The sequence below is a fragment of the Streptomyces sp. S063 genome (assembly GCF_002832675.1).
In the GTDB taxonomy this organism is placed as follows: Bacteria; Actinomycetota; Actinomycetes; order Streptomycetales; family Streptomycetaceae; genus Streptomyces; species Streptomyces sindenensis.
On sequence record NZ_CP021707.1, the window covers coordinates 4035048 to 4146057 of the forward strand.

Below are 111010 nucleotides of genomic sequence, written 5' to 3' on the forward strand. Positions count from 1 at the left end.
CCGTCGCCTCCTACGTCGCCAAGTACGCCACCAAGGCCGCCGAGACGACCGGCACCATCGACCGCCGCGTCGGCAACCGCGAGGCCCTGGTCCTCCTCGACGTACCCGACCACCCGCGCCGCCTCATCGAAGCCTGCTTCGACCTCGACCCGCTCTACCCCGACCGGCGGCTGCGGGCTTGGGCTCACATGCTCGGCTTCCGCGGCCACTTCTCCTCCAAGTCCCGCCGCTACTCCACCACCCTCGGCGCACTCCGCCAGGTCCGCGCCGACTACCGCGCCGCCCAGCAGCGCGAAGAACTCGGCCTCCCCGACCCGGCCCAAGACCCGACCGTCCTCGTCCTCACGGACTGGCAGTACGCCGGACATGGCCACAGCCCCGGCGAATCCGTCCTCGCCGCCTCGATCGCCAGAGACCTGCAACTCAACCGAGAAACCGCCCGCGAAGCCCTCGCCTTGGAAGGAGACCGGTCGTGACTGACCCCCTGCTCACCGTCGACCAAGCCGCCGAACGCCTCGGCACAACCGCACGCTTCCCGCGCCGCCTCATCGCCGAACGCCGGATCGCGTTCGTCAAGGTCGGCAGCCACGTGCGCATCAAGGCGAGCGTCCTGGAGGCGTACATCGAGGGGAACACCGTCGAGCCGATCCGCCGTCGCCGCTCCCGCTACGGAAGGGCTGCCTGATGGGGAACGCCAAGGGAAGCCGCCGGCGCTTCGGTGCCGTCCGTCAGTACAGGTCCGGCCGCTGGACCGCGAGCTACCTGGGCCCGGACGGACAGGACTTCCGAGCACCCGAGACCTTCGACACCAAGAAGGACGCCGAAGTCTGGCTCTCCCAGATCGAGGCAGACCTCACGCGCGGCAACTGGCAGGACCCGGACGCCGGGGCGGTGAACTTCAAGGACTACGCCCTCCAGTGGGTGGACGAGCGCGGTCTCTCCGCCACCACCGATGAGCTGTACCGGCGTCTCCTGCGGCTCCACCTCCTGCCCACCTTCGAGGGCCTGGACGTCGACGAGATCACCGCACCCCGTGTCCGTACCTGGCGAACCGAGCGGCTGTCGTCCACTGGAGCAGCCACGACCGTGGCCAAGGCCTACCGGCTGCTCAAGGCCATCATGGAAACCGCGGTCGATGACGAGCTGATCCGCCGCAACCCCTGCCGCATCCGGGGCGCCGGTAAGGAGTCGTCCGCCGAACGTCAGATCGCCACCGTCGCCCAGGTCGACGCGCTCGCGGATGCTCTCGGGCCCCGCTGGCGGCTGATGGTCTACCTCGGCGCATACGGTCCGATGCGCCCGGAGGAACAAGCCGAGCTCCGGCGTAAGGACGTCGACCTGGACGAGATGACCATCCGGGTCCGCATGGCGGCTCCCGAGTTGACCACCGGTCGCCGCGCTCCGGGCGACACCAAGTCGGACGCGGGCAAGCGGGTCGTGGTCCTGCCGGCCTTTCTGCGGACCGACCTTCGGCGACACCTCGACTGGTACGCCGAGAAGGGCCCGGACGGACTGCTGTTCGTGGGGGAGAAGGGCAAACCGTTTCGGCGTTCCACCTTCGGGCGGAAGTGGCGCCGGGCCCGTGTGCTCATCGGCATGCCGGACGGCTTCCGCTTCTACGATCTTCGTCACACCGGTCACACCCTGGCCACCCGATCCGGGGCCACCCTCAAGGACACGATGGTCCGCGCCGGCCAGTCGTCGGAGAAGGCGGCGCTGATCTATCAGCACTCGGATCTCGAGCGACAACAGGAAGTCGCGAGCGGGCTGGATGACCTCGTGCGCACCGCCCGCAAGAAGGCTGATCAGAGGCCTTCTGGTGCGGATCTGGTGCGGGACCCCTGAAATGGTCCAGACAACAAAGAAGCCCCCGGCCGCTGGCCTGGGGCTCTTTCATGGAGCGGGTGACGAGAATCGAACTCGCGCTCTGAGCTTGGGAAGCTCATGTTCTACCATTAAACTACACCCGCGAAGCATGCCGATCACCGGCTCTGCATCGTTCCATACTGTACCCCATGCCAGGCCCCCGGCGGATGCGCCGAGGGGCCTTCCTGTCATTTGTCGGGGGAGGAGCGATGTGTGTACGGGGGTGTGATGGGCGGGAGTTGGGGGCGTAGCGTGGGTGGTCGGAGTGCCGCGTGGAGTGGCGTCCCGTTCATCCCCTAATGTGGCGTTCTCGTCCAGATGTGGTTGGGGAAGGGACTTGATGGAGTCGATGGAGCGCACCGTCGTCCGCTGTGCCGAAGGGCACGTTTTCGCTACCTCGTCGTTTCCGATGCAGCAGCTCGGGGCCGACAGGATCGGGCCGGGGCGGTTGATCCGGTGTCCCCGGTGCGCCCGGTTGCGGCAGGCCGTTCCCGTGGCGTTCGAGAAGCGGTAGCGGCAGGGATGTCGGTCGTCGTGACGAACAGTCGTCGGCGGTAGCGGAGTGGTAGTCGAGCAGTAGTCGCAGAGACATGGAGCAGGGGCGCGCGGGTGGTCCGGTTGGGGCGGGCTCGCGCGTTCTGCGTATCCTCGGGGCGTGCTTCTCTCAGACAAGGACATCCGGGCCGAGATCGACGCCGGGCGAGTCCGTATCGATCCGTACGACCCTTCGATGGTGCAGCCGTCGAGCATCGACGTGCGGCTGGACCGCTACTTCCGGGTGTTCGAGAACCACCGGTACCCCCACATCGATCCGGCCGTGGAACAGTCCGATCTGACGCGGACCGTCGAGCCCGAGGGCGATGAGGCGTTCATCCTCCACCCCGGAGAGTTCGTGCTGGCGTCCACGTACGAGGTCATCTCGCTCCCCGACGACCTGGCCTCGCGGCTGGAGGGCAAGAGCTCCCTCGGCCGGCTCGGTCTGGTGACGCATTCGACGGCCGGGTTCATCGACCCCGGGTTCTCCGGGCACGTGACCCTGGAGCTGTCGAACCTCGCCACGCTGCCGATAAAGCTGTGGCCGGGGATGAAGATCGGGCAGCTGTGTCTGTTCCGGTTGACCTCGTCCGCCGAGTTTCCTTACGGGTCCGAGCGGTACGGGTCGCGCTACCAGGGGCAGCGGGGGCCGACGGCTTCGCGGTCCTTCCAGAACTTCCATCGGACCCAGGTGTGATCGACCATGGCTGCTGACGTGCGGGAAAACCTTACCTACGAGGGCTTCGGGCGGGCGGTGCGCGAGCTCGCCCAGGCCGTTGCCGATGACGGGTACGAGCCCGATGTGGTGCTGAGCATCGCTCGCGGTGGGGTCTTCGTCGCCGGTGGGCTCGCCTACGCCCTCGACTGCAAGAACATCCACCTCGTCAACGTGGAGTTCTACACCGGGGTCGGCACCACCCTGGAAATGCCCGTCATGCTGGCGCCCGTCCCCAACGCGATCGACTTCTCCGACAAGAAGGTTCTGATCGCTGATGACGTCGCCGACACGGGCAAGACGCTCAAGCTCGTCCATGACTTCTGTGTCGACCATGTCGCCGAGGTTCGCAGCGCCGTCATCTACGAGAAGTCCCACTCCCTCGTGAAGTGCGAGTACGTGTGGAAGAAGACCGACCAGTGGATCAACTTCCCCTGGTCGGTCGAGAAGCCCGTCGTTCGGCGGGACGGGCAGGTTCTCGACGCGTAGGGCCCGTCAGGACCTGTGCGGAAGGCCCCGGAACGCGGAAGCGTCCTGGGGCCTTCCTGCGCGCCACTCGCTCAGATCGTGCCCAGCTTGATGATCGACAGCAGCGCGATCAGCTGGATCGCCGACGCTCCCAGCGCCTTCGGCCACGGCAGGTCGTGCGACTTGCTCACCATCGACGTGAACAGTGCGCCCGCCGCCAGCCAGGTCAGCCAGCCCACGATCTGGACCAGGGAGTTCTCGCCGCCGAGGAAGAGGGCGAAGAGCAGGCGCGGGGCGTCCGTCATCGACATGATCAGCATCGACAGGCCCACCGTCGGCTGCCACGAGCCCGTGCCGCCGAGCTGGCGGGCCAGGGTGTGGGTCACCGCGCCGAGGACCAGGCCGCCGATGACGAAGCCGACGCCGGTGAACAGGACGTACGGGATGGCCGTCGAGATCGTCGCGTTGATCGCTTCTTCGCGCGCCTGGTCGAAGCCGAAGAGCGCCAGCAGACCGTAGAGGAACGTGACGATCAGCGCCGGGCCCCAGACCGGGTAGTCCCGCATCTGCCAGAACGTCGGCCCCGGGCGCATCACGATGCCGCTCAGCAGCTCCTTCCAGCGCAGCCGCGGGCCCGCCGGCTGGGCGGGGGCGGCACCGGCACGGTAGGTGTTGCCGTCGCCGTACGGGTCCTCGTCGACGCGGAACGCCTGCGTGTGGCCCGGGTTGTTCGCGTACGGGTCGTGGGGCGCGGGGGCTGTGTACGGGTCGCCGAAGTACTCCGGCTCGCCCTGGCCGCCACCCCCGTGACCGGGATGGCCGCCGTGGCCCTGCGGGGCGTAGCCGCCCGCGTTGTACGGGGCGCCCTGCGGCGGGCCGTACGGCGGTGGCGCCGCGCCGTTGCCCGGGCCTCCTGCCGTCGGCCACGGCTGAGCACCGTACGGCGGCTGTGGTGCCTGCCCTCCGTACGGCTGCTGCCGCTGCTGCTGCGGTTGTTGCGGGGTGCGGTTGTCCCGGCCGCGTCCGATCCTGAATCCAGCCACCCGTCGAACGTACCTGGTCCCCGGGGGCGGGGAGCGGGGGCCGGGGCAACCGGGGGGCCATTGCGGCCGAGCTGTGACATCCCCTAGGGGCCGCACCCCGGGCCCCCGGAGGGGGAGTTCAGGGGAGGAACAACGTTGTGGAGAAGGTGACGACGGGCTCGTCCGTGGTACCCGCCGGGTAGAGCGCGATCAGGTCCTGGCGCTCGCCCCGGTACGTCCGCACCACCGTGTCCGGCCTCTCGTCGCCGTCGTAGTCGCCGTGGTTCAGGAGCGTCGTGCGGGTGGTGCCCGACGTCTTCAGCGGTGCGGTGGGGAGGTCCTCCGCGACGAACGCGTACGCGCTGCCCGGGCCCGCCGGGCCCTTCGCGGAGCCGAGGAGGAGGGTGCCCTTGCCCGCCTGTCCGGGGGCGTGCGGGCGGGCGGCGGCGACGAGGTCGTCGTAACCGTCCTTGTTGGTGTCGGTCCGGGGCTCGGGGGCGTAGAGGTACGGGCCGCCGTCGGGCAGCAGTTCCGCGCTGCGCGGGGCTCCGGCGCGGGTGAAGGGGCCGTGCAGGAAGGTGACCTGGCCGGCGCTGGCGGTGACCGCGAGGTCGGCCCTGCCGTCGCCGTCGAAGTCGCCGCAGACCGGCTGCTCGGGCCACTCGTTGCCGAACCGGGCCTGCTGCGGGATGCGTACGGTGACCGCCTTGCCCGTCAGGCCCTGCGGGGAGCCGAAGAGGATCTGGAGCGGTACGGGCGGGGCGCCGATGCCGTTGTACGGCGGGTCGGTCGAGACGATCAGGTCGGTGAAGCCGTCCCTGTCCAGGTCGCAGGCGGCCTCGGAGTCGAACGCGGCGGGCAGGGTGTCGCCGGACTTCGCCGCGTTCGCCCGGGCGCTCAGCAGTTGCCGGGTGGCCGGGTCCAGGGGGCGGTCGCGGTCCTCGGAGCCGTACACGATGCCGATGCCCGCGTCGTCGCCGTGGCTGTTCTCGGGGGCCTTCACCAGGTCGTCGATGACCAGGTCGCGGTGGCCGTCGCCGTTGAAGTCGTACGGGACACGGCTGCCGGTGCCGCGGGGGACGGGGGCGCTCGCCGTCTCCGCCCGGGTCCGTGCCTGCGCCGGGGGCGGGGTGTCGCCGTTCTTGCCGTCGGAGGCGGAGGACGGGCCCGTACAGGCTGTGAGCGCCAGCAGCAGGGCCGTGCAGCCCACGGCCAGGGAGGCCGTCACCCTGCGGGTGACCGCTGCCTGCGGGTGCTCGGTGCGGGTGCGTGGGCGCACGGTGGCCTCGTTCGGTGTTCGGGCTGCCTAGGCCGCCCCGTCGGTGCCGGGGCGGTGTTCCGGGGGCCCTGGTGGGCTTCTCCGGGGCACATGATGCTCCAGTCGCGTCGTCGCGTACATGTCCGAGTTCACAGTTCCTCTGCGGCGGTCGTCACGTCGCCCCGGGCCGTCGAGGCCCCGGACACGAAGAAGCGGCCGGTCCTGCCCCCGAGGCAGGTCCGGCCGCTCATCGCGCCGATGCGTTACGTCACTGTGCCGGTTCCGGCTCCGGTGCGTCCACCGGCCCCGGCTCGCCGGTCGGGTCGATGGGCGTCTTCACGGACTCCAGCAGGAGCTGCGAGACGTCCACGACCTGGATGGACTCCTTGGCCTGGCCGTCGTTCTTCTTGCCGTTGACCGAGTCGGTGAGCATGACGAGGCAGAACGGGCAGGCGGTGGAGACGATGTCGGGGTTGAGGGCGAGGGCTTCGTCGACGCGCTCGGTGTTGATGCGCTTGCCGATCCGCTCCTCCATCCACATCCGGGCGCCGCCGGCGCCGCAGCAGAAGCCGCGTTCCTTGTGGCGGTGCATCTCCTCGTTCCGCAGGCCCGGGACCTTCGCGATGATCTCGCGCGGCGGGGTGTAGATCTTGTTGTGCCGGCCCAGGTAGCACGGGTCGTGGTAGGTGATCAGGCCCTCGACCGGGGTGACCGGGATCAGCTTGCCCTCGTCGATGAGGTGCTGGAGCAGCTGGGTGTGGTGGATGACCTCGTACTCGCCGCCGAGCTGCGGGTACTCGTTGGCGATGGTGTTGAAGCAGTGCGGGCAGGTCGCGACGATCTTCTTGGACGACTTGGGCTTCTTCGTCGTCTCGTCTTCGTCGTCCTCGCCGTAGGCCATGTTCAGCATGGCCACGTTCTCCTGGCCGAGCTGCTGGAAGAGCGGCTCGTTGCCCAGGCGGCGGGCGGAGTCGCCGGTGCACTTCTCGTCGCCGCCCATGATCGCGAACTTGACGCCGGCCATGTGCAGGAGTTCCGCGAAGGCCTTGGTGGTCTTCTTGGCCCGGTCCTCCAGGGCGCCGGCGCAGCCGACCCAGTAGAGGTAGTCGACCTCGGTGAGGTCCTCGACGTCCTTGCCGACGATCGGGACCTCGAAGTCGACCTCCTTGGTCCACTCCACGCGGGCCTTCTTGGCCAGGCCCCAGGGGTTGCCCTTCTTCTCCAGGTTCTTGAGCATGGTGCCCGCCTCGGACGGGAACGCGGACTCGATCATGACCTGGTAGCGGCGCATGTCGACGATGTGGTCGATGTGCTCGATGTCGACCGGGCACTGCTCGACGCAGGCGCCGCAGGTGGTGCAGGACCACAGGACGTCCGGGTCGATGACCCCGTTCTCCTCGGCGGTGCCGATCAGCGGGCGCTCGGCCTCGGCGAGGGCGGAGGCGGGGACGCCCTTGAGCTGTTCCTCGGTGGCCTTCTCCTCGCCCTCCATGGTCTTGCCGCCGCCTGCCAGGAGGTAGGGGGCCTTGGCGTGCGCGTGGTCGCGCAGCGACATGATCAGGAGCTTCGGCGAGAGGGGCTTGCCGGTGTTCCAGGCGGGGCACTGCGACTGGCAGCGGCCGCACTCGGTGCAGGTGGAGAAGTCCAGGATGCCCTTCCAGGAGAACTGCTCGACCTGGGAGACGCCGAAGACCGCGTCCTCGGCCGGGTCCTCCCAGTCGATCTCCTTGCCCGCCGTCGTCATCGGCTGGAGCGCGCCGAGCGCGACCTCGCCGTCGGCGTTCCGCTTGAACCAGATGTTCGGGAAGCCGAGGAAGCGGTGCCAGGCCACACCCATGTTGGTGTTGAGGCCGACGGTGATCGCCCAGATCATCGTCGTGCCGAGCTTGATCATCGCGAAGAGGTAGACCAGGTTCTGCAGCGTCTCGACGCTCAGCCCCTCGAAGGCCAGGACCAGGGGGTACGAGGCGAAGTACGCGGGGCCGTAGCCGTCCACGTGGTGGAGGGCGCCCTCCAGACCGCGGAGCACCATGATCGCGGCGCCGATGATCAGGATGATCGCCTCGACGAAGTACGCCTGGCCCATCTTGGAGCCGGTGAAGCGCGACTTGCGGCCCGCCCGCGAGGGCAGGTTCAGCTGGCGGATCGCGATCAGGACGAGGATGCCGAGGGTCGTGCCGAGCGCGATGAACTCGATGTACACCTCGTACGGCAGGAAGGTGCCGATGTACGGCAGCACCCAGTCGGCCTTGAACAGCTGGCCGTACGCCGTGACGATCGTCAGGCCCAGGGTCAGGAAGCCGACCGCGACGAACCAGTGGGCGACGCCCACGATTCCCCAGCGGTTCATGCGGGTATGGCCGACGAACTCCTTGATCAAGGTGATCGTCCGCTGCTTGGGGTCGTCGGTGCGGCTGCCTGCCGGTACCGCCTGTCCGAGGCGGACGAAGCGGTAGATCTGCGCGACGGCTCGGGCGACGAGCGCAACGCCGACGACCGTCAGCACCAGCGACACGATGATCGCGGCGAGTTGCATGAGTGGGGCTCCTCGGGCCTGCGAGAGCGGGATCCGGTTGGTTGCGTGATACTGCCCGCTACTACTAAGCAGTAACTTAATTAGTCTGTGCTGACACTATCCACTTAGTCCACCCTCCTGCAGGCGGGCGGGCGGTGATCTGCGTCGCTCAGGTGTGCCTTGGTTCGGCGGGCCTTCCGGAGCCGGCCCCGCAGAGGGCTGCGGGCGGCTTCGGCGAGGATCGCCAGGTCGAGCACCACTCCATGGTGCTCTGCGTAGTGCTGGTCCAGCAGGGCGGGGTCGTCCCACGGCATGCCGGAGCGGGCGCGCACCTGTGCCAGACCCGTCAGGCCGGGCCGCAGTTCCTGCCGCCACCGCCGGGCGCCGGGTCCGGTCACCCGGGGGTCGCCGGGGGCCAGCGGGGCGGGGCCGACCAGGGCGAGATCGCCGCGTACGACGTGCGGCAGCCGGGAGAACAGGTCGAGGCGGAGCCTGCGGGTGCGCAGGGTGCGCAGCTCGAAGACCCGTCCGCCCAGCCCCGCCCGGGGCCGGCTGGTCCAGGCGCCGCCCGGGGTGCGCCGCGCGGTCAGGACGAGCGCGGCCACGGCGACCGCCGGGTAGGTCAGGGCGAGCAGCGTGGCCCCGAGCGCCACGTCCAGGGCGCGTTCGGCCGTCGTACGGGGGAGGGCGCGGTCCGCGAGCCGCCGCATCCGGTCGGTTGCGCCCGCCAGGCGTGCGGCGGGGCGGGAGGGGAAGTGGCCCCGCGCGGTGCCGGACTCGGTCGCGTACGCGGGTGAGTGCGGCCGCCCGGCAGGTGCCGTCCGCCGGCTCTCCTGTCTCGCCTGTCGTACGTGCCGCTTCCTCGTGTTCTGCATCGCGCCCGCCCGGGGTTCGAGGTTCGATGGGGTTCGGGTGGGTGGCGACCCACCCGGAAAGACGATCCACACGGAAACCTGCCGGTCGGTGACGGTTGTGGCCGTCTCGCGGCAATTTGTGACAGAACGATCCCATGGTGGGACGGTGGGTCGGGTGGTGCGCGAGGGGTGTGGCGTGCGCCGGTGCGGTGGCGTGGCGGACGGGTCGGCGTGGATAAGTTCTACGTAAGCTCCGTGTAGCACTTAAGTTGAGTGGGTCCGACTCAGGTCTGTTGACTCATGGGCGGGCGTCATGCATTCTTGAGTCAGATCCACTCAAGTAATCCGTTGGAGGAATTGAAATGGCACGTGCGGTCGGCATCGACCTGGGCACGACTAACTCCGTCGTCAGCGTTCTCGAAGGCGGCGAGCCCACCGTCATCACCAACGCCGAAGGCGCCAGGACCACGCCGTCCGTCGTCGCCTTCGCGAAGAACGGCGAGGTGCTCGTCGGCGAGGTCGCCAAGCGCCAGGCGGTCACGAACGTCGACAGGACCATCCGCTCCGTCAAGCGCCACATGGGCACGGACTGGAAGATCGACCTCGACGGCAAGAGCTTCAACCCGCAGCAGATGAGCGCCTTCATCCTGCAGAAGCTGAAGCGCGACGCCGAGTCCTACCTGGGCGAGAAGGTCACGGACGCGGTCATCACCGTTCCGGCGTACTTCAACGACTCCGAGCGTCAGGCGACGAAGGAGGCCGGCGAGATCGCGGGCCTGAACGTCCTGCGCATCGTCAACGAGCCGACCGCCGCCGCCCTGGCGTACGGCCTGGACAAGGACGACCAGACGATCCTCGTCTTCGACCTCGGTGGCGGCACCTTCGACGTGTCCCTCCTGGAGATCGGCGACGGCGTCGTCGAGGTGAAGGCCACCAACGGTGACAACCACCTCGGTGGTGACGACTGGGACCAGCGTGTCGTGGACTACCTGGTGAAGCAGTTCGCCAACGGGCACGGCGTGGACCTGTCCAAGGACAAGATGGCTCTCCAGCGTCTCCGCGAGGCCGCGGAGAAGGCGAAGATCGAGCTCTCGTCCTCGACCGAGACCACGATCAACCTGCCCTACATCACGGCGTCCGCCGAGGGCCCGCTGCACCTGGACGAGAAGCTCACGCGCTCGCAGTTCCAGCAGCTGACCGCAGACCTCCTGGACCGCTGCAAGACCCCGTTCCACAACGTCATCAAGGACGCGGGCATCCAGCTCTCCGAGATCGACCACGTCGTTCTCGTCGGTGGCTCCACCCGTATGCCCGCCGTCGCCGAGCTCGTCAAGGAGCTGACCGGCGGCCAGGAGGCCAACAAGGGTGTGAACCCGGACGAGGTCGTCGCCATCGGCGCCTCGCTCCAGGCCGGTGTCCTCAAGGGCGAGGTCAAGGACGTCCTGCTCCTCGACGTCACCCCGCTGTCCCTCGGCATCGAGACCAAGGGAGGGATCATGACCAAGCTCATCGAGCGCAACACCACGATCCCGACCAAGCGTTCCGAGATCTTCACGACGGCCGAGGACAACCAGCCGTCCGTGCAGATCCAGGTCTACCAGGGTGAGCGCGAGATCGCGGCGTACAACAAGAAGCTCGGGATGTTCGAGCTGACCGGTCTGCCGCCGGCCCCGCGCGGTGTCCCGCAGATCGAGGTCGCCTTCGACATCGACGCCAACGGCATCATGCACGTCGCCGCCAAGGACCTCGGCACCGGCAAGGAGCAGAAGATGACCGTCACCGGCGGCTCCTCGCTGCCGAAGGACGAGGTCAACCGGATGCGCGAAGAGGCCGAGAAGTACGCGGAGGAGGACCACGCCCGCCGCGAGGCCGCCGAGTCGCGCAACCAGGGCGAGCAGCTCGTCTACCAGACGGAGAAGTTCCTCAAGGACAACGAGGACAAGGTCCCCGCCGACGTCAAGACGGAGGTGGAGACCGCGGTCGAGGAGCTGAAGGAGAAGCTCAAGGGCGAGGACACCGCCGAGATCCGCACGGCCACCGAGAAGGTCGCCGCCGTCTCCCAGAAGCTGGGCCAGGCGATGTACGCCAACGCCCAGGCCGAGGGTGCGGCCCCGGGCGCCGAGGCCCCGGGCGACGCCCAGGGCAAGGCCGATGACGATGTCGTCGACGCCGAGATCGTGGACGACGAGAAGGACACCAAGGGCGGTGCGGCGTGACCGAGGAGACTCCGGGCTTCGAGGAGAAGCCCGACGTCCCCTCCGGCGCCACCCCTGATGACGCCGAGCCGAAGGCTGCCGCGCCCTCCGAGGAGGAGGCGGCGGCCCCGGCCGGGGACACCGATGAGAGCGTCGGTCTGACGGCGCAGCTGGACCAGGTCCGTACGGCGCTGAACGAGCGCACCGCGGATCTCCAGCGGCTCCAGGCCGAGTACCAGAACTACCGCCGCCGCGTCGAGCGGGACCGGGTCACGGTCAAGGAGATCGCCGTCGCGAACCTCCTGTCCGAGCTCCTGCCCGTGCTCGACGACGTCGGCCGCGCGCGGGAACACGGCGAGCTGGTCGGCGGCTTCAAGTCGGTGGCCGAATCGATGGAGACCGTCGTCGCGAAGCTGGGCCTCCAGCAGTTCGGCAAGGAGGGCGAGCCCTTCGACCCGACGATCCACGAGGCCCTGATGCACAGCTACGCGCCGGACGTCACCGAGACGACCTGCGTGGCGATCCTTCAGCCGGGGTATCGCATCGGCGAGCGCACCATCCGCCCCGCGCGGGTGGCCGTCGCCGAGCCGCAGCCGGGCGCCACGCCCGCCGCGGCGAAGGAAGAGAAGAAGGCAGACGACGAGGAGAGCGGTGGCACCGAGGAGGTCTGACGGGAAGACGTCTGATCACCGCGGTGCACACCGACCGGCCCGGCGGCCGGCCCACGGGCCGGCCGCTCGGCCGATCGTCCGGAAGGAGGGACGTCGATGAGCACGAAGGACTTCGTCGAGAAGGACTACTACAAGGTCCTCGGCGTCCCCAAGGACGCCACCGACGCCGAGGTCAAGAAGGCGTACCGGAAGCTCGCCCGCGAGTTCCACCCGGACGCCAACAAGAACGACGCCAAGGCGGAGGAGCGCTTCAAGGAGATCTCCGAGGCGAACGACGTCCTCGGTGACCCCAAGAAGCGCAAGGAGTACGACGAGGCGCGCGCCCTCTTCGGCAACGGCGGCTTCCGGCCCGGCCCCGGTGGTGCGGGCGGCAACTTCAACTTCGACCTGGGCGACCTCTTCGGCGGCGGCGCCCCGGGTGGCGGACAGGGCGGCGCGGGCGGCGGCTTCGGCGGGGGCGGTCTCGGCGACGTCTTCGGCGGGCTGTTCAACCGCGGCGGAACGGGCACCCGAGTCCAGCCCAAGCGCGGCCAGGACATCGAGTCCGAGGTGACGCTCAGCTTCACCGAGGCGGTCGACGGGGCCACGGTCCCGCTGCGGATGTCCAGCCAGGCGCCCTGCAAGGCGTGTTCCGGCACCGGCGACAAGAACGGCACCCCCCGGGTCTGCCCGACCTGTGTCGGCACCGGGCAGGTCTCGCGCGGCAGCGGCGGCGGCTTCTCGCTCACCGATCCCTGTGTGGACTGCAAGGGCCGGGGCCTCATCGCCCAGGACCCCTGCGACGTCTGCAAGGGCAGCGGCCGGGCGAAGTCGGCGCGCACCATGCAGGTGCGGATTCCGGCGGGCGTCTCCGACGGCCAGCGGATCCGGCTGCGCGGCAAGGGCGGCGCGGGCGAACGCGGCGGTCCGGCCGGCGACCTGTACGTCGTCGTCCACGTCGACGCCCACCCGGTCTTCGGCCGCAAGGGCGACAACCTCACGGTCACCGTGCCCGTCACCTACCCGGAGGCGACGCTCGGCGGCGACATCAAGGTCCCCACGCTCGGCGGACCGCCGGTCACGCTGAAGCTTCCCGCCGGTACCCCCAACGGGCGTACGATGCGCGCCCGGGGCAAGGGCGCGGTGCGCAAGGACGGCACCCGCGGCGATCTGCTGGTCACCGTGGAGGTCGCGGTCCCCAGGGACCTGGGCCAGGAGGCCAGGGACGCCCTGGAGGCCTACCGGAAGGCGACCGCGGACGAGGACCCGCGGGCGGAACTGTTCCAGGCCGCGAAGGGAGCTTGAGATGGACGGCCGTCGACGCAATCCGTACCAGCTGACCGATGAGACCCCGGTGTACGTGATCTCGATCGCGGCCCAGCTCTCGGGGCTCCACCCGCAGACACTGCGCCAGTACGACCGGCTCGGCCTGGTCTCCCCGGACCGCACGGCCGGGCGCGGCCGGCGCTACTCGGCCCGCGACATCGAGCTGCTGCGCACCGTGCAGCAGCTGTCGCAGGACGAGGGCATCAACCTCGCGGGCATCAAGCGGATCATCGAGTTGGAGAACCAGGTGGCCGCGCTCCAGCAGCGCGTCGCCGAGCTCTCGGCGGCGGTGGACGGTGCGGCGGTCGCCATGCAGCAGCGCGAGGCCCAGGTGCACGCCTCGTACCGGCGGGACCTGGTGCCGTACCAGGACGTGCAGCAGACGGGCGCGCTGGTGGTGTGGCGGCCGAAGCCGAAGCGGCCTACGGAGTAGAAGCCTTTCGCACGAAGGGGCCGGGAGAGCGGCGGTTGAACGCCCTCCGGCCCCTTCGGCGTGTCCGGGGGAGTGTTTCGCGTGCCCGGGGGCGTGGGCCTACGGCAGGAACTCGCTGACCGCTTCGATCGCCATCATCCACATGGGCTGTCCGCCGGTGCCGAAGGCCGCGGCCAGGGCGTAGCCGATCGCCGCGTCGGCCGGCTCGACGACGGCCCCGTCCCGCCACTCCGCGATCACCCGCCGGTCGCCGCCGACCGAGGAGAAGTCCCCGATGCGCTTGCCGTTCCGGGTCAGCCGGCTGCTCGGGATCGAGTCGGGCACGAGCCGGTAGGCGGTGCCCGCGCAGCGGACGTCGACCCGGTAGGTGCGGCGGCGGAGCTTCCCCTTCCCGGGCTTGATCGCGGCGTCCCGGCCGTCCACGGTGAGCGTGAGCCGGCGGGGGTCGCGGGTGCCGATGAGGATGTGGTCGTCCACCTCGGTGCCGGGGGCGCGGGTGAGGACGACGCGGGGTATCCCCTCGCCGCTCACGACGAGCGTCTCGCGCTGCTCGCCGACGAGTTCGACGCGTATGTCCCCGTGGCGGTCGTCCTCGACGGTGGCGGGCAGGGGGGCGGGTGCGGGGGTGGTGTCGGTCATCCGGGCTTCGTGGTCCTTCGCTCGCGCGGGGTGTTCGTCAGGTCGGTCAGGGCTGACGTACGGAATTCTCGCAGGTGGCGGGGGAGTTCGGTGTTTCGGAGAAGCCCGAGCGGACGAGGAGGGCGCCGAGGCGGGTGCGACTGGTGGCACAGGGGGCTGTGCGGGTGTCGGGGGAGCGGGGAACTTCCCCCGGCTCACCTGGGCGCGGCCGTGCTCTCCCCCGTGTGCGGTCACGCCCCGGCGCCGGGGGGCACCGCATGGTCGGGGTCGGATTCCAGGATTCCTGATCGTGCGATCAGGTAGCCGAGTTGGGCACGGCTGTTGCTCCCCAGCGCGACGCTGAGCTTGGCGATGTGCGAACGGCAGGTCCGTACGTTCATGCCGAGGCGTCGGGCGATCGCCTCGTCGACGTGGCCTTCGACGAGGAGCTTCGCGATGGAATGCCGTACGCCGGAAATCCCGTCCGACTTGGAGTCGTACGGAATCTGTTCCTGAAGGGGCACCGCACGGTGCCAGAGCTGCTCGAAGACTTTGGCGAGGTACTCCACGATGCCGGGGTGCCGCAGTTCCAGGGCTACGGTTCGATCGTCCGTGGCCGGGATGAAGGCGACGGTGTTGTCGAAGATCATGAGTCGCTCTATGAGTTCTTCGAGCGTTCGGATCTCGACCTTGCTCTCCGCCATCTGAGCGGCATAGCTGAGAGTTCCGTGGCTGTGCCGAACGGTGTGCTGATACAGAGTGCGCATGCCGACGCCGCGTGCCGTGAGCATCTTGCCGCGCTCCATGGCGATGGTCAGCGCGTTCTCGCTGCGCCCGCCGCCGGGTTGAATCGTCAGGACCTCCGAGCGGCACTCGGCCAGGGCGAGCTCTATCGACGCGTTGATGCGGCCGATGCCTTCGAGAACCGTGATGGCGTGCGTCGTCGGCGGCACCTGCGCACTGATGGCCATGAAGGGTTCGAATGCTTCGGCGAGCTCGACCGAGAGGCGTCTGCGCTCCTGTATCTCTCGCTCGATCGGGTGAAGCCGCTGCGTCAGCGCTGCCGAAGGTGGCACCGGTCGGAGCCAGGTGGGATCGTCGGGATCGGGGTGCAGCAGGGCGAACTCCAGCAGGCAGGGAGCGTCCTCCGTCTCGACACGAGCTATCTTGCCCACGCTCAGCGCACTGGCGTAGAGCCGCGCCCCCTCGTCGCACATGGCGCTTACCGCGTGGGGATGTGTCGCTTTAGTTCTTTCTGTGGTCAATTCTCCACCCCCAGGAACATGAATCAGCAGGAACATGATGCATCGGTTCTGTGGCATTGACGTGCCTGGATGGGCCATCGTCTTGTTTGCGGGGGAGAGGAAACCTTGGAAGTAAGGACGAAGCCCATCATGAGTTACAAAACGCTTCGCTCGGTGCTTGCTGTTGCCCTCTCCGTCGGGGTGACGACCGGGGCGCTGAGTGTTCTTGACCTCGTTGAGGGCGGCGTGACCAACGGTGCGGCCGGTGCGCATGCGCTGGCGGCTCCGCCTCCAGACCTGGCTTGGGATCTGATGCCTGCGAAGGCGACGGGAACGGAAGCGGCGCTCGGTGCGCCGTCGGGCGCCGCTTCGTCGGATGGAGCCCGCGCATGAGCACCCCGCCGGACGACCGCACCTTCCGGCGCGAGATGGCAACCGCCTATCGCTCAGGGTGGCATTTCATCGATCTGCTCACGGCCCTCCCCCGCCGTGGCGACTCGTTGATGGTCACCCTGTTCGGAGAGCCGATTGTCGTGGTGATGGAAGAGGACGAGGACGTCCGCGCCTATCGCTGTCTCCGTCGGCCCCGCGGTGCGCCGCAGCCGGTTCGCTGTGCCGTCAGGTACGGCATGATCTTCGTCAATCTCGACCAGCGCGACCACGAGCTGTTCGACGCAGAACCCCTTTCCGCCACCCCCCGCAGTGCCTGAGCGATTCCCCCGTCGTCACCTGTCGCTCCAGGCGCTTCCCCCACACAGCGGCGCCACCGTGACCTGAACACGGTGGCGCCGTTGTGCTGTCCCGGGCCCGGGCCCGGGCCCGGGAACGCGGCCGGCCGCGACGAACGGTCTCAGGCCCTGCCGAGCGCCCGGTCGAGGGTGATCTCGATGACGACCCGCGTCGGGTTGATCCGCGGCGGACGGCCGTAGCGCTCCTCGTGGCGGGCCTCCGCGTCCCTGACGGCCTCCGGTTCGGTGCGGATGACCGCGCGGCCCTCCAGGGTCGCCCAGCGGGCCCGGTCGATCTGGCAGACGGCCACGCGTGCCCCGTCCGGGCCGGCCGCGCGGATGTGGGCCACCTTGCGGCTGCCCCCGTCGGTGATCACGCGTGCCACCCCCGCCTCCGGGTCGTACGTCACGCACACCGGGACCACGTGCGGCGTGCCGTCCGGGCGGGGGGTCGTCAGTGTGGACAGGTGGCTCTCGCGCCAGAACGCGACGTATTCGGGGGAGGGATTGCGTACGTCTGCCATGGGGGCAGCGTACGAGAGCCCTCGCCGGGCGCCCGCGGCGCGTGCGATCATCGCCTTGAGTGGAATAGACTCAACTTTGTGCACGTTGATTACGTCAATGCGGGCTGTACCCCTGACCCCAGCTGCGAGGAGGAGTAACCACACGTGGACGCCGAGCTGACCAACAAGAGCCGCGACGCGATCAACGCGGCCACCAACCGGGCCGTGAAGGACGGGCACCCCGACCTGACCCCGGGGCACCTGCTGCTCGCGCTGCTGGAGGGGCAGGACAACGAGAACATCGTCGATCTGCTCGCCGCCGTCGAGGCCGACCTGGCGCTGGTACGCGGCGAGACCGAGCGGCTGCTCGGCGGGCTGCCCAGCGTCACCGGATCCACCGTCGCCCCGCCGCAGCCCAACCGCGAGCTGCTCGCCGTCATCCAGGACGCGGCCCAGCGGGCCGAGGAGCTGGGCGACGACTACATCTCCACCGAGCATCTGCTCATCGGCGTCGCCGCGAAGGGCGGCCGGGCCGGTGAGATCCTCGACGGACAAGGGGCCGGCGCCAAGAAGCTGCTGGCCGCGTTCGAGACGAGCAGGGGAGGGCGCCGGGTGACCACACCCGACCCGGAGGGCCAGTACAAGGCCCTGGAGAAGTTCGGCACCGACTTCACGGCCGCCGCGCGCGAGGGCAAGCTGGATCCGGTCATCGGCCGCGACCAGGAGATCCGCCGCGTCGTGCAGGTGCTGTCGCGCCGGACGAAGAACAACCCCGTGCTCATCGGTGAGCCCGGCGTCGGCAAGACCGCCGTCGTCGAGGGGCTCGCCCAGCGCATCGTCAAGGGCGATGTGCCGGAGAGCCTCAAGGACAAGCGGCTCGTGTCGCTGGACCTCGGGGCGATGGTCGCGGGCGCGAAGTACCGCGGCGAGTTCGAGGAGCGGCTGAAGACCGTCCTCTCCGAGATCAAGGAGAGCGACGGCCGGATCATCACGTTCATCGACGAGCTGCACACCGTCGTCGGCGCCGGCGCGGGCGGCGACTCCGCCATGGACGCGGGCAACATGCTCAAGCCGATGCTGGCCCGCGGCGAGCTGCGCATGGTCGGCGCGACCACGCTCGACGAATACCGCGAGCGCATCGAGAAGGACCCCGCCCTGGAGCGCCGCTTCCAGCAGGTCCTGGTCGCCGAGCCGTCCGTCGAGGACACCATCGCGATCCTGCGCGGTCTCAAGGGCCGGTACGAGGCCCACCACAAGGTCCAGATCGCCGACTCGGCACTGGTGGCCGCCGCCACCCTCTCCGACCGCTACATCACCTCCCGCTTCCTCCCCGACAAGGCCATCGACCTGGTCGACGAGGCCGCGTCCCGGCTCCGGATGGAGATCGACTCCTCGCCGCTGGAGATCGACGAACTCCAGCGCTCCGTCGACCGGTTGAGGATGGAGGAGCTGGCGCTGAAGAACGAGAGCGACGCCGCCTCCAAGGAGCGCCTGGCGAAGCTGCGCCGCGATCTCGCCGACAAGGAGGAGGAGCTGCGCGGCCTCAACGCCCGCTGGGAGAAGGAGAAGCAGGGCCTCAACCGGGTCGGTGAGCTCAAGGAGCGCCTCGACGAGCTGCGCGGTCAGGCCGAACGCGCCCAGCGCGACGGCGACTTCGACGCCGCCTCCAAGCTGCTCTACGGGGAGATCCCGGGGCTGGAGCGGGAGTTGGAGGAGGCCGCCGAGGCCGAGCAGGAGGCGTCCAAGGACAAGGACACCATGGTCAAGGAGGAGGTCGGGCCGGACGACATCGCGGACGTCGTCGGCGCCTGGACCGGTATCCCGGCCGGGCGGCTGCTGGAGGGCGAGACCCAGAAGCTGCTGCGCATGGAGTCCGAGCTGGGCAAGCGGCTGATCGGGCAGACCGAGGCCGTGCAGGCCGTCTCCGACGCCGTACGCCGGACCAGGGCAGGCATCGCCGATCCCGACCGGCCCACCGGGTCGTTCCTCTTCCTGGGCCCGACCGGTGTCGGCAAGACCGAGCTGGCCAAGGCGCTGGCGGACTTCCTGTTCGACGACGAACGGGCCATGATCCGCATCGACATGAGCGAGTACGGCGAGAAGCACAGCGTCGCCCGCCTCGTCGGCGCCCCGCCCGGTTACGTCGGGTACGAGGAGGGCGGCCAGCTCACCGAGGCCGTCCGCCGCCGCCCGTACAGCGTCGTGCTCCTGGACGAGGTCGAGAAGGCCCACCCCGAGGTCTTCGACATCCTGCTCCAGGTCCTCGACGACGGCCGGCTCACCGACGGCCAGGGCCGCACGGTCGACTTCCGCAACACCATCCTGATCCTCACCTCCAACCTCGGCTCCCAGTTCCTGATGGACCCCCTGGTCAAGCCCGAGGTGAAGAAGCAGCAGGTGCTGGACGTGGTGCGGGCCTCCTTCAAGCCGGAGTTCATCAACCGCCTCGACGACCTCGTGGTCTTCTCCGCCCTCTCCGGCGACGAGCTGGCCCACATCGCCGGGCTCCAGGTCGACCGGCTGGCGAAGCGCCTCGCGGACCGGCGGCTCACCCTGGACGTCACCCCCGAGGCGCTGGCCTGGCTCGCCCAGGAGGGCAACGACCCGGCCTACGGGGCGCGCCCGCTGCGCCGGCTCATCCAGACCGCGATCGGCGACCGGCTCGCCAAGGAGATCCTGTCCGGCGAGGTCCGCGACGGGGACACCGTACGGGTGGACCGGGCCGAGGACGGGCTGATCGTCGGCCCCGCCTCGTAACCGAAGGTCACGGACCGTCGCAGTCTGTAGGTGAACACCCGGCGAGCCCCGTCCCCACACGCTGTCTGTCAGCTTGTGGCGGATCGGGGCCGCCGGGGCTTGCCATGCCCCGCCCGCCATGGGAGAGGATGGCCGCACTCGTCACGAAGGGAAATAACGGTGAGCATCGATCCGTCCTCGATTCCTAATTTCGGGGGCCAGCCCGAACCGCAGGCGGCAGGACCGGAGGGCCCCGTCGTCCCGGACCAGGACCTCGTCAAGCAGCTCCTCGACCAGATGGAGCTGAAGTACGTCGTCGACGACGAGGGTGACCTCGCGGCGCCGTGGGAAGAGTTCCGGACGTACTTCATGTTCCGCGGTGAGGCGGAGCAGCAGGTCTTCTCGGTCCGTACGTTCTACGACCGCCCGCACGACCTCGACCAGCGTCCCGTCCTGCTGGACGCCATCGACGACTGGAACCGCCGCACCCTGTGGCCCAAGGTCTACACCCACGCCCACGAGGGCGAGGAGGGCGAGACGGGTTCCGTCCGGCTGATCGGTGAGGCGCAGATGCTCATCGGCACCGGCGTCAGCCTGGAGCACTTCGTCTCCTCGACGGTGAGCTGGGTGCGCGCCTCGATCGAGTTCGACAAGTGGCTCACCGAGCGCCTCGGCATCCAGCCCGCCGAGGGCAAGGCGGACGGCGAGGAGCCCGCGGGCGCCTGAACCAGGGTTCGTCACGGCAACGGCCCGGGCAGCGGTCATCGCGACCGCCGCCCGGGCCGTTCGCGTGCTCAACCCAGCCGGGCCAGCCGCTCCGCCGCCTCCTGGAGCACGTCCTCCCGCTTGCAGAACGTGAAGCGGACCTGGCTGCGACCCCTCTCCGGGTCGTCGTAGAAGACCGAGTTCGGCACGGCCGCCACCCCGCAGCGTTCCGGCAGCGCGCGGCAGAAGGCGTAGGCGTCCTCGTCGCCGAACGGGGAGATGTCGGTGGTGATGAAGTACGTCCCCTCCGGCTCGTACACCCGGAAGCCCGCCGCGCGCAGGCCCGTCGCCAGCAGGTCCCGCTTGCGGCGCATGTCCTCGCGGAAGCCGGTGAAGAAGGCGTCGGGCAGGGCGAGCGCCTCGGCGATCGCGTACTGGAACGGGCCCCCGCTGACGAAGGTCAGATACTGCTTCGCCGCGCGCACCGCCGCCACCAGGGGCGCGTCGCCGGTGATCCAGCCGATCTTCCAGCCGGTGTACGAGAACGTCTTCCCCGACGAGGAGATGGACACCGTGCGCTCGCGCATCCCGGGCAGCGCGGCGATGGGGTGGTGCGCCCCCGTGAAGACCAGGTGCTCGTAGACCTCGTCGGTGACCACCAGGAGATCGTGCTCCACCGCGAGGGCCGCGATCCCGGACAGTTCGTCGGGGGTGAGGACCGTGCCGGTCGGGTTGTGCGGGGTGTTCAGCAGCAGGAGGCGGGTGCGCGGGGTGATCAGGGTGCGCAGTTCGTCGAGGTCCGGGCGGAAGTCCGGGGCGCGCAGGGGGAGCGGTACGCGCGTGGCGCCCGCCATGGCGATGCAGGCGGCGTACGAGTCGTAGTACGGCTCGAACGCGATGACCTCGTCGCCCGGTTCGAGGAGGGCGAGCAGGGAGGCGGCGATCGCCTCGGTGGCCCCGGTCGTGACCAGTACCTCTGTCTCCGGGGACCAGGTCAGGCCGTAGAAGCGCTCCTGATGGGTGGCGACGGCGTCGCGGAGTTCCGGGACCCCGGGGCCGGGCGGGTACTGGTTGCCGTGGCCCGCGCGCAGTGCCCGGACCGCCGCCTCCCGGATCTCCTCGGGGCCGTCGGTGTCGGGGAAGCCCTGGCCGAGGTTGATGGAGTCGGTCCGCGCGGCCAGCGCGGACATCTCGGCGAAGATCGTCGTGCCGAACGTGGCGAGGCGGCGGTTGAGCAGCGGTCGTCCCTGTGTCATGGGCGCCATCCTGGGCCGAAGCTCTGGAGTTGCTCAAGTCCGCTTTGGCGCGCGCGGGCTCTGGGAATCCCCCTTTCACACAACAACGGGGAAGCGACGGGGGACCTCGCTTCGGGGGAGAGAAAGGCGGGTGGGGGCCATGGTCGTCTTCATCGCGACAGTGATCGCCGCGGTCGTCGTCGGCGGGTTGGTGCTCGTTCTGCGGGCCACCGGTGGCGGGAGCGGCTCGTCGTCGCGGTCCGGACGTCGGCGTTCCGCGAGCAGGACCTCCGCCGGTGGCGCCGGTGCCGGCTGGTGGGCGGGCGGAACCGACTACGGCGCGTCCTGCGGAAGCGGTAACTCCGGCGGTTCCGGCGGGCACTCGGGCGGCCACTCCTGCGGCGGCGGTTCGTCGTGCGGGGGCGGCGGGGGCGGCTCGTCGTGCGGGGGCGGCAGCTGACCGGCTGCCCCTGTGCACGGTCACCGACAGTGACCCGGTGGCGGGCGTTCGGAGGGTGAACTCCCTCCGGACGCCTTTTTGTTGAGCGACGCGGTCGTGTTCGGTTGAACAGGTGAACCGTGGGGCCCCCGAGGGGATGGAAACCACGGCAAGTTGGGCGAAAACGCTGTGAGTGCAGCGTACTTCGTGATTCCCTCGTCGAAGAGAACATTCAGCCCTCGGACCCCAGTTGGACCAGATCGGGCGCCCCTCACCTCCCACACGCAGTCATGCGAGGGCGTTCCGCTGTCCCGGTGTCCATGTGTGTTTGCGGAGCCCACCCATGCTCACCACCCTCCAGACGGCCTATTCCGATACCCGCGCCGCCGACCTGGCCTGGATGCTGGGGCGGGAGCCGCTGCCCGCCCTGGCCGTCCTCGACCTCCGGCTCGACGGCGCCGAACTCCAGTTGAGGCTGCTCGGCGCCTCCCACCAGGTGCTCCTCCAGGAGGAGCACGGGGTCTGTTCCGAGACCGTGGCCTGCCTGCCCGGCAGCAGCACCCCCCTGCCCCTCGGCGTCTCGAAGCGACTCGGGGACCGGGAGTACGAATTCGCCGCCCGTGTCGAGACCCTGACCCAGGGCCAGTTCGCCGGGCGCGCCCAGGAACTGCTCGCCCTGGTGAGCGACCACCCGCACGGTCTCGTGGGCACCTTCCCCGGCAGCCCGTACGCCTTCACCGCGATGCTCGCCCAGCGCGCCGAGGGCCAGGTGCGGTGGCGCACCTGGCACGCGTACCCGCAGGAGGGGCAGTTGGTGGTGACGCGGACCCGGGTGGGTGCGCGGATTCCCGCCGCCGCGGCCTGAGTGGCAGGGGCACTTACACCCGTGTGGGTGACAAGGTGCGACGGTGTCGTGACGTAGCGTTCGCGACATGATCGACCAGCAGGTTCCGCTGCGAGGGGGCGCGGCGCGGCTTACCGTACGGCCGAGGACCGGCCGGTTCCTCGTGCTCGCCGCGGTCTTCGTCTGCGCCGCCTGCGGTCTCGTCTACGAGCTCGAACTGGTCGCGCTCGCCTCGTATCTCGTCGGCGATTCGGTCACCCAGGCGTCCGTCGTGCTCTCCGTGATGGTGTTCGCGATGGGCATCGGATCGCTTCTCGCGAAACGTTTGCGCTGCCGTGCCGCCGTCGGTTTCGGGATCATCGAGGCGGCCCTCGCCCTGATCGGCGGCTCCTCGGCGCTGGTCCTGTACGCCTCGTTCGCCTGGCTCGGCGATTCGCAGTACGCCCTGGTCGGGTTCTCGCTGGCGATCGGGGTGCTGATCGGCGCGGAGATCCCGCTGCTGATGACGCTGATCCAGCGCGTCGACCGGCAGGACGCGGGCGGGGCCGTCGCCGATCTCTTCGCCGCCGACTACGTGGGCGCGCTGGTCGGCGGGCTCGCGTTCCCCTTCCTCCTGCTGCCGATGCTGGGGCAGTTGACCGGCGCGCTGTTCACCGGCGCGGTCAACGCGGCGGCGGGCGGGGCGCTCGTGCTGTGGGTCTTCCGGCGCGACCTCAGCCCCCGCTCCCGCTGGCTCCTCGTCCTGGTCAACGTCTCGGTGATCGCGGTGCTGGCCACCGCCACGGCGCTGGTCGACGACTTCGAGCGGGCGGCGCGGCGGGCGGTGTACGGGGACCAGGTGCGGGTCGCCGTGCAGACCGGGGTGCAGGAGGTGGTGGTGACCGGCACCGACCGGGACTCCCTCGGCCTCTATCTGGACGGCCGGCTGCGGGTCAGCGCCCGCGACGAGTACCGCTACCACGAGGCGCTGGTGCACCCCGCGATGAACGGACCCCGCGCCCGTGTGCTCATCCTGGGCGGCGGCGACGGGCTGGCCGCCCGCGAGGTGCTGCGCTACGGGGACGTCCGGGCGGTCACCGTCGTCGAGCTGGACCCCGCCGTCACCCGACTGGCCCGTACCGACCCCGCCCTCTCCGAGCTGAACGGCCACGCCTTCCACGACCCCCGCCTCACCGTGGTCGGGGCGGACGCGTTCCCCTGGCTCCGGGCCGACCACGGCCGGTACGACGTGGTGATCTCCGACCTTCCGGACCCGGGCATCACCGCCAGTACGAAGCTCTATTCGGCCGAGTTCTACGGGCTGATCGCCGAGGCCCTGGCCCCGGACGGGCGGCTCGCGGTGCACGCCGGACCGCTGGGGGCCCGGCCGCGGACCTTCTGGACGGTGGAGGCCTCGGTGCGCGCGGGCGGCCTGGTGACCCGCCCGTACCGCGTCACCGGCCGGTACGCGGGCCTCGCAGCGAGCCCGGACCGGGGCGGCGGGGAGAGCCGGGGCCGGGAGGACTGGGGCTTCCTCCTCGCCGCACCGGGCCGGGCCCCGCGGGCCGCGCTGGCCCCCGACGGGCCCGAACCGCGCTCGCTGCGGGGCCGGGAGTTGCGCGAGGGGGCGCGGGCCGCGGCCGAGGCCCGGTTGCCGGGGCTGCTCCCGTCGACGCTGATCCACCCGCGGTACTGGGAAGACGCGTGAACCCGCCGTGTGCAGCCGCTCGGCTTTCGGCGGCCCTCCGGCGCTCATCCGGCTGTCCTCGGGCGGCGCTCCGGCGGTCCTGTGGCGGTCCTTCAGTGGTCCTCCCGCGGGTCGAAGCGCTGACGTCCCGGGCCGTGGCGGATTAGGCTCGGTTTCCATGGAGCATGAGGTGTTCGTTCCGGTTCCCGTCCCGACTCTGCTGCGCACCCTGGGCGATCCCGCCCGGGTCGCCCGCTGCGTCCCCGGCCTCCAGCAGGACGCCGACGCGTCGGCGTCGCCCCTGGCCGGCCGGCTGAAGCTGCGGGCCGGTGGCCACACCATCACCTACCGGGGCGAGCTGCGGCTCACCGGGCCGGAGAGAGACCGCTTCTCCGTCACCGGGGAGGGCGTGGAGGCCCGGGGCACCGGTGCGGTCGAGCTGGCCCTGACCATCGGCCTCACGGCGACGGACGGCGGGGCGACGATCGCCTACAGCGGTACGGGCGACGGGGACGGGCGGCTGGCCGAGCTGGAGGAGGGCGCGGCGCTGGCGGCCGTCCACCGGCTCCTGGACCGCTTCACCCAGCAGCTGGTCACGGAGTCGCTGGCGGCGCGGGACGGCGAGGACGGGACCACCGACGCGGACGCGGGTGCGGGCTCCGACGCGGAGGCGGGTGCCGACGTCGATACGGACGCGGGCGCCGACGCCGATGCGGATGACGCCGCGGCCATGGAGGGGCTTGAGGGCGACGAGAGCGACCAGGGTGACGCCGTGGCCGCGGAAGGACGTGAGGGGGACGAGAGTGAGGGGGGCGGCGACGGCTCCGGGGCCGTCTTCGACTCGCCCGTGCCGCCGCCCTCGCTCGACCCCGTCGCCGGGGTGGAGTTCGCCGTTCCGGACGAACCGCCCGCCGAGGCCGCGCACGCCCGCCGCACCATGATCGGGCGCAGCGCCGAGGAGGTCGACCACGCGCCTCCGCGCGGCCGGTACGCCCCCGTGCCCTCCCCGGAGGCGGGCGGTGCGAGCACCACCCTGCGGTGGGTCGCCCCCGCCGCCGCCCTCGCGCTTGCCTCCGCCGTGGTGCTGGGCCGGGCGTTGCGGCGACGGAGGCCGTGAGCCGCCAGTAGGGTCGTCGGGTGAGCAGGAGCGAAGAGAACGTCAGGCTGACCGTCGGCGCTGCCGAGTTGACCGTCGACCCCGTGCACGGCTGCCGGATCAGCAGCCTGCGGATCGGGTCCACCGAACTGCTCCGCCAGGGCGATCGGTACGGCTGCTTCCCGATGGTCCCCTGGTGCGGGCGCACGGGGTACGGGCAGTTCCGCAACGGCGACGAGCTCCACGAGCTGCCGCTGAACTCCCCGCCGCACGCCATCCACGGCACCGGCCGGGACACCTCCTGGCACCCCGCGTACACGGCCGCCGACCTGGCTGAGGGCCGGGCGGCCTTCTACTACGACCTCGCGAAGCCCTGGCCGTACGAGGGCCGGGTGACGCAGACCTTCGAGCTGACCGAGGACGCGCTCACGCTGGGCCTGGCCGTCGAGACGTACGGCGACTCCTTCCCGGCGCAGGCGGGCTGGCACCCCTGGTTCCTCCGCACCCTCGACGGGCGGGACGCCGAGCTGTCCTTCGACGCCGACTGGCAGGAGGAGCGGGGTGGGGACCATCTGCCGACCGGGCAGCGCATCGACCCGCGGCCCGGCCCGTGGGACGACTGCTTCGGGATGCCGGACGGTGTGGACGTGAAGCTCACCTGGCCGGAGCGGCTGGAGCTGACCGTGAAGAGCCGCAGCGAGTGGGTGGTGATCTACGACGAGCAGGAGGAGGCCGTCTGCGTGGAGCCGCAGTCCGGTCCGCCGAACGGGCTGAACACCGCGCCCCGTCTGGTGACCCAGATCGACCCGCTGGAGATGACCACGACCTGGAGCTGGACCCGGCTCTGACCCGGTGCCCGGCGGTGGCCCGGGCACGGGGTCCGGGCGGCACGGCTTACCCTCGTGGACATGACTGACGTACGCGCTGACCTGCTCCAGCAGATCAAGGACAAGGCCGTGGTGCACGGCAAGGTGACCCTCTCCTCGGGGCTGGAAGCCGACTGGTACATCGATCTGCGCCGGATCACGCTGGACGGCAAGGCCGCCCCGCTGGTCGGACAGGTCATGCTCGACGCCACCGCCGAGCTGGACTACGACTGCGTCGGCGGGCTGACGCTCGGGGCCGACCCGGTCGCCACCTCGATGCTGCACGCCTCCGCCGCCCGGGGTAAGAGCCTGGACGCGTTCGTCGTCCGCAAGGCCCAGAAGGCGCACGGGATGCAGCGCCGGATCGAGGGCACGGACGTGAAGGGCCGCCGCTGCCTGGTCGTCGAGGACACCTCGACCACGGGCGGCTCGCCGCTGACCGCCGTCGAGGCGGTCCGTGAGGCCGGTGGCGAGGTCGTCGCCGTCGCCGTGATCGTCGAGCGCGGAGCCGCCCCGGCCATCGCCGAAGCCGGCCTGCCGTACGTCCACGTCTACTCGGTGGCCGACCTCGGCCTGAGCTGAACCCTCCCCGGACCCGGTTTCACGTGAAACCGGGTCCGCCGGGTGGAGCCCGGGGGCAAGTCTGGGAAGATGGGGGCGACGATGACGTCGCCCCCAGGTCAGGGACTCACAGCCTGCACACCCGCACATCCCAAGGAGCGGTCAGATGCCCATCGCAACCCCCGAGGCTTACGCCGAGATGCTCGACCGGGCAAAGGCGGGCAAGTTCGCCTACCCGGCCATCAACGTGACCTCGTCCCAGACCCTGCACGCCGCACTGCGCGGCTTCGCGGAGGCCGAGAGCGACGGCATCGTCCAGATCTCCACCGGTGGTGCGGAGTTCCTGGGCGGCCAGTACAACAAGGACATGGTCACGGGCGCGGTCGCCCTGGCCGAGTTCGCGCACATCGTCGCGGCGAAGTACGACGTCACCATCGCGCTGCACACCGACCACTGCCCCAAGGACAAGCTGGACGGGTACGTACGTCCGCTGCTCGACGTCTCCGCCGAGCGCGTCGCCAAGGGCCTGAACCCGCTGTTCCAGTCCCACATGTGGGACGGTTCGGCCGAGACCCTCGCCGACAACCTGGCCATCGGTCAGGAGCTGCTGGCCAAGGCCGCCGCCGCCAAGATCATCCTTGAGGTCGAGATCACCCCGACCGGTGGCGAGGAGGACGGCGTCACGCACGAGATCAACGACGAGCTGTACACGACCGTCGATGACGCGCTGCGTACCGCCGAGGCGCTCGGCCTGGGCGAGAAGGGCCGCTACCTGCTGGCCGCCTCCTTCGGCAACGTCCACGGCGTCTACAAGCCGGGCAACGTCGTGCTCCGCCCCGAGCTGCTGAAGGACCTCCAGGCGGGCGTCTCCGAGAAGTACGGCAAGCCGGCCGGCAGCCAGCCGTTCGACTTCGTCTTCCACGGCGGCTCGGGCTCCACCGCCGAGGAGATCGTCACCGCGCTGGAGAACGGCGTCGTGAAGATGAACCTGGACACCGACACCCAGTACGCCTTCACCCGTCCGGTCGCGGACCACATGTTCCGCAACTACGACGGTGTCCTGAAGGTCGACGGCGAGGTCGGCAACAAGAAGACCTACGACCCCCGCACCTGGGGCAAGCTCGCCGAGGCCGGCATGGCCGCGCGCGTCACCGAGGCCTGTGCGAACCTGCGCTCCACGGGCACGAAGCTGAAGTAGTCCACCCGTCCGCACGGACGGTACGGACGCACGGCAGCGGGCCCGGTCCTCCTCCTCGGAGGGCCGGGCCCGTTGCCGTGCCGGGAGAGAAGAGGATGAGCTGTGGGCGCGCCCTACGATTTCGATACCGTCGTCGACCGCCGGGGAACCTGGTGCGTCCAGTGGGACGGGGTCGCCGACCGTTTCGGCGTCGACGGTCTGCTGCCGTTCACCATCTCCGACATGGACTTCGCCACCGCTCCCGAAGTCCTCGCCGCGCTCCGGGCGCGCCTGGACCACGGGGTGTTCGGCTACACCACCTGGCAGCAGGACGACTTCCGCTCGGCGATAGCCCACTGGTACGCCACCCGGTACGGCACCGAGATCGACACCGGGCAGCTCGTCTACGGGCCCTCCGTGCTCAGCCAGCTCTCCCAACTGCTCCAGATGTGGACGGGGGAGGGGGACGGCGTCGTCGTCCACACCCCTGTGTACGACGGTTTCCGCAAGGCGATCACCGGGCTCGGGCGGGAGCTGCGCGGGGTGCCGGTGGGGGACGAGGAGGCGCTGGAGCGGGAGCTGGCCCGTCCGGACGCGAAGGTACTGGTGCTGTGCTCGCCCCACAACCCGACGGGCCGGGTGTGGACGGCCGACGAGCTGGCCCGGACGGCGGCGCTCGCCGAGCGGTACGGGGTCGCGGTGATCAGCGACGAGATCCACGCGGACTTCGTGCACGACGACGGTGCGGGGCGCGTCCACGTGCCGTGGACGCGGGTGGCGGGCGAGGGCCGGTGGGCGCTGATCACGTCCGGGTCGAAGACGTTCAACTTTCCGGCGCTGACCGGGTCGTACGGCTTCCTCGGGGATCCCGGTGACCGGGCGGAGTTCCTGCGCCGGATGGAGACGGCGGAGGGGCTGGCGTCGCCGGCCGTCCTGTCGCTGACCGCGCACATCGCGGCGTACCGGGAGGGGGCCGCGTGGCTGGACGCGGTGCGGGGGTACGTGGCGGGGAACCTGGGTCTCGTCGCGGAGCGGCTGGGGGCCGCCTTCCCCGAGCTGGGGTGGGTGCCGCCGCAGGCCGGATACCTGGCGTGGATCGACCTGCGGCCGCTGGGGGTGGAGGAGTCCGCGTTGCAGCGGGTGCTGGTGGAGCGGGAGAAGGTGGCGATCATGGGGGGTTCCGTTTACGGGGCGCCGGGGTTCGTTCGGCTGAACGTGGGGTGTCCCCGGGGGAAGGCGGAGTTGGGGGTGGAGGCGTTGGTGCGGGCCGTAGGGGCGGTGCGGACCGTGTGAGCCGTGCGGTGGTCGCTGGTTTCGGGGGCGCCGCCCCCGGGCCCCCGCTCCTCAATCGCCGGAGGGGCTTGAACTGCGGGCACGTGTCCCGTGCGGGCACCTTGCCCCGCGCGGGCGCTCCGGGCCCTCGATCGCCGGAGGGGCTGATGTGGGGCACGCTGGCCCCATGGCTGCTGCTGGCTCCGCCCCCGGCGAGATCCGGGTCGCCTCGCCCGCCGGGCGCTGGGTCGTGCTGACCACGGTGCTCGGGTCCGGCATGGCGATGCTCGACTCGACCGTCATCAACGTCGCCCTGCCCCGCATCGGCGAGGACCTGGGCACCGACATGGCCGCCCTCCAGTGGACCGTCAACGCCTACATGCTCACGCTCGCCGGGCTGATCCTCCTCGGCGGGGCGCTCGGCGACCGGTACGGGCGGCGGCGGGTGTTCCTGGTGGGGGTGGTGTGGTTCGCCGCCGCTTCGCTGCTCTGCGGGATCGCGCCGAACGCGGGCGTGCTCATCGCCGCCCGGGCGCTCCAGGGCGTCGGCGGGGCGCTCCTCACGCCGGGGTCCCTCGCGCTCATCCAGGCCGGTTTCCATCCGGACGACCGGGCGCGGGCCGTGGGGCTCTGGTCCGGGTTCGGCGGGGTCGGGGCGGCCGTCGGGCCGTTCGTGGGCGGGTGGCTCGTCGACGGGCCCGGGTGGCGGTGGGTGTTCCTGCTCAACCTGCCGCTCGCCGCCGTCTGCGTACCCGTCGCGCTCCGGCACGTACCGGAGTCGCGGGACCCGGCGGCGCACGGGCGGTTCGACGTACTGGGAGCCGCCCTCGGGGCGCTGGCGCTCGCCGCGGTGACGTACGCGCTGATCGAGGCGCCGGAGCGGGGCGCCTCGCCGGTGGTGATCGGGGCGGCGCTCGGCGGGCCGGCCCTCGGAGCGGCGTTCGTCCTCGTCGAGCGGCGGCGGGCGGACCCCATGCTGCCGCCGTCGATCTTCCGCTCCCGGCTCTTCACCTCGGTCAACCTGGTGACCTTCTGCGTCTACGCGGCTCTCGGCGGCTTCTTCTTCCTCTCCGCGATCCAGCTCCAGGTCGTCGCCGGGTACTCGGCGCTGGGGGCCGGTACCGCGCTGCTGCCCACCACTGTGCTGATGCTGCTCTTCTCCGCCTCGGCCGGTGAGCTGGGGCGGCGCATCGGGCCCCGAGTCCCGCTCACCGTGGGTCCGCTGCTGGCCGCCGCCGGGATGCTCCTGATGCTGCGGGTCGGGCCGGACAGCGCTTCCTTCGGCGGGTACGTCACCGAAGTGCTGCCCGCGGTTTTGGTGCTCGGGACCGGGCTCGTCGTGGTCGTCGCCCCGCTCACCGCGACCGTCCTGGCCGCCGTGGACACCGGGCGGGCCGGTCTGGCCAGCGGTATCAACAACGCCGCCGCCCGGGCGGCCGGGCTCATCGCGGTGGCGGCCCTGCCGCTGCTCGCCGGGATGGGGCCCGAGGCGTACCGGGACGCGGGCGAGTTCGCCACGACCTTCCGGCGGGCGATGCCGATGTGCGCGGGGCTGCTGGTGGCGGGCGCGCTCCTCGCCTGGGGGACGGTGCGCACCCCGGCCGTCACCGCCGCCGCCCGGAGCGAGCGGCCCGAGTGCGCGGTGCACTGCGGGGTCGTCGCCCCGCCGCTGGAGCCGGAGCGGCGGGAGGGGTGAGAGCCGCCCGGGGCGAGGTCCCGCCGGAGCGTGACGGCAGGCACACTTGAACCATGTCCATCCACGAGAACCTGCTCGGGGGCCCCGCCCCGACCCACCTCCCCGACGACCCCGAGCCGCGCGAGCTGCTCGCCGCCGGCACCCCGCCCACCGAGGTCGCCGCGAAGTACCCCACCTCCTCGCTCGCCTGGGCGCAGCTCGCCGACGAGGCGTTCGAGGGCGGCCGGGTCGTCGAGTCCTACGCGTACGCCCGTACCGGCTACCACCGCGGCCTCGACTCCCTGCGCCGGGCCGGATGGAAGGGCCATGGGCCCGTCCCGTTCGAGCACGAGCCGAACCGCGGCTTCCTGCGCGCCCTGCACGCCCTGGCCCGGGCCGCGGGCGCGATCGGCGAGACGGAGGAGCACGAGCGCTGCACGACGTTCCTGCGCGACTCCTCGCCGACCGCCGCCGACATCCTGGGCTGAGCCCGGCCGCGCACCAGCCGGGCCGCGCAGGGCTAAGCCGCTCCCCTCCCGAGCACGCCGGGCGGGGAGCGGCTTAGTATGCGAGCAGGGGACCGGAGCTCCATCACCTCACGGAAGGGGCGGACCGCTACCCGGAAGCTCGTGTCGAGGAGACAGAAATGTCGACCAACCACCCCGACCCCGAAGCCACCGGTGCGGACACCCCGTACCTGGACTTCGCGGGAACGACTCCGTACGAGGACTATGTCCAGGCGGATGTCCTGACCCACCTCCAGCACCTGCGCTCGGACGATCCCGGCGAGATGGTCTTCCTGGTCACCACCCAGGTCATGGAGCTGTGGTTCACCGTCATCGTCCATGAGTGGGAGACGGCCACCCGCGCCCTGCGCGAGGACCGCATACCCGTCGCGCGCGACGCACTGAAGCGTTCGCTGCGCGAGCTGGAGGCGCTCAACGAGTCCTGGCGGCCGCTCGCCGGACTGACCCCCGCCCAGTTCAACTCCTACCGGGGCTCCCTCGGTGAGGGATCCGGGTTCCAGTCCGCGATGTACCGGCGGATGGAGTTCCTCCTCGGCGACAAGTCCGCGTCCATGCTGGTGCCGCACCGGGGCGCGCCCCGCGTGTACGCCGAGCTGGAGAAGGCGCTCGGGGAGCCCAGCCTCTACGACGAGACCCTCGCCCTGCTGGCCCGGCGCGGGTACGCCATCCCCGAGGCCGTCATCACCCGGGACCTCACCAAGCGGTACGAGCCGTCCCCCGAGGTCGAGGCCGTGTGGGCGGAGATCTACGCCTCCGACGACCAGAACGACGAGCTGGTCCGCCTCGGTGAGCTGCTCACCGACGTCGGCGAGCTGGTGTGGCGCTGGCGCAACGACCACCTCGTCGCCACCCGTCGCGCGATGGGTTCCAAGACCGGCACCGGCGGGTCCGCCGGGGTCGCCTGGCTGGAGAAGCGCGCCACGAAGAACGTGTTCCCCGAGCTGTGGACGGCGCGCAGCCATGTCTGAGACGGCCACGACCACGTCCGCGTCCGGGACGGAAGATCTCCTGGTACGGGCGCTGGAGCTCGACGCCGCCGATCCGCTGGCCGACCGTCGCGAGCTCTTCGCACTCGACGGTGGTGTCTACCTCGACGGCAACTCACTCGGCGCGCTGCCCCTCCACGTCCCCGCCCGCGTGCAGGACGTCCTCACCCGCCAGTGGGGCGAGCTGCGCATCCGGTCCTGGGACGAGAGCGGCTGGTGGACCGCGCCCGAGCGGATCGGCGACCGGATCGCCCCGCTCGTCGGGGCCGCCGCCGGGCAGATCGTCGTCTCCGACTCGACCAGCGTGAACGTCTTCAAGGCCGTCGTGGCCGCGGCCCGCATCGCGGGCGAGGGACGCGACGAGATCCTGGTTGACGCGACGACCTTTCCCACGGACGGGTACATCGCGGCGTCCGCCGCCCGGCTCACCGGCCACCGGATCGTGCCCGTCGCCCCCGCCGACGTACCGGCCGCGCTCGGGCCCCGTACCGCCGTGGTCCTGCTCAACCACGTCGACTACCGCTCCGGCCGGCTGCACGATCTGCCCGGGCTGACCGCCGCCGTTCACGCGGCGGGCGCGGTCGCGGTGTGGGACCTCTGCCACAGCGCGGGCGCACTGCCCGTCGGGCTCGATGAGCACGGGGTGGACCTGGCGGTCGGCTGTACGTACAAGTACCTCAACGGCGGCCCCGGCTCGCCCGCCTACCTGTACGTCGCCGAGCGCCATCAGGCCGCCTTCGACTCGCCGTTGCCGGGCTGGAACTCGCACGCCGACCCGTTCGGCATGACTCCCGGCTACGCCCCGGCGGACGGTTCCGCACGGGGCCGGGTCGGCACCCCCGACATCGTCTCCATGCTGACGCTGGAAGCGGCGCTCGACGTGTGGGACGGGGTGGGGGTGGACGCCGTACGGGCCAAGTCCCTCGCGCTGACGGACTTCTTCCTGGCGTGCGTGGAGGCGTATGTTCCGGCGGGCCGGGTCACCTCCGTCACCCCGACCGCGCACGTCGAACGCGGCAGCCAGGTCGCGCTGCGCTGCGACGACGCCGCTTCGGTGATGCGCCGCCTCGTCGAGCGGGGCGTCGTCGGCGATCTGCGGCGGCCGGACGTGCTGCGGTTCGGCTTCACCCCGCTGTACGTCGGATTCGCCGACGTGGAACGGGCGGCGCGGGTACTGGCCGAGGTGCTGGCGGAGAACCCGGGCGACTGACAGCCCGTCAATGGGGCTGCGGGCGGGCGGGGACGGTGCCGAGTGCTGGTACCGTCCCCGCAGGTCAACCCAGTTGGGAACCTGACACAGGCACAGAACACAGGCGCAGAGCACTGGCGCGGAGCACAGGCGCAGGCCACGGGCAGAGGACGGTTGAGCGGCATGTCGGATTCCCCCGGTTCCCCGGACGCTGCGGCGCGAGCCCGGGACGAGGCGGAGGAAGCGTCGGCGTTCGCCCATCCTCCCGTTGCCCCCGACGCCACCGCCGGCTACGGGGACCACCCCGACCAGGTCGTCGACTTCTACGCCCCGCGCGACGGCCGCGCCGCCGCCCCGCTCGTCGTCCTCCTGCACGGCGGCGCCTGGCGTGCCCCGTACGACCGGGCGCATGTCTCCCCGCTCGCGGACTTCCTGGCCCGCCGGGGCTTCGCCGTGGCCAACGTGGAGTACCGGCGCGGCGGCGACGACATCCCGCAGCAGCGCGGCGGGGAAAGGGCCGGGGCCGCCGGTGCGGGCCCGGTCGCGGGGCGCTGGCCGGAGACCTTCGACGACGTGGCCGCGGCCGTGGACGCGATGCCCGTGCTGGCCGCCCGCGCCCTGCCGGGCGCCGATGTGCGGCGGATCGTGGTCACCGGGCACTCCGCGGGCGGCCACCTCGCGCTCTGGGCGGCGGCGCGGCACGTCCTGCCCGAGGGGTCGCCGTGGCGGCTGCCCGCCCCGCCGCCGCTGCGCGGGGTCGTCGCCCTGGCCCCGATCGCGGACTTCGCGGCGGCGGTCGGCCTGGGGGTGTGCGGCGGTGCGGTCACGCAGCTCCTGGGCGGGGAGGCCGGCTTCGCGGACCGGGCGGCGCACGCCGACCCCGGGGTGCTGCTGCCGACCGGGATCGCCACCGCGATCGTGCAGGGCGTCGAGGACATCGTCGTCCCACAGGCCGTCTCCGAGGCGTACGTCGACGCGGCGGCCAAGGCCGGTGAGACGGTCGGGCTGACGCTGCTCGGCGGCGTCGGGCACTTTCCGCTGATCGATCCGGCCGCCGACGCCTGCGCTGTCGTCGCCGAGGAGATCACCCAGCTCGCCTGGTGAGTTCCCTGCCGGGCGGGGCAACACCCCCTCGCCCTGAAACCGCTGCTGACCTGGTATTTTCCGGTCCCTGGCGCAGGGCGGCGGAGCCGGGTAGTCCTTGAGGGGGACGGCTCGGAATCGGTAGTGATGGTGACGACCCGCCGTTCGCCGCCGCCTACCGTGGAAGCGTGACCGAGACCCAGACGAAGACCAGTAGCCCGGAGTTCCGGGCAGCCGCAGGGGCGATAGACGGCCTGCGGGACGACCTCCTGCGCAATGTGTTCGCCTACCGGCCGCTTCCGCCGCTGAGCCCCGACGGACGGGTCGTCCGGCGGCTGCCCGAGGGGCTGCGCAAGGGCGTCGTCTGGACCCCGCACGCCCTGGTGCTGTTCGCCGCCTTCATCGTGATGATGGCCGGCTTCGCCGAGTGGGACTACCGCTTCCTGATGGGCGTGGTGCCCGCGATTCCGGTGGCGATGACCCTCATCAGGCCGGTCGCCGCGTTCTGGGCGTCGATGCTGGCCACCGTCTTCTGCGGGATCCTGGCCGGCCAACTGTGGGGGCCGAGCGCCTTCGTGGCCCAGGTGGTGGTCCTGGTGGTCGTGGCCGCCCGGACCCGTCCCCGTGCGGCCGTCTGGATGTGGCTGCTGACGCTGTTCTTCGGGATGCTGCTGGAGGGCGGCGACCCGTCGATCACCGCGCCCGTGGTCACTCTCTCCGCCTTCGCGCTGCTCGTCGTCGCCGTGGTCCAGATCCGGCGCGACGCCGAACGCGAGGTCACCGTGCAGCGCACCGTCACCGCCGTCGAGCGCGACCGGCGCACGCTGCTGGAGGAGCGCACCACCATCGCCCGGGAGCTGCACGACGTGGTGGCCCACCACATGTCGGTCGTCGCGATCCAGGCCGAAGCCGCCCCCTACCGGGTCGAGAACCCGCCGCCCGAGCTGGAGCAGGCCTTCGTCACCATCCGGGAGAACGCCGTGGCCGCCCTCACCGAACTGCGCCGCGTCCTCGGAGTCGTCCGCGCGGAGGACTACGAGGCCCCCGACGCCCCGCAGCCCACCCTCGCCGCGCTCGACGGGCTCCTGGACAACGTCCGCGAGACGGGCCTGGAGACGGAGAAGGTGATCACCGGGGCCGTCCGCGAGCTGCCGCAGGGCGTCGAGCTGTCGGCGTACCGGATCGTCCAGGAGGCCCTGAGCAACAGCCTGCGCCACGCGCCGGGCGCCTCGGCCCGGGTCGAGCTCGGTTACGTCCTCGGCGGGCTCGGGCTGCGCGTGGTCAACGGGCCCCCGCGGGGCCTGGTCAAGCCCTCGCCCGGGGCCGGGCACGGGATCACCGGGATGCGGGAGCGGGTCGCGATGCTGAACGGCGAGATGACGGCCGGGACGACGGCCGACGGCGGCTACGAGGTCGCGGTGTTCCTCCCCGTACCGCTGTCCGAGCAGCCGGAGCGTCCGGAGCGCCCGGAGGTCCGGGACACGGCCGAAGGCGACGGCGAGACCGTCGTCATCGAACGCGCACAGGACGGCCGGGCATGAACGGCACCGACATCCGGGTCCTGATCGTCGACGACCAGATGATGGTCCGCGAGGGCTTCTCGGTCCTGCTCAACGCGATGCCCGGGATCACCGTCGTGGGCGAGGCGCTGGACGGCCGGCAGGCGCTCGACCAGGTCGCCGCCCTGCGCCCGGACGTCGTCCTGATGGACATCCGCATGCCGGAGATGAACGGCATCGAGGCGACCCGCGAGATCGTCGCGCGCGACGCCGACGCGAAGGTCCTGGTGCTGACCACCTTCGACCTCGACGAGTACGTCTACCAGGCGCTGCGGGCCGGGGCCTCGGGCTTCCTCCTCAAGGACGCCTCGGCCCGGCAGCTCGCCGACGGGGTACGGGTGGTGGCCTCGGGCGAGGCGCTGCTCGCCCCGACGGTCACCCGGCGGCTGATCACCGAGTTCTCCAAGCTCGCGGAGACCCCGCGCCCGCCCGCCCTGGCCCGGATCGGCGATCTCACCGAGCGCGAGACGGAGGTGCTCGTTCTCATCGCGCAGGGGCTCTCCAACGCGGAGATCGCCTCGCATCTGATCGTCGCCGAGTCCACGATCAAGACCCATGTCAGCCGCATCCTGGTGAAGCTGGGGCTGCGCGACCGGACCCAGGCGGCGGTGTTCGCGTACGAGGCACGGCTGGTCACCCCGGGGTAGCCGGAGCTGCCGGCCTGTGCCGGACCCCTTGCGGCGAGCGCGAGCGCGGGTAGCGTCGGGCCATGCACGTGTCCTTCGATCCCTGGTCGCCCGCGTTCGTCGCCGATCCCTACCCCGCCTACACCGCGCTGCGCGCCGCCGGCCGGGCGCACTGGTTCGAGCCGACGGGGCAGTGGCTGATCCCGCACCACTCCGACGTATCGGCCCTGCTGCGCGACCGGCGGCTCGGGCGTACGTATCTGCACCGCTTCAGCCACGAGGAGTTCGGCCGGACCCCGCCGGCGCCCGAGCACGAGCCGTTCACCACGCTCAACGGGCAGGGCATCCTCGACCTGGAGGCCCCCGACCATCCCCGGATCCGGCGGCTGATCTCGAAGGCGTTCACCCCGCGCACGGTCGAGAACCTCGCCCCGACGGTGCGGCGGCTGGCGGCCGAGCTGGTCGACGCGTTCGTGGCCAAGGGCGGCGGCGACCTGCTGGCGGAGGTCGCGGAGCCGCTGCCGGTCGCCGTCATCGCGGAGATGCTGGGCGTCCCGGAGACGGACCGGGGGCTGCTGCGGCCCTGGTCGTCGGCGATCTGCGGGATGTTCGAGCTGAACCCGTCGGAGGAGGTGGCGCGGGCCGCCGTCCGCGCCTCGGTCGACTTCTCCGCGTATCTGCGCGGGCTGATCACCGAGCGGCGGGCGAACCCCGGCGACGACCTGATCTCGGCGCTCATCGCCGCCCACGACGAGGGCGAGCGGCTGACCGAGCAGGAGATGATCTCGACCTGTGTGCTGCTGCTGAACGCGGGCCACGAGGCGACGGTGAACACCACCGTCAACGGCTGGCGGACCCTCTTCCACCACCCGGAGCAGCTGGCCGCCCTGCGCGCCGACCCCGCGCTGCTGCCCACCGCGATCGAGGAGCTGCTGCGCTACGACACCCCGTTGCAGATGTTCGAGCGGTGGGTGCTGGACGACATCGAGATCGACGGCCAGGTGATCGGGCGGGGCGCGGAGGTGGCGCTGCTGTTCGGCTCGGCGAACCGGGACCCGGAGCGGTTCGCGCACCCGGACACCCTGGATCTGTCCCGTACGGACAACCCGCACATCACCTTCGGCGCGGGCATCCACTTCTGCCTGGGCGCCCCGCTCGCCCGGCTGGAGCTGGCCGCGTCCTTCGGGGAGCTGCTGCGCAAGGCGCCCGCGCTGCGGATGACGGCGGAGCCGGAGTGGCACCCGGGGTACGTGATCCGGGGTGTGAAGGAGCTGCGGGCGGAGGTGTAGGCGTCCGGCCGGGGCGGGGTCAGCAGGGGTCGTAGCACTCCGGCCTCGGGGCCCCGGCCAGTGCGTCCGCTGCGACGCCGAGGGCGAAGAGAACGGCGATGGCCGCGACGAGCCCGAGCGCCCGCTTCCAGTCGCGCCGGACGAGGAAGAACACGGCCAGGGCAGCCGCGGCCCCGCCGAGGATCATGAGGGGCAGGCCGACCCAGAGCACGTTCCAGTTGGAAGCGCCTTCGAAGCCGTCGAGCAAACCGCCCTTGCCGTGCGGCGCCCAGAGCACGATGCCCGCGAGCGCTCCGGCGAAGGCGGTCGCGCAGCCGGCGGTTCCGGCAACGGCTTCGCGGCGCGAGTTCTGGATCTCCATGAGCGGGGAGACGCGACGGACGCGGGCGCGGTTCCGTTCTTCACGCTCTTCGCCGGTCGGGGAGCGTGCCGGGGCGGAACCCCGTCACGGGGCCAGCGGGTACGACGTGCGCCCCGACGCCTCGTCGATCTCGTCGTGCGCCTTGGTCAGCAGTTTCATCGCCAGTTCGTTGAGCGCCCTGGCCCCCGCGATCTCCTCGCCCACCCGCTGCTGGTCGGCGTCCGAGGGGTGGCGGCTGGCGTAGCCGTGGGCGCGTACCTCTGTTCCGTCGGAGAGGCGGACGAGCGCCGCCGCGCGCGTGCGGTGGGTGTCCTCCTCGAATTCGAGGTCGATGTGCCATCCGACAGCGATCCTGGTCATGACGGTCACCTCCGGGACCGGGAAGGAAACGGGACGGCTCGGGGCCGTCTCCTACCAGCGTGCGCCCGCCGCCGCGTCCGCGCTCGCCGGGCCCGGCAGCATCAGCCCCCAGGCGCCTGCCCGGACCGTCCAGGTCCGGGTCCGCACCGGCCCCCCGGTCTGTATGTCGGCCCGGTAGCGGAAGTCCGCGCCGGAGACCGTGACGGCCTTGGCCTCCGCCGTCACGTCCTCGCCGGAACCGGTGCGGACGACGACGTCGGCCAGGCCCCCGCCGCCCTGGGAGGTCACCGAGAGGCCCCGGACCGGCGTGTCCAGATCGCTCAGCAGCACCCCGTCCGCCTCGATGCGCAGGCGGTGCGTGCCCGGGTGCGTCGAGGCGGCGACCGGGACCGGGCGGACCAGGGACGACACCAGCGAGCGGCAGGTGTCCCAGACGGCCGTGACGCCCGCGTGCGGGTTCCCGGAGGCGGGCGGCGGGGGAGGAGGCGGGGCAGGGATGCGCAGGCGGCCCAGGACCACGCCGTCGCTGTCGTCGACCAGCAGGTCCAGGCGGCGCACCGCACCGTCCAGCGCGGTCCGGGCGGCCGCCACCGCGCCCCGGGGCACGCCGAGGGCGTGGGCCACCTCCAGCGCGTGCGCCGCGCCGACGGGGATCAGGGAGAGGACGCCGGCGGCCAGCTCCCGCTCGCGGTGCAGCTGAGCGACCGCGCGCAGCAGCGCATGGTCGTCACCGACGACGACGGGCCTGCGCGCACCCCGCCGGGACAGGGCCCGGGCGAACTCCTCGGGGGTGTCCGGAAGGCAGATCTTGGCGTGCGCACCGGCGCTCAGCACGTCCTTGGCGATACGGACGGACTCGCCGTCGCTCCGGCGGGCGACCGGGTCGATGACCACCAGGAGCTGGTCGTCGCCGTCGCCGGGGGGCTCTGCAGCCGACACCTCGGTCCTTCCTCGGGTAGCATCTTGGTGCAAGAGCCCCTTGCGCTATTGCGCCAGGGGCTTCGTCTATTCCGGGGCACCCGGTTCGACGGCTCAGGCTCTGCCGTACATCGTCGTACGGCAGGTACGACCTTGACGTACGCCCCCTGACCTTGGACATGCCCCGCCCGGAAGGGGTGTACGCCTGTGCCCGCACTTGTGCTGCTCGGTGCTCAGTGGGGTGACGAGGGCAAGGGGAAGGCCACCGATCTCCTCGGTGGATCCGTGGACTATGTCGTGCGATACCAGGGCGGTAACAACGCCGGTCACACGGTCGTCGTGGGCGACCAGAAGTACGCACTTCATCTCCTCCCCTCCGGAATCCTGTCGCCGGGCTGTACCCCGGTCATCGGGAACGGTGTCGTGGTCGACCCGGCGGTCCTGCTCTCCGAGCTGAGCGGTCTGAACGAGCGAGGCGTCGACACGTCCAAGCTTCTGATCAGCGGCAACGCTCATTTGATCACTCCGTACAACGTCACGCTCGACAAGGTGACCGAGCGCTTCCTCGGGAAGCGCAAGATCGGTACGACGGGCCGGGGCATCGGCCCGACGTACGCCGACAAGATCAACCGGGTGGGGATCCGCGTCCAGGACCTCTACGACGAGTCGATCCTGGAGCAGAAGGTGGAGGCGGCCCTGGAGCAGAAGAACCAGCTCCTGGCCAAGGTCTTCAACCGCCGGGCGATCGAGGCCGGCAAGGTCGTCGAGGACATGCTCCAGTACGCGGAGCAGATCAAGCCGTTCGTCGCCGACACGACCCTGATCCTGAACGAAGCCATCGACGACGGCAAGGTCGTGCTCTTCGAGGGCGGCCAGGGCACCCTGCTCGACGTCGACCACGGCACGTACCCCTTCGTCACCTCGTCGAACCCGACGGCGGGCGGCGCCTGCACCGGTGCCGGTGTCGGCCCGACGAAGATCAGCCGCGTCATCGGCATCCTCAAGGCCTATACGACGCGGGTCGGCGCCGGTCCGTTCCCGACCGAGCTGCACGACGAGGACGGCGAGGCACTGCGGCGCATCGGCGGCGAGCGCGGTGTCACCACCGGCCGTGACCGCCGCTGCGGCTGGTTCGACGCCCCGATCGCACGGTACGCGACCCGGGTCAACGGCCTGACCGACTTCTTCCTCACCAAGCTCGACGTCCTGACGGGCTGGGAGCAGATCCCGGTCTGTGTGGCGTACGAGATCGACGGCAAGCGCGTCGAGGAGCTCCCGTACAACCAGACCGACTTCCACCACGCGAAGCCGATCTACGAGACCCTGCCGGGCTGGTCCGAGGACATCACCAAGGCCAAGACCTTCTCCGACCTGCCGAAGAACGCGCAGGGTTACGTGAAGGCGCTGGAGGAGATGTCGGGCGCCCCGATCTCCGCGATCGGCGTCGGCCCCGGCCGGACCGAGACGATCGAGATCAACTCGTTCCTTTAGCGCACCCGGGCATCACCGCGGCGGTGGCCCCCAGCCTTCCGAGGCTGGGGGCCACCGCCGTTCTCGTTGTCCGGCGCGCCCGGGGCGGTACGGCCGGGCTTGACACTTAAGTGCATGATCGTGCAACCTTCCTGAGATCCCTTCCATCACTCGTCAATCCGTCGAGAGATGTTGTTGCTTGCGCGATCAATTAGATGGAGCCTGGCATGGCTGATCCCGTGAAGATCAAGATCTGGTCCGACTACGTCTGCCCCTTCTGCATGCTGGCCGAGGGGCCCATCGAAGAGGCGATCAAGGACGTCGGCGTCGAGGTGGAAGTCGAGTGGATGCCCTTCGAGCTGCGTGCCCACCCCCAGCCCACCCTGCGGCCGGAGGACGAGTATCTGCCCGCCATCTGGGAGCGGGCCGTCTACCCCATGGCCCGTCGGCTGGGCGTCGACATCACGCTCCCCACCGTCTCGCCGCAGCCCTACACGGCCCTCGCCTTCGAGGGGTACCAGTACGCGGCCGAGCACGGCCTGGGCGACGCCTACAACCAGCGGATGTTCCGTGCCTTCTTCCAGGAGGACCAGGACCTGGGAGAGGTCGACGTCCTCGCCGCACTGGCCGTCGGCATCGGCCTGGACGAGGCCGGGTTCCGTGCCGCCCTGGCGGACGGCACCTACCGTGCCCGGCACCAGGAGGCGCTGCGGGAGGCCGCCGCCCACCAGGTGCGGTCCGTCCCCACGCTGCTCGTCGGGGACATCAGGATCGAGGGCGTCCCGCGCCCCGCCCAGCTGCGCAAGGCGATCCTGGACGCGCAGGCCCGGCAGGCGGAGGAAGCCGGCTACGGCGCGGCCTGCGGCATCGACGGGACGTGCTGAGGTGAGCGACACCCGCACCAGCGCGTCGCGCGCGCCCCATCCCGCCCTCGCCGCCTGCCGGTTCGCGGGTCTGGAGCTGCGCAACCGATTCGCCGTCGCCCCCATGACCCGGGTCTCGGCCACCGAGGACGGCCGGGCCACCGAGCAGATGGCCGCCTACTACGGCGCCTTCGCCGAGGGTGGTTTCGGGCTCCTGATCACCGAGGGGACCTACACCGACACCGCCTTCGGCCAGGGCTACCTGCACCAGCCCGGCATCACGGACGAGGCGCAGGCCGCCGCCTGGCGGGGCGTCGTCGACCGCGCGCACGCCGCCGGCGCGCGCATCGTCCTCCAGCTGATGCACGCCGGGGCCCTGGCCCAGGGGAACCGGTTCCGGGACCGGACCGCCGGCCCGTCGGCGGTCCGTCCGATGGGTGAGCAGCTGGCCAAGTACCGGGGCAGCGGCCCGTGGCCCGTACCGCTGGAGATGACCTCCGACCAGATCGGCGAGGCTGTCGAAGGGTTCGCCACCGCAGCGGTACGCGCCCGTGGCGCCGGCTTCGACGGCGTCGAGATCCACGCCGCCAACGGCTACCTGCTCGACCAGTTCCTCACCCCGTACACCAATCTGCGCACCGACGTGTACGGCGGGGAGATCGAGGGGCGCTCACGGCTCCTGCGGGAGGTGACGGCGGCGGTCAGAGCCGCGGCCGGACCCGGCTTCACGGTCGGCGTCCGGCTCTCCCAGGGGAAGATCAACAACTTCGGCTGGCGGTGGCAGGGGGGCGACGCCGAGGCGGCCGCACTCTTCGGGGCGGCGGTCGGGGCCGGGGCCGACTATCTGCACCTCGCCGGCAGCGGACGGGACTGGCTGCCGGACGGCCCCACGCTTCCCGGGCTCGCCCGGAAGGTCACCGGAGTGCCCGTGATCGCCAACGGCGGGCTCCACGAGGAAGCGGTGGCACGGCGCGTCCTGGACGAGGGGCACGCGGACGTCCTGGCGATCGGTACGGGCGCGCTGGCCAACCCCGACCTGCCGCACAAGGCGGCCGCGGGGGCTCTGCCGACGGCGTTCGACCCGCAGGTGCTGGAGCCTCTGGCGACGTTGGACAACGCCCTTACGTATGCGTCCGCTTGACACTCGTTATATGCACATGCAAGATTAAGGCATCGGGTCGCGCCGCTGGCGGAGATCCACGCAAACTATATGCTTGCATGTGCAGGCAAAATGGATACAGGGCAACTCGGGAGACGAACTGCTCATGGGTACACACGACAGCGAACTGATGGGCTTCGCCCACGAAGCGATCCGGCTCAGCCGCGAGCACGTCGCCCAGGGCGGCATTCCCTTCTCCGGTGTCGTCGTGGGCGGCGGACGCATCCTGGGTACCGGCTTCAACCGGGTCCGCGAGGACAACGACCCGACCGCGCACGCCGAGGTCGTCGCCCTCCGGCAGGCCACCGCGCGGCACGGCATGCGCGCCGTGGCGGGGGCCACCCTGATCGCCTCCGGCGAGCCCTGCGCCCTGTGCTACATGGCGGCGCGGTTCGCCGGCATCGGCCACATCGTGCACACCGCCGACCGCCGGACCGCCGCCCGGTACGGCTTCGACTACACCGGCTCGTACTCCCTGTTCGCCGAGGACCCCGAGCACTGGCCCATCAAGGTCACGGCGCTCCAGCTCCCCGAAGCGGAAGTGCCGTTCCAGGACTTCCTCACCATGAGCCGGCCCCGGCACTGACCCGGACCCGGTTCCGCGACACCGCCGCACGCCGTCCCCCACGCCCGAACTCCTCCTCACCCACCGCCCGGAAGGACCTCCCATGCACTGGCTCTACCTCGCCATCGCCGTCGCCTTCGAGATCGCTGTCGCCATCGCCGCCGGAAAGGCGGAGGGCTTCAAGAACCGCAAGTGGACCGCCATCACGCTGATCAGCGGTGCCCTGGCGACCTTCTTCCTCAGCAAGTCGCTGCTGACCTTCGACGTCGGCGTCGGCTACGCCCTCTGGACCTCCGTGGCGGGGGTCGGCATCACCATCCTCGGCGCGCTCTTCTTCGGCCAGCGCCTGAACTGGAACAAGGCGATCGGCATCGTCCTCGTCATCGGTGGCGTCGTCGGCCTCCAGCTGAGCGGTTCCGCCTGAGCCCGGGTGCACCACCCCCGACCGCACACGCGGTGCCTCCCGCCCACCATCTGACGCCACCCCAGAGAGGATCCACCTCCCATGTCCAACGAAGCCAAGACCTCCACCAACGCCTGGCTCTCGCTCCTGCTCGCCGGAGTCTTCGAGATCGGCTACGCGCTGGCCGTCGGCGGCAGCGAAGGGTTCACCGTCCTGACCTGGTCCCTGGTCGCCGTGGTGTTCTTCCTGCTGACGCTCTACGCACTGAGCCTCGCCCTCCGCACGATCGAGGTCAGCATCGGATACGCCGTCTGGGCGGGCATCGGCGCGGTCGGCGCCGCCGTCCTGGGCCCCGTCTTCTTCGACGAGACCCTGACCCTGGCCAAGGGCATCTGGCTGTCGGTCATCATCGTCGGTGTCATCTGGCTGAAGCTCGCCGACCGTACGAAGCCCGAGACGGCCGCCCCGGCCCCGGCGGCCCAGCAGGTCGCGGACCGGCCCGGCGCGCTCCAGGTCTGACGCCCCGCGAACGTACGCCCCCGGCGGCTGCCTCCCATCAGGAATGGGCGGCAGCCGCCGGGGGCGTGCCGTCGTACCGCGCGCCGCTGTCCTCACGAGGCGGTCCGGGCCGTCCCGGGCGTGGGCTCCGTCGTCATTTCGCCGTCCGTCCACCGTCCACCGCGAGGGCGGTCCCGGTGGTGAAGGAGGCGGCGTCCGAGCAGAGCCAGGCGGCGGCGCGGGCGATCTCGACCGGATCGGCCAGCCGCCGCTGGATGCCCTGCGAGCCGAAACCCGCGTCCACGGTGAGGCCGGTGGAGCGGAAGGAGTCCATCATCTCCGTGTCGGTGCCGCCCACCACGAGGGCGTTGACCCGGATGCCGTGCTCGCCGTACTCGGCGGCCGCCGCCCTGGTGAGGCCGATGACCGCGTGCTTCGCGGCCACATAGGGCGCCGACGCGGCGGTGGCCCGTACGCCCGCGACGCTGGACGTGTTGACGACCGCTCCGGCGCCGGCCTCCAGCATGGCGGGGATCTCGGCGCGCAGGCAGTTCCACACACCGCGCAGATTGACGTCCAGGGTGCGGTCGAAGACGTCGTCGGGGAGTTCGTGCAGGACCGTTCCGGCGCTGGCGTACCCGGCGTTGTTGAACGCGCAGTCGAGGCTGCCGAACCGGTCGACCGCCGTGGCGACGGCCCGTTCCATGTCCGCGGGGCGGGTGACGTCACCCGGTACGGCCACGGCCCGGCCGCCGTCCTTCCGGATGCGCTCGGCGACCTCCTCCACCTGGGCGGCCCGGCGGGCGACGAGCACGACGGCGGCTCCCTCGGCGGCGAAGTGGCGGCCGGCCGCGGCGCCTATGCCGCTGGAGGCGCCGGTGATCAGCGCCACCTTGCCGGACAGCAGCGGTCCGCCCGGCGTCACGCCTGTCTCTCCCGGCCGGCCGCCACGAGGGCGGGGCTCCAGAACGTGCCCGTGCTCATCTCCTGGTCGATCCGGTGCAGCAGACCGTCGTCGAGCGCGTCCAGGCGGTCGACCATGTGGCGTACGCCCGCCTCCCGCATGAGGGTGCGCTGGTGGCTGTGGGCGAAGGCGGAGGGGTGACCGACGAAGGCGGTGCCCAACGCGCGGGCCTCCTCGGCGACCCGGGCGACGTCGTCGACGAAGAGGGCCTGGGCGGGACGGAGCCCGAAGACGTCCTCGGTGATCTCCCGGAGACCGGGGCGGATGTCGTTGGTGCTGACGTAGCCGGGGCCGTCGAACAGGTGGGCGTAGCGGCCCAGATGGCGGTCGAAGTGCTCCTTGCCCAGGCCCCCGTAGCAGACCGTGCGCAGGCCCGCGCTCCGCAGCCGGAGGAGCAGGCGGTGCGTGCCCGGGGTGATCGTGACCGGGTGCCGGCCGACGTGGGCGGCGCGCTCCTCGAAGTAGGCGGCGAGCGCCGCCTCGCCCGTCATGCCGCCGCCCACGGCGGCTGCGAGCCGTTGCCCGGCTATGTGCTGCGACTGGGAGAAGACCGATCGCTCCAGCGCGGCCGAGTAGGTCCCGCCCCGGCTGACGACGAACTGGTGGATCACCGGGCTGAAGGTGTCGTTGAGCAGGACACCGTCGATGTTCAGGGCGGCCAGGCGTAAGGAAAGCATGGGGCTCCTTGAGGCTCGTTCGAGGCGGGAGGAACGGTCGGCGGGCTGAGCGGTCAGGGCGTCATCGCGGCGCCCCGGGCAGGGGTCGCGTCGGCGCGCGTGATCACGGACGGGACCGCGATGCCCGGAAGGATGAGGTTCCACATCTGCTGCGTGCGCTCGGGAAGGTCCTGGCGGCCGCTGACGACGTTGGAGTACATCTGCATCCCGGTACAGGCCGCGACCACGAACTCCGCGACCACGACCGGGTCGACGCCGGGCTGGAGCTCGCCGTCGTTCTGGGCGTCCTGGAGGCACCCGGTCATGATCGCGCGGAACTTCTCGTACGGGTCGGCGTTGGCCGGACCGCCCACGGAGGTTTGCTCGTTGGTCAGCCGGACGCCGGCCCGCAGCAGTGGATCGCGCTGGAGCTGCCACGACCAGACGAGCGTGATGTCGATGAGCCGTTGCAGGCCCCCGGCGGCCACCAGCGGGACCAGGGTCTCCGGCTGGCTGTTCATCACCGCCTTGGCGAGGTCCTCCTTGGAGCCGAAGTGGAAGTAGAGCGCTCCGGCCGTCACACCGGCGCGCTTGAGGATGCGCGTGATGCTTGCACCCGCGTAGCCGAACTCGTCGAACACCTCTGCTGCCGCGTGGAGGAGAGCGCGGCGGGTCTGCTCCGCTCGCTCCTGTTTCGGTTGTGCCATGCCCTGTCACCTTCCCAAAAAGAATGACCCTTATGTTATCCGGCCCGACCGGCGCCAGGGCAAGTCCCGTTTGTTCCAGTTAAGTTGCTTATGCATACTCCTGGACGCCAAAAAAAGTCAGGCTCGCGTTGCTCTTGACCCAGCAAAACAAAAGAAACATTATTTTTGAGTCGGCACGGGGGGTGCTCATGTCGCTCCTCTGCGCAGTCATCCGTGAGCAACGACCGATCGTGGGGGGTCCACGTTGTCTGTTTCCGTACTGAGCCGTGGCGTACAGCCGGTCCAGCAGTCTCAGGTGCACCAGTGGCAGGTGCACAAGCTCCGGGGGGAGGAAGTACTGCTCAGGACGTGGACCGAGGAAGACTCCGGACGCTTCGTGATCACGGCCCGCTGGCCGAAGGGGCACGCGTTCTACCAGCCGTCGCAGGGCGCGTACGATCCGCTGCTGCTCGCGGAGACCGTGCGCCAGACAGTGCCGCTGCTCTCCCACGCCGTGCACGGCGTTCCTCGGGAGCACAAGCAGGCGTGGGAGTGCTTAGACTTCGCGGTCGAGCCGCTGGCCGCCCTGGTCACCACCGCCGAGGACGAGGTGCGTCTGGTGGTGTCCTGCTCGGACGTGGTCCGGCGCGGCAACAGGTTCGCGGGCATGACGATGGACATCGACGTCCACCTCGGCAAGCGACTCATGGGGATCGCGCACACCCGCTTCAACGACCAGCCCGCGGCCGTCTACCGGAGAATGCGCAGGGGCTACGCGGACATCGACGCCGCACTGGAGAACCGCCTCCCGGCGGGCCCGCCGGTGGAGCCGCACCGGGTGGGCCGCGGTTCCCCGGCCGACGTGGTCCTCTCGCCGGCCCTGGGGGGCGAGAGACCCGGCCGGTGGCTGCTGCGGGTGGACACCGCCCACCCGGTGCTCTTCGACCACCCGGTCGACCACGCGCCCGGGATGCTCCTGCTGGAGGCCGCCCGGCAGGCGGCGCGCGCCGTCGGCGGGGCCACCGCAGCGGTCATCGGAATGCGGACGAACTTCGTCCGGTACGTCGAACTCGACGCTCCGGCCGTGGTCGTGGCCGGTTCCCCGGCACCCGTCGGCCCCGGCAGGCGCCGGGTGCCCGTCTCGATCGAGCAGGACGGCGTCCAGGTCTTCACCTCCGAGGTGACCATCGCCGGATGAGGGCCTGCTCCCCGGGGCCCACGACGTGACGCGGCGGGCGGTCCGTACCTCCTCGCTCGGAGGTACGGACCGCCCGCCACCGGTCAGACCGGCTCCAGCTCCGCCTCCGGCATCGGGTGCGGGAGGTCCTCGTACATGATGACGTCCACGTGCACCGACGCCGGAACGGCGAAGCTGGCCTCGTACCCGGGTGGGGCGATCAGCTGCCTCACCCGCCAGCCGAGCGGCTGTCCGGTGAGGTCGAGCCGGTTCATGACCGCCGCCATGCCCTGGCCGGTCGCCTTGGCCATGGCCTCCTTACGGGTCCACAACCGGGCGAAGTCGCGGACCAGTTCATCGGCCGGACGGCCGCCCAGCCACTGCTGTTCCCTCGGGTGGAGAAAGGGCAGATAGCCCGCCACCGACTCCGGGGTCGGATGGCACTCGATGTCGATGCCGATGGTGGCCTCGGCCACCGCGATGGCGACGTGGTCCCCGCTGTGCGACATCGAGAACTCCGGGGGTTCGCCGCCCCGGTCCGGATCACGGATGGCCGGCCTGCCGTGCGCCCCGCCGCAGCCGGGACACGGCTGCCGCAGGAAGGCGACGCCCCGGGGCGGGCAGCCGAGTGAGGAGCCGAGGACGCTGCGCAGCGCCCAGTGGGCGAAGGCGTAGGCCTCCTTGCCGGAGCGCTGCGGTATCGCGGCCAGCCGGCTCCGTTCCTTCTCGTCGAGCCAGCCGGGCGGTGACCCGTCGGGCGGCAGCCGCTGCCCGGCCGGGGCCCGGACGATCCAGACGCCCACCTGGTCGCGGACCTCCCCCGGGGGCGCGTCGGACCACTTGAGGTCGTGTGTCATGTCGATACGGCTCCTGATGTGGCGGGGACCCGGCCGGCCCCCGCCACGGGTCGGATCAGGCGGTTGCTGCGAGCAGCGGCCACGGGCCGGTCGTGGCGTACTGTTCCAGACCCTCGGCGGCGAGATAGCGCCGGAACCCCGGCACCTGCTCCGCCGGGCGCAGTGCCCCGCGGTACAGCACCAGGCCGCGCACGCCGTTGTCGTCGTCGTGCCAGCACACCAGGGGCATGTGGTACTCGGGGGTGTCGCAGGTCTCCTGCACGGCGGCCTGGTAGCCGTACGCGGGCAGCAGGCTCATCCGGTCACGCTCCCGGGTTCCGGGCGGACGCCGAACAGGGCGCCGTAGTCGCTGATCCGCGCGGCCGCCTCGGTACCGCCGGCGAGGTGCAGCGCGTGCCAGAAGAGCACCTGGTTGGCGGTCAGGACGGGGAAGCCGATCCGCTCCTCCAGGCCCGCGATGGTGCCCACGGCGCGGATGCCGTTGCCGGCGACCAGGACCGCCTGCGGCTTCTGCGGGGCGACGGTGGACTCGATCCACTGCACCAGGGCCTCCGGGGTGATCAGCTTCTGGTTGCTGGGGAGACCGCAGGGGGCGTGGTGGACGACGTCGAAGCCGCGCTCGCCGAAGTAGGAGGCGCCCAGGGCGGACAGCTCGTCGTCGAACCACGGCGGGTTGACCAGCGCGATCCGCTCGGCCCCCAGGGCCCGGAAGCCGGCCGTGGCCGCGTGGGTGGTGCCGGTGAGCGGGATGCCCCGGGTCCGCTCGGCGAGCCGCTCGAAGAGCTTCTGCTCGCCGTCGGCGCCCAGGACGTAGGCGGAGCTGGTGAACCCCAGGGCGATGGAGTCCAGCGGGGAGGCGGCGAGCAGTTCGACCGCGTCGTCGATGAAGGGCGGGTCGATGAAGGCGCGCACCGGGTCGTGCGGGATCTTGGGGTCCATCTCGCCACCGGGCCGCATCGCCCCGAAGTGGACGCGGGAGCCGTGGATGTAGACATCGCGCGGGGCCATGGCCTGGAGCTCGGACTCCGGCCCGACGTCCGCGTGCGGAACGACGACACCGACGCGGGCGACGGCGCCCCAGCCGTCCTCTCGGGCCTGGAACTGCGTCATGGGGTGCTTCTCCTCTTCTTCTGCCGTTCTTCTCTGCGGGGGAGGGGGGAGGGGAGGGCTCAGTTCGCCTCGTCGGCCAGCGAACCGCCGCTGACCGTGCCGGTGCCGTCCGCGTCGAGGAACTTCGGGTGCTTGCGGCGCATGTTGTCCAGGACGAACTCGTACGGCACGTCGTCGAAGTCGCCGTGATCGGTGAGGAACTCCATGCTCTGCCGCCCCTGGGCGTCGAAGGGGTGGTAGAGGCTGTCCGAGCGTCCGTCGAACTCCAGCGGGGTCATGCCGTACAGCCGGCACAGGAGCTTGTTGAAGACCGGGGTCACCTGAAGCCAGCGGCCTTCGAGATACACGGTGACCAGGCCGTGGAAGAAGACGTCGCCGCCTATGTAGGAGCGCAGCCGGTCGGAGGCGAGGTGGTTGCGGACGTCGCTGTAGTGCAGCCGGGCCGGGATGCCGACGGAGCGGCAGGCGGCGGCGTAGAGCACGGACTTGTGCAGGCAGAAGCCCTTGCCGCCGGTGATGATGCTGGACGCCTTCAGCCCCTCGGGCGAGAGGTCGGCGCCGTAGACCTCGTAGTGGATGCCGTCGCGCACCGCGTAGTAGAGGGCGACGGCGAGTTCGACCTGGCCGGCCTTCTCGCGGTCGATCCCGTCCAGGGCCTTGTCGACGAAGGCGCGCACGGTCCCGTGCTCGTGGTCGAGGAAGTCGGTGGCCGCGGTGAGGCGGTCCAGGTCCTCGGGGGCCGGGGGTGCGGAGACGGTGTCGGTCAGGGTGTCGGTCATGGCGGATACCTCTCGTCACAGGCCCATCAGGGCGGCGATGCAGTTGCGCTGGATCTCGTTGGTGCCGGAGTAGATGGAGCCGGAGGTGGCGTTGCGCAGCTCGCGCTCGATGCCGGTGTCGGTCAGATAGCCGCGGGCGCCGAAGATCTGGATGGCGTGCTGGGCGGTGAGCTGGTTGGCCTCGCTGACCACGATCTTGGTGGCGGCCACGTCCAGCGAGGCGTCCGTGCCCTGCTCGACCTTGCGCCCGGTGTCGTACAGCCACTTCCGGGCCGTCTCCACGGCGATCCTCATGTCCGCGATCTTGTGGGAGACCGCCTGGTTCTTGCCGATGGCGCTGCCGAACTGCTGGCGCGTGGTGGCGTGTTCGACGACGCGCTTGAGACGGTGGGTCATCTCTCCGAGGTTGACGGCGAAGGAGAAGAGGACCTCCCGCTTCATCACGTAGTCCATGATCAGGAAGCCGGCTCCCTCGCTGCCCAGCCGGTTGGCGGCGGGCAGCCGGACGTTCTCCAGCGTGACCTCGCTGATGGGTGAGGTGCGCAGCCCCATCGTCTCCAGCGGCTCGCCGATCTTCAGGCCGGGCGTGGAGCGCTCGGCGAGGAAGGTGCTCAGTCCGAAGGCGCCCGGCTTGCCGGTACGGACGTACAGCAGGAAGAGGTCGGCGACGGGGGCGTTGGTGATGAACATCTTGCCGCCGTCGATCACGTACTCGTCGCCCTCGCGGACCGCGGTGGTCCGGATGTTCATGACGTCGGAGCCGTGGCTCGGCTCGGTGATCGCGTGCGCCGTGATGGCCTCGCCGGAGGTGACCCGCGGCAGGTACCGCGAGCGCAGCTCCTCGGAGCCGAACGCCTGGAGCGGGATGCCGACGCTGACGATCTGGGTGGACGCCGAGAAGTTGAGGCCGGCGTCCCGGCTGGTGTGGCCGAGGCCCTCCAGCGCGGACATGGTCTCGGTGAGCGTCCGGCCGGCGCCGCCGTACTCCGGGGCGAAGGGGAGGGTGAAGAGGCCCGAACGCTGGAGCGGCTTCCACTTCTCGCGGGGGAACTCGCCGGCCCGGTCCCAGCGGGCGACGTCGTCGTTCAGCTCGTCGCCGTACGGCGCTGTGACGCCGTAGGTGTCTGTGTCCTTCTCTGCTGCCATGAGGGCTCTGCCTTGCCTTTCGCCGGTCGCGGGGTGAGCCGGGTGCGGGGCCGCGCCGTCGCGGCCCCGCACCCGGCGGCGGTGATCAGTAGCGGGAGAAGCCGTCCTCGGAGAGCGAGTGCTTCTCGTCGCCCCGCAGCGCCGGGCTGAAGACGGAGACGAGGAGCAGGTCCTCGTCGTCGGAGGCGAGCAGGTGGTGGGCGTCGTGCTGGTCCAGGGCGTAGATGGTGCCGGTCTTGATCTTGTGGCGGACGCCTTCGGTGGTGACGACCTCGCCCGAGCCGCCTATGCAGTAGCAGGCCTCCAGGTGACCGAGGTACTGAAGCCCGCTGGAGGTGCCCTTGCGGACCAGCGTCTCGCAGACGGTGAAGCCCATACCGTCGGCCTCGGTGAGCAGGCGGTGGCTGGTGCCGCTGCCCCACTCGACCGCGGGGACGTCGGAGAGAGAACGGACGATCATGGAAGTACTCCTGTCATCGTTGTGTTCTGGACGTGTGCTGGTGCGCTGGAGCGTGTGGGGGGGGCGGGCGGTGCGGGGGTGGAGCTGTGGGGTCAGACGGAGGCCGGGGCGGCCTGCTCGACGAAGCGGCGGATGTCCGCGAGCGTGCGGTAGGCGGCCGGCTCCAGGGGGATGTCGTCGACGGGGATGCGGTAGGTCTCGGATATCCAGGAGATGAGGCGGACCAGGCCGAGGCTGTTGACGACGGTGCTCTCGATGAGGTCGAAGTCGTCGGTCAGGTCCTCGGCGTCCTCGCCGGCGAGGAACTCGCTGACGATGTAGGCGCGGATCGGGTCGCTGGCGGTGGTGCTCATGAGGTGTCTCCGTTCAGTCGGTTCTTCTTGATCGAGTTACGGTCGGGCTTGCCGGTCGGGGTCTTCGGCAGCGGTGTGCCGGCGAGCCCGACCGAGCTGGGCACGGCGTGCCGCGGCAGGTGCTTCGCCGCGTACGCCCGCAGTCCCAGCGAGCTGAGGGAGGCCCCGTCCCGGCGCACCACTTCGGCGTGCAGCCGGTTGCCGGCCTCGGGGCAGGGCAGGGCGACGACACAGGCCTCGACGACGTCCGGGTGGGCGCCGAGGACGGTCTCGACCTCCATGGTGTTGGTGCGCACGCCGCGCACCTTGACCTGGAAGTCGGTGCGTCCCTGGAGGAAGTAGCGGCCGTCGGCGTCGCGGTGGACGAGGTCGCCGGTGCGGTAGAACATGGCGCCGCCGCCGCGCGGGTCGGGCATGAAGGCGCGGGCGTTACGGGCCTGTTCGAGGTAGCCGCAGGTCTGGAAGGGGGTGTGCACCAGCAGTTCGCCGGTGCCCGGCCCCTGGAGGACCTCGCTGCCCTCGGGCCCGTCGATCAGCAGGACCGCGTCGGTGCCGTCGACCGGGGTGCCGATGGGCAGCGGATGGACGTACGCGTCGGGGTCGATGTCCTCGATGAAGCTGTCGTTGGTCTCGGTGCAGCCGAAGACGTTGTGGAAGCGGGCGCCCGGGCAGGAGGCGAACGCGTCCCGCAGCCCCTGCTCGGAGACGGCCTCCCCGGTGAAGACGACCGTACGGACCGCCGGGTAGCGAGCCCCTTCCGCGGCCAGCAGCCGGTGGAGGAGGGGCACCCCCTGGACGAGGGTCACCTCGTGGGCGAGGGTCAGTTCCCGCAGATAGCCGGCGTCCCCGCTGGCCCCGGCGTCGGCCAGCACGACCGTGCCGCCGGCCTCCAGGACCGTCCAGACGTCGAGGAGCGCCAGGTCGAAGTTGAGAGGCGAGAAGCTCAGCGCCCGGGTCGTGCCGTCGATCCCGAACTTCCCGGTGGCCCAGTCGGCGAACCGGTCGAAGGCATGGGTGCGGATCGGGACGAGCTTGGGTACGCCGGTGGACCCGGAGGTGGTGAGGGTCAGCAGGGACTCGGCGGGGTCGGGGACGCTGAAGCCGTCCGCCGCCGCGGGGTCCGTCTCCTCCCGCACCAGGCTCACACCGCCGCCGGGGACCGCCGTGGCCGTCAGCGGGCCGTGGGCCTGGGCGGTGAGCGTGGCCAGGGCGGCGGCGCCCAGACCGGGGGAGGGGACCAGGGTGTTGATCCCCTGACGCCAGGCCGCCAGCAGCAGGGCGATGGTCTCCGGTGACTTGTGGGCCGGGACGCACAGGGCGCGGACGGATCCGAAGCCGGCGCCGTCCAGGTCGGCGGTGGCGCGGCGGGTCAGCCGCTCCAGCTCCGCGTAGCTGACCCGCTCGCCGGCGGCGACGAGTGCGGTGCTGTCGGGCTGTTCCTGCACATGTCTGCTGAAGGCCTGTAACAGGCGAGGCGATGGCAACGGTCCCCCTCGGTGGATGGGCGATCTCACGGCGGGATCCGGCCGTGCGAGTGAGCCGCGCGGTCCGACTGCGAGATCCGGCTGCGAGGCCGCGAGATCTGGCTACGAGAGAGAACCTACGCGGTTCTATTTGCATGGTCAAGCAAATAGATTGGGCGTTCGTGTGATCCAGGCCACACCCCTGTCGCCTTCGAAGGAAGCCCGAACATGCAAAGGACGGCGGGAGGCGGCCGGGTTGCCCCGGCCGCCTCCCGCCGTCCTCGTGGTCGTGTCAGGCGGCGCTGCGCAGCGCCTGCACCGCCCGGGCGAGCTGGGCGTCGGTGCTCGCGGTGTTGAGGGCCGAGCTGAGGACGTCGGCGTACGTGGCGCGGGCTTCCTGGTAGCGCTTGCGGCCTTCTTCGGTGATGACGGCGAAGACGCCGCGCTTGTCGTCGGCGCAGCTGTCCTTGTAGGCGTAGCCGGCGCTGTCCAGCCGTCCCACCAGGCGTGTGACCGAACTCTGGCCCAGGCCGATGTGGTCCGCCAGTTCCTGCATGCGGCACTCGCCCTTCTCGGCCTGGTGGAGGGTCTCCAGGGCCCGGTACTCGGACAGGCCGACCCCGTAGCGGCGCTGGAGGGTGTGTGCGAGCTGGCGTTCCACGAAGGCGTGCAGACCGAGAACGGCCTCCCACATGGTCTGATCGGAGGCGGCGCGTGGCTGCTGGTTGATCGTCATGGAACAGCTCCCCTTCTCGACTGCGATACCAACAAGATACATGCCCATGCAATCATTTGGGGAGGGCTGGTGCCTGCGGGAGCGGGTGCTGGCCGATATTTACTTGTATGCGCAATGAAGAGTCAGGGGTTCATGCCTTCGAGAGTGGCACACGTGTAGGCGGCCGAGACGAGTGTCATGTGCCGGTGCCAGCCGGGGAAGGAGCGGCCCTCGAAGTCGAGCAGGCCGAAGTCCTCGCCCATGCGCCGGACCGCGGACTCCGCGCCCCGGGGCGAGTGGGCCAGCTCCAGCAGTTCGGCCGGATGGCGGTCGGTGATGTTGGTCAGCCAGATCCGGCCCGGGCGCCCCGCGTCCGCGTCCCACTCGGCCAGCAGCCGGCCGGGCCCGTGGGTGCTCTCGCCGCTCGGGCGGAGCCCGGGCACGGGGGTCTCGTACGAGATGATCCGGCGGCCCGCCCCCGCCGGGTGCCGCACCCCGCGGCGCAGCAGCAGCGCCCGCGCCGACGGCCGCTCACCCGGCGGCAGTTCGGCTGCGCCGATGGCGGTCTGGCCCGGGACGGCGAGCACGAAGGAGTGCCCGCTGCCCTGGAGTCGCCGCGCCAGCTGCGGGGTGTCGCACAGGGCTGTCAGGTCGGCCACCACGGGCGCGGTCTCCCCGTCCGTCCAGGACGTCATCTCCTGGACCAGCTGCAGGGCGTGGTCCCCCGGTGACTGCGGCCGGGCCGTCGCCGGGATCTTCGCCCGGTCCCGTACGGCTGGGTCCTGGGTGAAGCGCGGCGGCAGGAAGAGCTGCCAGTCGACCGGGAGGTGTGCCTGCCCGGTGTTCAGGAAGAGGCCCAGCCCCAGCTGGCAGTTGACGGTGCGCCCCGACTCCGGCAGGAAGCGCTGGTGCACGCCGGGCGAGTGGTTCCCCCGCTTGGGCAGCACCGTCGGCGCCAGGGTCCAGCTCCGCACCGGCAGCGACCGGGTGGCCCAGCGGGCCAGCCGGCCGCGGACCGGGGCCCACTCCCAGGGGCTGGCGTTCACGAACTGGTGCAGCGACGACGACGTCGCCTCGGAGCCGGTCACGGTGGCGGCCATGCGCCGCACGGTCTTCTTGCCGTGCGTACGCAGCAGGCCCTGTAAGTACACATGCCCCCAACGCTGCTGGTCGGAGCGGTGCAAGTGGCCGAAGAGGAGGCGGGACAGGTCGTCCAGCGCTCGGCCCGTCGCCATCTCGGGCGTTTCGTGCATCGTCGTCACTGCAAGTCCCTCCCAGGTGAGCGTCGCTGAGCAGACTAACAAACATAGAGAATGTTCGTTATATTTCTGAGGGAGAAGAGTGGCGACTTACCGAGGTTCAAGGAGAAGGCGCATGCAGGAACGGGCGGCCAGGACCCGACAGGCCGTGCTGGAGGCGGCGGCCGAGGAGTTCGCCGAGCGGGGTTACGAAGGCGCCTCACTCCAGCGGGTGGCCTGTCGGGCCGAGACCTCGATCGGCGCTCTGACCTTCCACTTCAGGAACAAGACCGCCCTGGCCGAGGAGGTGCGGCTCACCGGACGTGCGCGCTTCGACCGCTCCCTGGCGGGACTCGCCCCCGCCGCCGACCCGTTACGGGAGCTGCGGGTCCTGATCGGCACGCTGGCCCGGCTGGCGCGCGAGGACCGCTTCGTCCGCGCCGTACGCCGCCTGGAAGCCGGTCCGCCGGACAGCGCTCCGCCGTTGGCCGAGACCTGGATGCCCGTCCTCCGTGCCGTGCTCGACCGGGCCCACGGTGCCCGGCGGCTCCGCCCGGGCGTCGCGCCCGAGGAGGCGGAGGCCATGCTGGCGCACCTGGCGGAGGGGGTGATGGCCGCCCCCGGCACGCCCCGGAGCGCGGCGGGGGGCGCGGTCTGGGACTCCGTCTGGGACGTCGTCCTGCACGGCCTCGCCGCGGACCGGGGCGAGGGGTCCGTCCGCGACGACCGGGAGCCTTCGCGGGCGGAGAGCTGACGGGCCCCGGCCCGACGGCGGCCGGGGCCCGTCTCGCACCGCTCCCGCCGGCGGGCCGGCGGATTCCTCAGCCCGCCCGCAGCGACCGGTCCACCGCGTCGGCCACCTCGTCCAGCAGCCGGGCGCCCGGGCCCGCCGTCAGCCGGCCGCGGACCCAGGCGGCGCCGGTCCGGGCCCGGGGCCAGGCCTGGTAGGTGACCGACCCGGGGCCCTGGTGGCCGAAGGCGCCGGAGCGGACGGCCGGGTGCAGCCCGTCGTCGAGGAGCTGGAGGCCGCCTTCGCCGTAGGCGCTGACCCCGCCGAGCAGCGGGTCCAGGCCCTCGGCCCAGAAGCTCCGCGCCTGGTCGAGCGTGCGCCGCGACAGCAGCAGCGGCTCCTCGCCCGGAGCCCGTACGGCGTCGGCGGCCAGGACGCCCTGGAGCCGGGCGAGGCCGCGGGCCGACGCGTACGCCCCCAGCGAGGGGATGACCGCGTAGCGCCGCCGGCTCTCGCTCCACACCCCGGCGTCCGCCGGGAACGGGCACGGGTTGTTCCACACCCGCCCGGACAGCTCCGCCGCGCCGCTGTCCTCCCCGCCGTCCGGCGCCGGGAAACGGGAGCGGAAGTCCGCCCCGTACGAGATGCGGGCGGTGTGCGGCAGTTGGTCGGGTACGAGACCGAAGTGGACGTCCAGGCCCAGGGGGCCGGCGATCTCCTCCAGGAAGAACAGGTCGAGATCGCGGCCGTCGACCCGGCGGACCACCTCCGCGACGATCCACCCCGCGGTCCACGGGCTGTGCAGCACGCCCCCGGCCCGGGGATCGTCCTCCAGGCCGTGCAGTTCGAGGAGCGCGGCCATCATGCGCGGGTTCTCCACGTCCCGCTGGTCGAGCCCCGCCTCCACGGCCGGGAGCCGGGCGGTGAAGGTCAGCACGTCCCGCAGCGTCACCGCGCTCTTGCCGCGCGTCGCGAACTCCGGCCAGTACTCCGCGACCGGCCGGTCCAGGGCGAGCGCGCCCATGTCGGCGAGGAGCAGGACCGTCGTGGCCAGAACGGCGTGGGAGCCCGTCAGCAGCGGTACGAGGGTGTCGCCGCTCCACGCGGTCCCGGTGACCGGATCGGCGGTGCCCTGCCACAGGTCGACCACCAGTTCACCGTCCTGGACGACGGCGAGCGCGGCTCCCCGGGTTCTCGGGGGGCCCGCTTCCCGGCAGGCCTGTTCGAAGGAGTGGCGCACCGAGGCGAACCCGGACGCCGTGGTGCCGTGGACGTCGGCGGTCGCCGCCCGCGGCCGGGGCCGCGGGAGGACCTGCCGTACCAGTGAGGTCGTCATGTCAGGAACTCCAGAAGTGGTGGAGAGTCGGGGGCAGCGGTGCTCGGGTGGTCCGGGCCGGGCTCACACCTCGGCGGACCCTGCCGGATAGGGCAGGAACTCCAGGTCGGTCAGGTCCTGTTCGGTCAGCCGGACGCGGGCCCCGCCGAGGTTCTCCGCGAGGTGGTACGACGCCCGGGTGCCGGGCAGCGGCACCACGTGGTCACCGAGCCGGAGCAGCCACGCCAGGGCGACCTGGGCCGGGGTGGCCTCGTGCCGGGCCGCCACCTGTGCGACGGCCTGTGCGAGGGCGTGGTTGTGGCGGATGGCCCGCGGGGCGAAGCGCGGCTGGGTGTGCCGCCAGTCGCCCGGCGGCAGGTCCTCGGGGCGGGACAGCGCGCCGGTCAGCAGACCGCGCCCGAGCGGGGCGCCGGCCAGCAGGGCGATCCGTCGCTCCACCGCGTACGGGACGACGTCGTCGAGGCCGCACCGCGTGAACAGGGAGACCTCTGCGCCGATCGCCGCCGCCTCGTGCACGGCCTCGGCCTCTCGGGCCTGCTCCACGGTCACGACGGGCAGCCCGAGCATGCGGATCTTGCCCGCCCAGACCTGCTCGGCCAGCGCGCCCCAGCTTTCGGTCAGCGGGACCGCGGGGTCGATCCGGCGCAGGAGATAGAGGTCGATGTGATCCACCTCCAGCCGGCGCAGGCTCTCGTCGACCGCGTCCCGCAGTGCCTGCGGTCCGCCCGCAGGCCGCAGCACCCCGTCCGGGTTGCCCAGCAGGCCGCCGCCGGTGCAGAGCACCACCTCGTCCCGTCGGCCGCGGATGGCCTCGCCGATCAGCCGCTCGTTCTCGCCGTCCGCGTAGGCGTCGGCCGTCTCGACCAGGTTGACCCCGAGGTCGACCGCCTCCTGGACGAGTGACACCGCCTTGGTCCGGTCCCTCGTTCCGGGGGCGTAGCGGTACGAGAGGCCCATGGCTCCCAGTCCCAGCCGGCCGACGACCGGCCCGTCCCTGCCCATCGTTGTGGTCCGCATCCCGGGCGAACCCCCTTCTCCACAGAGGAATGTGACCCCCTCATGGCAGCAGCCCGAGAAGCCGGAGCACAGCATTCCGTTCCTACTTGCCGACCTTCGACGACTTCGGCAAGTCCGGCGGCTTGTCACAAAAGATGGTCTAGACCTTGACAGGTCCAGACCATCTTCGCTTGGGTGTCGGGCACCCCCACAGCGGCGCACGGCCGGACGTAGCGCCGCGTCCAAGGAGTGTGATCACGTGATCCGACGTGTCATGAGCCTGCTCGTCGCGCTCGGCGCGGTCGTCGCGGCGCTCGTCGTCCTTCCCGCCGCCACTGCCCAGGCCGCCACCTGCGCGACGGCCTGGAGCTCCTCCGCCGTGTACACGAACGGTGGCTCTGTCTCGTACAACGGCCGTAACTACACGGCCAAGTGGTGGACCCAGAACGAGCGCCCGGGTTCGTCGGACGTATGGGCCGACAAGGGCGCCTGCGGTACCGGCGGGGGCGGTGAGGACCCGGGCCAGTCCAACGGATTCGTCGTCAGTGAGGCCCAGTTCAACCAGATGTTCCCGAACCGGAACCCCTTCTACACCTACCGGGGCCTGACCGACGCCCTCAGCGCCTACCCGGCCTTCGCCAACACCGGCAGCGACGAGGTCAAGAAGCGCGAGGCCGCGGCCTTCCTCGCCAACGTCAGCCACGAGACCGGCGGGCTGTACTACATCAAGGAAGTCAACGAGGCGAACTACCCGCACTACTGCGACGCGAGCCGGCCCTACGGCTGCCCGGCCGGCCAGTCCGCCTACTACGGCAAGGGCCCCATCCAGCTGAGCTGGAACTTCAACTACAAGGCGGCCGGTGACGCGCTCGGCATCGACCTGCTGAACAACCCCTATCTGGTCGAGCAGAACGCCGCCATCGCCTGGAAGACCGCCCTCTGGTACTGGAACACCCAGTCCGGCCCCGGCACCATGACCGGCCACAACGCCATCGTGAACAACGCCGGCTTCGGCGAGACGATCCGCTCCATCAACGGTGCGATCGAGTGCAACGGCGGCAACCCGGCCCAGGTCCAGAGCCGGATCAACAAGTTCACGCAGTTCACCCAGCTGCTCGGCACGACCACGGGCCCGAACCTGAGCTGCTGACTCCAGGCCCTCGACGGAACCCGAGGACCCCACCCGAGCGGGGGGTGTGTCCGGCGCGAGCCGGGGCGCACCCCCCGTCCCGGCGTCCGGCCCCCGTCACACCAACTGCGGCCGCACCGACATCAGCAGATGCCGGTGGGTGTCCGGTCCACCACCGCCACGGCCGGGTCCTGACAAGGGGACCCGGCCCCGGTGCAGCTCGTGCGCGGCCCACGCGCCCCGACATGCGGGAACGCGGCAACCGGCGACAGCGACCACCCCCGTGAGCCGCTGCCGCCGCGTTCCCGCGTTCCCGTGTCCCGGCCTCCCCCGTCCTCCCCCGACGTGCCGGAACACGTTCGGACGATAGATCGGGGGGTAGGGGCACCGGGAGGTTCAATGCGCCCAATGGGGCGGCCGCCGGGGTATCGGTCCGCACAGTCAGAATGGCCGGATCACCGGTGATACGGCTGTGTCCTGGGCGGAACGGGGGGACTGATGCGTTCAGGGGAGCGTGCGGACGATCTTCTGCGGATGCACCGGCTGGCGCGCACCGGCGGCACGGCCGGGCTGCTGCGCTGGCTGGCCGGGCGGACCGAGGGCTGGGCCGGGCTCGTCGGGCCGGACGGGACGGTGCTGCATGCCGCGGCCCGTACGGCGGGGGCGATGGTCCCCGATGTCGCGGGGCTGGTCGCCGAGGGGGCGAGCGCCCTCACCGAACGCGGGGTCCAGGCGTATTCCGTGGACACGGGTGCGTACACCGCCCTGTTCTTCCCCCTCGGCGTCTCCCCTCCGGGCGTCGCCGACCCCGCCGCTCCCGTGCTCGCCGTCGTCACGCCCCGGCCGGTGGCCGCCGGGCTCGCCATGCTGCTGGCCGACGTGGTGCTGCCGCTGTCCCTGTGCCTCCGGGCCGAGACGCTGGAGCGCAAGCGCCGCCGGGTGGACCTCGCCGAGTCCCGGGGCCGCGAGGCGGTACTGCACCTGCTGATGACCGGTCAGCTCTCCATCGCCCAGCAGGTCGCCGGTGCGCTGCGCCCCCGGCTCCCCGACCCGGTGCGGGTGTGCGTCGTGGAGTGCTCCGGCGGCGACCGCGACGAGGTGGCCCGGGTCTGCGTGGACGCGGACGGCGGCCGTTCCTGGATCGTGCGGTGCCCCGTCTACGCCAGCCACCTCATCCTGGTCATGCCCGCGGAGGAGAAGCGGCCGGAGCCGGGGGCCGTCCCGACCGACGAGGCCGTCGCCGCCCGGGTGGGCGACTGCGTGGTGGGCGTCAGCGAGCCCGTGCCGCTGGCCGATACCGCGACCGGCTACCGCCAGGCCTTCCACGCCCTGGCCGTCGCCCGCGAACTGCCCGGCCGGCATGCCCGGTTCGGGGTCTCGCCGGATCCCGCACTCGTCGTCGGACCGGCCGGCCGCCGGTGGGCGGACGAGCTGCTGAACCCGCTCCTGACCCATGTCCCGCGCCGCGCGCAGGACCCCGGCAGCCAGGAGCTGCTGGCCACGGCCACCTCCTGGCTGGCGTTCTCGTCGCACGCGACCGACCACCTCAAGGTCCACCGCAACACCCTCGCCGCCCGGTTGCGGCTCATCGGCGAGCTGCTCGGCCTCGATCTGCACCGGCTGGCCGACCAGGCCGCCCTCGACCTGGCACTGCGCGTCCGCGCCACCCCCGCCCCGGCGTGCACCCCCGAGGTCCCGTCGCCGGCCCCGCCGGTCCCGCACGCCTCCGGTACGTCAAAGGCGGCGGGCGGCCTCGACGCGATCCTGTGCCGCCCCGCCGTGCGCGACTGGGCCGACCAGCAACTGGCCCCCGTTCTCGGCGCGGAGGAGACCCTGCGCACCTGGTTGCGGTGCGAGGGCCGCCTCGGCCCGGCCGCCGCCGAGCTGGGCATCTCCGTACCCGGGACCCGTAAACGCCTCACCCGGCTCGAAACGGTGCTCCAGCGCTCCCTGCTGCGCCCCCCGAGCGCCCGCTACGACCTGTGGCTGGCGCTGAGGTCCCGGGACCTCAGCGCCGGTGGGTGAGAGGGGTCAGGGAGTACACCACCTCACCGCCCCGGCGCGTACTGGTGACGAGCGTCGCGGTGCGCAGCACCGAGGCGTGCTTGCTCGCCGTCCCGCTCGACACACCGATCCGCCGGGCCGGTTCGCCCGTCGCGCACGGCGAGGACAGCGCGCACAGGGCCATGGCCCTCCAGGCGGGCTACTACCGCGGCCTCGACATCACGCCGGTCAACTCCATCAAGCTGACCAGGTGACACGGACCCGGTGACACCGGCCGGGTGACACGGCGGCGCGGGAACTCCCCGAGATCCCGCGCCGCCTTCCCGTACGACGGGGCGGGCTAGTGCCGGTGGTCGCCACCCAGGTACAGCCAGTCGCCGCCGGAGAGCCCGAGAGAGCCCGGGCCGAAGGACGCCGACGACGTGTAGAGAGGCAGCCCGGACTTGCCGCCGGGCAGGACCCACACCGCGCCCCGGCCGTTCTCCTGTGCCGCGCCCACCACGACGTCGGGCCGTCCGTCCTTGTTCAGGTCCCCGGCGCTCACCGTCGCGCCGAACCGGTCCCCGGCCTCCACCGCGCCCGGCACCCCGGCGGTGCCCTGCGTGAACGCGTAGGAGCCCGATCCGAGTTGACCCGTACGGCGGCCAGGAATGACCACGACGCCCCCGGCGTCCGCCTTCTTGCCGATCGCCTCGCCGGGCGTCCCGACGATGATCTCGGCCGCGCCGTCCTTGTTCAGGTCGGCCACCGCGACCGACGCCCCGAACGCGTCGTCGCGCTCCCCGCCGCCGGGCACGCCCGCCGTGTCCTGGTGGACGGTCATCGGTGCCTTGTCGTACGCCACACCCGTCTTCGACCCGAACCACACGTGCACCGCCCCGCCGAGGTGGCCGATGGGCCCCTCCACCGGGTGCGGGTCGTCGGGGTCGCCGAGCACGACGTCCCCGTAGCCGTCCCCGTTGACGTCCCCCACCGCAGCGATGAGCCCGTCGCCGCCGTGCAGCCGGTTCGGCCTCTCCATGGAGGAGTTCACGTACACCGGCCCGCCGCTCCAGCCTCCCATGCGGCCGTTGACGAGAACACGGTCGGCGGCCTTGTCGCCGTTCAGGTCCCCGTACGCGGCGGCGTTCATGTAGCCGGTCTCGTCGTGCAGGTAGGACGAGGCGGCGACCTGCCCGGTCCGCTTGAACGGCCCGTTCAGACGCGTGGCGTTGTTGTTGTTCACCACGAGGACCTGCGCCCCGTCGGGGCCTGACCAGGCGGCGACGTCCCGCCCCGCCTGCCCCTGCTGTTCCAGCAGCGTCGGCAGCGCCACGCCGGAAACCGGGCCCGGTTTCCCGCCCCACAGCACCACGACTGCTCCGGCCGACCGCGTGGAGCCGATCTTCTCCTGCGGCGATCCGACGACGATGTCCGCGAACCCGTCCTTGTCGAGGTCCGCGAGGGCGATCGACGCCCCGAAGGAGTCGCCCTCCTCGGCCGCCCCCGGTACGCCCGGCGAGTTCTGCGTGATCACGGCCCGCTTGGCGGCGGAGACGCCTTTGGCCGACCCGTAGAGGACGACGATCGCGCCGGCGTACGCCTTTCCGGCGACGGTGGCGCCGGGCGCGGGGAGGACGATGTCCCCGTATCCGTCCCCGTTGATGTCGTGCGGGACCGGCAGCGCCGTGGCCCCCGCCGGTCCTCCGGACAGCGTGGTCGCGGCGACGGTCATCGCGGCGGTCGCGGCCAGCGCGGCGAAACGTCTGGTCCGAGCGGTGTGTCCTGCCATGTGCGTGGTGCCCCCCACCTGTGAGTTGCCTATGTACGAGGGATATTCAGCCACGAGCCCTCGTGCGTCCGTCACGCGGGGCCCTCTGATCACCGTGCGCTACTAGTACAGTGTGTTAGTTTGGATCGGGAGGTTGAAGTAGCACACCGTATTGGTCGCGATCAGGGAAGGCGTCACCATGGGGCTGAGCTGGAACGACCGACGACTTGAGCGCCGAGTGAAGCCGGGTGACGGGAAGCCGCTGAAGCCCTTCCGCTGGTGGCAGATGACGCGCCGATCCCTGCTCTCCCTTCCGCTACCGGTGGGCGGCGGCATCTCCGCGACGTACACGGTGGAGGTCAAGCACGGCGGCGACCCCGAGTCGGGCGTGGTCCGGGCGCGGCTGTACCGCGACGGGCTCTGCGAGGCCGAGTCGAAGCTCCCGGCCCGCTTCCCCGTCCCCGGCGGGACCATCGAGGTCCGCAGGAGCGAGGTGGGCATGCGCCGCTGTCACTTCGTCGCCGACGGTGACGGTTCGGAGACGCGCCTCGTCCCCGACCCCCGCTCGGCGGAGTGGCGGCGCATGAACTTCGCCCGCGAGCACCCGGCGGCCAGCGCTCTCATCGGGGCCGTGTCCGTGGTGCTTCTGCTCATCGGGGTCGGCCTCAATCTGCTCCAGGCGGCGCAGCCGATCTCCGAGATCCCGGCCATAGCGGACTCGTTGGGTACCTTCGAGTCGCCGTTGCGGTTGCCGGTGTGGCTGAACGTCACGCTGGGCGTGGGCGCGGCGTTCGGAGCGACGGAGCGGGCGATGCGGATGCGCTACCACTGGCTCCTGGACGGCGGGGCCGGTACCTGACGCACGCGGAGGTCCGGCTCAGACCCGGTTGTCCAGCACGAGGTCGACGCCGGTGCGCAGGACGTCCAGCTCGGTGGCGATGTGCGCGTTCTCGCTCGGCAGCACCTGCTCGATCGCTACGCCGTTGGCCAGCGTCAGCAGGAACCGCGCGCGCCGGGTGGTGTCCCCGGGGGCCAGGGCCCCCTCCTCGACCAACACGGTCAGGCACTCCTCGACCCGGCGGGTCACCTCGCGCTGCATCGCCTGGTACTCCGCGCGCATGGCCTGGGTGGGCTCGGAGGCGATGTACCGCTCGTGCACGGTCAGCCACGCCTCGCGGGCGCCCCGCGTGCTGTCCGGCGGTACGAGGAGGCCCTGTACGCAGCCGAGCAGGCGGTCACGCGGAGAGATGGACGTGTCCCGGAAACCGGCCTCGGGCAGGACGAGGTCGAAGACAACCTTCAACATGGCATCTATGAGCGCGCGTTGCGTGGGGAAGTGGTGCCGCAGGGACCCTGTGCTCACCCCCGCCCGCTCGGCCACGGCGCGCACGCTCAGCGCCGACCCCGCGCCCTCACCGAGCATGGTCGAGGCGGCCCACAGGATCCGGTCCCGGCTCTTGAGCCCCTCGGGCGGCGTCGGGTGCGCCGGTTCGGGTTCGGGATCCGGTTCCGCGTCACCAGCACGCTGTACTGCCATGACGCCGACGCTAACACGGGCGCCACCAGCGGGTACGGCAGGCCGGAGCGCTCTTGGCTCACTCCGCCCAGGTGACGAACGCCGACCAGGCGTCGGGCGCGACGGCGAAGACAGGCCCGTCGGTGACCTTGGAGTCACGGACGTGGACGGAGTGGGGGCAGGCGGCGACCTCGACGCACTCGCCGCCGCTCCCGCTGCTGTACGAGGACGTGCGCCAGTCGAAGGCGACCTCGATGCAGTCACCGCCGCTGTCGTGGCTGTAGCTCGACTTGAACCATCGGAGGTTGCCGCTCATTCCGTCACTCCTGCCAACTGCATGATGAGGTCCAGCGATTCACGAGGACCCAGGGCCTGCGCGCGGATCTTCGCATAGCGCTGAGCGTAGACGCTCACCTTTGCCGGGTCACTGATCAGCAGAGTCTCGTCCTGCGGCTCCAGATAGGCGAGGCGTTCGTGCTCCGGGGTCTCCAGCAGGTTCATCGAGCCGCGACCACCTGCGTACTCGCCGTACTTCCCGGCGTCCAGGGGCAGCACCAAGAGTGTGACATTACGTCGCCGGGCGCACTCCAGGAGATGGAGCAGCTGCTCCCGCATGATCTCCTCGCTGCCGATGACGCGCCGCAGGACGGACTCGTCGATGATGATCTCGATCATCAGGAGCGGGTCCCGGTCAAAGAGGGCTTTGCGGGCCATCCGGAGCTGGACCAGTTCCTCCACGCGCTCGTCGGAGAGCGGCGGGTGCCCGCCGCCGATCAGCGCTCGTGCGTACGCCTCCGTCTGGAACAGCCCGTGGACGACGTTGGCGGCGAACAACTGGAGGCTGAGCGCGGCCTCCTCCAGCAGCGCGTAGTCCTTGAACTGCTCGGGAAGCCGCTCCATCCGCATGTACTTCCGTGCCGTCTCGAAGATGCGCGTGCCGTTGCCGTGCACCCGTTGCAGCTCGACCAGCATGGCGTCGCTGGCGGGCTGGGCGCAGGTCTCCATGGCGCTGATCGCCGCCGCCGAGTAGCCGATCTCCTTGCCCTGCTGCTCCTGCGTCCACCCGCGCTGGATGCGTAGCGTCCGGGCCATCTCGGCCACCATCCGGGCCATCGGGCTCGCCGTTTCCTTGTTCTCAGCACTCGCCATTACGCGATCTCTTTTCGACTCAACCGAACTCAACCGGTCATTACTCGATGCCATCGAACTCAACGCGGATCCAGCGGAGTTCACGCAGGTCAACGGCTTTGCGACGCACCTCGGCAGACATGGTTAACGCTAGGTGATCGGGGTCACAATCGTCCCGTGAACGCAATCAACGGTGGTGTGACGGCGGACTGGATTCCGGAGTACGGATTCCACCTCCGCAAGGCGGGCGTGCAATTCGACGCGGTCCGCGTGGACGGTGACGCCGGGCGGCGGCTGGCCGATCTGATGGAGGAGTTGGTCGGCGGCGAACCGGGGCCCGTCGTCAGCGAGTCGAACGGCCGGCGCGGGGTGTACTTCCTCGTCCCGCCCGGGTCGACGGCGGGGCGGCCGTGGCCGCGCGAGGTGACGACGTTCAACTCGACGACGGGCCGGATCAGCTACGTACCCGTTCCGGCGCTCGGGGGTGACACGTGGCCGCTGATGTGGCGCTACCCGCCGTCGCGGGCGGGGCGGTTCGTGCACACGTTGATCCTGTTCAACGCGGCGTACGCGTTATTGAGTTGAGGGCGCTGGCCGGTTGTGGGACCACTCCCTTGCCGCTGTGGCGGTTCACCGACCTCGGCGAGACGTACCGGACGCGCCTGCGCAACGGGGTCACCGGCGACCTGGGTGTTCTGACCGTCCTCATGTCCGTCCTCGACGATCCCGACCCCGGCTTCGCCGTCGTCACGCCCTGACGGCGTCCTGCCGACCTCCTCAGGGCGCTTTGAGCAGGGTGCGGAGGTTCGCCATGTGGGCCTTTACGGCGGCGATTTCGGTGGGGTCGGGCGGGCCGGCCCGGTGGCCCTCGGAGTGGGCGGCGCGGCAGGGGCGGCAGAGGCCGTCGGGGAGCGCTTCGGGTTGGCCGGGGCGGCCGCAGTCGGTGCATTCCATGAGGAGGCGAGGGGCCGGGGTGCCGGTGCTGGGGGAGGTGTTCGGGGTGGTGGGTCGGGTGGGCAGCCGGGGCGGGATCTTGTCGGTGAGGCGGCGGCGGACGAAGCGGGATGGGCAGTCGACCTGGGCGGGGAGCCCTGCGGTGAGGGCGGTGATCAGGTAGTCGATGCTGACACCCCGGTCGAGCCATTCCGCTGCCTGCGCCTCCAGGGCGGCGCAGTCGTCGGCGGACAGAGCCAGCCGGATGTCCCGGCGGCCCAGTTCGGCCAAGGCCAGGTAGGCGGGGGAGGGGGCGGTCGTTGCGGCCGCAGCAGTCGTTGTCGGAGCCGTCGACGGCGCCCGTGGTCCCGGTGGCCGTGCCGGAGCCTCTGCCGGGCTCGTGGGCTCGGGCGCGGTGCGTTGCCGCGGTACGGCGGCGGGGGTGGGGGCGGACGGTGCCGGGGCGGCCGGGGGTCCCGCAGGGGCTGCGGTCCGGGCGGCCTTCTCGGTGGCGAGGTAGGTGGTCCACCACTCGTTGTCGCGGGCGGTGCGGGACCAGAACGTGCGGAAGGCCCAGCGGGTCTCGTCGCCCGCGCCGACGGAGCACCGTACGCGCCGCAGGTGCCCGGCGACGGACAGGGCGTTCAGGGCGGTGGAGATGGCCTGTTGCCCGTACAGCGGGAGCTGCTTCGCCAGGTGCTTGATGCTCATCGCGGCCCCGTCGGGGAGGCGGTCGACGAATCCGGCGACGTACCGCTCACGGGCCGGGAGCATGGCGAAGTCGTCGCGCGTGCGCGGCTGTTGGTCGGGCGTGGAGCGTTTGCCGTAGCCGGGTTTGGCCATCGGGCACGCGGGCGAGACTGCGGGGACGGGCAGGGCGGGGCTAAGGTGCTGGGTAGCCAATGGATCGTCTTTCTAGTGGGTTCGATCTTGCGGTCAGACCCCGGCCTGGTGCTGTGAACACCGCGTCGGGGTCGCTTAGTTCTGGCACCGTAAGCGGCCGTCACGCTGCGCCGCAAGCTGTCACGATTAGTCATACTGGCTGGCCGTGACGGGGTGGGGAGGTGGGGCGGTTTTCCCCAACCCCCCTCTTTTCCCCCCGGTTAAAGAAGGCGCTCGTGTCCGGGGTCTCGTATCTCGACGCTCGGGTCCCGGCACCCGAGCTTCGGGCCCGGACCTCACGCACGTACCCCCGGACGAGTGAACGCCACGCTCCGGCACTCGTGTCCTGAGTGCCGAGCTTCGGGGTTCGATGCTCGGGATCCGGGGCGGGCGGCGCGATCGCGTCAGGCGGCCCTTGTCGGCGTACCGGGCGGGCCTACGAGCGCGGTGCGGTGATGCGCGCGATCGCCTCGGCCGTGAGGGCGCGCTCGTGGGGCTCGGTCTCCAGGGCGCGGTGGATGGACAGCCCCTCGATGAGCGCGTCGAGCTGGCGCGCGGTGGCCGCGTCGAAGTGCCATTCCAGGGCACGGCGGCTGCGGCTCATCCAGGTGCGGGTGAGCTCGCGGTAGGCGGGCCGGCGGGCGGCGAGGGTGTAGAGCTCGTGGGTGAGGATCAGCTCGCGCTGGTTGCCGCCGGAGAGGTGGTGGACGAGATCGGCGACGGCCTCGCGGGCCTCCTCGGGGGTGGCCGCCGCGCCGAGCCTCTCCTCGAAGACGGCGACGATCGTCCCGGAGAACCGGGTGAACGCCTCGTGCAGCAGCTCGTCCATACCGGAGAAGTGGTACGTCATCGAGCCCAGCGGCACGCCCGCGCGGGCGGCGACCTTGCGGTGCGAGACGCCCGCGACGCCCTCGTCGACGATGAGGTCGAGTGCCGCGTCGATGATGCGGTCCCGCCGCTCGGGGTCGGTGCGCCCTGTCGCCACGCGGGTGCCTCCTCGGGGTCGGCCTCGGGTCGGCCTCGGGTCGGCCTCGGCTTTGGTTTCCGGCCTCGGTCGGCCGGGTCTCGTCCTTCGTCGCAGCATAGAGCGCGGGGCACGGGGGCCGGTCATGCGCTCGCTCGGGCTCGGTCGCGCCGGCGCGCGGTACGGGTCGGGGCGTAACGGGTACGCCGTTCCGCGTCCTCAGTCCGCCTTGGTGTAGATCAGGCTCTCGCCCGTGCCGGTCGTGGTGCGGCGCAGGGTGCCGTCCGGGAGCAGAGTGAGATCGGTGGGCTTCCCGGGGGAGCAGGAGGAGGCCGGGCTCCCGGAGGACACCGTGGAGGGGCCGATGCGGACCGGGCCGTTCCCGGCGGGGCGGTCGGCGAGCGGGGCGCTGAACTCGCAGTGATACGTGGATCCGGAGGCGAGGGGCCCCTCGGCGGTGAGGGCGAGGACCTGGTCGCCGACGTCGCCCTGCCGGATGGTCAACGTACGGGTGGATATGCCCTGTTGGCCCGGTATGGAGCCGGACCAGGTGCCGAGGAACCCTTCGGGGACGGCTCCTTCGCCGGCTCCCTGCTGCCCCTTGCCGCCGCTGCCCGCGTCGCTGGAGCCCGAGGGGCCGGGGGAGACGGTCGTGCCCGGCCCGTCGCCCTTCATGAACGCGTACACCGATCCGCCCGCCCCTGTCGCCACGATCGCGGCGACGGCTATGAGCGCGACGGTGGCACCGGCGGAGCGGCGTTCGCGGGCGGCCGGGGGAGGCGTGGCGGCGAAGTGGGCCGGGGCGATGGGGTGTTGGGCGGGGGCGCCGTACGGCGGGTGGTGCGACGCGTGCGGGTGGGGCCAGGGCGGTATCGGGGCGGTGGGCGGCGCGGGCGTCGGAGGGCTCGCCGGGGTGCGCGGGCCCTCGGGCTCCTGCGGGGCTGCCGGATGCGCGGAGGCCGTCGGCACGTCCGGGCCTCCCCGGCCTCTCGGGCCTTCCGTGGCTCCAGGCTCCTCCAGCTCCTCCGGGTCTTCCGGATCCTCCGCGTCGAGCAACCCCACCGCCTGACGGCCGAGTTGGGCGAGGAGGGTGGCGGGCAGCCAGGGATCGTCCGCGTCCGCCTCGCCCAGGCGGGCCAGGATCTCGTCCGTACCGGGGCGGTCCGCCGGTTCTTTCGCCAGGCAGTCCCGGACGACGTCGGCCAGCTCCTCCGGGACCCCGGTCAGGTCCGGGTCCTCCTGGGCGATCCGGAACATCAGGGAATGGACCCCGCCGCTGTCCGCCGTACCGAACGGCAGCCGGCCCGACGCGGCGTACGCGAGGACGGACCCGAGGCAGAACACGTCGCACGCGGTGGTCACGCGCTCGCCGCGCACCTGCTCCGGGGCCATGAACCCGGGCGAGCCGACCAGGACCCCGGTGCGGGTCAGATCGCCGTCGGCCACGGACTCCAGGGCGCGGGCGATGCCGAAGTCGATGACCCGGGGCCCGTCGATGGTCATCAGGACGTTGGAGGGCTTCAGGTCCCGGTGGATGAGCCCGGCCCCGTGGATGTGCTGGAGGGCGTGGGCGAGCCCGGACCCCAGGAGCCGTACGGAACGGGCCGGCAGCGGCCCGTACGCCCCCGAGGCCGTGACCGGGGCGCCGGGGCGGCCCGAGACGACGCGCTGGAGGGAGGGCCCGGCGACGTAACCGGTGGCGACCCACGGGACGGGGGCCTCGGTGTCGGAGTCCAGCACCGGGGCGGTCCAGGCGCCGCCGACCCGGTGCGCGGCGTGCACCTCCTGGCGGAAGCGGGCGCGGAACTCGGGCCGCTCGGCGAGCTCGCGGCGGACGAGCTTGAGAGCGACGGTGCGGCCGCGGTCGGAACGGGCGAGGAAGACCTGGCCCATGCCGCCCTCGCCGAGTCGGCCGAGGAGCCGGTACGCGCCGATGCGGTGCGGGTCGTCGGGCCCGAGCTGGTCCATGGTGCGCTTCCTCCCCCGTGCGGCCCGCACGAGAATAGCGCCGGACCCCGCACCGCCCCCAGCCCGCCTGGCGCCGACCCTCAGCCCGTCCGGCGTTCGAGGACAGGGCGGTCGAGGTGGCGGGGCTCGGGCTGAACGTACCGGGTACTCCGGGGTCCGCCCCGGCCCGCGCACCGCCCTCGTGTGATCAAGGGTTCCGTCCTCCATCGCCGGACGGGCTCGAAGCACCGCGGTCCGCGGCCTGGGCGCCGGGCGGGCCGGAAGTGCCCCGGTCCGAAGTGGACAAGGTCTCCAGGGCTTCCGACAGGCGTTCCAGTGCTCCCACCGTCTCCGCCAGGTCCGCCGCCCCCACCTCCCCGGCCAGCCGCGCGGCGAACTCCGCGTGGGGCCGGCCGATCCGGGACACCGCGTCGCGCCCCGCCCCCGTCGCCCGCAACAGCTTCGCGCGGCGGTGGGCCGGGTTCTCCGCGTACTCCGCGAGGCCCCGCTCGACCAGGAGATCCGCGATCCGCTGCACGCTCTGCCGGGTGATCCCCATCGTCCGGGCGATCCCCGCCACCGGCAACGGCTCCACCAGCACCGCCCCCAGCACCTGCCACCAGGCCGACGTGAGGCCCCCCGGCCGCGCCAACTCGTCAGCCACCGACAGGAACTGGCCGTTCAGCCGGAACACCGTCAGCGCCGCCCGGCTCAGCAGCTCCTGCTCGGACGGGAGACTCCGCGCCCCCTCGCTACTCACCCTGCAACACCTCGTACGCGCTCGCGTCCGAGTCGTGGAACAGCCGGTACCACGCGTCCAGCTTCTTCTCGTCGTACACCCCGAGCAGCGCGAAGACCTCCCGCGCGAACGCCACCGGCTCCGTCGGCCCGGCCGTGATCAGGCGCCCGGCCCCGTCCCTCCCGGCGTCCGTGACCGCGTCCACCTCCACGTACCGCTCGCCGCCCGCGTACCCCGTCGCCGCGAGGTAGAAGGAGACCGCGCTCGTGTGCGCCCGGTCGTCCAGCAGCCCCTCGCGGGCCAGTCCGGCCGTCGCCCCGCAGATCGCCGCGACCGGCACTCCCGCGTCCAGGAAGGAGCGGGCCGCTCGCGCGAAGGGGCTCAGCGCCTCGCCCGTGTCCCAGCCGGCCGCGCCGGTCAGGATCAGCAACGCGCTGTCCTGCGGCCGCAGTTCGTCCAGCGCCAGATCGGGCTGGACGCGCAGGCCGCCCATGGTCGTCACCGGCTCGCGGGAGAGCCCCACGGTCCGCACGGTGTAGCCGTTCTGCGTGAGATGGGCGGTCGTGTACCCCGTCTCCCAGTCGGCGAAGGTGTCGTAAACGGCGAGATGCACGGTGGTGGCGCTGCTGCTGGTCATGATGACCTCCTCGACTCGATGACAGAAGGCTGTCATATCGACAGCATGCTGTCAAAGGTGTGGAGGGTGAAAGGTGAGGGGAGTGAGGGGGCGGAGGTGAGGGGCGAGGGCGACACCTTGCCGAACCATCCGGCCCAGGCCGTACAAGGTGGCCATGGAGGCCACCCCCCACCAGCACTTACGCTCGGCCGCATGACCCCTCATGCCCCTCATGCCCCGTACGCCGACCCCGCGGCCGGTGCGGCCGTGAAGGCCGCGGACCGCGCGCACGTGTTCCACTCCTGGTCCGCCCAGGGCCTCATCGACCCGCTCGCCGTCGCCGGCGCCGAGGGGTCCTACTTCTGGGACTACGACGGCAACCGCTACCTCGACTTCACCAGCGGGCTCGTCTACACCAACATCGGCTACCAGCACCCCACCGTGATCGCCGCGATCCAGGAGCAGGCGGGCAAGCTCGCCACCTTCGCGCCCGCGTTCGCCGTCGAGTCGCGCTCCGAGGCCGCACGCCTCATCGCCGAGCGCACCCCCGGTGACCTGGACAAGATCTTCTTCACCAACGGCGGGGCCGAGGCCGTCGAGAACGCCGTCCGCATGGCCCGGCTGCACACCGGCCGTCCCAAGGTGCTCTCCGCCTACCGCTCGTACCACGGCGCCACCTCCACTGCGATCAACCTCACCGGGGACCCGCGCCGCTGGCCCTCCGACAACGGCTCGGCGGGTGTCGTCCGCTTCTGGGCGCCGTTCCTCTACCGCTCGCCGTTCCACGCGCAGACCGAGGCCGAGGAGTGCGCCCGCGCGCTCCAGCACCTGGAAGACACGATCGCCTTCGAGGGCCCGTCCAGCATCGCCGCGATCATCCTGGAGACCGTCCCGGGCACGGCGGGCATCATGACCCCGCCGCCGGGCTACCTCGCCGGCGTCCGCGAGATCTGCGACCGGTACGGGATCGTCTTCGTCCTCGACGAGGTCATGGCCGGATTCGGCCGCACCGGCGCCTGGTTCGCCGCCGACCACTTCGACGTCGTGCCGGACCTGCTGACCTTCGCCAAGGGCGTCAACTCCGGTTACGTACCGCTCGGCGGCGTCGCCATCAGCGCCGAGATCGCCGCGACCTTCGAGACCCGCCCCTACCCCGGCGGCCTCACCTACTCCGGCCACCCGCTGGCCTGCGCCGCCGCCGTCGCCACCATCGGCGTGATGGAGGACGAGAAGGTCGTCGAGCACTCCGCCCGGATCGGTGAGACCGTCCTCGGGCCCGGCCTCCGCGAACTCGCCGAACGGCACCCCTCGGTGGGCGAGGTGCGCGGCCTCGGCGCGTTCTGGGCGCTGGAGCTGGTCCGCAACCGCGAGACCCGCGAGCCGCTGGTCCCGTACAACGCCTCGGGCGAGGCCAACGCCCCGATGGCGGCCTTCGGAGCGGCGGCGAAGAAGCAGGGGCTGTGGCCGTTCATCAACATGAACCGGACCCACGCCGTCCCCGCCTGCAACGTCTCCGAGGCCGAGGCCAAGGAAGGGCTCGCGGCCCTGGACGTGGCGCTCTCGGTGGCCGACACGTACACGGTTCAGGGCGCGTAGAGCGGCCCGTGTCCGCTTCCGATCCGTACGCGGAGTAACCGGACGATCCGATTCCGTACGCGATCGACCCCGTACGTCGTCCCGCCGTGCCCGGAATCGGGCACGGCGGTGGCCCTGGCTTAGGGTGACCCGAACCACGACGGGTACGCGGGGACGTACGGGGACGGACGGAAGAGGTCGGCATGAGTCCGAGCGCAGGTGTGACGCGCAGTACCCTGCGCCAGCAGATCGCCGACGCGCTGCGCGACGAGGTGCTGGCGGGCCGCCTGCCGCCGGGCCGCGAGTTCACCGTCAAGCAGATCGCCGAGCAGTACGGGGTCTCCGCGACGCCCGTCCGCGAGGCGCTCTTCGACCTCTCCGCCCAGGGGCTCCTCGCCTCCGACCAGCACCGGGGCTTCCAGGTGCGGGAGTTCACCGTCGCCGACTACCGCGCGATGGCCGAGGCCCGGGCGCTCGTCGTCGAGGGCCTCTTCCGCGACCCCGCCGAACGGGTCGCCGTCCGGCCCGAGGGGCTTGCCTCGATCCGCCGCCGCGCCGCGGAGGCGGTCCGCGCGGCGAAGGGCGGCGACCTCGACGTGCTGATCGGCTACGACCTGCGGTTCTGGCGGGAGCTGGGGCAGTTCGTCCTCAACCCGTACATCGCCGACTTCCTCGCCCGGCTCCGCGTCCAGGCCTGGGTGTTCGCCGTGCACCGGCTGCGCCGCGACGGCATGGACGAGAACGTGCTGTGGTTCGGCCACGAGGAGCTGGTCGAGGCCATCGCCCGCGGCGACCACGAGCAGGTCCACGCCGAGATGCGCTCCTACTACGGGCACGCGCTCGCCTGGGCGGACCGCCTGGAGGCGCGGGAGGCGGAGGGGGGCGTGGCGGGGAGCGAGGCGGCGGGGAACGTGGAGAGGAACGCCGAGGGGCCGCCGGGGCCCGGTTCCGCGGTGGCTCCGGAGCCCCCGGGGGCTCCGGGATCCCCGGGGCACTGTGCGTGAGGTTCGCCCCGCATTACGCTGTCCCGACGATCGCCCTAACCCTTCCGAGAGCGAGACTTCGTGGCCTGTGACCTGTGGCTGGTCCCCCTCGTCGACGTGCTGTGCCACAGCGCCGACAACCCCTTCGCCGAAGAGATCGCCGTCTACGACAAGGCGCTGAACGACGCCGGGCTGCCGCCCGTCCCCGTCTACGCCTACATGCCGGGCCTCACCGGGGACGTCGCCCCCGTGGCCGGGTTCGACTACGACGCCCTGCACTTCCTGCGCCGCGCCTATCTGCTCCAGCTGAGCGGGCTGGCCGTCACCCCGGTCGCCGGTCTCGACGGCGACTACGAGCAGCTGCTGGAGATGTTCGAGCAGGGCGCGCAGCAGTCGCACCTGGTCTGGCACTACGACCACGCCGGGGCGTACGTCCCGGTGGACTTCCCGGCCCCGCTCTCCGACGACGACCTCCTGGCGGGCGGCGGCCCCCTCGGCTCCGCGCACGGACTGCTGCGGGAGCTGGAGTTCGTCGCCCCGGCCATCGGCATCGACCCGGCCAACCCGCCGGCCGCCCCGCAGCCTCCGTCGGGCCCCACCGCCCTGGAGGAGCCGGCGCACCCGATGCCCTACGACGACAGCCCCTTCGCCCGCGAACGCCACGTCTGGCTGGGCCTGCACGCGGCGGCGACCCGCAGCCTGGCACAGGGCTCAATGATCATCTTCAGCTGAGCCACACCCGGCCCGCCCTCGCGCCCCACGGGCCGGGGTGCCACATCCATCACGCCCCCGAACCCAGCTCGTCCGGCGACCGAGGGCCGGGGGCCCGGCGCAGGCCCCCGGGGCAGGCCCCGGGAACACCTCACCGGGGCGGCGACTCCGGCGGCCGCTGCCGCGGCATGTTCGGCCGCGCCGCCACCGACGGCATCGAGAACCGCCCCGGCGCCGCCCCCGGCTCCCCCCGCCCGCCCGCGCTCCCCGCCGCCAGGGCCTGCATCCCCATCGGCGCGGGTCCCGCCCGGAACTCCACCATCCAGTCCGCCGTCTCCGACCGCACCAGCTCCGTGACGTCCTCGGAGAACCTCCGCAGCACCCCCAGGCACCGCTCGGTCGCCTCGCTGGCCGTGCCCTCGGTCGGCCCGAGCATCTCCCGTACGCACTCCGAGGCCCAGTCGAACTGGAGCACCTGGAGCCGCCGCTGCACGGCCTGGGCCGTGGCCAGATTCCTTATCCACCCGGAGGTGAGGCCGAAGTACCGGTCGCAGGCCATGCAGGCGGCCCCCAGCAGCAGCGACAGATAACCCCAGCCCGCCGAGCCGCTCAGCGTGCCGGTCAGGTCGAGCAGGGGAGGGCGGCACCGGCGACCACCCCGGCGGCCGTGCCGATCCGCAGGGCCCGGGCGGCCCGGCGCTTCCAGACCCGGTCGTTCAGATACCAGTCGGCGGTGTCCAGGGCACCGGTCTCGACCCAGCGGTAGAGCTCGTCGAGCCGCTCGGCCGGCTCACCCCAGTCGCCGAGGGGGAACGGGCGCCCGGTCAGATCGCGCCCGCCGGCGTGCCACCCGGCACGGCCGCCGGTGCGCCCGGCGGCGGCCCGGCCCCCGGCCGGGGCTCCCGTAGTGGAATGCTCAGCTCCGTTCTCACCGGATCCCGCATCGGACTCCTTGCGGGGCGGCCCCTCGGGCTGCATCTCCGGCTGACTCACCGGGGCACTCCTCTGCACTCTGACGGACGGGACGGACGCACAGGGGGTAACTGTGCGTCACCGTGCATGCACGCTCGTGTGCCGAGGTGCATGCCCTTCCTACCGCCGAATGGTGGGCCGCGGGGTCGAAATCGCGGGATTCCCGCCTGGGCAGGGCCCCTGGTCAGGTATAGGAACCCTCACGCCGGTTCGGAGATCTCACTCGAAAGAGTTGGTCCCCGGCGGGTGGAGCGCGGTGACCGGGGAGCACGTAGGCTCGGCTTACCGAAACATTTGTCGTCGAAATGCCAGGAGTGACCGTGATTCCCGGTGGTGGCCAGCCCAATATGCAGCAGTTGCTCCAGCAGGCCCAGAAGATGCAGCAGGATCTCGCCGCGGCCCAGGAGGAACTGGCCAGGACCGAGGTCGACGGACAGGCGGGCGGCGGTCTCGTGAAGGCCACCGTGACCGGCTCCGGCGAGCTGCGCGCCCTGGTCATCGACCCGAAGGCGGTGGACCCGGAGGACACCGAGACGCTGGCCGATCTCGTCGTCGCGGCCGTCCAGGCGGCCAACGAGAACGCGCAGGCGCTCCAGCAGGAGAAGCTCGGCCCGCTGGCGCAGGGGCTGCGCGGCGGGGGCGGCATCCCGGGTCTGCCGTTCTGACCCGGCCGGCCGCGGGGCCGTAGGTTCCGCGGGCCCTCCGGGGCCTACTGGTACCGACCCGTACCCATTACGGTACGGAGCAGGAAGCGAAGAAAGGCGTTCCGTTGTACGAAGGCGTTGTTCAGGACCTCATCGACGAACTGGGCAGGCTGCCCGGCGTCGGTCCCAAGAGCGCGCAGCGGATCGCCTTCCACGTCCTGCAGGCCGAGCCCACCGACGTACGCCGGCTCGCCCACGCCCTCCTGGAGGTCAAGGACAAGGTCCGGTTCTGCGAGGTGTGCGGCAATGTCGCGCAGCAGGAGCGGTGCGGGATCTGCCGGGACGCGCGCCGCGATCCGAGCGTCATCTGCGTGGTCGAGGAGCCCAAGGACGTCGTGGCGATCGAGCGGACACGGGAGTTCCGGGGCCGCTACCACGTGCTGGGCGGGGCGATCAGCCCCATCGAGGGCGTCGGCCCGGACGACCTGCGCATCCGCGAGCTGCTGGCGCGGCTCGCGGACGGCTCGATCACGGAGCTGATCCTCGCGACCGACCCCAATCTGGAGGGCGAGGCCACCGCGACGTACCTGGCGCGGATGGTCAAGCCGATGGGCCTCAAGGTGACCCGGCTGGCCAGCGGTCTGCCGGTCGGCGGCGATCTGGAGTACGCCGACGAGGTCACCCTGGGCCGAGCCTTCGAGGGGAGGCGGCTGCTGGATGTCTGACACCGAGGACACCGAGACCGACACCGACGTCGGGACCGCCGCCGCAGGCCCCAGGTCCGGGCCCGGGCCCGGACCCCTGCACGTACTGCCGTCCGCTCCACCGTCTGTGACCGCGCCCACGGGAGGTCCCCTCGATGTCTGACGCCACGCTGAACTCCGTCACGCAGGACCCGGGCGACTTCGCCGTCCAGATCGCGGACCAGATCAAGACGTTCATCGTCGCGGTCGCCGAGGTGTCCAAGGTCGACGAGCCGGAAGAGGCTGTTCCGGTCCTGCTCCTCCAGGTCTCGCAGCTCCTGCTGGCCGGCGGCCGCCTCGGCGCGTACGAGGACGTCCTGCCCGACGAGCGGTACGAGCCGGACCTGGGCGCGGAGCCGGACGCGGACGGGCTGCGCGAGCGGTTCGCGGCGCTGCTGGAGCCGATCGACGTCTACTCCGAGGTCTTCGACCCGTACGAGCCCCGCAAGGCCCCGGTCCCGCACCGCATCTCCGACGATCTGGCCGACCTGGTCACCGACCTCGGCCACGGCCTCGCGCACTACGAGGCGGGCCGCACCGCCGAGGCGCTGTGGTGGTGGCAGTTCTCGTACTTCTCCAACTGGGGCTCCACCGCCTCCGCCACCCTCCGCGCCCTCCAGTCCCTGGTCGCCCACATCCGCCTCGGCCAGCCCCTGGCGGAGCTGGACGGCCTGGACACCGACCAGGACCCGGGCGAGGAGAACCTCGCCGAGGAGGCGGGCCGTGTGATGCTCCAGGAGATCGCGGGGCCGCTGGGGCTGCGGCCGGTGAAGTAACCGCCCACCTGCCGCCCGCCGCCCGCCGTCCGCCGCCGCCCGCCGTCCGCCGCCGCCTGCCGCCCGCCGTCCTTCGCGCCCGCGCCGTCCTCCGCCGCACCCCGGTTCACCGGAACGCGTCGGCGTTCTCCTCGGCCCAGCGGCGGTAGGTGCGGGCGGGCGAGCCGGTGACCCGGGCCACGGTGTCGTGCACGGCCAGCAGGGCGTCGTTGACGTCGCCGCCCATCAGGTCGAGGACGCTGTCCGCGACCTCGGCCCCCATCATCGCGGCCATGGGCCCGTACGCCGCTTCCCTCCCGATTCCGACGCAGGCCACCTCCCGGCCCAGCACCCGCCCCAGCTCGTGGGCCTGCTGTCGCGGGGAGATCCTCTCCGGTCCGGTGAGCGGGTACGTCCGCCCCCGGTGCCCCGGTCCGGTCAGCGCCGCGTGGGCCACCGACGCGATGTCGGCGGGGTGGACGGCCGGCAGCCCGACGTCCGCGTACGGCACGCGCACGACGGACTCGTCGCGCACGGACTGTGCCCACCAGAGGGTGTTGGAGGCGAACTGCGTCGGCCGCAGCACGGTCCACGCCATCCCGCCGGCCCGCAGCCGGCGTTCGACGGCGAGATTCGCCCGTGCGGGAGCGAGGTGCGGATGGGTCTCGACGGTGATGGAGGAGACCAGCACCACGTGCTCCACCCCCGCCTGCCGGGCGGCGTCCAGAACTCCGGCGTCATCGCCGACGCCCGAGACCAGGAACAGTGAACGCGCCCCGTCCAGCGCGGACTTCAGCGACTCGGGCCGTTCGAGGTCACCTTCCGCCACAGCCACCCCGTCGGGCACCGCCGCCCCGACCCGCGCCGCGTCGCGGGTCAGCGCCCGGACACCGGGCCCGAGCCCGTCCACGGCCAGCTGCCGCAGCAGCTCCCTGCCGATGTTCCCGGTCGCACCGGTCACCACCACTGTCATCGCTGAGCGCCCCTCTGTCCGGTAACGGCGTGCCGAGCGCCGCCTGTTCGACACCGGGAACGCTAGAACCTCAACCGTCCTTCAGATCAAGCCGCCGGTTTCGAGCCGTCCTCCGGCAGCCGGGTGCGGGGAGCGCCGCCGGGTTGATTGCTCCTTGACCTCAACCGCGGTTGACGGAACAGGGTCAGGGGCGAACGGCCGACCCAACGGCCTTACCCCGCAAGGAGATGTCCGATGAGCGCCACCACCCCCGCCGCACCGGCCCCCGCGCCCACCGTCATCGGCGTCCCGGCCCCGCAGGAGGACGTCGACGCCATCGTCGCGTTCGTCGCCGGTGTGCAGGAGGCCCAGTTGAACGCGGATCCCGATGCCTTCCTCGCGGGCTTCCGCGAGGACGCCATCTGGACCACGGCCCACGGCAAGCGGCTGACCGGGCTGCCGGAGATCAGTGCCTTCACCCGCAAGGTGCTGCCCCCGCAGGCGGATTCGCCGGTGATCGCCACGTACACCGCCGACCTCATTCTCTTCGTCCGCCCCGACATCGCCGCCGTGAAGATCCGTCAGCGCCCGGCGGAACGTGCCGGAGGCGCATACCTGGACGAGATCTTCCACGGCCAGGAGGACCCCGCCGAGCTCATGGCCGCCCGGCCCGAGGCGGTCCCGGGCACGCCGACCTATGTGCTCGCCAAGGACGACGGGGTCTGGCGCATCGCGGCCGCGCAGAACACGCAGGTCCTCGACGTGGAGACGCTGACGGCGGGCTGAGCCGGTCGCCCCGGTCCCGGTCACCCCGGCCGCCCGGATATCCGGGGGCGGTCGGCGCGGGCGGTTGTTAGTCTCCCTCAGCTCTTGGAGTCCGATCTTCAAGGGCCGGACAGGGGAGGGAAACACGCATGACAGGACGTGCAGGACGTACAGGGCAGGGACGGGCGAGACGGGCGGCCGCCGCAGCGGTCATCGCCGCCGGGACGGTGCTGGCGACGCCGGGCACCGTACTGGCGGCGGCGGGTGCCGGGCTTCCGCCGAAGCAGCCGCGGATCGCCGATCTGGCGGTGGGCGGCGCGGAATGCGTCACCGGGGAGGACCGGCCGTACGTGGGGACCGTTCCGCAGGTGACGGCGCGGCTGTACGGGCCCGGGGGCGGGCAGCCGGGTGAAGCGAGCCAGGTCCGGGGCGAGTTCGAGGCCTGGTGGCAGGGTGAGGGCGGCGCCGAGGAGCGCGTGTCCATGACCACCTCCATGAAGCACGACACCGCCCCGTTCAGCTGGCAGTTGCCGAGCACCGTCCCCGACGAGACCGTCGTCTCCTGGCGGGTCCGGGCCGTCAACGACGACGGGGCCTCCGCCTGGAGCAGCGAAGGGGCGGGCGCGCCCTGCGAGTTCGTGTACGACCGCACGCTGCCCGACGCCCCGGTCGTCACGTCCTCCGACTATCCGGACGACAACACCTGGACGCCCGGCGCCGGGGTCCGGGGCACCTTCCGTTTCACGGCGCAGGCCGAGGACGTCGTCGCCTTCGCCTACCACTTTCTCGGCGAGCCGCTGAGGACGGCCGACATCCGGCCCGACGGTTCGGCCGAGATCAGCTTCGTGCCGAAGGGGTCCGGCGTCCAGGTCCTCTCCGTCCAGGCGCAGGACCGGGCGGGCAACCGCGGCCCGCGCACCGACTACACGTTCCGCATCGGGCAAGGGCCCGCCCCGGTGGCCCGGTGGAAGCTCGCCGACGCGGCGGGCTCCCGCTCGGCCGCCGCAGAGAACGGCACCGCGGCCCGGGCCGGTGCGGGGGTCACGTTCGGCGCGCCCGCGCCCTCCGGCACCCCGCTCACCTCCACCGCCTCGCTCGACGGCACGGGCCACGGCTTCCTGACCCCGGGCGCCCCGGTCGTCGCCGACACCGCGAAGGACTTCGCCGTCGGCGGCTGGGTCCGGCCGGCGCGCGTGGACGGCACCCGTACGGTCCTCTCCCAGGACGCCGGTACGGGCCGCGCCTTCACCCTGGGGCTGACGCAGGCCGGCTCCGACCCCGCCTGGTCGTTCGCCGTCGGCGGGGCCCGGGTCACGGGCGGACTGCCCGAGACCGGCGACTGGGCGTACGTACTCGGCCAGTACGACGCGGAGACCGGCACGGCCCGGCTGTACGTCAACGGCCGCGCGGTCGGCGAGGAGACGGCCGCCGTCCCCGTGGCGGGCGAGGGAGACTTCCAGATCGGCCGGGCGCGCGGGGCACAGGGCTACCGCGACCGCTGGAAGGGCGAGATCGGTGACGTACGGGCGTACGACCGGATCGTCGTGCCGGACGAGCTGACGGCCCTCGCCACCCGTGCCGCGCAGCGGGTCGGCCACTGGGCGCTCGACACCGCGCCGGACGGCCTCGCCCCGGAGTCGGGCGGCGGAGCGCCGCTGAAGCTCGGCGCGGGGGCCTCGGTCTTCCGCCTCGACGGCCCCTGCGACCCGCTGGACCCGGAATGCGGCCAGGACTGGCCGCTGGAGGGTGACGGGCACCTGCGCCTCGACGGGGTCTCGGGCCACGCGGCCACGGACGCCCCGGTGGTCGACACCTCGGGCAGCTTCACCGTCAGCGCCCGCGTCCGGCTCACCGACGACGCCCCGGCGGCGCCCATGACGGCGATCTCGCAGGGCGGGGAACACGGCGACGCCTTCAAGGTCCGCTTCGACCCGGAGAACTCCAGCTGGGACCTGGTGCTGGCGCACGCCGACGAGCCGGATGCGCCGGAGACCGTACTCCGCCGGATCGAGTGGCCGGACGGGGACTTCGGGGTGGGCCACCGGGTCACCCTCACGTACGACGCCTCGGCGAACCAGGTGTCCCTCTACGTCGACGGGTGGAAGGAGTCCGACGGCGGCACCGCCGCCTTCGACGCCGCCTGGAAGAGCACCGGCGGGCTCCAGCTCGGCCGCGGCCGCACCGCCGACGGCTGGGGCGAGCACCTGAAGGGCGTGGTCGACAGCGTGTACGCCTATGCGGGTGTGCTGTCCGAGACGGAGATCCGGCAGCTGCCGTAACCGGACGTGTCCCGGCTCGCGCTTTTCCTGCGGATCGTGTGGGCTGGGACACAAACGGGAGTGTGCGCGGTCCGGCTGGGCAACAGCCTCCTACGAGCGGTTCGGGGCGACACGCCGTATCGGGTGATGAGCGGGACATCTCACCATCTGGTAATGGACGGGTCGATTCCGGGCTGCTCGTTAAACTGAGCCGACCGCAGTAATGACTGAGCGAGGAGCGCACGTGGGCCTTGTCGTGCAGAAGTACGGAGGCTCCTCCGTAGCCGATGCCGAGGGCATCAAGCGGGTCGCCAAGCGAGTCGTCGACGCCAAGAGGAACGGCAACCAGGTGGTTGTCGTGGTGTCCGCGATGGGCGACACGACGGACGAGTTGATAGATCTCGCCGAGCAGGTGTCTCCGATGCCTACCGGTCGGGAGTTCGACATGCTGCTGACCGCGGGTGAGCGGATCTCCATGGCCCTGCTGGCGATGGCGATCAAAAACCTGGGCCACGAGGCCCAGTCGTTCACGGGCAGCCAGGCCGGTGTCATCACCGACTCGGTCCACAACAAAGCGCGCATCATCGACGTCACGCCGGGCCGCATCCGGACCTCGATCGACGAGGGCAACATCGCCATCGTCGCCGGGTTCCAGGGCGTGAGCCAGGAGGGCAAGAACATCACCACCCTCGGCCGCGGCGGGTCGGACACGACCGCCGTCGCGCTGGCCGCCGCGCTGGACGCCGAGGTCTGTGAGATCTACACCGACGTCGACGGCGTCTTCACCGCGGACCCCCGGGTCGTGAAGAAGGCGAAGAAGATCGACTGGATCTCCTTCGAGGACATGCTGGAGCTGGCCGCGTCCGGCTCCAAGGTGCTGCTGCACCGCTGCGTCGAGTACGCACGCCGTTACAACATCCCGATCCACGTCCGCTCGTCCTTCTCCGGACTGCGCGGAACCTGGGTCAGCAACGAACCGCAAGGGGACCAGAAGGTGGAGCACGCGATCATCTCCGGAGTCGCCCACGACGTCTCGGAGGCCAAGGTCACCGTCGTCGGCGTCCCGGACAAGCCGGGCGAGGCGGCCGCGATCTTCCGTGCCATCGCGGACGCCGAGGTCAACATCGACATGGTGGTGCAGAACGTCTCCGCCGCGTCGACCGGCCTGACGGACATCTCCTTCACCCTGCCCAAGGCCGAGGGCCGCAAGGCCATCGACGCCCTGGAGCGCACCAAGGCCTCCATCGGCTTCGACTCGCTGCGCTACGACGACCAGATCGCCAAGATCTCGCTGGTCGGCGCGGGCATGAAGACCAACCCGGGCGTCACCGCCGGCTTCTTCGAGGCGCTGTCCGACGCGGGCGTCAACATCGAGCTGATCTCGACATCCGAGATCCGTATCTCGGTGGTCACCCGCGCCGACGACGTCAACGAGGCCGTGCGTGCCGTGCACACCGCCTTCGGGCTCGACAGCGACTCCGACGAGGCCGTCGTCTACGGAGGCACCGGCCGATGACCGAACACCGCCCTTCGCTCGCGGTCATCGGTGCGACCGGGGCGATCGGCGGTGTCATGCTCCGGATCCTCTCGCAGCACGCGGACGTCTGGGGCGAGGTCAGACTCGTCGCCTCACCGCGCTCGGCCGGCCGCAAGCTGGCCGTGCGCGGTGAGGAGAGCGAGGTGCTGGCCCTCACCGAGGACGTCTTCGACGGCGTGGACGTCGCCCTCTTCCTCGTACCGGACGAGGTGTCCGCCCACTGGGCCCCGATCGCCGCCGCCAAGGGCGTCGTCGTCATCGACGACTCGGCGGCCTTCCGGCTCGACGACGACGTTCCGCTCGTCGTCCCCGAGATCAACGCCCATGCCGCACGGCTCAGGCCGCGCGGCATCGTCGCGTCCCCGAACTGCACCACGCTGTCGCTGATCGTCGCGGTCGGCGCCCTGCACGCCGAGTTCGGGCTGCGCGAGCTCATCGTCTCCTCCTACCAGGCCGTCAGCGGTGCGGGCCGGGACGGCGTCGCCGCCCTGCGCGAACAGCTCGCCCTGGTCGCCGGTACGGAACTGGGCACCCAGCCCGGAGACGTACGCCGGACCCTGGGGGACGAGGCCGCCACGGCGGACAGCCCGTTCGCCGCGCCGATCGCCCTGAACGTGGTGCCCTGGGCCGGTACGGACGCCGGGGACGGCTGGTCCTCCGAGGAGATCGCCATCCGCGAGGAGTGCCGCAAGGTGCTGGGCATGCCGGACCTGAAGACCACCGCGACCTGCGTGTACGTCCCGGTCGTCGCCACCCACTCGATGTCCGTCCACGCCCGCTTCGAGAACGAGGTCGCGGTCGGCAAGGCGCACGAGATCCTGGCGACCGCCCCCGGCGTGGTCCTGTTCGACAGCCCGGCCTCGGGGGACTTCCCCACCCCGTCCGACGTGGTCGGCACCGATCCCACCTGGGTCGGCCGCGTCCGGCGGTCGATGGACGACCCGCACGTCCTGGAAATGTTCCTTTGCGGGGACAATCTCCGAAAAGGCGCGGCTTTGAACGTGGCGCAGATCGCCGAATCCGTCGCCGCCGAATTCCCCCGGTGATGATCGAACCTGTTTTGTAGGATCTGTGAACGCCCTATGAGGAATTCGCTGGTCTGAACCTCTTGAGCTGGGACGTTGTCATGTCCGACGATGATCTCCCGGCCTTCTGCAACCGCACCTCGGCCGGGTTGCGTCTATGCCGTCACTTTGTGCGTGGCCAGACGCCGTAACGGGGCATTTGGGGAAGAGCAGGTACGTATGAGGGCATGTCGCACAGCGTCGAACGTGGCGCCGTCCGCGTACAACCCTGACGGGGGGCAGCGTGTCCAACAGGCGTGGCAGAGGTTCTCGACATCACAGTGGTGGGCCCGTTGCGAGGCGCTTCGGTGCGCCCGCTCCGGCGGCCCCGCGCGCCCGGCGGCATGCCGGTGATCGCGCCCATGCCCGCTGCGCGCCCGGCCTCGCTGCCCGCGCAGCGCGGGGGTGCTGACGAGACGGTGGCAGCAGGAACCACGGTCGACCATCTCACCGAGACCTACCGCGCCCACTACCGCTCCCTGCTCGGCCTCGCGGCCCTGCTGCTGGACGACACCGCGTCCTGCGAGGACGTGGTGCAGGAGGCGTTCATCCGGGTGCACTCCGCGCGCAACCGGGTCCGTGAGCCCGAGAAGACCCTGGCCTACCTCCGGCAGACCGTCGTCAACCTCTCGCGCTCCGCACTGCGCCGCCGCATCCTCGGGCTGAAGCTGCTCTCCAAGCCGATGCCGGACATGGCGAGCGCGGAGGAGGGCGCGTACGACCAGCTGGAGCGGGATGCGCTGATCAAGGCCATGAAGGGGCTCCAGCGACGCCAGCGCGAGGTGCTGGTGCTGCGCTACTTCGCGGACATGACGGAGGCCCAGGTCGCCGAGACGCTGGGGGTCTCGCTGGGCTCGGTGAAGGCGTACGGTTCGCGGGGCATCGCGGCGCTGCGTGTGGTGATGGAGGCCCAGACATGAGCGGGCGGCCGGATCAGCGCCCGGGGCAGGGCCCCGAGCCGCGTCCCGACATTCCTGAGCACAGGCACGAGACTGACCCGACGGGAAGCGGAATGGTGAACGACGGGCCGGAGAAGACTCCGCACACCGATCCGGACCGATCGCAGGGCGAGGGCGAGGGCTCCGGAGGGAGCGGTGCGCCGGAACCGGACTCGCCGCCCGCGCGCGTGGACAGCGAGTCCGCCGAGGACCCCGACGAGCGGGACCCGGGGCCGAAGGCGGCCTCGCCGACCGTGTCGGACCCGGCTGCGAAGGCCCCGGCGGACGCGGCCTCTGCGGACCCGGTCGCGGAGGCCCCGGCGGGCGGCGGCGCGGACGCGGGTACGGAGTCCGACGACGACGACTTCCTCGCCACGCTGACCGACCTCTTCGCCGACGACAGACGCGCCCCCGCATCCCACCGGTCCGTCTCCGACCGGTCCGGCGAGCTGGACGAAGTGGCCCTGCGCCGCATGCTGCACGGTGCGGTCCGCGACATCGCCCCCTCCGAGGGGACCCTCGACCATCTCCACCGTGCCGTTCCCGCCCGCCGGGCCCGGCGGCGGCAGGCTGTCGTCGGGGCGGCCGCGGCGGTCCTGCTGATCGGTACCGCCGTCCCCGCCTTCGTCCACGTCGCGGCCTCGGACGGCTCCTCCACCGCCCGCCCCGCCATCGCCGGCCACGGCGAGCAGGCCCAGGGCGGCAACGGGGAAGAGCCGGGCCCCGAGGAGCCGGGCCGGCGGAGCGTGCGGCCCACCGAGCGCGAGAGCGAGGGCGGCAAGGGCGAGGCCGCCCCGGACCCCAGCCCCTCCCGGGGCGAGGGGAGCGACCCCGACGGGGCGGTGACGGGCAAGGAGTCCGGCTCCCCGAGCGCGGACCTGGCGTCCGTGCCCGTCTGCGACCCCGGCCAGCTCGGCGTCGCGTCCGCGAGCACCGACGCGCCGGGGGCCGACGGCACGGTCTACGGCAGCTTCAGGATCGCCAACGTGTCCGGCACGGACTGCGCGGTCAGCAGCAACGGCACCGTGGGCTTCACCGCCCTCGGCGCCGCCGACTCGCAGAAGATCGTCGTGGTCCAGCACGCCGCGGGCGACGCGGCCCCCGGCCTGCCCGACCCGTCCCAGGAGCCGGGCACGGTGCTGCTGAAGCCGGCCATGGCGTACGAGGTGCGGTTCGCCTGGGTGCCGACCGACACCTGTCCGACCGTGGGCCCCTCACCGACCCCGAGCCCGTCGGCGGACGGCGCGGGCGGCACCGACGGCGAGGCCCCCGAGAACCAGTCCGGTGTGGACACGCAGTCGCTGTACGAGGACGGCGGCGGGACCACGGCCGAGGGCAGCGTCGCCGTGACGCACACCCCGGAGTCGGGAGCGCCCACCGCGCAGACGGAGATTCCCAACGCCTGCTCGGGCACGATCTACCGGACGGGCGTGCTCGCCACGTCGTAGTCCGGCGCGGACGGGTCCTCGGGGGCGCCCTTCGCGGCGCTCTCCGGACCCTCCCGGGTTCCCGGTCCTTCCTCGGCGTCCTGCGACCCCGCGCCGGGTTCCTCCGGTACGAGACCGAGGGCGACGTCACGCGCGGCCTCGGCCTCGCGCCGCACCAGCCGGAACCACATGAAGAGCACGAACGCGGCGAAGACGAACCACTCACCCGTGTAGCCGAGGTTCTGGAAGGCCTTCAGATCGAGGCCGCTGCCCTCCGGGGCCGCCGCGGGCACGGGCTTCATCGCGCCGCCCGCACCGCCCGCCTCGGCCTCGGGAAGCGTCACCCAGGCGTCGTACACGTCGTAGGGGACGAGGTTCACCAGGGTCGCCGCGCTGATCATGCCGACCTGGCCCGAGGGGAGCCCGCCCCGGGCGTTCACGCCGGCGCTGTGGGTGTTCTCGGAGGCCTGGAGGTCGCCGACCACCGTGACCTCGCCCTTCGGCGCGGCGGGGACCCGGGCGTCGGTCGCGGACCCGGGCAGCCAGCCCCGTACCACCGGCAGGGCCTTGCCGCTGTCCGTACGCAGCATGTTCAGGACGTAGAAGCCCTTCCGGTCGTCCAGCTCACGGCCGGGCACCAGGAACTGGTCGGCGTACGTTCCGGTGGCGGTGGCCGGACGGCCGGACGTCACCTTGTCGACGGGCAGCAGCTCGTCCAGGGGTTTCGCGGCCCGGGTGCTCGGATCGGGGGCCTTCTCCGCCTGTTCGTGCGACTGCACGCGGTCCTCGAAGCGGCCGAGCTGCCAGGTGCCCATGAACACGCAGAACGGGATGGCCAGCACGACGAAGAGGTTGATCCCCCACCACCGTGGGGTCAGCAGGAACCGGTACACCCCTCAAAGGTACGGTTCCCCGCCCCGGGTACCCGGGGCGGGGTCCGTGATGTATCCGGCCCTTACGCCCACGGGCGGGTCGCAAGGGCCGGGTTCACGCGGCCGGACCGAGCACCGGACCGCCCCCCAGGTGCTTCAGGGCGAACTCCAGCTCCAGCCGCACCTGCTTGATCCGCTCCTCCACCACGAGCGAGCCGTGCCCGGCGTCGTAGCGGTAGACCTCGTGGACCGCGCCGCGCGCCGCCAGCCGGTCCACGTAGTTCTCCACCTGACGGATGGGGCAGCGCGGATCGTTGACGCCCGCCGAGATGTAGACGGGAGCGCGCACCGCGTCGACGTACGTCAGCGGGGACGAGGCCTCGAAGCGCTCGGGAACCTCCTCCGGCGTACCTCCCAGCAGCGTGCGGTCCATCGCCTTCAGGGCCTCCATCTCGTCGTGGTACGCCGTGACGTAGTCCGCGACGGGGACGGCGGCCAGGCCCAGCGCCCAGGCGTCGGGCTGGGTGCCGAGGCCGAGCAGGGTCAGATAGCCGCCCCAGGAGCCGCCGGCCAGCACCAGGCGCTCCGGATCCGCGAGCCCCGACTCCACCGACCACTCCCGTACGGCGGCGATGTCCTCCAGCTCGATCAGGCCGACGCGGTGCTTCAGCGCGTCCGTCCAGGCACGGCCGTATCCGGTGGAGCCGCGGTAGTTGACCCGTACGACGGCGAAGCCGTGGTCGACCCAGGCGGCGGGGCCGGAGGCGAAGGCGTCGCTGTCGTGCCAGGTGGGCCCGCCGTGGATCTCGAAGACCGTGGGGAAGGGGCCCTCGCCGGTGGCGGGCTTCTGCACGAGAGCGTGGATCCGGCCGCCCGGCCCGTCCACCCACGCGTCCTCGACGGGCACCGACGGCGGGGCCTTCGCCCCGGGGGGATCCAGGACCACGGCACCGCTCGTCGACCGCACCGCGGGCGGCTGCTCGGCCGAGGACCACAGGTACTCCACCGTCCCGTCCGGGCGGGCCGTGGCGCCCGAGACCGTACCGGCGGGGGTCTCCACGCGCACGGGGGCCGCCGCCCCCGGCTCGTACCGCCACAGCTCGCTGCGGGCCTCGAACTCGTGCTCGACGAGCAGCGCGGAGCCGTCCGGATACCACTCGGCCCCCACGTCACCCGGCAGGTCGATCGGCAGCGGGGTCTCCGTGCCCGCGACCGGGTCCCAGATCATCGGCTCCCAGCGGCCCCGGCGCTGATGTCCGACGAGGAGCCGGGTGTCCCCGGCGACCGGCGCGAAGCCCAGCACGCTGAGCCCCAGCTCCTTCGTGCCGCCCTCGGTGTCGTCCAGCTCGGCCACGGTCGAGCCGTCCGGGCGCACCACGCGCAGCGCGGAGTGCATGGCGTCGCCGTGCTCGGTGTGCTCCAGGGCGATCAGCGTTCCGTCGTGGGAGAGGTCCCCGACACCCGCGGACTCCCGGTGCCGGTAGATCTCCACGGGTTCGGCGCCCGGGGCCGCCCGCACCAGGTGGACCGTCGTACCGTCCTCGTCGGTCGACCGCCCGATCACCGCCGAACCGTCCCGCCCGATGGCCAGGCCCGCCGGGTAGGAGGGCGGGAGGCCCGGGGCGGCCGGCTCGTCCTCGCCGCCGCCGAACGGCTGGCGCATCCATACCCCGAACTCGTCGCCGTCGGTGTCGCTGAACCACCAGATGGCCTCGCCGTCCGGCGTCAGCACGCCGTCGGTGGTCCCGTTGGGCCGGTCGGTCACCTGGCGCTGCCGCCCGCTCGCCCGGTCCCACGCGTACAGCTCGTAGGTCCCGGTGGCGTTGGAAACGAACAGCGAACGGTCGGGGGCGTCCTCGGCCCAGCCGGGCAGCGAGACACGGGGCGCACGGAACCGCTTCTCCCAGTCGGGCGCGGCTGCTGCATCAGTCGTCGTCATGCTCCCATCCAACCCGATGACCCGCGGGGCTCCCGAGGGCGCCGAGCAGCCGCGGATAACCACTCGCGCCCCCGCCCGGCCCGTGGGTAGCGTCCCGGGCATGTACTCCCCGACCCCCGACGACTGGCACGCGACCAACCGCGCGCGCTGGGACGAACGCGTGCCGATCCACGTGGCGAGCGACTTCTACGAGCTGGACGCGTTCCTGGCGGGCAAGGACGTGCTGCGCGCCTTCGAGCTGGCCGAGGTCGGTGACGTCCGGGGCAAGACCCTGCTGCACCTCCAGTGCCATTTCGGTTTGGACACCCTGTCCTGGGCGCGGCACGGCGCGGCGCAGGTCGTGGGCCTCGACTTCTCCGAGCCCGCCGTCGAGACCGCCCGGGGCCTGGCCGGTTCGCTGGGACTGGGCCCGGACCGGGCGGCGTTCGTCGTGGCCGACGTGTACGACGCCCCGGCCGCCGTCCCCGATTCCGCGTACGACATCGTCTACACGGGTATCGGCGCGCTCGGCTGGCTGCCCGACATCGACCGCTGGGCCGAGACCGCGGCGTCGCTGGTCGCGCCCGGCGGGTTCCTCTACCTGGCGGAGTTCCACCCGCTGACCGACTCGATGGACGCGGCCGGTTCGGTGGTCACCGACGACTACTTCAGCCGGGACGCCTGGGTCGACGAGACGCCGGGCACGTACGCCGACCTGGACGCGCCGACCGTGCACAACCGCAGCGTCGAGTGGCAGCACCCGGTGGGCCGGGTGGTGACGGCGCTCGCCGCGGCGGGGCTGCGGATCGAGTTCCTCCATGAGCACGATGTCTCGCTCGTCCAGCGGTTCGACACGCTGGAGCGCCACGCGGACGGCCACTACCGCTTCCCGGCGGGACGGCCGAGGATCCCGCTCATGTACTCGATCAAGGCGTCGCGCCCGGCGGAGCGTCAGGGATAACCGCAGGTCGACGCCGCCCCGCAGGGCTTCTCCGGTCGACTGTCAGTGGTGGGGGCCACACTCTTCTCCATGACCGACAAGAGCGGAAGCAGCGCCCCGGGACCGACGACGACGGCTGCGCTGCGCGGGGCGGTGGAGACGTACTGGGCGGCGGCCGAGGCGCGCGACTGGGGCGCGTTCGGGGCGACCCTCGCCGAGGACGTGGTGTACGACCTGCCGCAGACGCGTGAGCGGATCTGCGGCAAGGAGCGGTATCTCCGGTTCAACGAGGAGTATCCGGGCGACTGGCACGTCCGGGTCGAGCGGATCGTCGCCGACGCGGAGGGCCGGCAGGCCGCGGCGCGGACCGGGTTCACGGTGACGGGGGAGCAGGAGGGGGAGGAGGCCCAGGAGTTGGACGCCATCCACTTCTTCACGTTCGACGAGGCGGGTCTGATCACCGGGGTGACGGACTTCTGGCCCGAGTCGTACGAGCCCCCGGCGGGCCGGGAGCACCTGGTCGAGCGCTACTGAGTACGTCGAGTACGCCGAGTACGGCGAGTACGGCGAGAGCGACGAGAACGGCGGTTCACCGGTCGCCCGGTGAACCGCCGTCCTGGTGCCGCTCCGACCCGCCCCTACACCGCTGAGCGGAAGGCGGGCAGATAGCCGCCCGACTGCCCCGCGGCCTTGGGGTGGTAGGAGTTGTGGACCGGGACGGTGACGCTGTGGAGCCAGGCGTCGCCCGAGCACAGCTCGTGTCCGGTGAACTCGTCCACCACGCTGGAGAAGGCGAACCCGGCGTCGGCGGACCGCTTGGCGATGACGTCGTTCAGCACGTCCGACGCGTTGTTGATCGCGGCCCGTTCGGCCTCGCTGAGCCCGGCGATGCAGCTGCCGGACAGCTGGTAGAAGCGCGGGTAGCCGAGGACCACGACCTGGGCCTGCGGGGCGCGGGCCCGGATGTTGTCGTAGAGCGAATCCAGGCTGCCGGGCAGGATGTTGTTCATCTTTCCGACGGCCGCGTCCACGCTGCTGAGGCAGGTGGCCTCGCTGCCGAGGACACAGTCCTGCATGACGTCGGCGAACCCGACGTCATTGCCTCCGGCGGTGACGCTGACCAGCGAGGTGGACGCGCTGAGCACGCCGAGCTGACTGCTCGCCACGGAGGAGGTCGTCGCCCCCGAGCAGGCGACGAAGTCGAACGAGGCGGGTGAGTTCGCCGCCTGCCACAGATAGGGGTAGGCGGCGGTGCTGCGCCGGCAGTCGCCGCTGTCGGAGATGTAGCTTCCGGCGCCGACGCCCGAGGAGTAGGAGTCGCCGAGCGCGACATAGCCGCCGGCGGCGGCCGAGTCGGCCGCGGAAGCCGGCCCGGCGACACCGATGGCCGCCACGGCGGCGAGCGCGAGAGTGGAGAGAGATGCCCAAATTCTCCGTACTGACATGGCTGCCAGCCCTTCGAAGCGTGGGGGGATGTGGGGATGGGCAGTTTCTAGCAGCTCTCGGTACCCGCCGGTAATGCCCGTGCGAGAAGTCGTCTGATATGCCCGAATGATCGTTCGGTGGGTCAAGCTCCGCGCGTAGATAAACCTCAACTCGGTGACGGAGCAGGCGAGTTCGGGGAGACTCTGTGCGCCTCAGGGCTGGTCGGGTTCATCCGGATGGCTCAGCATCCTTGCCCGCATCTCCCTGGAGATTCAGTCTCCCGCGCACCACTCACTCTCGGCATACGGGCGAAGCCGGGAGGACCCGATCCGGTCCGGGTCGTGGAACGGACGTGGTGAACGCGGCCCTTGTCGGCACGGAGGCAAGGCGGGGCCGCTCGGACGACAGGACGCCCGGCCCTTGTGGCGGCGGCCCGCTGACGCCGGCTCACCCCGTCGTAATCTCGCCCCATGTCCCCGGCCGATGACACGACGTACGAGATCCGCACCGCGACCCCGGAGGACACCGGGCTCGTCGAGGCGCTGGACGGTTCTTTCACGACGGCCACGGTCTTCCGGGTGGAGATGGCCGAGAACGGCTTCACGCTGCGGGAGACCCCGGTGGACCCGCCGTTGACCAAGGTGTTCCCGGAAGACGAGGACGCGGAAGCTCAGGAGGACCGAGTGGAGGAAGGGCATCCCACCTTCCTGGCCCTGGCCCCCGACGGCTCCCTGGCGGGCTTCGTCTCCGTCTCGTACGCGCGGTGGAACCGCCGCCTCACCGTCGAGGACATCGAGGTCGCCCCCGGCCACCGGGGCCGAGGGGTGGGCGGGGCGCTGATGTCCCGGGCGGAGGAGTTCGCCCGGGAACGCGGCGCGGGGCACATCTGGCTGGAGGTCACGAACATCAACGCCCCCGCCATTCATGCGTACCGCCGGATGGGTTTCTCGCTCTGCGGGCTGGACACCTCGCTCTACGAGTTCACCGCGTCGGCCGGCGAGTACGCGCTCTACCTGAGCAAGTCCTGCCGCTGAGGCGTACCCGCGAGGCCGGAAGCGGGCCTGCCGGGCGCCCCGGTCCTCTCCGTTGGTACGAACGTCTGTGCAAAGGTCGCACGCGGCAAGAGGAACTTGCCGGTCGAACAGCCCGGGTGCGGGAACGGAGGGACGTTCACCGTGCAGAAATCCCCGGCTCCGGTCAGCGTGGCCCAGGTCGGCGGAGGCCGGCGACCTACCGCGCGCGTCGATAGGGGCTGTCCCCGTATGCCACAGCAGCAGAGACATCCGGCGGTGGACGCGGCCCTCGGCCGTCGTCGCAGCCGCCTCGGAACCGCCTGGACCGCCGGTCTCCTCTCCCTGCCCTTCGTCGGGCTCGCGCTGTCCGCGGCGGCCGGACTCCATCCCGGTGTGCCGCTCGGCGTCACCGGGCCGGCCGCCCTCGCCGGGTTCGTTCTGATCACCGAGATGCCCACGGGCCGGGACCGGGGACAGACCAGCGGCAGCCTGCTGACGGCACGGACCGTCACGGGCCTTCGTACCGTCGACCTGGCTCAGATCCGGCGCGTCCGGCTGCTGACGAGCGTCTCCCGCGGCGGAGTCTCGGATCGGGTCGTTCTGATACGCGACAGCGACGGCGTGCTGCTGGGGCTGAGAGTGCGGACCGATGTGCGGCGCGTGCGCCGCGCACTGGAGCAGAGTGTGCGGCGCGATGTACCACCTCGCGTGAGCGGCGCCGCGGCCGCCCACCTTGGCATGACCCCCGGCGGAACGGCCCGGCACACGGTGCTGAGCTGGTTGGTGACGGTGCTCGGCATCTGCTGCTACCTCAGCGCCGTCGCGGTGGTCGCCCGCGCGGTCTAGACGGACCCCGGCGCACTGATCAGGAGCGTTGCCGATGACCGGGCCGGTGCGGAACTCCGGCGGGTCCGGCGAACATCAACGCCGGTCCGGGCATGAAGCCCGCCACCAGCGAGGGGAGGAAGAGACGGCGGCCCCGGCGACGGGCGACGCAGGAAGGCCGCGCCGCTACGGGTGCGGTGGCAGGAGTGCTCCAAGCGATTCCCCCCCGGGAGGGCGGGCCGTCCGGGCCGGGTGGGAATCCCGGCGAGCTTGTCGATGGTCCCCGGCAGCGGCCAGCGGTAGACCCAGGTGCCGCGCCCCTCGCAGTCGAGAGCCCGGCCTGCCGCGGCGGCTTGGGGTGGTGGGAGATCGTCGGCCGGGAGAGGCCGAAGGCCGGGCTGGGGTCGCGGACGCAGGTCTCGCCGCCCTCGCGCGAGGCGATCATCGACAACAGGCGGAGCCGCACCTGATCGCCGAGCGCCTGGAACACCGTGGCGAGTTCGACGGCCTGCTCCTCGTCGGGCGGCGCGGTCATTCACGGAGTACCGAGAGGACCTGGCGGCCGCCGGCTTCACGGACACCGACCTCACCCCCACGCACGCGGTAGCCGACGGCATGCACTCCGCCACGGTCCGGGCCACCAAGCCGACGACGGCCGCGGACACCACCGCCCGCCCCCCGCCCGGCCGACGAGCACCACCTCCTGCTGCGGCGGAGGCGGCTGCTAGAGGCGGCGCGCCGCGACAACCACGGAAGTGGTGGACGTCGTCAGCACTTCGGTGGCGTCCAGGGCGGGATGGGTGAGGTAGAAGAACCGGAGCTCATCCACCACGCCCTCGAAACGAGGCGGCCAGTGAGGCGACGGGGTGAAGTCGTCCAGGACGAGAAGCCCGCCGGGGGCGAGCAGCTCGACGACCCTCTCGGGATCGTGGTTGGTTGTCAGAGCGGTCGTGCCGAACGTGGCGGCTCAGGCCAGGTTGCCGGGGACCGATTGCTGCTGTGTGGCCGTCGAGGCGGGGCCATGTAGGCCGGACTGGTTGTCCGCCTTGGTCGCCAACCAGGTCGCCCGTACGAAGCCGACGCTATGCCCCTGCCACGGCAGGACCTACGTGTTCCGCGAACAGGGTGCAGCTCGTACCGGAGGGCACCAGGGCGCGAAACTCGTCGATGTCGCACGCCGGGCCGCAGTCTCCACTGGGACGGTGTCCGACGTCCTCAACCACCCCGATCGCGTCACCGAGTCGATGCGAGTACGAGTGGAGGAGGCCATCACGCATCTTGGGTTCGTACGAGGCGGCACGGTGGTGGAGCCTGCGGCCCACTGGCGCAGGAACGGATTCGCGACGTGGCTGTTCACCCCAGCGGTATCGGGCTGGTATCCGAAGAAGGCACCGCAGGAAACACGCCCCGTACCGCTACTCGGCGAGCCGTGGCCCGGAGCCCCCGCACGAGGACGCGGTGCCGACCAACGAGCCGACGCCTGCTGGCTCCCGATCGCCAAGGGCCTCACGCCCCACGGACTGCGCCACACCCACAGGACCATGAGGGAGGACCTTGGCACCGAGAAGGTCCTCATGGACCAGGGCATGGGACACATCGACGGCTCCGTTTCGGCGCGCTACGCCCATGTCACGCCAGGCATGCGCAAACGCCTCATGGTCGGCTTGACCGAGCAGTGGGAGGCAGCGCTCGCTGCGCGCCTGTCGATGTGTCCCACGTCGCCCGTGCACGTGCTCGACGCCCTCCTGCGCGTACGCCGGTAACACGGACCGAGGCGAAGTCTGGGCGGCGCGAGGCGCCCGGGCTTCCCGATCGCAGGGGTGAAATCCGGGCCGGACCGCCCGACCATGCTGGAAGTTGCTTCTCGGGTCATGCGGACCGCCTCTTTGGCCTCGGGCGATGAGGAGGGTGCATAACCACGGACATACGGGCCTAATATGAGGACCGCCTCGGCCGTTCGAGACTCGCTTGGCCGCCTGTCTCGGACGGCCGAGCGCCTTTCCGTGCGAGCCCGGCCGACGGTAAACGACTCGGCGGAGTGGCGCCCGGGTGCCATACGATTGCGGCGGCTTGCAGCTCCGGCGCCGTCACCATGCGTGACACGGTTGAGCGACCCTGCGCGGTCACGCCTGCTGCACTCTCCCGACTTCGGCCCGCCGCGGCACCGCCGCCGGCGCCAAACGTACGAAATGGAGCATCCAAGGATGGCTCGACACCTGGTAACCAGCGCGCTTCCCTACATCAACGGGATCAAGCACCTGGGCAACATGGTCGGGTCGATGCTTCCGGCGGATGTGTACTCCCGGTACCTCCGCCAGCGTGGTCACGACGTCCTGTACATCTGTGCGACCGACGAGCACGGGACGCCCGCCGAGCTGGCGGCCAAGGCGGCCGGCACGTCGGTGGCGGAGTTCTGCGCGCAGGCTCACGACGCGCAGAAGGCCGTGTACGACGGCTTCCAGCTGGCCTTCGACTATTTCGGACGTAGTTCTTCGCAGCAGAACGTCGAGATCACCCAGCACTTCGCGCGGCAGCTGAACGAGAACGGCTTCATCGAGGAGCGGGCGATCCGCCAGGTGTACTCGCCGGTCGACGGTCGTTTCCTCCCTGACCGGTACGTCGAGGGGACCTGCCCGCACTGCGGTTACGACAAGGCGCGCGGCGACCAGTGCGAGAACTGCACGCGCGTCCTGGACCCGACCGACCTGCTGGACCCGCGCTCGGCGATCAGCGGCTCCACGGAGCTGGAGGTCCGCGAGACCAAGCACCTCTTCCTGCTCCAGTCGAAGCTCCAGCACGAGGTCGAGGCGTGGGTGGCCCGGCACGAGGCCGACTGGCCGCAACTGTCCTCCTCCATCGCCCGCAAGTGGCTGACCGAGGGCCTGCACGACCGGGCGATCACCCGCGACCTGGACTGGGGTGTACCGGTCCCGGCGGACACCTGGCCGGAGCTCGCGGCCGAGGGCAAGGTCTTCTACGTCTGGTTCGACGCCCCGATCGAGTACATCGGCGCGACGAAGGAGTGGGCGGACGCCGCCCCGGACGGTGAGAGCCGCGACTGGAAGTCCTGGTGGTACGAGGCCGACGACACCGTCCGCTACACGCAGTTCATGGCGAAGGACAACGTCCCGTTCCACACGGTGATGTTCCCCGCCACCGAGCTGGGCGTGCGCGAGCCGTGGAAGAAGGTCGATGTCGTCAAGGGCTTCAGCTGGCTGACGTACTACGGCGGCAAGTTCTCCACCTCCCAGAAGCGCGGCATCTTTACTGACGCCGCGCTGGAGACGCTCCCGGCCGACTACTGGCGCTATTTCCTGATCGCCAACGCCCCCGAGTCCGACGACTCCTCATTCACCTGGGAGCACTTCGCGGCTACGGTCAACAAGGACCTGGCCGACACTCTCGGCAACTTCGTCAACCGCGTCCTGTCCTTCTCCCGCAAGCGTTTCGGCGACGAGGTTCCCGCAGGCGCGGCGGCCGGCGAGGGGGAGACGAAGCTCGGCGAGGAGATCGCGCGGCTGCTGGCCGAGTACGAGGAGCACATGGACGCTCTCCAGTACCGCAAGGCCGGCGCCGCGCTGCGCGCCCTGTGGTCGGCGGGCAACTCCTACCTGGAGGAGAAGGCCCCTTGGCTGGAGATCAAGACCGACCCGGACGGCGCGGCCCTGACCCTGCGCACGGCGATGAACCTCATCCACCTCTACTCGGTCGTCTCCGAGCCGTTCATCCCGGCCTCCGCCGCCGCCATGCGCGGGGCCTTCGCCCTGGAGAACGACACCGCGACCTGGGTGACCGCCGAGCAAACGAAGTCCCTGGACGCTGTCCCGGCCGGCACGCCGTTCACCGTGCCGCCGGTGCTCTTCGCGAAGATCACAGAGGAGGACCTGGAGTCCTACCGCGAGCGCTTCGGCGGCGCTGACGCCTGAGCCAGGGACCGGTCACGATGGGCTGAGGGCTTCGAAGGGCTCTCAGCCGTCGAGGAGTTGCCGGAGCTCGTCCTCGTGCAGGCGCTGGTCAGGGTCGGCGGATTCTCCGTTGAAGCGCACGCCTTCCCCGATCAGGACGGTTGCGGCAGTGTCCGTGCGCGAGGGGTCGGGCCATTGGAAGCCGGGGCTGACCTTCCCGGCGGCCGTGAGGACGCGCCAGGGGTTGGGGCATCGACCGCAGGTGCCGAGGTGCTGACCTATGGGGACAGCATGGCTCCCGACCACCGCCGCCAGGTCGCCGTAGGTGGTCCACCGCCCAGCCGGGACACCGCTCAGCAGAGTGTGCAGCCCGGTCCAGTCCTTGCGAGTGCCGCTGAGCTGCCTGGCCAGACCGGTCAGGTCGGACCCTGCCAGCGTGGCCCATTCCCCAGGGTCGACGCCGTCGGGCACGTGGGTGGTGTCCACGTCCCACCACGTCGTTCCCTGTACGACGTCCAGGCTCCGACCGGTCACGCTCGTGAAGATGTGCTTGGCCAGCCCGGTAGGGGAGTATGAATCTCCGTCCGCGTTCCAGACCAGTGGCTTCTCGGTGTCATTGGTCCAGGTGACAGTCCCCCGGTCGGCGTCCTGCGCCACCCAGGACCGGATCTCGGCGCGGATGGCCTCCGTCACACCGTGACGTGGTGTCATCAGCAGCCTCGTCCCGTCGGGCAGCAGGCCCGCACCGACGAGCACGTGGACGGCGTTGCGTGAACGCGAGCGTTCCTGCAGCTTCTTGGCCGCCGCCTCGCCTTCGACCCGGGCCGGGGTGAGCGTGAACTCCTCGACCTCCGGGGTCGGGTAGACCTTGGTGAACCCGGCGACGAGGTGTCCTTCCACCCGCCACAGGCCGACCTGGACGAGGTCGATGTCGATGCCCATCTCCGACAGCCAGACCACGGAGTGGGTGACCTGCTTGGGGAAGTCGGCGGCGATGATCACCTGCCGGGGTCGCTGGAGCAACGCTGGGCTCCACTCGCCGTCCACGTGGTCGAGCAGCCGCTGCTTGCACGCGTCGATGTCGAGGGTTTGCCCCCTGCGGGACAGGAAGTCACGGTGTGCCTGGGTGAGGGTGTCGAGGTCGAAGCGGGACACCAGGGCGGCGTAGGTGATCGCCTGGAGGTGCACGTCCCGATCGGCCGTCCCCCGCTTCAGCTCGACCACGACGAGGCGTCCGGTCGCGTCCAGCCCCAGCACATCCAGCCGGTCGCGGGCCGGCACCCCGTCGGTGTCGGCCCACCGGTCGTACTCCGCGGTGATCACGAGCACCGACTCCCCGAGTACCTGGGGATGGGCGATCACCCACTCCTGGAGGTGCTGCCGCTCCAGCAGGCTCTCGGCGGCGAGCCCGGTGCGCGATATCGGCGTGGCCGTCCGCCCGTCGACGGTGAAGAGATGATCCACGGTGCCCCCTCGTGCGCCCGGCGCGGTGCGTCGGACGCCCAGAGCGTACGCGGACGGGACCGCCCCCGGGAGCTGTCTCGCCGAATCATCGAAACGCCGAACCACTTCGGGAGCCGATGGGAGCCGGGTTCCGAGATTGGCTCCCAAACGGCTCCCAAGACGCCCCCGGAAACCACTCAGGGGCCTGATCCACTAAGTGGATCAGGCCCCTGACCTGGTGTTTCAGCTGTCGGGGTGGCGGGATTTGAACCCACGACCTCTTCGTCCCGAACGAAGCGCGCTGCCAAGCTGCGCTACACCCCGATGCCCACCGGTCTCCCGGCGACATCGATTACTTTAGCCCACCGGCGGCCGGAGGCGAAATCCGGTTTCTTCGGTGCTGGATCCACCCCGCCACGTTCGGCCGGAGATGGTCCGCGGCGGTGATCAGCGCGGCCAGGGCGGTGAAGAGGAGGCCCAGGGCGAGGGCCTGGGTGAGGGCGCCCGCGTAGCCGTACGTGTCGACGTCGAGGAACGGGTACGGGTAGCGGGCCGGGGAACCCGGGGCGAGCAGGGCGCCGCGGGCCAGGGTCAGGGCCAGGTAGGCCGCGGGGGCGGTCAGCCAGAGCGGGATGTGGGCCAGGCGCAGGGCCCGGGGTGCGGTCAGCAGGAGCCAGTCCGCGGCGACGGTCAGCGGGGTCACCGTGTGGAGCAGGATGGTTGCTGCGAGGGACAGGCCGGTTGCGGGGGCCGGGGTCTCCGCGTAGTTCACCAGCACCAGGTGGTGCATCAGGCCGGTGATCGCCGCGAGCAGGAGCACCCCGCCCGTCAGGCGCGGCGGGAGCGGCGGAGCGCCACGCCAGGAACGTACCGCCGACCAGCCGAAGGCCACCGCGACCAGCAGGTTCGCCAGGACCGTGAAGTGGAGCAGGGGCGGTGGGGAGGACCCGGTCGCCAGGGTGATGGCCGGGCCCGCGGTCGCCGCCCCGCACGCCAGGGTGCGCAGGGCCGCGGTCCAGGGGCGGCGGGGAGCGGTGGGGGCCGGGAGCACCTCTGCCGCCCGGGGCGGGGGAGCAGGGCGGTCCGGGGCGCGGTCATGATTCGTACCGTAAGGGGGTGGGAAGACCCCCGCGATTCGTCGGCCGCCGTCCTGCGGACCTGTTGTCCGCCGTTCTGCGGACCTGTCGCCCTGCGGACCCGACGCCTGCCGTCCTGTGGACCCGCTGTCCGCCGTCCTGCGGACCCGCCGCTCCTCAGGCCTTCGGCGCCAGCGTCAGCAGCGTCGCCTCCGGCGGGCAGGCGAAGCGGACCGGGGTGTAGCGGTTGGTGCCGCAGCCCGCCGAGACGTGGAGGTAGGCGCGCTGATCGCCGACCGTGTGGGTGGAGAGGCCCTTGACCCGGTCCGTGTCCAGGTCGCAGTTGGTGACCAGCGCCCCGTAGAAGGGGATGCACAGCTGGCCGCCGTGCGTGTGGCCCGCGAGGATCAGGGGGTAGCCGTCGGCCGTGAAGGCGTCCAGGGAGCGCAGGTACGGGGCGTGGACGACGCCGATCGAGAGGTCGGCGCCGGTCTCCGGGCCGCCCTGGACCTCGGCGTAACGGTCCCGCTTGATGTGCGGGTCGTCCAGGCCGGTGAACGCCAGCTCCAGGCCGTCGAGCTTCAGCCGGCCCCGGGTGTTCGACAGGTCCAGCCAGCCCGCCTCGTCGAAGGCGTCGCGCATGGGCTCCCACGGATTGTGGACGACGCCGACCGCGGGGGCGTTGCCGTTGAGGCCGTGCTTGCCCTGGACCTTCTCCAGGAGGTAGCGGGCCGGGTTGCGGAGCTTCGGGCCGTAGTAGTCGTTGGAGCCGAAGACGTACACGCCCGGGAACTCCATCAGCGGGCCCAGCGCGTCCAGCACCTCGGGCACCGCGTCCGGGTCGGAGAGGTTGTCGCCGGTGTTCACCACGAAGTCGGGGCGCAGACCCGCCAGCGACTGGAGCCAGGCGCGCTTCTTGCGCTGACCGCACACCATGTGGATGTCGGAGACCTGGAGCACGCGCAACGGACGTGCCCCGTGCGGGAGTACGGGAACGGTGACCCGTCGCAGACGGAACGAGCGGGCCTCGAACCCGGCGGCATAGGCGAGTCCGGCGGCGCCGACCGCCGCGCCGACTGCCGTGACTTTCAGGGGTACTCCGTAGCGTGCGCGCATACGCCCATCGTCGCAGAAGCGGAACGCCGAGAGAAAAGACGAGCGAAAGGTGGGAGGGGAGGCGACAGGGGGGTGACAGGAAAACCCGTGGGCGGTTCCGGCCCCGCACCTGTCACAATCACGGCATGACCACGCTCAAGTCCAAGCTCAAGGAAGACCTCCACACGGCCATGAAGGCGCGTGACGAGCTGACCTCGTCCACCCTTCGGCTCACCCTCACCGCGATCACGAAGGAAGAGGTCAGCGGCACGTCGGCGCGCGAGCTCTCCGACGACGAGGTGCAGAAGGTGATCGCCAAGGAGGCGAAGAAGCGCCGTGAGGCGGCCGAGGCCTTCGCCCAGGGCGGCCGGACCGAGCAGGCTGAGCGGGAGAAGGCGGAGGGCGAGCTGCTGGAGGGGTACCTGCCCCAGCAGCTCAGCGACGACGAGCTGAACGTGATCGTCGCGTCCGCCGTCGAGGAGGCCAAGGCCGCCGGAGCCGAGGGGCCGCGCGCGATGGGCGCGGTCATGAAGATCGTCAACCCGAAGGTCGCCGGGCTCGCCGACGGCGGCCGGGTCGCCGCCGCGGTGAAGAAGCTCCTCGCCGGCTGAGCCGACGCCGAAGAAGCAGCAGTAGGGCGGAGAAAGAGCGGTGGGCGCCCGGTCCTCGACCGGGCGCCCACCGCTTTTCGTCTCACCGCTCTGTACGGTCACGGGCCGTTCTGGCCGCCGTCCTGGCCGCCTCGGCCGCCGCCGCCCGGTCCGCCGATCACGCCCTCCGGCAGCTCGATACCGGGGAACCGGTTGCCGTCGTCGCCGGGCTTCTCGTCCTCGTCGCCGCGGTCACGGTCGCGGCCCCGGCCCCGGTCGCGGTCGCCCTTCTCCTTGTCCTCCTTCTCCTTGCCGCGGGGCACGGAGACGGGGTTGAAGCCGGGAGTCTCGGAAGCGTTCAGCGCCCCGGTCATCGCGATGCGCCAGATCGGTCCGGGCAGACAGCCACCGCAGACCTTGTCGTAGTACTGGCCGCCGATGGTGACGTTGAACATCGAGCTCTTCTCGCCGACGTCGTCACCGACCCACACCGCGGTGGAGAGGTTCGGCGTGTACCCGACGAACCAGGCGTCCTTGCGGTCGTTGGTCGTACCGGTCTTGCCCGCGTTGTCCCGGTCGCTGAGCCCGGCCTGTGTACCGGTGCCGTCCTCGACGACGCCCTTGAGCATCTGGTTGATCGTGTCCGCGGTCCGCTCGCTCATCGCCCGCGAGCAGGACGTCTTCGGCACGGGGATCTTCTTGCCCTGCGGGTCCTTGATGGACTCGATGGCGATCGGCGTGCAGTACGTGCCGCGGTTGGCGAACGCGGCGTAGGCGCCGGCCATGGAGAGCGGGGTGCTCACCTCACCGCCGAGGGTGATCGAGGGGTACTCCCCGATCTTCTTGCCGTCACCGCGCTCGTAGCCGACCTTCTTGGCCATCTCGACGGTCTCGCAGAGGCCGGCCTTCTGCTCCAGCATCGCGAAGTAGGTGTTGATGGACTTGCCGAGCGCGCTCGTCATGTCCCAGGTGCCCTTCTCGGACTCCAGCTCGTTCTGGAGCTCCCAGGGCGCGTAGCCGGCGGGGGAGCCGGAGCAGTTGCGGAAGTCCCGCTCCTGGAGCGTCATCTTCCAGTCCGAGGAGAACGTCGTCGCCGGGCTGATGCCCTTCTCCAGCGCCGCCGCCGCGGTGAACGGCTTGAACGTGGAGCCGACCTGGAAGCCGTACGTACTGCCGCCCATCTTGTTGCTGACGGCGAGGTTCAGGACCGTCTCGTTCTGCTTCTGATCGAGGCCGTACGGGCGGGACTGGCCCATCGAGAGGATCTTGCCGCTGCCCGGCTGGACCTGCACCACGGAGGCCGCGAACTTGTCGTCCTTGTTGACCCTCGCGGTGGCCGCCTCGTTGGCGGCCTTCTGGGCGCGCGGGTCGAGCGTGGTCCGGATGGTCAGACCGCCGAGGTTCCAGAGCTTGGCCCGCTCCTCGTCGGTCTTGCCGAAGGCGGGGTCGGTGAGGATCGTCTTGCGGACGTAGTCGCAGAAGAAGCCGGAGCCGCTGACGGCGGTGATGCAGCCGTTCTTCGGCCGGGACACCTTCAGCTTGATGGGCGTCTCCATGGCCTTGTCGGCCTCGGCCTGCGAGATGCTCTTGACCGCGGCCATCCGCGTCAGCACGGTGTTGCGGCGCTTGGTCGCTTCCTCCGTGTCGTTGACCGGGTCGTACCGGCTCGGGGACTGGACGATGCCGGCGAGCAGCGCGGCCTCCTCCAGCTTGAGGTCCTTGGCGTGCTTGGAGAAGTAGCGCTGGGAAGCGGCCTCGACGCCGTACGCCTGCTGCCCGAAGAACGTGATGTTGAGGTAGTTCTCCAGGATCTTCTTCTTGCCGAGCTCTTCCTCGACCTGGATCGCGTACTTCAGTTCGCGGACCTTGCGGCCGAGCGTCTGCTGCGTGGCCTCGGCGACCTTCTCCGGGTCGTCCCCCGCCTCCTCGACGAAGACGTTCTTCACGTACTGCTGGGTGAGGGTCGACGCGCCCTGCGCGGTCCCGCCCACCTGTACGTTGCGGTTCATCGCTCGCAGGATGCCCTTGAGGTCGACCGCGCCGTGCTCGTAGAAGCGGGAGTCCTCGATCGCGATGATCGCGTCCTGCATGTACGGCGAGATGTCCTTGAGCGGGACGACCGTGCGGTCGCGGGAGTACACCGTGGCGATGGTGCCGCCGTCGCGGTCCTGGATGGTCGTCCGCTGACTGAGCGGTGGCGTCTTGAGGTTGGAGGGGATCTCGTCGAACCCTTCGACCGTCCCCTTGGCGGCGAGCCCCAGCGCTCCGGCTGCGGGCAGCGCGATGCCCGCCAGGACAGCTCCGGAGAGCGCGGCGACACCGACGAACTTGGCGGCCTGCTGAGTCGTGGTGAGACCGCCGCCCGAGCGCTTCTTTGGCATAGAGGGCAGCCTAATCCGTAGTGATGAACGTGTCGCAGGAGCAGGGGGCTCTCGGAGCGTTCCCGTACCAGACCGTGACATCAGGGCGGCGGATCGGGCCGTGCGGAGACATGGCGTGCCGTCGCGGCGCGGGCACGCGGACGTGAGCGGCCTGCGTTCGCATTCGCCGGACAGACGGGCAGGCGTTGGCCTAAGCTGCTCTCAACTGTCACAGCAGTCCGGTTCCGTATCAAGCCCCCTGCCGCCCCATGCGCATCTTCTGGTCATTCTTCGTCCGGTCGATGTGCCACCGCACCGCCCTTCCCGTATCCATCGAGGCGCTCCCGAAATCGCCCCGTATGTGGCGAGAAGTCCGTTGCGACTTGAGTGAAACTGTCCCCTTTTGACGGCGATAGTCTCGTATGTCCTCGGCTCACTCCCCTGGGTGATCTGCCGCATACGCATAGTCCGTTCGGACCATTCAAGATTGGGCCCGAAGGGGGTGTTGTGCTGTCCCCACCTTCCGTAACGTCCTCAACTGGCAGCGGTGAATATGCCGCTACCGCCGTGGGGGAGCCTCGATTCGGGAGAGGACGGCGCCGGCATGGGCTGGGTAACCGACTGGAGTGCGCAGGCAGCCTGCCGCACTACCGATCCGGATGAACTGTTCGTACAAGGGGCAGCGCAGAACAGAGCCAAGGCGGTGTGCACCGGATGCCCGGTGCGGACCGAGTGCCTGGCCGATGCGCTCGACAATCGCGTCGAATTCGGCGTGTGGGGCGGAATGACGGAGCGGGAGCGCCGCGCACTGCTGCGTCGTCGGCCGACCGTCACGTCCTGGCGCCGACTGCTGGAGACCGCACGCAGCGAGTACGAGCGGTCCACCGGCATCCTGCCCGGAGTCATCGGGCTGGAGGACGAGGAACTGCACGAGACGTACGCCGCGGTGGGATAGCGCCGTGGGACAGCGCGGCGGGACAGCGCTCCGGCCACGCCGTGCGGCGCGCCGACGCTACGCCGCTCCGGCAGGGTCCGGGGTGGAACCGTCCGCCAGCCGGTCGCCGATGGCCCGGAGGCCGTCCAGGTCGTGCACGTCGCCGGGCAGCGCCTCCACCGCCGTCACCGGCACCTCCGGGTGGAGCGCGGTGAAGCGGTCGCGTGTGCGGTTCTCGCGGGCGACGACCTGCATGCGCTCGGCGTGCAGGCGCAGGAGACCCGCCGTCAGTTCCTCGATGCTGATGACATCGATCGCGCCGGCCACGTCCACCACACGGGCGGCGTCGGCGGCGTCGGCGGTGTCGCCCTCAGGGGCGGTCGCGGCGTGCGCGTTGTTCTCGTGGGGCGGTTCGTTCTCCGTCGTGTCCTGGTGCTCGGCTGAAGCGTTCGGTCCGGACGCCTGCCCGGCCTCGGGGGAGAGGGGCGGCTCGGTCGTTCCGGAACCGGAAGCGGTGAGCGCCGGGTCGGGGGCTACCCGGTCACCAAGGCCAGCTTTCCCGGCCCCCTGATCCACAATGCGGGCGTCGTCAAGATTTTCTGCGGCGGCCAGCGCCTGCTCCGCGGAGAGCCGCGAAGCCTCGCTGCCGTGCACGCGGTTGAGGACCAGACCGGCCAGGGGCATGTCCTCGGCGGCCAGCCGTTCCACGAAGTAGGCGGCCTCGCGCAGCGCGTCCTGCTCCGGCGTCGCGACCACGAGGAAGGCCGTGCCGGGCGCCTGGAGCAGCTTGTACGTGGCGTCCGCGCGGCTGCGGAAACCGCCGAACATGGTGTCCATCGCGGCGACGAACGTCTGGACGTCCCGCAGGAACTGCCCCCCGAGCAGCTTGCCCAGCGTGCCGCTCATCATCGACATGCCGACATTGAGGAACTTCATCCCGGCCCGGCCGCCCACCTTCGCGGGGGCCATCAGCAGCCGGATGAACTTCCCGTCGAGGAACGACCCGAGCCGCTTCGGCGCGTCCAGGAAGTCCAGCGCGGAGCGCGAGGGAGGAGTGTCGACGATGATCAGGTCCCACGCGTCGCGTGCCCGCAGCTGCCCGAGCTTCTCCATCGCCATGTACTCCTGCGTACCGGCGAACCCGGCCGACAGGGACTGGTAGAAGGGGTTCTCCAGGATGGCCTTCGCCCGTTCGGCGTCCGCGTGCGCCTCGACGGTCTCGTCGAAGGTCCGCTTCATGTCGAGCATCATGGCGTGCAGTTCGCCCTCGCCCTTGATGCCGTCGATCCGGCGGGGCACGTTGTCCAGCCGGTCGATGCCGATGGACTGGGCGAGCCGGCGGGCCGGGTCGATGGTGAGGACGACGACCTTCCGGCCACGCTCGGCCGCCCGTACCCCAAGGGCCGCCGCGGTGGTGGTCTTGCCGACGCCGCCGGAACCGCAGCAGACGACGATCCGGATGCCCGGGTCGTCCAGCAGCGCGTCGGTGTCCAGTCCGGCTCCGGTCGCAGCGTCGGTGTCCGATCCCGCTCCGGTCGCCGTGTCCGTGCCCGTGTCCGGCCCGCCTCCGGCCGCCGGGCCCGTGTCCGCGCTCATGCGTCCCCCTCTTCCCCCGCGCCCTGCTTACGGAGCCCCGTGGCCAGGTCGTGCAGCGCGGCGAGGTTCACCCCGTCGCCCATCAGCGGCAGCTCCGCCGTCGGCAGGCCGAGACCGGCCAGCACCGCGCGCTGCTCCCGCTCCAGGCCGACCCGCTCCGCGTGCTCGGCCGCCTGCGCGACCAGAGGACGTACGAGGGCGGCAGAACCGGTCACTCCGGCCCGGGTCAGCGCCTTGGCGATCTCCTTGCGGCGGCCGCCCGCCGCGGTGCGCAGGGCGTCCTCGTCCAGCAGATGCGGGCGGACCATGTTCACGAAGACGCTGCCCACGGGCAGTTCGGCGGCGCGCAGCTCGGCGATGCCGTCCGCGGTCTCCTGGACCGGCATCTCCTCCAGGAGGGTCACCAGGTGGACCGCGGTCTGCGGGGATTTGAGGACCCGCATCACCGCCTGGGCCTGGTTGTGTATCGGGCCGATCTTCGCCAGCCCGGCCACCTCGTCGTTGACGTTCAGGAAGCGGGTGATCCGGCCGGTCGGCGGGGCGTCCATGATCACGTGGTCGTAGACGAACCGGCCCTGCTTGTCCTTGCGGCGTACGGCTTCGCACGCCTTGCCGGTCAGCAGGACGTCCCGGACCCCGGGCGCGATGGTGGTGGCGAAGTCGATCGCGCCGAGCTTCTTCAGCGCGCGGCCCGCGCTGCCGAGCTTGTAGAACATCTGGAGGTAGTCGAGGAGGGCGCGTTCGGCGTCGATCGCCAGCGCGTACACCTCGCCGCCGCCCGGCGCGACGGCGATCTTGCGCTCCTCGTAGGGCAGCGCGTCGGAACCGAAGAGCTGGGCGATGCCCTGCCTGCCCTCGACCTCGACGAGGAGGGTCCGCCTGCCCTCGGTCGCGAGGGCGAGCGCGAGGGCGGCGGCCACCGTGGTCTTACCGGTACCGCCCTTGCCGCTGACGACCTGGAACCTGCTCACGTATTCGAGCCTAACCAGTCCTGCCCCGGCCTACGCACGGGACCGTGCGTGCCAGGCGTTACAGTCGGGCCCATGACCAAGTGGGAATACGCGACCGTGCCCCTTCTCGTGCACGCGACCAAGCAGATTCTGGACACCTGGGGCGAGGACGGCTGGGAGCTGGTCCAGGTCGTTCCCGGCCCGAACAACCCCGAGCAGCTCGTGGCCTACCTGAAGCGGGAGAAGGCGTAGTGGCGGGCACCGTCGAGTCGCGCCTCGCCGAGCTGGGCCTGGCCCTGCCCGCCGTGGTGCCGCCGCTGGCCTCGTACCAGCCGGCCGTTCAGTCCGGGGTGTACGTGTACACCTCGGGCCAGCTGCCGATGGTGGACGGCAAACTCGCCGTCACCGGCAAGGTCGGCGCCGAGGTCACGCCGGACGAGGCGAAGGAGCTCGCGAAGACCTGCGCGCTCAACGCGCTCGCCGCCGTGAAGTCGGTCGCCGGTGACCTGGACCGGATCAAGCGCGTCGTGAAGGTCGTCGGCTTCGTCGCCTCGGCCTCCGACTTCACCGGCCAGCCCGCCGTGATCAACGGCGCCAGCGAGCTGCTGGGCGCGGTCCTCGGCGACAAGGGTGTGCACGCCCGCAGCGCCGTGGGCGTCGCCGTGCTGCCGCTGGACGCCCCGGTCGAGGTCGAGGTCCAGGTGGAGCTCGTCGAGGCCTGAGAACCCCTGCCCCGTACGTTTCCGATCCCGCCCGGTCCTCATGACCGGGCGGGATCGCGTGTGTACGGGTGCCGTGAGCGGCCTGGTCGCGTGCGTACGGGGCAGGGCGGGCGCGTACGGGTATGCCGGGTCGCCTGATGGTCAGGGAGCCTCTCGAACATCGGCGCGGTTCCGGATAGCCTCCGGCCATGTCCCAAGGTCAGTGGTACCCCCCGGAATGGCCCGACCGGATCCGGGCCCTCGCCGCCGGTGAGCTGACGGCCGTGCCGCCCCGGAGGGCCGCCACGGTGATGCTGCTCCGCGACGGCGGGCCTCAGGCGCCGACGCCGGGGCCCGCCGTGCACATGCTGCGCCGCCGTACGTCGATGGCGTTCGCCGGAGGCGCGTACGCCTATCCGGGTGGCGGAGTCGATCCGCGCGACGACGACCGGCTGATCGGGTGGGCCGGGCCCCCGTTGGAGCACTGGGCCGGCCGGCTCGGCGTGGCGACGGTCACCGAGGCGCAGGCCGTCGTCTGCGCGGCGGTGCGCGAGACGTTCGAGGAGGCGGGCGTCCTGCTCGCCGGGCCGACCGCCACGACCGTGGTCGGCGACACCACCGGGGGCGACTGGGAGGCCGACCGGGAGGCGCTGGTCGCCCGGGACCTGTCGTTCGCGGAGTTCCTGGACCGGCGCGGCCTGGTGCTGCGCTC

Annotated in this window: 109 protein-coding genes, 2 tRNA genes and 4 pseudogenes (2 of these 115 only partly in view); 65 read left to right on the forward strand and 50 right to left on the reverse strand. The window is 71.4% G+C overall.

Annotated features, from left to right (window positions below; genetic code table 11):
• The 3 genes in view from repSA to CCZ36_RS18580 are tightly spaced (each overlapping or abutting the next) and all read left to right on the forward strand, a layout consistent with a single transcriptional unit that may run on beyond the window.
• Nucleotides 1-476, forward strand: partial view of a replication initiator protein RepSA gene (gene repSA / locus CCZ36_RS18570; protein ID WP_128818165.1) — the 3' end only. Its footprint begins 904 nt before the window's first position; 476 of the gene's 1380 nt are visible here — the last part of the coding sequence; its start codon lies beyond the left edge, outside the window; the stop codon is at nt 474-476.
• A complete protein-coding gene (locus CCZ36_RS18575; protein WP_030876196.1) occupies nt 473-685 on the forward strand; it encodes a helix-turn-helix domain-containing protein in 213 nt (70 codons plus the stop codon). The genes repSA and CCZ36_RS18575 overlap by 4 nt, the downstream gene beginning before the upstream one ends.
• Nucleotides 685-1845 carry a tyrosine-type recombinase/integrase gene (locus tag CCZ36_RS18580; protein WP_206515746.1) on the forward strand — a complete coding sequence of 387 codons (1161 nt, stop codon included), beginning with the start codon at nt 685-687 and terminating at the stop codon, nt 1843-1845. Before CCZ36_RS18575 ends, CCZ36_RS18580 begins: the two co-directional genes overlap by 1 nt.
• A 51-nt stretch (nt 1846-1896) precedes the next feature.
• On the opposite strand, the gene CCZ36_RS18585 is transcribed toward CCZ36_RS18580, so the two are convergent.
• A tRNA-Gly gene (locus CCZ36_RS18585) sits at nt 1897-1970 on the reverse strand.
• A gap of 551 nt (nt 1971-2521) precedes the next feature.
• Between CCZ36_RS18585 and dcd the strand changes: the two genes are divergently transcribed.
• Complete coding sequence (gene dcd / locus CCZ36_RS18590) at nt 2522-3097, forward strand: dCTP deaminase (RefSeq protein ID WP_006126276.1); 576 nt, start codon at nt 2522-2524, stop codon at nt 3095-3097.
• Nucleotides 3098-3103: 6 nt separating this feature from the next.
• The gene (locus tag CCZ36_RS18595; protein ID WP_006126277.1) at nt 3104-3604 is read left to right on the forward strand and encodes a phosphoribosyltransferase; all 501 of its coding nucleotides are present in this window, start codon (nt 3104-3106) and stop codon (nt 3602-3604) included.
• Between the two features lie 71 nt (nt 3605-3675).
• Here the strand turns inward: CCZ36_RS18595 and CCZ36_RS18600 are convergent, their stop codons facing one another.
• From CCZ36_RS18600 to CCZ36_RS18615, 4 genes are all read right to left on the reverse strand, one after another.
• A complete protein-coding gene (locus CCZ36_RS18600; RefSeq protein WP_069737616.1) occupies nt 3676-4626 on the reverse strand; it encodes a Yip1 family protein in 951 nt (316 codons plus the stop codon).
• Between the two features lie 118 nt (nt 4627-4744).
• The gene (locus CCZ36_RS18605) at nt 4745-5884 is read right to left on the reverse strand and encodes an FG-GAP repeat domain-containing protein (protein WP_128818166.1); all 1140 of its coding nucleotides are present in this window, start codon (nt 5882-5884) and stop codon (nt 4745-4747) included.
• 247 nt (nt 5885-6131) lie between these two features.
• Nucleotides 6132-8399 carry a (Fe-S)-binding protein gene (locus CCZ36_RS18610; protein ID WP_128818167.1) on the reverse strand — a complete coding sequence of 756 codons (2268 nt, stop codon included), beginning with the start codon at nt 8397-8399 and terminating at the stop codon, nt 6132-6134.
• A gap of 104 nt (nt 8400-8503) precedes the next feature.
• Nucleotides 8504-9253 carry a sugar transferase gene (locus CCZ36_RS18615; RefSeq protein WP_237302693.1) on the reverse strand — a complete coding sequence of 250 codons (750 nt, stop codon included), beginning with the start codon at nt 9251-9253 and terminating at the stop codon, nt 8504-8506.
• Between the two features lie 341 nt (nt 9254-9594).
• Between CCZ36_RS18615 and dnaK the strand changes: the two genes are divergently transcribed.
• The 4 genes from dnaK to CCZ36_RS18635 all read left to right on the forward strand — a co-directional run bounded on the left by dnaK (nt 9595) and on the right by CCZ36_RS18635 (nt 13836).
• Nucleotides 9595-11448 (forward strand): molecular chaperone DnaK, encoded by a 1854-nt coding sequence (dnaK, locus tag CCZ36_RS18620; protein ID WP_069737613.1) that lies wholly within the window; start codon nt 9595-9597, stop codon nt 11446-11448.
• Entirely contained in the window at nt 11445-12098 is a 654-nt protein-coding gene (grpE, locus tag CCZ36_RS18625) for a nucleotide exchange factor GrpE (protein WP_128818168.1), read from the forward strand. Before dnaK ends, grpE begins: the two co-directional genes overlap by 4 nt.
• Nucleotides 12099-12194: 96 nt before the next feature.
• A complete protein-coding gene (dnaJ, locus tag CCZ36_RS18630; RefSeq protein WP_069737611.1) occupies nt 12195-13382 on the forward strand; it encodes a molecular chaperone DnaJ in 1188 nt (395 codons plus the stop codon).
• 1 nt (nt 13383) lies between these two features.
• Entirely contained in the window at nt 13384-13836 is a 453-nt protein-coding gene (locus CCZ36_RS18635) for a heat shock protein transcriptional repressor HspR (RefSeq protein WP_032767066.1), read from the forward strand.
• A 99-nt stretch (nt 13837-13935) separates the two neighbouring features.
• On the opposite strand, the gene CCZ36_RS18640 is transcribed toward CCZ36_RS18635, so the two are convergent.
• Together CCZ36_RS18640 and CCZ36_RS18650 are read right to left on the reverse strand one after the other, a co-directional pair.
• The gene (locus tag CCZ36_RS18640) at nt 13936-14475 is read right to left on the reverse strand and encodes a hypothetical protein (protein ID WP_069737610.1); all 540 of its coding nucleotides are present in this window, start codon (nt 14473-14475) and stop codon (nt 13936-13938) included.
• Nucleotides 14476-14705: 230 nt separating this feature from the next.
• Nucleotides 14706-15671 carry a helix-turn-helix transcriptional regulator gene (locus CCZ36_RS18650; RefSeq protein WP_443069844.1) on the reverse strand — a complete coding sequence of 322 codons (966 nt, stop codon included), beginning with the start codon at nt 15669-15671 and terminating at the stop codon, nt 14706-14708.
• A gap of 416 nt (nt 15672-16087) precedes the next feature.
• Between CCZ36_RS18650 and CCZ36_RS18660 the strand changes: the two genes are divergently transcribed.
• The gene (locus tag CCZ36_RS18660) at nt 16088-16408 is read left to right on the forward strand and encodes a hypothetical protein (protein ID WP_003967571.1); all 321 of its coding nucleotides are present in this window, start codon (nt 16088-16090) and stop codon (nt 16406-16408) included.
• Between the two features lie 140 nt (nt 16409-16548).
• Here the strand turns inward: CCZ36_RS18660 and CCZ36_RS18665 are convergent, their stop codons facing one another.
• Nucleotides 16549-16950 carry a pyridoxamine 5'-phosphate oxidase family protein gene (locus CCZ36_RS18665; protein WP_069740788.1) on the reverse strand — a complete coding sequence of 134 codons (402 nt, stop codon included), beginning with the start codon at nt 16948-16950 and terminating at the stop codon, nt 16549-16551.
• A 144-nt stretch (nt 16951-17094) separates the two neighbouring features.
• On the opposite strand from CCZ36_RS18665, the gene clpB reads away from it, so the two are divergent.
• Entirely contained in the window at nt 17095-19686 is a 2592-nt protein-coding gene (gene clpB, locus CCZ36_RS18670) for an ATP-dependent chaperone ClpB (RefSeq protein ID WP_069737608.1), read from the forward strand.
• Between the two features lie 159 nt (nt 19687-19845).
• A complete protein-coding gene (locus CCZ36_RS18675; RefSeq protein ID WP_032767063.1) occupies nt 19846-20391 on the forward strand; it encodes a YbjN domain-containing protein in 546 nt (181 codons plus the stop codon).
• A 68-nt stretch (nt 20392-20459) separates the two neighbouring features.
• Here the strand turns inward: CCZ36_RS18675 and CCZ36_RS18680 are convergent, their stop codons facing one another.
• Complete coding sequence (locus tag CCZ36_RS18680) at nt 20460-21626, reverse strand: pyridoxal phosphate-dependent aminotransferase (RefSeq protein WP_069740790.1); 1167 nt, start codon at nt 21624-21626, stop codon at nt 20460-20462.
• Between the two features lie 139 nt (nt 21627-21765).
• Between CCZ36_RS18680 and CCZ36_RS18685 the strand changes: the two genes are divergently transcribed.
• The 16 genes from CCZ36_RS18685 to CCZ36_RS18760 all read left to right on the forward strand — a co-directional run bounded on the left by CCZ36_RS18685 (nt 21766) and on the right by CCZ36_RS18760 (nt 38460).
• Complete coding sequence (locus CCZ36_RS18685) at nt 21766-22065, forward strand: hypothetical protein (RefSeq protein ID WP_128818170.1); 300 nt, start codon at nt 21766-21768, stop codon at nt 22063-22065.
• 322 nt (nt 22066-22387) lie between these two features.
• Nucleotides 22388-22909 (forward strand): DUF2617 family protein, encoded by a 522-nt coding sequence (locus CCZ36_RS18690; RefSeq protein ID WP_069737606.1) that lies wholly within the window; start codon nt 22388-22390, stop codon nt 22907-22909.
• A 67-nt stretch (nt 22910-22976) separates the two neighbouring features.
• Complete coding sequence (locus CCZ36_RS18695) at nt 22977-24575, forward strand: polyamine aminopropyltransferase (protein ID WP_128818171.1); 1599 nt, start codon at nt 22977-22979, stop codon at nt 24573-24575.
• A gap of 157 nt (nt 24576-24732) precedes the next feature.
• Nucleotides 24733-25671 carry an SRPBCC domain-containing protein gene (locus CCZ36_RS18700; RefSeq protein WP_128818172.1) on the forward strand — a complete coding sequence of 313 codons (939 nt, stop codon included), beginning with the start codon at nt 24733-24735 and terminating at the stop codon, nt 25669-25671.
• 20 nt (nt 25672-25691) lie between these two features.
• Complete coding sequence (locus tag CCZ36_RS18705; protein ID WP_069740616.1) at nt 25692-26498, forward strand: aldose epimerase family protein; 807 nt, start codon at nt 25692-25694, stop codon at nt 26496-26498.
• A 60-nt stretch (nt 26499-26558) separates the two neighbouring features.
• Nucleotides 26559-27098: an orotate phosphoribosyltransferase gene (pyrE, locus tag CCZ36_RS18710; protein ID WP_069740617.1), complete on the forward strand. Its 540-nt coding sequence runs from the start codon at nt 26559-26561 to the stop codon at nt 27096-27098.
• A 145-nt stretch (nt 27099-27243) separates the two neighbouring features.
• The gene (gene fbaA / locus CCZ36_RS18715) at nt 27244-28275 is read left to right on the forward strand and encodes a class II fructose-bisphosphate aldolase (protein ID WP_065486310.1); all 1032 of its coding nucleotides are present in this window, start codon (nt 27244-27246) and stop codon (nt 28273-28275) included.
• Between the two features lie 102 nt (nt 28276-28377).
• Nucleotides 28378-29547 carry a MalY/PatB family protein gene (locus CCZ36_RS18720; RefSeq protein WP_128818173.1) on the forward strand — a complete coding sequence of 390 codons (1170 nt, stop codon included), beginning with the start codon at nt 28378-28380 and terminating at the stop codon, nt 29545-29547.
• A gap of 166 nt (nt 29548-29713) precedes the next feature.
• Complete coding sequence (locus CCZ36_RS18725; RefSeq protein WP_069740795.1) at nt 29714-31222, forward strand: MFS transporter; 1509 nt, start codon at nt 29714-29716, stop codon at nt 31220-31222.
• Nucleotides 31223-31275: 53 nt separating this feature from the next.
• Entirely contained in the window at nt 31276-31689 is a 414-nt protein-coding gene (locus CCZ36_RS18730) for a DUF3151 domain-containing protein (protein ID WP_030578682.1), read from the forward strand.
• A 158-nt stretch (nt 31690-31847) separates the two neighbouring features.
• Entirely contained in the window at nt 31848-32696 is an 849-nt protein-coding gene (locus CCZ36_RS18735) for a tryptophan 2,3-dioxygenase family protein (protein ID WP_069740620.1), read from the forward strand.
• Nucleotides 32689-33924: a kynureninase gene (kynU, locus tag CCZ36_RS18740; protein WP_069740621.1), complete on the forward strand. Its 1236-nt coding sequence runs from the start codon at nt 32689-32691 to the stop codon at nt 33922-33924. Before CCZ36_RS18735 ends, kynU begins: the two co-directional genes overlap by 8 nt.
• A 162-nt stretch (nt 33925-34086) precedes the next feature.
• Nucleotides 34087-35007, forward strand: a complete 921-nt coding sequence (locus tag CCZ36_RS18745) for an alpha/beta hydrolase (RefSeq protein WP_128818174.1) — start codon at nt 34087-34089, stop codon at nt 35005-35007.
• Between the two features lie 167 nt (nt 35008-35174).
• On the forward strand, nt 35175-36527 hold the full coding sequence (locus CCZ36_RS18750) for a sensor histidine kinase (RefSeq protein WP_069735590.1): 1353 nt from the start codon (nt 35175-35177) through the stop codon (nt 36525-36527).
• Nucleotides 36524-37192, forward strand: coding sequence for a response regulator (locus CCZ36_RS18755; RefSeq protein WP_069735589.1), 669 nt, complete (start codon nt 36524-36526; stop codon nt 37190-37192). The genes CCZ36_RS18750 and CCZ36_RS18755 overlap by 4 nt, the downstream gene beginning before the upstream one ends.
• 62 nt (nt 37193-37254) lie before the next feature.
• Entirely contained in the window at nt 37255-38460 is a 1206-nt protein-coding gene (locus CCZ36_RS18760) for a cytochrome P450 (protein ID WP_128818175.1), read from the forward strand.
• A gap of 19 nt (nt 38461-38479) precedes the next feature.
• On the opposite strand, the gene CCZ36_RS18765 is transcribed toward CCZ36_RS18760, so the two are convergent.
• The 3 genes from CCZ36_RS18765 to CCZ36_RS18775 form a co-directional block, all read right to left on the reverse strand.
• Nucleotides 38480-38821, reverse strand: a complete 342-nt coding sequence (locus CCZ36_RS18765; protein ID WP_069740800.1) for a DUF1109 family protein — start codon at nt 38819-38821, stop codon at nt 38480-38482.
• A gap of 84 nt (nt 38822-38905) precedes the next feature.
• Nucleotides 38906-39181 (reverse strand): DUF1876 domain-containing protein, encoded by a 276-nt coding sequence (locus CCZ36_RS18770; protein WP_069740801.1) that lies wholly within the window; start codon nt 39179-39181, stop codon nt 38906-38908.
• Between the two features lie 51 nt (nt 39182-39232).
• On the reverse strand, nt 39233-40120 hold the full coding sequence (locus CCZ36_RS18775; RefSeq protein WP_069735585.1) for a diacylglycerol kinase: 888 nt from the start codon (nt 40118-40120) through the stop codon (nt 39233-39235).
• Between the two features lie 186 nt (nt 40121-40306).
• Between CCZ36_RS18775 and CCZ36_RS18780 the strand changes: the two genes are divergently transcribed.
• The 6 genes from CCZ36_RS18780 (at nt 40307) to CCZ36_RS18805 (ending at nt 45078) form a co-directional block, all read left to right on the forward strand.
• Entirely contained in the window at nt 40307-41590 is a 1284-nt protein-coding gene (locus CCZ36_RS18780) for an adenylosuccinate synthase (protein ID WP_006126334.1), read from the forward strand.
• Nucleotides 41591-41796: 206 nt separating this feature from the next.
• Complete coding sequence (locus tag CCZ36_RS18785; RefSeq protein ID WP_069740802.1) at nt 41797-42453, forward strand: DsbA family oxidoreductase; 657 nt, start codon at nt 41797-41799, stop codon at nt 42451-42453.
• Nucleotide 42454: 1 nt separating this feature from the next.
• Nucleotides 42455-43573, forward strand: coding sequence for an oxidoreductase (locus CCZ36_RS18790; RefSeq protein WP_128818176.1), 1119 nt, complete (start codon nt 42455-42457; stop codon nt 43571-43573).
• A 124-nt stretch (nt 43574-43697) separates the two neighbouring features.
• Nucleotides 43698-44177 carry a nucleoside deaminase gene (locus CCZ36_RS18795; RefSeq protein ID WP_069735582.1) on the forward strand — a complete coding sequence of 160 codons (480 nt, stop codon included), beginning with the start codon at nt 43698-43700 and terminating at the stop codon, nt 44175-44177.
• Between the two features lie 82 nt (nt 44178-44259).
• Nucleotides 44260-44580 carry a DMT family transporter gene (locus tag CCZ36_RS18800; RefSeq protein ID WP_030722115.1) on the forward strand — a complete coding sequence of 107 codons (321 nt, stop codon included), beginning with the start codon at nt 44260-44262 and terminating at the stop codon, nt 44578-44580.
• A gap of 81 nt (nt 44581-44661) precedes the next feature.
• Nucleotides 44662-45078 carry a DMT family transporter gene (locus CCZ36_RS18805; protein WP_069735581.1) on the forward strand — a complete coding sequence of 139 codons (417 nt, stop codon included), beginning with the start codon at nt 44662-44664 and terminating at the stop codon, nt 45076-45078.
• 133 nt (nt 45079-45211) lie between these two features.
• Here the strand turns inward: CCZ36_RS18805 and CCZ36_RS18810 are convergent, their stop codons facing one another.
• From CCZ36_RS18810 to CCZ36_RS18820, 3 genes are read right to left on the reverse strand one after another with little or no spacing between them, the layout of a single operon-like run.
• Nucleotides 45212-45982: an SDR family NAD(P)-dependent oxidoreductase gene (locus tag CCZ36_RS18810; protein ID WP_079149435.1), complete on the reverse strand. Its 771-nt coding sequence runs from the start codon at nt 45980-45982 to the stop codon at nt 45212-45214.
• Nucleotides 45979-46698 carry an HAD family phosphatase gene (locus tag CCZ36_RS18815; protein WP_128818177.1) on the reverse strand — a complete coding sequence of 240 codons (720 nt, stop codon included), beginning with the start codon at nt 46696-46698 and terminating at the stop codon, nt 45979-45981. The genes CCZ36_RS18810 and CCZ36_RS18815 overlap by 4 nt, the downstream gene beginning before the upstream one ends.
• A 53-nt stretch (nt 46699-46751) precedes the next feature.
• Nucleotides 46752-47384 carry a ScbR family autoregulator-binding transcription factor gene (locus CCZ36_RS18820; protein WP_128818178.1) on the reverse strand — a complete coding sequence of 211 codons (633 nt, stop codon included), beginning with the start codon at nt 47382-47384 and terminating at the stop codon, nt 46752-46754.
• A gap of 295 nt (nt 47385-47679) precedes the next feature.
• Here CCZ36_RS18820 and CCZ36_RS18825 point away from each other — a divergent pair, with 295 nt between their 5' ends.
• Nucleotides 47680-48561: a ScbA/BarX family gamma-butyrolactone biosynthesis protein gene (locus tag CCZ36_RS18825; protein ID WP_079133914.1), complete on the forward strand. Its 882-nt coding sequence runs from the start codon at nt 47680-47682 to the stop codon at nt 48559-48561.
• Nucleotides 48562-48644: 83 nt separating this feature from the next.
• Here the strand turns inward: CCZ36_RS18825 and CCZ36_RS18830 are convergent, their stop codons facing one another.
• The 10 genes from CCZ36_RS18830 to CCZ36_RS18875 all read right to left on the reverse strand — a co-directional run bounded on the left by CCZ36_RS18830 (nt 48645) and on the right by CCZ36_RS18875 (nt 56676).
• The gene (locus CCZ36_RS18830; RefSeq protein WP_069735577.1) at nt 48645-49397 is read right to left on the reverse strand and encodes a 4'-phosphopantetheinyl transferase family protein; all 753 of its coding nucleotides are present in this window, start codon (nt 49395-49397) and stop codon (nt 48645-48647) included.
• Nucleotides 49398-49452: 55 nt separating this feature from the next.
• Nucleotides 49453-49695 carry a DUF6253 family protein gene (locus CCZ36_RS18835; protein ID WP_019763170.1) on the reverse strand — a complete coding sequence of 81 codons (243 nt, stop codon included), beginning with the start codon at nt 49693-49695 and terminating at the stop codon, nt 49453-49455.
• The gene (locus CCZ36_RS18840) at nt 49692-50507 is read right to left on the reverse strand and encodes a maleate cis-trans isomerase family protein (RefSeq protein WP_069740806.1); all 816 of its coding nucleotides are present in this window, start codon (nt 50505-50507) and stop codon (nt 49692-49694) included. The genes CCZ36_RS18835 and CCZ36_RS18840 overlap by 4 nt, the downstream gene beginning before the upstream one ends.
• Before the next feature lie 59 nt (nt 50508-50566).
• Nucleotides 50567-51286 (reverse strand): transglutaminase-like domain-containing protein, encoded by a 720-nt coding sequence (locus tag CCZ36_RS18845; RefSeq protein WP_176734495.1) that lies wholly within the window; start codon nt 51284-51286, stop codon nt 50567-50569.
• Between the two features lie 15 nt (nt 51287-51301).
• Nucleotides 51302-52432, reverse strand: a complete 1131-nt coding sequence (locus tag CCZ36_RS18850; protein WP_069735575.1) for an acyl-CoA dehydrogenase family protein — start codon at nt 52430-52432, stop codon at nt 51302-51304.
• Between the two features lie 85 nt (nt 52433-52517).
• Nucleotides 52518-52892, reverse strand: a complete 375-nt coding sequence (locus CCZ36_RS18855) for an ectoine synthase (protein ID WP_069735574.1) — start codon at nt 52890-52892, stop codon at nt 52518-52520.
• A gap of 92 nt (nt 52893-52984) precedes the next feature.
• Nucleotides 52985-53245, reverse strand: coding sequence for an acyl carrier protein (locus tag CCZ36_RS18860; protein ID WP_069735573.1), 261 nt, complete (start codon nt 53243-53245; stop codon nt 52985-52987).
• Nucleotides 53242-54690: an AMP-binding protein gene (locus tag CCZ36_RS18865; RefSeq protein ID WP_079133915.1), complete on the reverse strand. Its 1449-nt coding sequence runs from the start codon at nt 54688-54690 to the stop codon at nt 53242-53244. The genes CCZ36_RS18860 and CCZ36_RS18865 overlap by 4 nt, the downstream gene beginning before the upstream one ends.
• Nucleotides 54691-55000: 310 nt before the next feature.
• Nucleotides 55001-55444: a MarR family winged helix-turn-helix transcriptional regulator gene (locus CCZ36_RS18870; RefSeq protein ID WP_069735571.1), complete on the reverse strand. Its 444-nt coding sequence runs from the start codon at nt 55442-55444 to the stop codon at nt 55001-55003.
• Between the two features lie 122 nt (nt 55445-55566).
• Nucleotides 55567-56676 carry an IS701 family transposase gene (locus CCZ36_RS18875; protein WP_237302695.1) on the reverse strand — a complete coding sequence of 370 codons (1110 nt, stop codon included), beginning with the start codon at nt 56674-56676 and terminating at the stop codon, nt 55567-55569.
• Nucleotides 56677-56797: 121 nt separating this feature from the next.
• Between CCZ36_RS18875 and CCZ36_RS18880 the strand changes: the two genes are divergently transcribed.
• Entirely contained in the window at nt 56798-57415 is a 618-nt protein-coding gene (locus tag CCZ36_RS18880) for a TetR family transcriptional regulator (protein WP_069735569.1), read from the forward strand.
• 67 nt (nt 57416-57482) lie between these two features.
• On the opposite strand, the gene CCZ36_RS18885 is transcribed toward CCZ36_RS18880, so the two are convergent.
• Nucleotides 57483-58727, reverse strand: coding sequence for a serine hydrolase domain-containing protein (locus CCZ36_RS18885; RefSeq protein WP_069735568.1), 1245 nt, complete (start codon nt 58725-58727; stop codon nt 57483-57485).
• 63 nt (nt 58728-58790) lie between these two features.
• Nucleotides 58791-59744 carry an aldo/keto reductase gene (locus CCZ36_RS18890; RefSeq protein WP_069735567.1) on the reverse strand — a complete coding sequence of 318 codons (954 nt, stop codon included), beginning with the start codon at nt 59742-59744 and terminating at the stop codon, nt 58791-58793.
• Nucleotides 59745-59982: 238 nt separating this feature from the next.
• Here CCZ36_RS18890 and CCZ36_RS18895 point away from each other — a divergent pair, with 238 nt between their 5' ends.
• The 3 genes from CCZ36_RS18895 to CCZ36_RS35100 all read left to right on the forward strand — a co-directional run bounded on the left by CCZ36_RS18895 (nt 59983) and on the right by CCZ36_RS35100 (nt 63110).
• Nucleotides 59983-60873 carry a glycoside hydrolase family 19 protein gene (locus CCZ36_RS18895; protein WP_069735566.1) on the forward strand — a complete coding sequence of 297 codons (891 nt, stop codon included), beginning with the start codon at nt 59983-59985 and terminating at the stop codon, nt 60871-60873.
• Between the two features lie 513 nt (nt 60874-61386).
• Nucleotides 61387-62877, forward strand: coding sequence for a helix-turn-helix domain-containing protein (locus CCZ36_RS18900; protein ID WP_128819602.1), 1491 nt, complete (start codon nt 61387-61389; stop codon nt 62875-62877).
• Nucleotides 62874-63110, forward strand: a complete 237-nt coding sequence (locus tag CCZ36_RS35100) for a hypothetical protein (protein WP_206515747.1) — start codon at nt 62874-62876, stop codon at nt 63108-63110. Before CCZ36_RS18900 ends, CCZ36_RS35100 begins: the two co-directional genes overlap by 4 nt.
• Nucleotides 63111-63196: 86 nt before the next feature.
• On the opposite strand, the gene CCZ36_RS18910 is transcribed toward CCZ36_RS35100, so the two are convergent.
• Nucleotides 63197-64627 (reverse strand): FG-GAP repeat protein, encoded by a 1431-nt coding sequence (locus CCZ36_RS18910; RefSeq protein WP_128818179.1) that lies wholly within the window; start codon nt 64625-64627, stop codon nt 63197-63199.
• A 151-nt stretch (nt 64628-64778) separates the two neighbouring features.
• On the opposite strand from CCZ36_RS18910, the gene CCZ36_RS18915 reads away from it, so the two are divergent.
• Nucleotides 64779-65465 (forward strand): hypothetical protein, encoded by a 687-nt coding sequence (locus CCZ36_RS18915; RefSeq protein ID WP_206515748.1) that lies wholly within the window; start codon nt 64779-64781, stop codon nt 65463-65465.
• Between the two features lie 18 nt (nt 65466-65483).
• Here the strand turns inward: CCZ36_RS18915 and CCZ36_RS18920 are convergent, their stop codons facing one another.
• From CCZ36_RS18920 to CCZ36_RS18930, 3 genes are read right to left on the reverse strand one after another with little or no spacing between them, the layout of a single operon-like run.
• Nucleotides 65484-66143, reverse strand: a complete 660-nt coding sequence (locus CCZ36_RS18920; protein ID WP_128818180.1) for a TetR/AcrR family transcriptional regulator — start codon at nt 66141-66143, stop codon at nt 65484-65486.
• 58 nt (nt 66144-66201) lie between these two features.
• Nucleotides 66202-66438, reverse strand: a complete 237-nt coding sequence (locus CCZ36_RS18925) for a DUF397 domain-containing protein (RefSeq protein ID WP_128818181.1) — start codon at nt 66436-66438, stop codon at nt 66202-66204.
• A complete protein-coding gene (locus CCZ36_RS18930; protein ID WP_164873527.1) occupies nt 66435-67271 on the reverse strand; it encodes a DUF5753 domain-containing protein in 837 nt (278 codons plus the stop codon). The genes CCZ36_RS18925 and CCZ36_RS18930 overlap by 4 nt, the downstream gene beginning before the upstream one ends.
• 156 nt (nt 67272-67427) lie before the next feature.
• Here CCZ36_RS18930 and CCZ36_RS18935 point away from each other — a divergent pair, with 156 nt between their 5' ends.
• Both CCZ36_RS18935 and CCZ36_RS34810 read left to right on the forward strand, forming a co-directional pair.
• Complete coding sequence (locus tag CCZ36_RS18935) at nt 67428-67835, forward strand: hypothetical protein (RefSeq protein ID WP_206515749.1); 408 nt, start codon at nt 67428-67430, stop codon at nt 67833-67835.
• A gap of 29 nt (nt 67836-67864) precedes the next feature.
• Nucleotides 67865-68008 (forward strand): hypothetical protein, encoded by a 144-nt coding sequence (locus tag CCZ36_RS34810; protein ID WP_164873453.1) that lies wholly within the window; start codon nt 67865-67867, stop codon nt 68006-68008.
• 19 nt (nt 68009-68027) lie between these two features.
• Here the strand turns inward: CCZ36_RS34810 and CCZ36_RS18940 are convergent, their stop codons facing one another.
• From CCZ36_RS18940 to CCZ36_RS18960, 5 genes are all read right to left on the reverse strand, one after another.
• Nucleotides 68028-69026 carry a MarR family transcriptional regulator gene (locus CCZ36_RS18940; RefSeq protein WP_237302696.1) on the reverse strand — a complete coding sequence of 333 codons (999 nt, stop codon included), beginning with the start codon at nt 69024-69026 and terminating at the stop codon, nt 68028-68030.
• A gap of 475 nt (nt 69027-69501) precedes the next feature.
• The gene (locus tag CCZ36_RS18945; protein ID WP_128818183.1) at nt 69502-70050 is read right to left on the reverse strand and encodes a TetR/AcrR family transcriptional regulator; all 549 of its coding nucleotides are present in this window, start codon (nt 70048-70050) and stop codon (nt 69502-69504) included.
• Between the two features lie 198 nt (nt 70051-70248).
• Nucleotides 70249-71997 carry a serine/threonine-protein kinase gene (locus CCZ36_RS18950; protein WP_128818184.1) on the reverse strand — a complete coding sequence of 583 codons (1749 nt, stop codon included), beginning with the start codon at nt 71995-71997 and terminating at the stop codon, nt 70249-70251.
• Nucleotides 71998-72184: 187 nt separating this feature from the next.
• Nucleotides 72185-72736, reverse strand: a complete 552-nt coding sequence (locus CCZ36_RS18955; RefSeq protein ID WP_128818185.1) for a MarR family winged helix-turn-helix transcriptional regulator — start codon at nt 72734-72736, stop codon at nt 72185-72187.
• Nucleotides 72729-73352 (reverse strand): DJ-1/PfpI family protein, encoded by a 624-nt coding sequence (locus CCZ36_RS18960; RefSeq protein ID WP_128818186.1) that lies wholly within the window; start codon nt 73350-73352, stop codon nt 72729-72731. Before CCZ36_RS18960 ends, CCZ36_RS18955 begins: the two co-directional genes overlap by 8 nt.
• 192 nt (nt 73353-73544) lie before the next feature.
• Between CCZ36_RS18960 and CCZ36_RS18965 the strand changes: the two genes are divergently transcribed.
• From CCZ36_RS18965 to CCZ36_RS18975, 3 genes are all read left to right on the forward strand, one after another.
• On the forward strand, nt 73545-74927 hold the full coding sequence (locus CCZ36_RS18965; protein WP_128818187.1) for an aspartate aminotransferase family protein: 1383 nt from the start codon (nt 73545-73547) through the stop codon (nt 74925-74927).
• A gap of 182 nt (nt 74928-75109) precedes the next feature.
• Nucleotides 75110-75910, forward strand: coding sequence for a GntR family transcriptional regulator (locus CCZ36_RS18970; RefSeq protein WP_069735546.1), 801 nt, complete (start codon nt 75110-75112; stop codon nt 75908-75910).
• A gap of 60 nt (nt 75911-75970) precedes the next feature.
• Nucleotides 75971-76621, forward strand: a complete 651-nt coding sequence (locus CCZ36_RS18975) for a hypothetical protein (RefSeq protein WP_069735545.1) — start codon at nt 75971-75973, stop codon at nt 76619-76621.
• A gap of 130 nt (nt 76622-76751) precedes the next feature.
• Here the strand turns inward: CCZ36_RS18975 and CCZ36_RS18980 are convergent.
• Nucleotides 76752-77593, reverse strand: a pseudogene (locus CCZ36_RS18980) (SLATT domain-containing protein).
• A 299-nt stretch (nt 77594-77892) separates the two neighbouring features.
• Here CCZ36_RS18980 and CCZ36_RS18985 point away from each other — a divergent pair.
• The 3 genes from CCZ36_RS18985 to CCZ36_RS18995 all read left to right on the forward strand — a co-directional run bounded on the left by CCZ36_RS18985 (nt 77893) and on the right by CCZ36_RS18995 (nt 79735).
• Nucleotides 77893-78237 carry a YbaB/EbfC family nucleoid-associated protein gene (locus tag CCZ36_RS18985; protein ID WP_128819610.1) on the forward strand — a complete coding sequence of 115 codons (345 nt, stop codon included), beginning with the start codon at nt 77893-77895 and terminating at the stop codon, nt 78235-78237.
• Nucleotides 78238-78341: 104 nt separating this feature from the next.
• Nucleotides 78342-78941 carry a recombination mediator RecR gene (recR, locus tag CCZ36_RS18990; RefSeq protein WP_065487966.1) on the forward strand — a complete coding sequence of 200 codons (600 nt, stop codon included), beginning with the start codon at nt 78342-78344 and terminating at the stop codon, nt 78939-78941.
• Between the two features lie 134 nt (nt 78942-79075).
• Complete coding sequence (locus CCZ36_RS18995) at nt 79076-79735, forward strand: DUF5063 domain-containing protein (protein ID WP_069735543.1); 660 nt, start codon at nt 79076-79078, stop codon at nt 79733-79735.
• 106 nt (nt 79736-79841) lie between these two features.
• On the opposite strand, the gene CCZ36_RS19000 is transcribed toward CCZ36_RS18995, so the two are convergent.
• Nucleotides 79842-80687: an NAD(P)H-binding protein gene (locus tag CCZ36_RS19000; protein WP_128818188.1), complete on the reverse strand. Its 846-nt coding sequence runs from the start codon at nt 80685-80687 to the stop codon at nt 79842-79844.
• A gap of 234 nt (nt 80688-80921) precedes the next feature.
• Here CCZ36_RS19000 and CCZ36_RS19005 point away from each other — a divergent pair, with 234 nt between their 5' ends.
• The 6 genes from CCZ36_RS19005 (at nt 80922) to CCZ36_RS19030 (ending at nt 88676) form a co-directional block, all read left to right on the forward strand.
• The gene (locus tag CCZ36_RS19005; RefSeq protein WP_128818189.1) at nt 80922-81452 is read left to right on the forward strand and encodes an SgcJ/EcaC family oxidoreductase; all 531 of its coding nucleotides are present in this window, start codon (nt 80922-80924) and stop codon (nt 81450-81452) included.
• A 128-nt stretch (nt 81453-81580) separates the two neighbouring features.
• Nucleotides 81581-83710, forward strand: a complete 2130-nt coding sequence (locus CCZ36_RS19010) for a LamG domain-containing protein (protein WP_237302697.1) — start codon at nt 81581-81583, stop codon at nt 83708-83710.
• Nucleotides 83711-83933: 223 nt separating this feature from the next.
• Nucleotides 83934-85205: an aspartate kinase gene (locus CCZ36_RS19015; RefSeq protein ID WP_006126378.1), complete on the forward strand. Its 1272-nt coding sequence runs from the start codon at nt 83934-83936 to the stop codon at nt 85203-85205.
• Nucleotides 85202-86272 carry an aspartate-semialdehyde dehydrogenase gene (locus CCZ36_RS19020; protein ID WP_069735540.1) on the forward strand — a complete coding sequence of 357 codons (1071 nt, stop codon included), beginning with the start codon at nt 85202-85204 and terminating at the stop codon, nt 86270-86272. Before CCZ36_RS19015 ends, CCZ36_RS19020 begins: the two co-directional genes overlap by 4 nt.
• A gap of 362 nt (nt 86273-86634) precedes the next feature.
• Nucleotides 86635-87210, forward strand: a complete 576-nt coding sequence (locus tag CCZ36_RS19025) for a SigE family RNA polymerase sigma factor (protein ID WP_032766995.1) — start codon at nt 86635-86637, stop codon at nt 87208-87210.
• Nucleotides 87211-87305: 95 nt separating this feature from the next.
• Nucleotides 87306-88676, forward strand: coding sequence for a hypothetical protein (locus CCZ36_RS19030; RefSeq protein ID WP_128819614.1), 1371 nt, complete (start codon nt 87306-87308; stop codon nt 88674-88676).
• Here the strand turns inward: CCZ36_RS19030 and CCZ36_RS19035 are convergent.
• Together CCZ36_RS19035 and CCZ36_RS19040 are read right to left on the reverse strand one after the other, a co-directional pair.
• Nucleotides 88646-89548, reverse strand: a complete 903-nt coding sequence (locus tag CCZ36_RS19035; protein WP_128818190.1) for an SURF1 family protein — start codon at nt 89546-89548, stop codon at nt 88646-88648. The genes CCZ36_RS19030 and CCZ36_RS19035 overlap by 31 nt on opposite strands.
• A gap of 94 nt (nt 89549-89642) precedes the next feature.
• The gene (locus CCZ36_RS19040; RefSeq protein WP_128818191.1) at nt 89643-91466 is read right to left on the reverse strand and encodes a S9 family peptidase; all 1824 of its coding nucleotides are present in this window, start codon (nt 91464-91466) and stop codon (nt 89643-89645) included.
• A 100-nt stretch (nt 91467-91566) separates the two neighbouring features.
• Between CCZ36_RS19040 and CCZ36_RS19045 the strand changes: the two genes are divergently transcribed.
• Nucleotides 91567-92406 carry a class I SAM-dependent methyltransferase gene (locus CCZ36_RS19045; protein WP_069735537.1) on the forward strand — a complete coding sequence of 280 codons (840 nt, stop codon included), beginning with the start codon at nt 91567-91569 and terminating at the stop codon, nt 92404-92406.
• 132 nt (nt 92407-92538) lie between these two features.
• Nucleotides 92539-92919, forward strand: coding sequence for a nuclear transport factor 2 family protein (locus CCZ36_RS19050; protein ID WP_128819616.1), 381 nt, complete (start codon nt 92539-92541; stop codon nt 92917-92919).
• 104 nt (nt 92920-93023) lie between these two features.
• On the opposite strand, the gene CCZ36_RS19055 is transcribed toward CCZ36_RS19050, so the two are convergent.
• Nucleotides 93024-93830 (reverse strand): SGNH/GDSL hydrolase family protein, encoded by an 807-nt coding sequence (locus CCZ36_RS19055; protein WP_128818192.1) that lies wholly within the window; start codon nt 93828-93830, stop codon nt 93024-93026.
• A gap of 450 nt (nt 93831-94280) precedes the next feature.
• On the opposite strand from CCZ36_RS19055, the gene CCZ36_RS19060 reads away from it, so the two are divergent.
• Together CCZ36_RS19060 and CCZ36_RS19065 are read left to right on the forward strand one after the other, a co-directional pair.
• Nucleotides 94281-94844, forward strand: coding sequence for a GNAT family N-acetyltransferase (locus CCZ36_RS19060; RefSeq protein ID WP_128818193.1), 564 nt, complete (start codon nt 94281-94283; stop codon nt 94842-94844).
• Between the two features lie 228 nt (nt 94845-95072).
• Nucleotides 95073-95669, forward strand: coding sequence for a hypothetical protein (locus CCZ36_RS19065; RefSeq protein ID WP_128818194.1), 597 nt, complete (start codon nt 95073-95075; stop codon nt 95667-95669).
• Nucleotides 95670-95875: 206 nt separating this feature from the next.
• Here CCZ36_RS19065 and CCZ36_RS35825 read toward each other — a convergent pair.
• Together CCZ36_RS35825 and CCZ36_RS19080 are read right to left on the reverse strand one after the other, a co-directional pair.
• Nucleotides 95876-96183: pseudogene (locus tag CCZ36_RS35825) on the reverse strand (ArsR/SmtB family transcription factor); the annotation flags it as partial.
• A gap of 189 nt (nt 96184-96372) precedes the next feature.
• Nucleotides 96373-96576: pseudogene (locus tag CCZ36_RS19080) on the reverse strand (transferase); the annotation flags it as partial.
• A 103-nt stretch (nt 96577-96679) separates the two neighbouring features.
• Here CCZ36_RS19080 and CCZ36_RS19085 point away from each other — a divergent pair.
• Both CCZ36_RS19085 and metG read left to right on the forward strand, forming a co-directional pair.
• Nucleotides 96680-97411, forward strand: a pseudogene (locus tag CCZ36_RS19085) (LacI family DNA-binding transcriptional regulator); the annotation flags it as partial.
• 441 nt (nt 97412-97852) lie between these two features.
• The gene (gene metG, locus CCZ36_RS19090; protein WP_128818195.1) at nt 97853-99574 is read left to right on the forward strand and encodes a methionine--tRNA ligase; all 1722 of its coding nucleotides are present in this window, start codon (nt 97853-97855) and stop codon (nt 99572-99574) included.
• A 42-nt stretch (nt 99575-99616) separates the two neighbouring features.
• Here metG and CCZ36_RS19095 read toward each other — a convergent pair whose 3' ends face one another.
• The 4 genes from CCZ36_RS19095 to CCZ36_RS19110 form a co-directional block, all read right to left on the reverse strand.
• Entirely contained in the window at nt 99617-101017 is a 1401-nt protein-coding gene (locus tag CCZ36_RS19095; protein ID WP_069735531.1) for an MGMT family protein, read from the reverse strand.
• A gap of 229 nt (nt 101018-101246) precedes the next feature.
• Nucleotides 101247-101320 (reverse strand) — tRNA-Pro (locus tag CCZ36_RS19100).
• 28 nt (nt 101321-101348) lie between these two features.
• The gene (locus tag CCZ36_RS19105) at nt 101349-102047 is read right to left on the reverse strand and encodes a Pr6Pr family membrane protein (RefSeq protein ID WP_128818196.1); all 699 of its coding nucleotides are present in this window, start codon (nt 102045-102047) and stop codon (nt 101349-101351) included.
• A gap of 202 nt (nt 102048-102249) precedes the next feature.
• Complete coding sequence (locus CCZ36_RS19110) at nt 102250-103188, reverse strand: metallophosphoesterase (RefSeq protein WP_069740840.1); 939 nt, start codon at nt 103186-103188, stop codon at nt 102250-102252.
• Nucleotides 103189-103313: 125 nt separating this feature from the next.
• On the opposite strand from CCZ36_RS19110, the gene CCZ36_RS19115 reads away from it, so the two are divergent.
• A complete protein-coding gene (locus tag CCZ36_RS19115) occupies nt 103314-103778 on the forward strand; it encodes a GatB/YqeY domain-containing protein (protein ID WP_069735519.1) in 465 nt (154 codons plus the stop codon).
• Nucleotides 103779-103876: 98 nt separating this feature from the next.
• On the opposite strand, the gene CCZ36_RS19120 is transcribed toward CCZ36_RS19115, so the two are convergent.
• Nucleotides 103877-106138 carry a transglycosylase domain-containing protein gene (locus CCZ36_RS19120; protein WP_069740842.1) on the reverse strand — a complete coding sequence of 754 codons (2262 nt, stop codon included), beginning with the start codon at nt 106136-106138 and terminating at the stop codon, nt 103877-103879.
• Nucleotides 106139-106721: 583 nt separating this feature from the next.
• Between CCZ36_RS19120 and CCZ36_RS19130 the strand changes: the two genes are divergently transcribed.
• Entirely contained in the window at nt 106722-107072 is a 351-nt protein-coding gene (locus CCZ36_RS19130; protein WP_006126397.1) for a WhiB family transcriptional regulator, read from the forward strand.
• A 57-nt stretch (nt 107073-107129) separates the two neighbouring features.
• Here CCZ36_RS19130 and CCZ36_RS19135 read toward each other — a convergent pair whose 3' ends face one another.
• Together CCZ36_RS19135 and CCZ36_RS19140 are read right to left on the reverse strand one after the other, a co-directional pair.
• Nucleotides 107130-108647 carry an ArsA family ATPase gene (locus CCZ36_RS19135; RefSeq protein ID WP_079149426.1) on the reverse strand — a complete coding sequence of 506 codons (1518 nt, stop codon included), beginning with the start codon at nt 108645-108647 and terminating at the stop codon, nt 107130-107132.
• Nucleotides 108644-109618, reverse strand: a complete 975-nt coding sequence (locus CCZ36_RS19140; RefSeq protein WP_128818197.1) for an ArsA family ATPase — start codon at nt 109616-109618, stop codon at nt 108644-108646. The genes CCZ36_RS19135 and CCZ36_RS19140 overlap by 4 nt, the downstream gene beginning before the upstream one ends.
• Nucleotides 109619-109690: 72 nt before the next feature.
• Between CCZ36_RS19140 and CCZ36_RS19145 the strand changes: the two genes are divergently transcribed.
• The 3 genes from CCZ36_RS19145 to CCZ36_RS19155 all read left to right on the forward strand — a co-directional run.
• Nucleotides 109691-109849 carry a DUF4177 domain-containing protein gene (locus CCZ36_RS19145; RefSeq protein ID WP_003967454.1) on the forward strand — a complete coding sequence of 53 codons (159 nt, stop codon included), beginning with the start codon at nt 109691-109693 and terminating at the stop codon, nt 109847-109849.
• Entirely contained in the window at nt 109849-110319 is a 471-nt protein-coding gene (locus CCZ36_RS19150) for a RidA family protein (RefSeq protein ID WP_069735516.1), read from the forward strand. The genes CCZ36_RS19145 and CCZ36_RS19150 overlap by 1 nt, the downstream gene beginning before the upstream one ends.
• A gap of 188 nt (nt 110320-110507) precedes the next feature.
• A protein-coding gene (locus CCZ36_RS19155) for an NUDIX hydrolase (RefSeq protein WP_128818198.1) crosses the window boundary here: on the forward strand, nt 110508-111010 show its 5' portion. It continues 394 nt past the right edge of the window; the window shows 503 of its 897 coding nt (coding positions 1-503); it begins with the start codon at nt 110508-110510; its stop codon lies off the right edge, out of view.

Bases quoted from the DNA above. Each gene is read 5' to 3' on its own strand.
- CCZ36_RS18580 (WP_206515746.1), top strand. From the start codon at position 685: ATGGGGAACGCCAAGGGAAGCCGCCGGCGCTTCGGTGCCGTCCGTCAG.
- CCZ36_RS18595 (WP_006126277.1), top strand. From the start codon at position 3,104: ATGGCTGCTGACGTGCGGGAAAACCTTACCTACGAGGGCTTCGGGCGG.
- CCZ36_RS18610 (WP_128818167.1), bottom strand. From the start codon at position 8,399: ATGCAACTCGCCGCGATCATCGTGTCGCTGGTGCTGACGGTCGTCGGC.
- CCZ36_RS18615 (WP_237302693.1), bottom strand. From the start codon at position 9,253: ATGCAGAACACGAGGAAGCGGCACGTACGACAGGCGAGACAGGAGAGC.
- dnaK (WP_069737613.1), top strand. From the start codon at position 9,595: ATGGCACGTGCGGTCGGCATCGACCTGGGCACGACTAACTCCGTCGTC.
- dnaJ (WP_069737611.1), top strand. From the start codon at position 12,195: ATGAGCACGAAGGACTTCGTCGAGAAGGACTACTACAAGGTCCTCGGC.
- CCZ36_RS18635 (WP_032767066.1), top strand. From the start codon at position 13,384: ATGGACGGCCGTCGACGCAATCCGTACCAGCTGACCGATGAGACCCCG.
- CCZ36_RS18640 (WP_069737610.1), bottom strand. From the start codon at position 14,475: ATGACCGACACCACCCCCGCACCCGCCCCCCTGCCCGCCACCGTCGAG.
- CCZ36_RS18650 (WP_443069844.1), bottom strand. From the start codon at position 15,671: ATGTGCGACGAGGGGGCGCGGCTCTACGCCAGTGCGCTGAGCGTGGGC.
- CCZ36_RS18660 (WP_003967571.1), top strand. From the start codon at position 16,088: ATGAGCACCCCGCCGGACGACCGCACCTTCCGGCGCGAGATGGCAACC.
- CCZ36_RS18665 (WP_069740788.1), bottom strand. From the start codon at position 16,950: ATGGCAGACGTACGCAATCCCTCCCCCGAATACGTCGCGTTCTGGCGC.
- CCZ36_RS18680 (WP_069740790.1), bottom strand. From the start codon at position 21,626: ATGACACAGGGACGACCGCTGCTCAACCGCCGCCTCGCCACGTTCGGC.
- CCZ36_RS18685 (WP_128818170.1), top strand. From the start codon at position 21,766: ATGGTCGTCTTCATCGCGACAGTGATCGCCGCGGTCGTCGTCGGCGGG.
- CCZ36_RS18690 (WP_069737606.1), top strand. From the start codon at position 22,388: ATGCTCACCACCCTCCAGACGGCCTATTCCGATACCCGCGCCGCCGAC.
- CCZ36_RS18695 (WP_128818171.1), top strand. From the start codon at position 22,977: ATGATCGACCAGCAGGTTCCGCTGCGAGGGGGCGCGGCGCGGCTTACC.
- CCZ36_RS18700 (WP_128818172.1), top strand. From the start codon at position 24,733: ATGGAGCATGAGGTGTTCGTTCCGGTTCCCGTCCCGACTCTGCTGCGC.
- pyrE (WP_069740617.1), top strand. From the start codon at position 26,559: ATGACTGACGTACGCGCTGACCTGCTCCAGCAGATCAAGGACAAGGCC.
- fbaA (WP_065486310.1), top strand. From the start codon at position 27,244: ATGCCCATCGCAACCCCCGAGGCTTACGCCGAGATGCTCGACCGGGCA.
- CCZ36_RS18725 (WP_069740795.1), top strand. From the start codon at position 29,714: ATGGCTGCTGCTGGCTCCGCCCCCGGCGAGATCCGGGTCGCCTCGCCC.
- CCZ36_RS18730 (WP_030578682.1), top strand. From the start codon at position 31,276: ATGTCCATCCACGAGAACCTGCTCGGGGGCCCCGCCCCGACCCACCTC.
- CCZ36_RS18735 (WP_069740620.1), top strand. From the start codon at position 31,848: ATGTCGACCAACCACCCCGACCCCGAAGCCACCGGTGCGGACACCCCG.
- kynU (WP_069740621.1), top strand. From the start codon at position 32,689: ATGTCTGAGACGGCCACGACCACGTCCGCGTCCGGGACGGAAGATCTC.
- CCZ36_RS18745 (WP_128818174.1), top strand. From the start codon at position 34,087: ATGTCGGATTCCCCCGGTTCCCCGGACGCTGCGGCGCGAGCCCGGGAC.
- CCZ36_RS18755 (WP_069735589.1), top strand. From the start codon at position 36,524: ATGAACGGCACCGACATCCGGGTCCTGATCGTCGACGACCAGATGATG.
- CCZ36_RS18760 (WP_128818175.1), top strand. From the start codon at position 37,255: ATGCACGTGTCCTTCGATCCCTGGTCGCCCGCGTTCGTCGCCGATCCC.
- CCZ36_RS18765 (WP_069740800.1), bottom strand. From the start codon at position 38,821: ATGGAGATCCAGAACTCGCGCCGCGAAGCCGTTGCCGGAACCGCCGGC.
- CCZ36_RS18770 (WP_069740801.1), bottom strand. From the start codon at position 39,181: ATGACCAGGATCGCTGTCGGATGGCACATCGACCTCGAATTCGAGGAG.
- CCZ36_RS18785 (WP_069740802.1), top strand. From the start codon at position 41,797: ATGGCTGATCCCGTGAAGATCAAGATCTGGTCCGACTACGTCTGCCCC.
- CCZ36_RS18795 (WP_069735582.1), top strand. From the start codon at position 43,698: ATGGGTACACACGACAGCGAACTGATGGGCTTCGCCCACGAAGCGATC.
- CCZ36_RS18800 (WP_030722115.1), top strand. From the start codon at position 44,260: ATGCACTGGCTCTACCTCGCCATCGCCGTCGCCTTCGAGATCGCTGTC.
- CCZ36_RS18805 (WP_069735581.1), top strand. From the start codon at position 44,662: ATGTCCAACGAAGCCAAGACCTCCACCAACGCCTGGCTCTCGCTCCTG.
- CCZ36_RS18815 (WP_128818177.1), bottom strand. From the start codon at position 46,698: ATGCTTTCCTTACGCCTGGCCGCCCTGAACATCGACGGTGTCCTGCTC.
- CCZ36_RS18820 (WP_128818178.1), bottom strand. From the start codon at position 47,384: ATGGCACAACCGAAACAGGAGCGAGCGGAGCAGACCCGCCGCGCTCTC.
- CCZ36_RS18830 (WP_069735577.1), bottom strand. From the start codon at position 49,397: ATGACACACGACCTCAAGTGGTCCGACGCGCCCCCGGGGGAGGTCCGC.
- CCZ36_RS18835 (WP_019763170.1), bottom strand. From the start codon at position 49,695: ATGAGCCTGCTGCCCGCGTACGGCTACCAGGCCGCCGTGCAGGAGACC.
- CCZ36_RS18840 (WP_069740806.1), bottom strand. From the start codon at position 50,507: ATGACGCAGTTCCAGGCCCGAGAGGACGGCTGGGGCGCCGTCGCCCGC.
- CCZ36_RS18845 (WP_176734495.1), bottom strand. From the start codon at position 51,286: ATGACCGACACCCTGACCGACACCGTCTCCGCACCCCCGGCCCCCGAG.
- CCZ36_RS18850 (WP_069735575.1), bottom strand. From the start codon at position 52,432: ATGGCAGCAGAGAAGGACACAGACACCTACGGCGTCACAGCGCCGTAC.
- CCZ36_RS18855 (WP_069735574.1), bottom strand. From the start codon at position 52,892: ATGATCGTCCGTTCTCTCTCCGACGTCCCCGCGGTCGAGTGGGGCAGC.
- CCZ36_RS18860 (WP_069735573.1), bottom strand. From the start codon at position 53,245: ATGAGCACCACCGCCAGCGACCCGATCCGCGCCTACATCGTCAGCGAG.
- CCZ36_RS18870 (WP_069735571.1), bottom strand. From the start codon at position 55,444: ATGACGATCAACCAGCAGCCACGCGCCGCCTCCGATCAGACCATGTGG.
- CCZ36_RS18875 (WP_237302695.1), bottom strand. From the start codon at position 56,676: ATGCACGAAACGCCCGAGATGGCGACGGGCCGAGCGCTGGACGACCTG.
- CCZ36_RS18880 (WP_069735569.1), top strand. From the start codon at position 56,798: ATGCAGGAACGGGCGGCCAGGACCCGACAGGCCGTGCTGGAGGCGGCG.
- CCZ36_RS18885 (WP_069735568.1), bottom strand. From the start codon at position 58,727: ATGACGACCTCACTGGTACGGCAGGTCCTCCCGCGGCCCCGGCCGCGG.
- CCZ36_RS18890 (WP_069735567.1), bottom strand. From the start codon at position 59,744: ATGCGGACCACAACGATGGGCAGGGACGGGCCGGTCGTCGGCCGGCTG.
- CCZ36_RS18900 (WP_128819602.1), top strand. From the start codon at position 61,387: ATGCACCGGCTGGCGCGCACCGGCGGCACGGCCGGGCTGCTGCGCTGG.
- CCZ36_RS18910 (WP_128818179.1), bottom strand. From the start codon at position 64,627: ATGGCAGGACACACCGCTCGGACCAGACGTTTCGCCGCGCTGGCCGCG.
- CCZ36_RS18920 (WP_128818180.1), bottom strand. From the start codon at position 66,143: ATGGCAGTACAGCGTGCTGGTGACGCGGAACCGGATCCCGAACCCGAA.
- CCZ36_RS18925 (WP_128818181.1), bottom strand. From the start codon at position 66,438: ATGAGCGGCAACCTCCGATGGTTCAAGTCGAGCTACAGCCACGACAGC.
- CCZ36_RS18930 (WP_164873527.1), bottom strand. From the start codon at position 67,271: ATGGCGAGTGCTGAGAACAAGGAAACGGCGAGCCCGATGGCCCGGATG.
- CCZ36_RS18940 (WP_237302696.1), bottom strand. From the start codon at position 69,026: ATGGCCAAACCCGGCTACGGCAAACGCTCCACGCCCGACCAACAGCCG.
- CCZ36_RS18950 (WP_128818184.1), bottom strand. From the start codon at position 71,997: ATGGACCAGCTCGGGCCCGACGACCCGCACCGCATCGGCGCGTACCGG.
- CCZ36_RS18960 (WP_128818186.1), bottom strand. From the start codon at position 73,352: ATGACCAGCAGCAGCGCCACCACCGTGCATCTCGCCGTTTACGACACC.
- CCZ36_RS18965 (WP_128818187.1), top strand. From the start codon at position 73,545: ATGACCCCTCATGCCCCTCATGCCCCGTACGCCGACCCCGCGGCCGGT.
- CCZ36_RS18970 (WP_069735546.1), top strand. From the start codon at position 75,110: ATGAGTCCGAGCGCAGGTGTGACGCGCAGTACCCTGCGCCAGCAGATC.
- CCZ36_RS18995 (WP_069735543.1), top strand. From the start codon at position 79,076: ATGTCTGACGCCACGCTGAACTCCGTCACGCAGGACCCGGGCGACTTC.
- CCZ36_RS19000 (WP_128818188.1), bottom strand. From the start codon at position 80,687: ATGACAGTGGTGGTGACCGGTGCGACCGGGAACATCGGCAGGGAGCTG.
- CCZ36_RS19005 (WP_128818189.1), top strand. From the start codon at position 80,922: ATGAGCGCCACCACCCCCGCCGCACCGGCCCCCGCGCCCACCGTCATC.
- CCZ36_RS19010 (WP_237302697.1), top strand. From the start codon at position 81,581: ATGACAGGACGTGCAGGACGTACAGGGCAGGGACGGGCGAGACGGGCG.
- CCZ36_RS19020 (WP_069735540.1), top strand. From the start codon at position 85,202: ATGACCGAACACCGCCCTTCGCTCGCGGTCATCGGTGCGACCGGGGCG.
- CCZ36_RS19025 (WP_032766995.1), top strand. From the start codon at position 86,635: ATGCCGGTGATCGCGCCCATGCCCGCTGCGCGCCCGGCCTCGCTGCCC.
- CCZ36_RS19040 (WP_128818191.1), bottom strand. From the start codon at position 91,466: ATGACGACGACTGATGCAGCAGCCGCGCCCGACTGGGAGAAGCGGTTC.
- CCZ36_RS19045 (WP_069735537.1), top strand. From the start codon at position 91,567: ATGTACTCCCCGACCCCCGACGACTGGCACGCGACCAACCGCGCGCGC.
- CCZ36_RS19055 (WP_128818192.1), bottom strand. From the start codon at position 93,830: ATGTCAGTACGGAGAATTTGGGCATCTCTCTCCACTCTCGCGCTCGCC.
- CCZ36_RS19060 (WP_128818193.1), top strand. From the start codon at position 94,281: ATGTCCCCGGCCGATGACACGACGTACGAGATCCGCACCGCGACCCCG.
- CCZ36_RS19065 (WP_128818194.1), top strand. From the start codon at position 95,073: ATGCCACAGCAGCAGAGACATCCGGCGGTGGACGCGGCCCTCGGCCGT.
- metG (WP_128818195.1), top strand. From the start codon at position 97,853: ATGGCTCGACACCTGGTAACCAGCGCGCTTCCCTACATCAACGGGATC.
- CCZ36_RS19110 (WP_069740840.1), bottom strand. From the start codon at position 103,188: ATGCGCGCACGCTACGGAGTACCCCTGAAAGTCACGGCAGTCGGCGCG.
- CCZ36_RS19115 (WP_069735519.1), top strand. From the start codon at position 103,314: ATGACCACGCTCAAGTCCAAGCTCAAGGAAGACCTCCACACGGCCATG.
- CCZ36_RS19120 (WP_069740842.1), bottom strand. From the start codon at position 106,138: ATGCCAAAGAAGCGCTCGGGCGGCGGTCTCACCACGACTCAGCAGGCC.
- CCZ36_RS19130 (WP_006126397.1), top strand. From the start codon at position 106,722: ATGGGCTGGGTAACCGACTGGAGTGCGCAGGCAGCCTGCCGCACTACC.
- CCZ36_RS19135 (WP_079149426.1), bottom strand. From the start codon at position 108,647: ATGAGCGCGGACACGGGCCCGGCGGCCGGAGGCGGGCCGGACACGGGC.
- CCZ36_RS19145 (WP_003967454.1), top strand. From the start codon at position 109,691: ATGACCAAGTGGGAATACGCGACCGTGCCCCTTCTCGTGCACGCGACC.